Source organism: Nonomuraea sp. NPDC050310 (assembly GCF_040655795.1).
Lineage (GTDB): Bacteria > Actinomycetota > Actinomycetes > Streptosporangiales > Streptosporangiaceae > Nonomuraea.
In genome coordinates this window covers 221,704-308,145 of sequence record NZ_JBFAKP010000007.1, presented here as the reverse complement: position 1 = coordinate 308,145, position 86,442 = coordinate 221,704, and the positions used below count along the sequence as shown (strand labels likewise).

Genomic DNA, 86,442 nt, shown 5'->3' with positions numbered 1-86,442 from the left:
CCGGCGGGACCCTTCGTCTTCGGCCCGGACCTGGACGGGGCGGGATCAGCCGGAAGTGGGCTATGGTCGGCCTTGTGGCAGGCTCCGGCACCCGACCGCTCGGCGCCATCGCGCTCCCGTGCGTGATGGGCCTGCTTCTGCTGCTCGGCGGCCTGCTGTACGGCAGCGCCGCCGGCACCGGCGGCGAGCAGGCACGGGCCGCGCAGGAGACGGTGAGCTGGGACGGCTGGGACTCCCAGCTCTCCACGCCGCCGCCGCGCACCCAGGCCGGCGCCGTCATCCTGTGGCCGGCCGGTGACCGTACCCTGCCCGCCCACGTGGTCCTGCTGCCCGGCCCCGGCCTGCGCGCCGACGCCCTGCGTGACCCGCAGCAGCTCGCCCACCGCATCGCCGGGCCGCGCAGCCCGCCGCTGATCTGACCCACTCCAGCCGCGTCCCTTTCCCACGCTAGGAGCCGGTCTCGTCATGGCCGAAACCAGATCAGTCCACGCCCACCTGCAGAACTACGACCGCCACCTCAACCGCCTGGAAGAGCTGCGCGCCCTGCTGTACGAGCTGCGCGCCGGCACGCCCGCCGCCCGCACCGCCGAGGCCGCCCTCGAACGGATGGACCACGGCGACTACGGCCTGTGCCGGCTCTGCGGGGCGCTCATCCCGCTCGCCCACCTGCTGCGCACGCCCGACCGTCCCACCTGCGTCTCCTGCGCCACTCCGCCGCGGCCCCGGGAGGCGGCGTGAGCGCCGTGCGAGCCGCTCCCGGCGGGGTCAGCTTCGTGGCGCTCGACCTGGGCACCGCCCGGACCCGCTCGTTGTGCTCGGCCAGCCCGGCCATCGCCGACCGCCCCTCCCACCTCCCCTCCCACCTCTCCGCCAGGCCGCCACGCTCTGGGCAGGCGCTGCGGCACGGCATGGTCGCCGACCGGGGCTCCTGCCTGGAGCTGGCCCGGCTGGTGATGCGCGAGGCCCGGCTGTCGGGCGGCTGGCCGGTCGCGCACGTGGTGGCCGGGATCCCGCTGGCCGCCTCTTCCCACGACCGGCGGGCCGTACGCGAGTCGGTCGGGGCGGCGGCGGGCTGCCCGGTCACGCTGATCGAGGAGCCGTTGGCCGCCGCGGCGGGCGCCGGGCTCGACCTCGCCGACCCGCGCCCGCGGCTGCTGCTGGACGTCGGCGCGGGCATCGTCGAGGCCGTCACCCTGCGTGGCGGCGCGATCGAGGACGCCACCGCGCTCCAGCTCGCCGCCACCACCTCCGCCGGGCTGGTCTCCTACGCCCAGGACAGCGTCGTCGCCATGACCGCCGCGCTGCTGCACCGCCTGTCCGGCCGCGCCCGTGCCACCGCGCGGGAGGCCGGGCTGGTCGTCACCGGCGGCGGCGCCCACGAGAGCGCGCTGGTGACGCGGCTGTCCACCGCCTTGCGCATGCCCGTCCGGGCCGCGCCCGAGCCGCAGCACGCCACCATCCGCGGCCTGCTGCGGCTGTCGCTCACCACCGGTCTCCCCGGGACGGAGGTCAGTCCGGAGGGGCGAGCGCGATGACGGCATACCGTTCGCCGTCGACGGACCGGCCCCACAGCGCGGGGTCGGCGAGCGGGTCGACCCACACGTCGGCCAGCCCGGGCGGCCCCCGACCAGGACCGGGCGGCCGCCGGGCCGGGTGGTTCCGGGGGGACAGGCGGGGCAGGTGGCCCTTCGCGGGTGGTCTCCGACTGATCGGATAGCGTCTGATCTGGGAACACTCGCCGGAAAGAGGGGACGGCAGAGGTGAACGTGGCCCTGGGGCTGTTGGCCGTGGTCGTCCTCACGCTGGCCACGGGTTACTTCGTGGCGCAGGAGTTCGCCTTCGTGAGCGCCGATCGGCTGCTGCTGGCGCAGCGGGCGGCAGAGGGGGACGGCAGGGCGGGCAAGGCGGTCCGGGTGATGGAGCGGCTGTCGTTCATGTTGTCCGGCGCCCAGCTCGGGATCACGGTGACCGCGCTGGTGGTGGGGTTCATCGCGAAACCGGCCCTGGCCGAGCTGATCGCGCCGGGGCTGGAGGCGCTGGGCGTGCCGGCGGGTGTGGTCGGCGGGCTGGCGCTGACGCTGGGGTTCGTGGTCGCGACGGTGGTGCAGATGGTGCTCGGGGAGCTGGCGCCGAAGAACCTCGCGCTGGCCAGGCCCGAGCGGCTGGCCCGCGCGCTGGCCGGGTCCACGCTGGTCTACCTGGCCGTCGCGGGGCCGGTCGTCCGGCTGTTCGACGGCGCGGCGACCAGGCTGCTGCGCGCGATCGGCATCGAGCCGGTCGAGGAGCTGCATCACGGCGCGACGCTGGAGGAGCTGGGGCACATCATCGGCGAGTCGGAGGCGCACGGCCACCTGCCGGGCAGCCAGGCCGACGTGCTGGAGCGCGCGCTGGCCTTCGCCGACCACACCGCCGAGGAGGTGATGGTGCCCCGGGTGGACGTGATCACGGTCAACGCCGAGGCCACCGTCCCGGCGCTCGACCGGCTGATCGCCACCTACGGCCACACCCACTACCCGGTGCTGGGCGACCGGCTGGACGACGTCGTCGGGGTGGTCGGGCTGAAGGAGCTGACGCCGCTGCCGCCCGAGCGGGCCGCGACGACCCGGCTGCGGGAGCTGGCCAGGCCGGTGATCGTCGTGCCGTTCTCGACCTCGCTGCCGGACCTGGTCGCCGAGCTGCACGCGCAGGGCGAGGAGGTGGCCGTGGTGGTGGACGAGCACGGCGGCCTGGCCGGCCTGGTGACCTGGGAGGACATCGCCGAAGAGCTGGTGGGCGAGATCGCCGACGAGAACGACGTGGACGAGCCGGCGATCGTCCGGCGGGGCGAGGGCTGGGAGGTGGACGGCGCCCTGCGCATCGACGAGATCGCCCTGGCCACCGACCTGGAGCTGCCGGACGAGGACGACTACGACACCCTGGCCGGGCTCATCCTCAACGAGCTGGGCCGCTTCGCCGTACCCGGTGACGTGCTGACCGTGGCGCTGGCGCCGACGCTGGACGAGCGGGCGCCGACGCACGCGCGCCTGGAGGTCCTCACGCTCGACCACCACGTCCCCGAGCGGGTACGGCTGACGCCGGTGTCCGGGCGGGAGGAGCGGGCATGAGCCTCGGCGCCGGTCTGGCCGTCACCCTCGCCCTCCTGCTGGGCAACGGCTTCTTCGTGGCCGCCGAGTTCGCCCTGGTCGCGGCCAAGCGGCACCGGCTGGAGAAGCAGGCGGCCCGCGGCAGCCGGGCGGCCAGGGCCGCGGTGAACGGCATCAGGGAGCTGTCGCTCATGCTGGCCGGCGCGCAGCTCGGCATCACGTTGTGCTCGCTGGGCCTGGGCGTGGTGTCCGAGCCGGTGATCGCGGGCACGCTGGCCCCGCTCTTCCACGGCCTGGGCCTGCCGTCGGCCGCCGCGCACGCGGTGGCCTTCGTGCTCGCCCTGGGCCTGGTCACCTTCCTGCACATGGTGATCGGCGAGATGATGCCGAAGTCGTGGGCGATCGCCCATCCGGAGCGCTCGGCGACGGTGCTGGCGCTGCCCTTCCGCGGGTTCACCGTGGTGGTCCGGCCGCTGCTGAAGCTGCTCAACGGGATGAGCGACCTGCTGCTGCGGCTGTTCCGGGTCCGGCCGCGCGAGGACGGCGGCAACCCGCGCACCCCGGCGCAGTTGCGGCATCTGGTGGCCGAGTCGCGGCGGCTGGGGCTGATCGAGCCGGAGGAGCACGGCGTGCTCAGCCGCGCGCTGGCCGCGCCGACGGTGGCGATCGACGAGTTCGTGGTGCCGGTGGCCGACATCGTGGGCGTCCCGGCGGCGGCCTCGCCGCAGGAGGTGATCGACCTGTCCGCGGAGGCGGACCGGACTAGGATGATCGTCTGGGAGGACGGGAGGCCGCTGGGCGTGCTGCACGTGCGCGACGCCTATCTCGCCCGGGTGCGCGGCTCGGCCGTCCCGGCGCGGCGGCTGGTGCATCCGGTGCCGGTGCTGGCGCCGGGCACGACGGTGTCGGCGGCGCTGAGCACGATGCGGGCGGCGCACAGCCAGGTGGCGCTGGTCGGCGAGGGCTCGCTGCGCGGCCTGGTGACCCTCGACGACCTGCTGGCCACGCTGCTGGTCCAGGACTGAAGCAGGGCCGGGAGACGGACGTCTCCCGGCCCCGGCGGCGACGGCTAGTCGCGCGGGTTCCAGCCGTCGGTGTCGACGTCGAGGTCGAGTTCGTCGGCGATGTCGTCCCATTCGGCGTACTTGAAGTTGGTGTTCTCCCGGTCGGGCACCTCGGGGGTGTTGGCGCCGTCGTGGGCGACGAACAGGCCGCTCTCGAACTCGCCGAGCGGTACGTTCAGCACCATGGAGCCGTCGCTGTGCTCGACGCTGTCGATGCCGGCGCCGGCGCCGACGCGGAACTGGCCGAGGTAGGCGTTGCCGCTCTCGCGGCGGTAGACGGCGAAGGTGTTGTCGCCCTGGCTGGAGGCCAGCAGGTAGCCGCGGCCGTTGGCGCGGTAGTAGATGGTCAGGCCTTCGGCGTCGGCCGACAGGTGGCTGCCGCCGTAGCCGGGGTCGGCGCCGGGCGTGCACTCCTCGGTCTCGGGGTCGTAGGTGCCGGGCACCCCGAACTCCTTGACCTTGTCGATCAGGACCGGCGCGGTGGTGAGGTCGGCGCGCACGCGCCAGATGCCGACGTCCTCCTGGGCGGCGTAGAGCACGTCGCGCTGCTGGTCGACGACCATGCCCTCGACCTGGGCCAGCTCGTCGGGCTCCATGCACGGGGTCCAGGAGGTGCCGTTGGGCAGGGTGAAGGAGGCGGGCAGGTCGATGCTGCGCACGTGCTGGTAGCCGACCTTGCCGCCGGCGGTGGCCTGGAGCTTGAACAGGGCGACGCTGGTCTTGTGGCGGCGGCTGACCAGGGCGTAGGTGCCGGTGGCGTCTTTCCAGAGGGCCAGGCCGTAGCCGGTCTCCTGGTCGTTGACCTGTTCTTGGGTGGTGTTGAACAGGAACGGCACGGCGGGGTCGGTGACGTCGGTGAGGTGGCCGTCGTGGATGGCGTAGAAGCGCAGGTGGTCGCGGCCGCGGTCGGTGACGACGGCCAGGTCCTTGCCGGCGAAGCCGTAGGTGACGTCGACGTTGTTGAAGCGGCCGTTCTCGTCGTCGGGGCCGGGGGCGGGCGGGGCGTCGAAGTGCTGGGTGAGGTCGCCGTCGAGGTCGTTGACGTTCAGGCCGCCTTCCTTGGCGGTGGTGACGACGACGCTGTCCTCGTCGTCACCGGGGTGGACCCAGATGGCGGGGTCGTCCCCGTTGGCGTTGCCGCCGGCCTCGTCGTCGAACAGCGCGGGCGTCTCGACCTTGGGGTCGACGGACGGGATGGCGGTGCCGGAGGCCGGCATGGCTAAGCCTCCGGCGAGCACAGCGGTCAGGGCTGCCACGAGCAGCGGGCGCATGGTCGCTCTCCTTGACTGGGGTGTGGTGTGGGCCTCACGATGAAACGGGCGCGAGGCTTTGTCAAGACATATTTATGTCTAGGACGTGCTGGTCGCAGCGAGGACCGATGGTCTGCATGTCTAGACATTGAGTGATCTGTTCATTTACCGTTCACTTACCTCCACCAGGAAGGACCCGTGGTGGCATGGACGCTCGCCTTCGCCGTCACGACGGTCCTGTTCGTGCTCGTCACCTGCGCCGACGACGGCGCGGCGATCATCGGCCTGGGGCTGCGCTTCCCGGGCGCGCCGACCTGGACGACCGTCGCGCTGCCCGCGCTCGCGCTGATGGGCGGGCCGTACCTGCTGGGGGTCGCGGTGGCGACCACCTTCACCGAGCGGCTGGCCGGGCTCGGCGCGGGCCTGCCGGTGTCCCTGCCGGGGCTCGCCGTCGTGCTCGCCATCGGGGCCTGCGCGCCGCTGGCGGGCGTGCTGCTCGGTTACGGGCTGGCCGCGCTGTCGCGCCGGGTGCCCGCGCACCGGCAGATGTCCCGGCTGATCCTCGCCGCGCACCTGCTGGCCTATGGCCTGCAGTGCCTGGCCTACGCGGTCAACGACGGCCAGAAGATGATCGCGGTGGCCGGCGTCGCGATCGAGGTCGCCCGGCAGGGGCCCGGCGGCGTCGGGCCGGTCGGCCTCACCTCCGGCTGGATGGCGCTGCTGGTCATGGTCTTCCTGGCCGGCGCGATGACCAGCCTGCCCGGGGTCGGCGCCCGGCTCGGCCGCCGGCTCGTGCTGGCCCGCCCGCTGCACCTGGTCTCCGCCGGGACCGCCGCGGCCGGCGCGGTGCTCGGCAGCTCGGCCCTGGGCGGGCCGGTGAGCATGACCCAGTCCGTCGCGGCCGGCGTCGTCGGCGCGGCGGCCGGCGAGGGCAGCCGCCGGGTACGCTGGCAGGGCGTGCTGACCATCGCGACGGCTTGGCTGCTCACCCTGCCGGCCGCCTGGAGCGCTCGGTCCTGGCCGGGATCGCCGCGGGGCGGCGGGCATGAGCGCGGCCCCGATCCGGTGGATCGTCACCGACCTCGACGGCACGCTGGTGGGGCGCGACCTGGCCATGGTCCCGTCCGGCCGCGAGGCGCTGCGGCGCTTCCGCGCGGCCGGGGGCGAGGTGGTCATCGCCACCGGGCGCAGGGAGCGCTCGGCCCGCCGCTTCTACGAGGAGCTGGAGCTAGACGGCCCGGCCATCCTCTACAACGGCGCCCGCACCGTGAACCTGGCCACCGGGGAGATCCTCAGCTCCCACCACCTGCCCGTGGCGGCGTGGAAGGCGTTGCTCGACGTCTTCGAGCGCCTGCCCCGCGGCGTGTCGCCGGTGGTCTTCTCGGGCGGCGTGCCGTACGCGCTGGAGGAGACGCCGGAGCTGCGGGACTACGCGCGCCGGGACGGGATCGAGCTGAGCGCGCCGGGCGAGTGGGCCGCGCTGCCCGCCGACGGGATCACCAAGTGCATGCTGATCGGCGACCCGCTCCCCCACGTGCACGTCGGCGGGGCCTCGACCGTGCTGTCCGAGCCGACCTACCTGGAGATCCTGCCGGCCGGCACGAGCAAGGGCGCGGCGCTGCGGGACCTGGCGGCGGCGCGGGGCGTGCCGCTCGCCGAGATCGCCGCGGTCGGCGACAATCCGAACGACCTCGACCTGATCCTGGCCGCCGGACTGGGGGTGGCGGTGGGCGACGGCCATCCGGAGGTGCGGGCCTCGGCCGCCGTGGTCGTGCGGGCCTGCGTCGACGGGGCCGTGGCCGACGTGGTGGAGCTCGCCCTGCGCGGGAGAGCATAGGTTCGGGCCCTCGCTAAGCTGGGCGACATGTCGGGACACGGCGAAGGAGACCTGGCCGGATGATCAGGCTGGTCATCGCGGACGACCAGGCGCTGATCCGCGCGGGCTTGCGGCTGGTCGCGGAGAACGCCGAGGGCATCGAGGTGGTGGGCGAGGCCGCCGACGGCGTCGAGGCCCTCGACGTGGCCCGCGCGCTCCGCCCGGACGTCGTCCTGATGGACATCGCGATGCCCCGGCTCGACGGCCTGCGCGCCGCCCGGCGGCTGCTGGCCGACGCCGACCCGCCCAAGATCCTGATGCTGACCACCTTCGACACCGACGACAACCTGCACGCCTCGCTGCGGCTGGGCGCGCACGGGTTCGTGCTGAAGTCCTCCCCGGCCGAGCGCCTGATCGACGCGATCCGGGTGGTCGCGGCCGGGGACGCGCTGATCGACCCGGTGGCGACCCTGCGCCTGATCGGCTCCGCCGCGGGCGCCCGGCCCGCCGCCTCGGCCCCGGAGCTGGACGCGCTGACCGCCCGCGAGCGGCAGGTGCTGCTCCTGCTGGCGCGCGGGCTGTCCAACCGGGAGATCGCCGAGGAGGTCGTGCTGGGCGAGGCGACGGTCCGCACGCACGTCGCCCAGGTGCTGCACAAGCTGGGCCTGCGCAACCGGGTCCAGGCGGTGGTCTTCGCCTACGAGACGGGCGTCGTGCAGCCGGGCCAGTCGTGAGCACCGCGCGGGCCGACCGCCCGGCCGCACCCGGCTGGCGGCCGAGCCGGCTCGACCTGCTCCTGGCGCTGGCGGTCGCGGCCGCCGGGCTGGTCGAGTCCTACGGCAGGCACGGCCGCGGCCCCGGCCAGATCGCCCTGCCCGCCCTGTTCGCCGCCGGGGCCCTGGCCGCGGGCGCGCTGCTGCTGGTCCGCCGCCGCCTGCCGATCACCGCCCTGCTGGCCCTGATCGGGGTCGGCGTGGCCGTCCTGCTGGCCGGGGGCTCCTACTACGCCGCCTGGCACCTGTACTCGATGCTGATCCTGGTGCACACCATCGCCAGCGCCTACGACCTGCGCAGCCGGCACGGCCGGGCGGGACTGGCGGCGGTGCTGGCCGCCTACGCCTTCCTGCAGACGCCGCAGGACACCGACGTGGCCGAGATGCTGATCACCGGGATCTTCCTGGGCGTCGCGTACGGGTCCGGCATCCTGCTGCGCCGCCAGACCGAGCAGACCACCCGCCTGGCGGCGCTCACCGCGCGGCTGGAGGTGGAGCGCGAGGAACGGGCCCGCCGCGCGGTCGCCGAGGAGCGCGCCCGCATCGCGCGCGAACTGCACGACGTCATCTCGCACAACGTCAGCGTCATGACCCTGCACACCGGCGGGGTACGGCTGATGCTGGGCGACGACCCCGCCCGGCGACGGGAACGCGAGCTGCTGCAGGGCGTCGAGCAGGTCGGCCGGGAGGCGGTCGGCGAGCTCGCGCTCATGCTGGGCATGCTGCGCGAGGTGGAGGCGGCCGGCGGGCCGCAGCCGGGTCTCGACCGGCTCGGGGAGCTGGTGGCGCAGGTGGAGGAGTCGGGCCTGGCGGTGCGGCTCGTGGTCGAGGGGCCGAGCCGTCCCCTGCCGCCGGGGGTCGGGCTGTCGGCCTACCGGGTGATCCAGGAGAGCCTCACCAACGTGCTCAAGCACTCCGGCGCCTCGGGGGTCGACCTCGTGCTCACCTACGCTCCGGCGGAGCTGGTGGTGGAGGTGACCGACGACGGGCGCGGCCCGGCCCCGGCCCCGGCCCCGGTCTCCGGAAGCGGTGGTTACGGGCTGGTCGGCATGCGGGAGCGGGCGGCGCTGCACGGCGGTTCGCTGGTGACCGGGGCCGCGCCGGGCGGCGGTTACCGGGTGCTGGCCCGCTTCCCGTCCGGCGCGACCGAAAGCTGAGGCTTTCCCTGGGTGGCCGCCGGATCCCCGGCCCACTCGGCGTCGCTCATCCGGAGCATGCGCAGGCCGATGCCGCCGGCTCCGGCCAGCAGGAGCAGCCCGCCGATCACCGTGCCCACCCAGAAGATCGGCGCGACGAAGGCCCCGGCCACCAGGGCGGGGGAACCCCACCACGGCACCTGCCGGTCGGCCGCCAGCAGCAGGCCCAGCACCAGCAGCCCGGCCAGGCCGGCGAAGCCCGGGATCTGGTAGCCGAAGCGGGCGCCCGGATCGGCGAGGGCCTCCTCCGCCAGGCGCGCGCCCACCGCAGGCGGCATGGAGCGTTCCAGCAGGGAGACCATGAAGTCGCCCAGCATGAGCGCCGAGAAGTTCACCACCCCCAGCAGGGCGACGGCCCCGGCCACGTGCCCGAGCAAGATGTGGCGCCGCCGTACCAAATGGATCATGCCGATGATGCCCGGCACCAGCAGCACCCAGCTCCAGTGCAGCAGGGTCGCGCTGACCGAGACCTGCTCGTGGAACCGGCCGTAGACGCCGGTGGTGTCGCCGCCGCCCTGGCGCAGCGCCGGGTCGGCGACCACCCCGGCGAGGTAGAGGATGGGCACGGTGAGGAGCGAGCCGCCGGCGGCGAGCCTTCTCAGCCGGTGCGCGTCTGTCATGGGGACCCCGTTCGTTCGGTCGGACCTCCCGCGCGGCGGCGGGACCTGGGACGACCCTGGCAGCCCGGCCGCTGCCGCCGCCTCCGCCGGGCGGCGGGAATCGCTCCGCCGTCCGGCGGAACGCTCCGACCCGTTCTCCACCTTTCGTAGGTGCCGCTCCACCCGGCCCGCTTCCTACCGTCGCCTCATGGAGAAATGGTTCGGCCTGTTCAACAGGCTCGTCGCGGCCAACGGGGGCAAGATGAACGGCAAGCTGCTGGTAGCGGTGATCGTGGTGGCGCTCATCGTCGTGGGCGGCTTCATCGCCTTCCGCCTACTGTTGGTGGACATGATCCTGGAGCTCAAGGAGTCTCGGTAGCCGATGCGGGAGCTGTGGGCGCGGGTCGGGGCGCTGCTGTCGGCCGACGACCCCGACACCGGGCGGCTGGCCAGGGCGCTGATGACCCTGCTGCTGGGCTGGTCGCTCTCGCTGGAGCTGGACGGTCCTGCGCCGGTCTGGGCCGCCCTGTCGGCGGCGATGGCGTTGTGGCTGGCCTATCTGGTGCTCGGCGCCCGCGGCCACCACAACCTGTCCCTGGCCGCGCTCGCGCTCAGCTCGGTCGTCTCCGCGTCGGCCGCGGGCGCCCAGGGGCCGACGGTCTTCGTCTTCGTCACGTTGCTGCTGTTCGCCGCGCAGCTCGCGCCGCGCCTGTGGATGATCCTGGCGGTGGCCGCCCTCGACCTCGCCCTCCTGCTGGCGAGCCTGGCCTGGTGGCAGCACTCGCGCGCCTCCATGATCAGTCAGGGCGCGGTCCTGGTCGTCACCGTCCTGTTCGCGTTGCAGCGGCGGCAGTACCGCCGGGCGCAGCAGGACCGGGCCCGCGCGATGGCGCTGGACGAGCGGGCGCGCATCGCCCGCGAGCTGCACGACGTGCTGGCGCACTCGCTGGGCGCGCTCGGCGTGCACCTGGAGGTCGCCGAGGCGATGCTGGTGGAGAAGGGCGACGTCGCCGGGGCCGCCGAGCGGATCCGCCGGGCGCGCGGGCTGGCGCGCGAGGGCCTGGTCGAGGCGCGCTCGGCGGTGGCCGCGCTGCGCCAGGACATCCCGCCGCTGCCGGACGCGCTGCACGCGATGGTGGAGCAGCACCGCCGCGACCACGCCGCCGACACCCGGCTGGCCGCCTCGGGCGCGCGCCGCCCGCTGTCCCCGGCCGCGGAGGTCTGCCTGCTGCGTACGGCCCGCGAAGCCCTGACCAACGCCGCCCGGCACGCCCCCGGCGAGCGGGTCACGGTCGCGCTCGACTACGGGGAGCGCACGATCCGGCTGACCGTGCGCAACCCCCTGCCCGAGAGCACGCCCGCGGCCCTGCCGTCCGGCGGGCACGGCCTGACCGGGATGCGGGAGCGGCTCGCCCTGGCCGGCGGCACGCTGGAGGCGGGGCCCGTGGAAGGCTGGTGGCAGGTACGGGCGGAGGTGCCGGAATGAGAGTGCTCGTGGTCGACGACCAGCAGCTCATGCGCGAGGGACTGGTCGCGCTGCTGGGCCTGGCCGAGGAGGTCGAGGTGGTCGGCGACGCCGCCGACGGCGAGCAGGCGCTGCGCCTGGTCGCCCTGCACCAGCCGGACGTCGTGCTGATGGACCTGCACATGCCGGTCATGGACGGCATCGAGGCCACCCGCCGGATCACCCGGCAGTACCCGTCGGTCGCCGTCCTGGTGCTCACCACCTACGACGACCAGCAGTCGATCGACTCCGCGCTCCAGGCCGGGGCGCGCGGCTACCTCACCAAGGACGCCGGGCGGGCCGAGATCGCCGCCGCGCTGCGCTCGGCCGCGCACGGGCACTCCACCTTCTCCCCCGCCGTCTCCCGGCGGCTGGTCGAGGCGCTGTCGCGGTCGGCGCCGGTCACGCGCTGCCCCGACGGGCTGACCGTGCGGGAGGTGGAGGTGCTGCGGCTGATCGCCCGGGGCCGCAACAACGCGGAGATCGCGGCCGAGCTGTTCATCGCCGAGACCACGGTGAAGTCGCACGTCACCAACGCCTTCGCCAAGATCGGCGTGCGCAACCGGACCGAGGCGGCCAATTACGCCCACCGCGAGCTGTCCTGACGCCGGCCCCATCGCCGACGGGGGCCAAAACTGGGGCTTAACATAACACCTCGTCATGTTCTACCGTGATGCCCCAGCACGTCAGGGAGGACACTCGTGAGCGAGGTCAGGATCGCCGTCGACCCGCCGCGGGTCTCCACCGGCTGGATGGCGCTGCTGGCGCTGGCCCAGATGGGCGTCATCATGGCCGCCACGGTGGGCGGCCAGATCCTGCTGCCCTCCCAGGTGGCGGCCATCGACCCGGTGCACAAGGAGGCGTCGCTGGCCGTCGTGCTCGCGGTCGCCGCGGTCTGCACGATCGTGGCCAACCCGCTGTTCGGCGCCATGTCCGACCGCACCAGCTCCCGGTTCGGCCGGCGTCGCCCGTGGATCGTGGGCGGCGCCCTCACCAGCGCGGCGGCCCTGGCCTTCCTGGCCTTCCAGGACACCATCCCCGGCCTGGTCGCCGGGTGGGCGGTCGCGCAGCTCGCCTTCACCGCCGCGCTGGCCGCCGCCATCGCCACGGTGCCCGACCAGGTGCCGATCCTGCAGCGCGGCCGGGCCTCGGCGCTGGCCGGGGTCGGGCAGCTCAGCGGGCCGCTGCTCGGCGGGGTGGTGGCCACCGTGCTGCTGACCGGCTCGCGGGCGGCGTTCCTGGCCATGGCGGTGCTCGTGCTGGCGCTGATCCTGCCCTTCGGCCTGCTCACCCGCGAGCCCCCGGCCGAACCCGGGCCGCCCTTCTCCTGGCGCGGCTTCGCCCGCGGCTTCTGGGTCAGCCCGCGCCGCCACCCCGACTTCGCCTGGGCCTGGCTCAGCCGGCTGCTGATCACCCTCACCCTCGCCATGGGCATCGGCTACCTGCAGTACTTCCTGCGCGACGCGGTCGGCTACGAGCGGCTGTTCCCCGGCTCGACCGTCGAGCAGGGCGTGGTCGTGCTGGTGGCCGTCTTCACGCTGGGCAGCGTGCTGCCGACGCTGGCCGCGGGCTGGTGGTCCGACCGCAGCGGCCGGAGGCGGCCGGCCGTCTTCACCGGCGGCCTCACCATGGCCGCCGCCGCGCTGGTGCTGACCACCACCACCGGCTGGACCGCCGCGATCGTCGCCGCCGCGCTGCTCGGCGGCGGGTACGGCATGTTCGCCGCGGTCGACCAGGCCATGGTCACCCAGCTCCTGCCCGCCGACGCCGACCGGGCCAAGGACCTCGGCCTGGTCAGCCTGTCCAACTCCGCCTCCAACACCCTCGGGCCGGTCATCGCCGCCGCGCTGGTCACCTCGGCCGGGGGTTATCCGCTGATGTACGGCGTGGCCGCGCTCTTCGCGGTCGCGGGGGCCTGCCTGGTCTGGAGGATCCGCGGTGTCCGATGAGCTGCTGACCCGGTGGGGACGGGCGCTCGACCCCGAGGCGGTGTTGCCGGAGTACCCCCGGCCGCAGCTCGTCCGGGACAGCTACCTCAACCTCAACGGCCGGTGGGAGTACGCCTTCGCCGACCACGAGCCCGAGCGCTACGACGGCGAGATCGTCGTGCCGTTCTCGCCGGAGGCGCCGCTGTCGGGGGTGCGGCGGCAGCTCCAGCCGGGCGAGACGTTGTGGTACCGGCGCGTGGTGCGGCTGCCGGAGGGCTTCGCCGTACCGGGTGGGCGGGTGCTGCTGCACTTCGGGGCGGTCGACCAGGAGTGCCGGGTCTTCCTCGACGGGGTCGAGGCAGGCGCGCACGAGGGCGGCTACCTGCCCTTCCGCCTCGATGTCACCGAGGCGCTCGCCGCCGGGGAGGCGACGCTGGTGGTCTCGGTGCGTGACGACACCGGGGTCGGGTCGCGCGGCAAGCAGAAGCTGGCGCGCGGCGGGATCTGGTACACCGCGCAGTCCGGGATCTGGCAGACGGTGTGGGCCGAGGCGGTGCCCGCCGCGTACGTGGAGCGGCTCACCCTCGCCCCGGACCTCGCCGGGTCGGCGGTCGAGGTGACCGTGCACGCCGGTGGTGCCGGTCCGGGGACGGCCCGGATCGAGGTGTCGGCGGACGGGGTGCCGCTCGCCCGGGCCGAGGCCGAGCCGGGCGTGCCGGTGCGGATCGCGCTGCCGGACGTGCGGGCGTGGAGCCCGGAGGACCCGTTCCTCTACGACGTGGCGGTGGAACTCGGGGTCGACCGCGTCACCGGCTATTTCGGGATGCGCAGCTTCGGTGTGGGGCCCGACCGCGACGGGGTGCCGCGACTGCTGCTCAACGGCGAGCCGTACTTCCACGCCGGGCTCCTGGACCAGGGCTACTGGCCGGACGGGCTGTACACGCCGCCCGCCGACGAGGCGATGATCCACGACCTGGCCATGGTCAAGTCGCTCGGCTTCACCATGGTGCGCAAGCACATCAAGATCGAGCCGCTGCGCTGGTACCACCACTGCGACCGGCTCGGGCTGCTGGTCTGGCAGGACCTGGTCAACGGCGGCGAGCCGTACCGGCCCTGGGTGGTGACCGCGCCGGTCCTGGCCCCGCTGACGCTGGACGACCGGCGGCACCGCCGCTTCGGCCGCGCCGACGCCGCCGGGCGGGCCCGCTTCGAGGCGGAGCTCCGCGAGACGGTCGAGCTGCTGCGCAACGTGGTCAGCCTGGCCGTCTGGGTGCCGTTCAACGAGGGCTGGGGGCAGTTCGACGCCGCCCGCATCGCCGGTGAGCTGGCCGCGCTCGACCCGTCCCGGTCGGTCGACCACGCCAGCGGCTGGCACGACCAGGGCGCCGGGGACCTGCGCAGCCTGCACGTCTACTTCCGCCGCTTCCGCGTCCCGCGCCCGGACGGGCGGGTGCTCGCGCTCACCGAGTACGGCGGGTACGGCCTGCGGGTCGAGGGGCATGTGTGGGGGGCGGCCGAGTTCGGCTACAAGCGCTTCGCCGACGCCGCCACCCTGGGCGCGGCCTTCGCCCGCCTGCACGCCGAGCAGATCGCCCCGGCCATCGCGCGCGGGCTCAGCGCCACCGTGTACACGCAGCTCAGCGATGTCGAGGACGAGCTCAACGGGCTGCTCACCTACGACCGCGAGGTCCTCAAGCTCGACGCCGCCCTGATCCGCTCCGTCAACACCCGCCTCCGCCTGCCCTGACCCACGCCGCTGGGTCACCACTCGGCTTCGCCTCGGTTGGGCGGTGGGGTGGCCTGCCAGAGGGCGGCGAGGCGGCGGGTGGCCAGCCGGGACGGCACGGCACGCAGCAACCCGTCGCGCACCCAGGCGGCGGCCCCCGTCCGGGTGGTCAGCCGCGACTGACGCAGGGCCGCCCGCAGCAGCCGCTGCGCCCGTGGGCGGCGCTCGGCGTCGTACGCGAGCAGCCGCCGCTCGATCCCCGCCACGCCCGCGTCCGCGCCCATCAGGTGGCGGGTCAGCGCGGCGGCGTCCTCGAACGCCTGGCTGGCCCCCTGGCCGAGGTCCGGCGGCATGGCATGGGCGGCGTCGCCGAGCAGGGCGATCCGGCCGACGGCGAACGGCGGCAGCGGCTCAGCCAGGCAGGCGATCGGATCCACGTGCACGTCGGCCGGGTCGGTCGCCGCGATCAACGCCGGAACCGCCGGATGCCAGTCGGCCATCAGCCCGGCCACCAGGTCCCGGGCCTGATCAGGCGAGGGGACGACGTCCGGCAGCGCGGAGTCGGTGAACCAGTAGAGCCGGCCCTCCCCCAGCGGGAACAGGCCGAACATGGCCCCGCTACGCCGATCCACCAGGATCCCGCCGAGCAGGCCGGCCACATCGGCTCCTCCCCCAAGCCCCCCGGCGACCAGGGAGCGAAGGTGTTCGACCTGGACAACCCCCCGCAGGTCGAGCCGCCCGGTACGGCGAGGCCCGGGGTAATCGGGGAAGAGCTGCGCACGCAGGCGGCTGCCGACACCGTCGGCCACGACCACCACGTCCGCGCGCACCACGACCCGCCCGCCGCTGATCACGCTCACCCCGCCCGCCTCGACGTCCAGCCGCTCGACCGGGGTGCCCGCGCGGACCACCTCCGCCGGCAGCGGCGCCCGCAGCAGGCGATGCAGCTCCGCCCGATGCAGCACGTGCACCGCCCCGACCCACTCCTGAGCACGGGCGGCGTCGGTGACCAGCAGCGGCCGCCCCCGCCAGTCCCGCAGGCCGGCCTGGTGGGCGAGGACGGACCGCCCCGCGAGGCGGGCGGCCAGGCCTAGCCGGTCGAGGGCCTGGACGCCGTTGGGCATCACGACCACCCCCGTGCCGGCCTCGCGCAGGTCGGGGGCCTGCTCGATCAGGGTGACCCCGTGCCCGGCCCGGTGCAGTCCCACCGCGACGGCCACCCCGCCCAGTCCGGCGCCGACGATCGCTGTCCGCATGACTCGCTCCATTCACTACGATCGTACTAGTACGTGTATTGGTAGCATGGCCGGGTGCCGCCCACCAATCCGGCCCGTCGCCGGGCCGTCGCCGACGCCGCCATCGCCCTCCTGGCCGAGGCGGGCGTGCACGGGGTGACCCACCGCGCGGTGGAGAAGGCCGCCGGGCTGCCGCCGGGCACGGCGTCCAACTACTTCCGCAGCCGGGAGGCGCTCCTGGTGGCCGCCGCCGAACGCGTCGTGGAACTGCACCAGGAGGAGATGGCCCACGCCGTGGCGCCTCCGGGGGACGATCTGGCCGGGATGCTGGCCGACTCCCTCTTCACGGCCGCGACCGAGTTGCGGCCGCGCTATCTGGCGATCTTCGAGCTCCAACTGGAGGCGGTGCGGCGGCCGGTGCTGGCCGAGGCGCTGGCGGGCCTGGAGGCGGGTGCGCTGCGGGTGACCGCGGGACTGCACGACGACCTCGGCCTGGGCACCTCGCGGGAGGGGGTGGCCGCGCTCATGGCGTTGTACGGCGGAGCCCTGTTCACCCTGGTCACCGCACCTCCGGAGCGGATCACCCGGGACGGCGTGCGGCAGGTGGCCGCCGCGATCGTCCGCGGCGCCCTCCCGGCGGGCCCGAGCACCGCGAGCACGACCCTTCCAGAGGGTTCGGGCGGCGGGCGCGGTGCTCTTCCGTCGGGGGCGGGCGAGGTGGCACCCTCCAACACGTGACGCAACCCTCCTACCGAGCGCTCGCCCTGCAGACGGCCACCCGCTCGGTGACCGGACTGACGGTGTCCGACGCGCGGGCGGCGATCGAGGCCGCCATCGTCCGGGTCGCCGCCCAGGTGCGCGCCTCCCGCGCGTGGATCGGCCCGGACCTGCGGCTGGTCGTCCTGCCCGAGTACGTGCTGACCGGCTTCCCGCTGGGCGAGCCGGTCCCCGCCTGGCGGGATCGTGCCGCGATCGCCCCGGACGGCCCCGAGTACGAGGCGCTCGCCGCCGTCGCCCGCGACCAGCGCCTGTACCTGGTGGTCAACGCCTACGAGAGCGATCCGCACTTCCCGGAGCTGTACTTCCAGGCGTGCGTGATCCTCGGACCGGACGGCGAGGTCGTCCTGCGGGCCCGGCGACTGCACTCGATGTTCTCCCCCACGCCCTACGACGTCTGGACCCGCTACCTCGACGCGTACGGGCCCGACTCGATCCTGCCGGTGGCCCGCACGCCGATCGGCAACCTCGCGGCGATCGCCTCGGAGGAGATCCTCTACCCGGAGCTGGCTCGCGCGCTGGCGTTGCGCGGGGCGGAGGTGTTCTGCCAGCCGACCTCCGAGGCCTCCAGCCCGCAGCTCACCCAGAAGGCCGTCGCCCGCCGGGCCCGCGCGATCGAGAACCTCGCCTACGTGGTGTCGGCCAACTCCGGCGGCCTGAGCGGCATCCCCATCCCCGGCGACTCGGTGAACGGCGGGTCGGAGGTGCTCGACTTCGAGGGCCGCGTGCTGGCGCAGGCGGGGCCGGGCGAGTCGCTGGTCGCTGCGGCCGAGCTGGATCTGGCCGCGCTTCGCCGTCACCGCGCCCGGCCGGGGATGGGGAACCTGCTGGCCCGGGGGAAGCCGGCTCTCTGGGCCGCCGAGTACGGCAGGCAGGAGGGCGAGCAGCCGGACGAGCTGGGCGACGCCGTACCCGACCGGGGGTGGTTCGCCGCCCGCCAGCAGGCCGTCATCGACCGCCTGCGCGAGGCGGGGGTGATCGCGTGACCCACGCAGCCGCCGGTGTGGTGCGGGATCCGCGCACGGGCAAGGTCGAGCGGGAGTTGCGGCCGGTCGGAGCCGAGGAGCTTCGGCGCACGGCCGGACGGCTGAGGGAGGCCCAGCCGGGCTGGGCGGCGCGCTCGGCCGAGGCGCGGGGGGCGGCGCTGCTGGCGTGGCGCGACGTGCTTGCCGAGGATCGGGCGCTGCTCGATGCCCTGGTCGCCGACACCGGCCGGTACACCGAGTCGGTGATGGAGGTGCGCGGCGTGGCCGGGATGCTGGAGCGCTGGGCGGCCCAGGCGCCCGCGCTGCTGGCCCCCGGGGAACCGCGGGCGGCGGCGCTGCCTGGGGTCGAGATCCACCAGGCGCTGGTGCCCTACCAGCTCACCGGCGTCATCAGCCCGTGGAACTTCCCGCTGCTGCTGGGCCTGATCGACGCGATCCCCGCGCTGGCGGCAGGCAGCGCGGTGCTGGCCAAGCCGAGCGAGGTCACGCCGCGCTTCATCGAGCCCCTGATGGCCACCGTACGCCGGGTGCCGGAGCTGGCCGAGGTGCTGGCGGTCGTGGAGGGCGGCGGCGAGTGCGGCGCCGAGCTGGTCGGCCTGGTGGACGCGGTGGCCTTCACCGGCAGCGTGCCCACCGGCCGCGCGGTCGGCGCAGCCGCCGCGGCCGCGTTCATCCCGGCCTTCCTGGAGCTCGGCGGCAAGGACCCGGCGATCGTGCTGGCCGGCGCCGACCTCGACCGGGCCGCCTCGGCGATCCTGTGGGGCGCGACCGCCAACGCCGGTCAGTCGTGCCTGTCCATCGAGCGGGTCTACGTCGAGGAGCCCGCCTTCGAGGAGTTCGTGGAGCTGGTGACCGCCAAGGCCCGGCGGATACGGCTGGCGCGGCCCGGCCCGGCCGACGGGCAGCTCGGCCCGCTGATCGACCCGGCGCAGGCGGTGGTCGTCGAGCGCCACCTCCAGGACGCCTACGCCAAGGGCGCGGTGGCCAGGTGCGGCGGCGCGGTGGAGACGCTCGACGGCGGCCTGTGGTGCCGCCCCACCGTGCTCACCGGGGTGCACCACGGCATGCTCGTCATGACCGAGGAGACGTTCGGCCCGATCGTGCCGGTCATGCCCGTCCGCGACGCCGGGCACGCCGTCGAGCTGGCCAACGACTCGGCCTTCGGCCTGTCGGCGGCGGTCTTCGGCCCGGATCCCGAACTGGCGCTGGAGGTCGCGGGCCGGCTCCGGGCCGGGGCGGTGAGCGTGGGCGACGCGGGGCTGACCGCGTTCGTGCACGAGGGCACCAAGAACTCCTTCAACCTCTCCGGCCTGGGCGGTTCCCGGATGGGGCCGGCGTCGCTGTTCCGTTTCGTGCGCCATCAGGCCCGGCTGGTGAACCGGTCAGCCGCGCCGGATCCGTGGTGGCACTGACGGGCCGAGCGTCGCCAGCAGGGTCAGGATGTGCTCGGCGTCGGTGAGCAGGCTGCCGCTGACCGCCCAGCCGTCGGGGTGGGCGACGTGCCCGGCCCGGATCTCCGTGCTCATCCGGTCGTGGATGCGGGTGATCTGGGCCTGGGCGCGGCCCTCCAGCTCGCGCCGCTCCGCGCTGTCGCCGGAGTCGCGGATGAGCAGCGTGATCAGCTCGGCGAGCAGGTTCAGCAGCTCGGCGTAGTCGTGCGCGTAGTCGTCGCTGACCTGCTCGGGATCGGCCCTGGCCGGGCTCTCCGGATCGAGCTGGGCCAGGGTGCGGATCACCGCGTGCACGTGCAGGGCGACCTTGGCCATGGCGTCCAGGCTGCGGCCGTGGTCGGCGGCCGGGGTGGTGTAGCGGCGCAGGTTGTAGCGGCGGCTCTCCTCCCCGTCGGCGACGGCCGAGCCGGCGGCGGCGAGGTGCTCGTCGAGGCGGTGGGCGCGGCGCTCCCATTCCTCGCGGTCGGACAGGTCCCAGGGGTGGTCCACCGCGGCGGCGACGTCCCGCAGCAGGTCGGCCGCCTTGGTGCCGAGCCGGTAGAGCGCCACCTCGGGCCGGCGGCGGTACAGCGGCGGCCACAGCAGCGAGTTGACCGCCGCGCCGCTCAGCGCGCCGACCGCGGTGGCCAGCACGTAGGCCAGCAGGTAGCGCTCCTGGCTGCCGGCCCCGAACGACAGCATGAGCACCGCGGTGGTGGCCACGTCGGTGCCGTGCCGTCCCATGCGGTACCAGCGGGCGGCGAGCAGCGCGGGCGGCACGACCAGCACCAGGCTGAGCGCGGTCAGGCCGAGCAGGTGGCCGACGCTGCCGGCCAGGATGACCCCGGCGGCGACCGCGGCGACCTTGCGCAACCCGTTGGTGAGCGTCTTGTAGACGGTGGCGTGCACCATGATGACCGCGGTGGCGGGGGCGATCCACAACGTCTCGTGCGGCAGGAAGCGCCGGGCCAGCATCCAGGCGAGCACCGCGGCGAGCGTCGCCTTGGCAATCTGGAGGACCTCGAAGCGGGCGTTCGACCCCGGCTCACGCAAAGCGCGGAGCTGGGCGAACACGGTCTGGGCCGCACGGCGGACAGCGGCGGTCAGCCGGCCTCGCATCGGGCTCCTTCCGTTTAGGCGCTGGGGACTGGGCAGGGTGAGCGAGCCCCCGGTTCATCCAGAAAACAGGAGGACGATTCATGTCGAACGACATGTGGACCTACGGTTCCGGCGTCTACGGCGACGACAGCCTCGACATCGTCGGCTTCGACGTAGAGGCCACCGACGGTTCGATCGGCTCGGTCGACGAGGCCAGCAACGCCGTCGGCGACAGCTACCTCGTCGTCGACACCGGCCCCTGGATCTTCGGCAAGAAGCGGGTCCTGCCGGCCAGTACGGTCACCCGGATCGACCCACAGGCGCGCAAGGTCCATCTGGCGCGGACCAAGCAGGAGATCAAGGACGCCCCCGAGTACGACAAGGACACGTTCGCCGAGCCCAGCTACCGCGACGAGGTCGGCGGCTACTACGGCCGCTTCCCCGGCGACCTGCGGTAGTCCCTGACCGGAGATGCCCCACCCGGTGCTCTGACCGGGTGGGGCATCGTCTTGGGTGCTCGGCCTTGCTTGCTCGGCCGCTGGCGACGGGTGCCTCAGCGGCGGAGGCCACGCCTGCCGTACAGGCTGACGACCAGGATGACGCCGACGGCGGCGACGGCGATCTGCAGGATCAGTTCGACCCAGTCGATGCCGCTGGTCTCGGCGACGCCGAAGGCGCCGGCGATGAAGGTGCCGATGAAGGCGGCGACGATGCCCACCACGATGGTCAGCCAGATCGGGATGCTCTGCTTGCCCGGGACGACCAGGCGGCCGAGGGCGCCGATGATCGCGCCGATGACGATGGCGGTGATGATGCCGGTGACGGTCATGTCTGGACTCCTAGGAGCTTGGCGGCAAATGGGGTGAAGCGCCCTCCGAGTGCCCGCCACGCGGGGGTGTACACCTGATCCCCGCAAACCGATCTGGTGTGTCGGGCGAGACGACCGGGGTAGAGCAGGCGCGTGACCAATGAGGACGACGGCGAGGTTCTGATCGACGGCAACGGGTCCGCGGGCCTGGTGGCCTTCGACGAGCTCCTCAGCGACTTTCCCGGCCTGCGCGTGGCCGACGACGACGATGACGATCCCGTCCTGCTGGACCGGCACGGCCGGCCGGTGGAGACCTGGCGGGAGCACTACCCCTACCTGCGCCGGATGGAGCGCGCCGAGTACGACCGCACCAAGCGGCTGCTCCAGATCGAGCTGGTGAAACTGCAGTACTGGATCAAGGACACCGGGACCCGGCTGGTCATCCTCTTCGAGGGCCGCGACGCCGCCGGCAAGGGCGGCACGATCAAACGCTTCCGCGAGCACCTCAACCCCAGGGGAGCCGCGGTGGTCGCGCTGGACAAGCCGGGCGAGCGCGAGAGCACCCAGTGGTACTTCCAGCGGTACGTGGTGCACCTGCCGGCCGCCGGGGAGATCGTCTTCTTCGACCGCTCCTGGTACAACCGCACCGGCGTCGAGCGGGTGATGGGCTTCTGCACGGCCGAGGAGTACCTGCTGTTCCTGCGCCAGGCGCCGGTCTTCGAGCAGATGCTCGTCGAGGAGGGCATCCACCTGGTGAAGTTCTGGTTCTCCGTCTCGCGCGGCGAGCAGCTCACCCGCTTCATCATCCGCACCGTCGATCCGGTGCGGCGCTGGAAGCTGTCGCCGATGGACCTGGCCTCGCACCAGAAGTGGGACGAGTACACCGCGGCCAAGGAGGACATGTTCCTGCACACCGACACCGCGCACGCGCCCTGGACGGTGATCAAGAGCAACGACAAGAAGCGGGCCAGGCTGGAGGCCATCCGGCACGTGCTGAGCCGCTTCGACTACGACGGCAAGGACCACGAGGTGGTCGGCACACCCGATCCGCGGATCATCATGACCGCCGCGGACGTGCTGGAGGAAGATCGCGGGTCGCCGGTCGTGCGATAATGACGGGGAACCCTCTCGCCCATCGGCGGGAGGGTTTTCGCGTGACCGGGAACCCTCCCGCCTGACGGCGGGAGGGTTCCCGCGTTTCCGGCCCCTTCCCTTCCGTCAGGAGCTTCGCCGTGCATCTCGGTCTCACCTGTCCCCGTTTCCCCTGGCCCGGCGACCTTCCCGCCCGCTTCGCCGCGGTCGCGCGCGGCGCCGAGGAGGCGGGGCTGCGCAGCCTGTGGGTGATGGACCACCTGCTGCAGATCCCCAACTTCGGCGCGCCCGAGGACCCGATGCTGGAGGCGTACGGCACGCTGTCCTACGCCGCCGCGCTCACCTCGCGGATCAGCCTGGGCGCGCTGGTCACCTGCTCGGTGTACCGCGACCCCGGGCTGCTGCTGAAGCAGGCCGGCACGCTGGACGCGCTGTCCGGCGGGCGGGCCGTGCTCGGGCTCGGCGCCGGCTGGTATGAGCCGGAGGCGCGTGCCCTGGGCCTGCCCTTCCCGCCGCTCGGCGAGCGCTTCGAGCGGCTGGAGGAGGTGCTGCTGCTGGCCCACCGGATGCGCGAGGGCGACGACCGCCCGTTCGAGGGCCGCCACTACCGGCTGGACCGGCCGTTGTTCTCGCCGCCGGCCCGGCCGCCGATCCTGCTCGGCGGCAGCGGCGAACGGCGGACGTTGCGGCTGGTCGCGCGGTACGCCGACGCGTGCAACTTCCTCGACGGGGCCGACGTGCCGCACAAGCTGCGGGTGCTGCGCGAGCACTGCGAGCGGGCCGGCCGGCCGTACGAGGAGATCGAGAAGACCCTGCACCTGCGCATCCCCGCCGGTCAGAGCGTCGGCGAGTCGGTGCAGCGCTGCGGCGAGCTGGCCGGGCAGGGCATCGGCCACGTGATCGTGGTGGTGCCCGACCCGAGCGAGGAGGCGTGGCTGGCGCACCTGGCCGCCGTCGCCGCCCAGATCGCGCCGCTGTGACGAGCCGGGCGGCTCGCGGTCAGGACCGGGGCTCGACCGCTTCCGGTCCGGCCGTGCCGCCGTAGGTGGTGATCTTGTACTCGACCGCGGCGAGGGACAGGGTCAGCTCCCGGATCCGCCGCCGGATCGTCTCGCGGTGGGCCAGCAGCAGCGAGAGCCGCTCCGGCACGGTGTGCTCGCCGGCGTCGACCAGCCCGATGTAGTGCGCCAGGTCCCGCATCGGCAGGCCGGACAGCCGCATCCGGGTGAGGAAGATCAGCCGCCGCACCGCGTCGGCGTCGTAGACCCGGTGGCCGTTGCCGTCCCGGGCGACCGTGACCAGGCCCGCCCGCTCGTAGTAGCGCAGCGTGTGGGCCGACAGGCCGAGGAGCTCGGCGACCTCGGCGATCGTCGTCGAGGCCGGCAGCTCGCCCGGCTCGGCCAGGCCGTGGATCGCCTCGACCGAGGGCCGGCCGTCGTCGCCGAGGGTGTCGAGCGCTCTGGACATCAGCTCGTCGGTGGCCATGCCACCAGCCTAGATGGGCCGCACGGAGGCCGGGACACCGGCGAAGTCGGCGCTGCCGGCGAGCTCGGCCCAGCGCTCGGTCTCCGCCAGGCCACGCCGGTGGGAGGCCGAGATGCGCTCGACCGCCTCGCGGCCCAGCGGCAGCCGGAGCGGCACCTCGGCGGCGTGCGCCAGGGTCACGATGATCTCGGCGGCCCGCGCCGGGTCGCCCTCCTGGCGGCCGTCGGCCCCGGCCAGGTCGGCGCGGACGGCGGCCAGCAGGTCGTGGTAGGTCTCGGACGGCTCGGTGAACTCCAGCACGTCCGCGGCGTTGAACCCGGTGCGGAAGCGGCTGGGCTCGACGATCATCACGCGGACGCCGAACGGCGCCACCTCACCGGCCAGGGCCTCGGACCAGCCTTCCAGGGCGAACTTCGACGCCGCGTAGGCGGACACGCCCGGAAAGGCCATCCGCCCGGCCTGGCTGCTCATCTGCACGATGGTGCCGGAGCCCTGGGCGCGCATGGCGGGCAGCGCGGCGCGCACCAGGGCGGCGGGGCCGAACAGGTGCAGGTCCATGAGCTCGCGCACCTGCTCGTCGCCGACCTCCTCGACCGCGCCGACCACGGCGCGGCCCGCGTTGTTGACCAGCACGTCGAGCCGGCCGAACCGCTCCAGCGCGGTGCGCACCAGGTCCGGGGCGGCGGCGACGTCCCGGACGTCGAACTCGGCGACCACGAGGGCGTCGGGGTGCTCGGCCACCAGGCCGGCCAGGCTTTCAGGGCGGCGCACGGCGGCCAGCACGCGGTCACCCGCGGCGAGCGCCGCCTCCGTGAGGGCGCGGCCGAAGCCGCGGGAGGCGCCGGTGATGATCCAGGTCTGGGTGTTCTTGGCTGTCGTCATGGCGGGAACGCTAGGCCTTCGAGCGCGCTCGAACGCAAACCGAGCGCGCTCGAACGCAAACCCGGCCGCTCAGCACCCCGCCTCGGCCAGCACGCGGGCGGCCACCTGGTCGGCCGGGGCCGTGGCGTCTACCACGAAGTCCTCGACGGCCGCCTCGCGCAGGATCCGGTCGAGCTCGCCGGCCCGCTTCAGGTGCCAGGCGAGCCCTTCCGGGTCGTCGGCGTGCCGCCTGGTCAGGCGCTCGCGGACGGTGGCGGGCCCGGCCTGGAGGCGGGCGACGACGAGTTCGCCGCCGGTCGCCTCGGTGAAGCGGCGGCGGTGGTCGGCGGTCTCCGCCACCCCGGCCAGCAGGAGCACCCGGGCCCCTGCCGTCCGGTAGGTGGCGGCCAGGGCGCGCAGGTTGGTGATCACCAGCGCGAAGTTGAACGGGTCGTCGGCGGGGGCGGGCCAGAACCGGGACAGCCCGTCGAGGTCGACGACCGCGTGCGGGACGCCCCGGGCGGCCAGCAGGTCGCCGGCCGCCTCCGCCGCCGACGTCTTGCCGACGCCGACGGTGCCGATGATCAGTACTGCGCGCATCCGGCCAGTCTGCCAGTTCGGCCGAAGCAGCCGAACAGCCGGATCAGCCACGTCAGCCAGCTCGGCCAGGTCAGCCTGACCGGTCAGGCCAGCCAGCTCGGCCTGACCGGCCTGGTCAGCCGAGGGGTACCAGGTCGGTGGTGACGAGGGCGGCGGCCAGGCCGGCCGCGTCGGGCGCGATGCCGATCCCCGGTCCGGACGGCACGCGCAGCCGCCCGCCCTCCAGGACGAACGGGTCGGTGATGTCCCGGTGGAAGTACCGCGCGCTCGCCGAGATGTCGCCCGGCAGCGTGAACCCCGGCAGCGCCGCCAGCGCGAGGTTGGCCGCCCGGCCGAGGCCGGTCTCCAGCATGCCGCCGCACCACACCGGCACCCCGGCCGCCTGGCACAGGTCGTGGATGCGCCGGGCCTCCAGGTAGCCGCCGACCCGCCCGGGCTTGACGTTGACGATCGAGCACGCGCCCTGCCGCAGCGCGGTGACCGCGTCGCGGGCGGAGGTGATCGACTCGTCCAGGCAGACGGGCGTGTCGATCCGCGCCGCCAGCCGGGCGTGCGTCTCCAGGTCGTCGGGTGCGAAGGGCTGCTCGATCAGGGTGAGGCCGAAGGCGTCCAGCTTGCGCAGGTGCGCCAGGTCCACGGGGCTGTAGGCGGTGTTCGCGTCCACCTGCAGCGCCACGGCGGAGCCGAAGGTCTCACGCACGGCGGCGACCGGTTCGAGGTCCCAGCCCGGCTCGATCTTGAGCTTGATCCGCGCGTAGCCCGCGCCGAGGTAGCCGTCGACGGCGGTGATCAGCTCGTCGAGGCTGTCCATGATGCCCACCGACACCCCGACCGGCACGCTCTCGCGCACCGCGCCCAGGTGTTCGGCCAGCGAGATCCCGGCCCGGCGCAGCTCGGCGTCGAGCAGGGCCATCTCGACCGCGGCCTTGGCCATCCGGTGGCCGCGCACCGGCTTCATCAGCTCGGCGGCGCGGGCGGCGCTCAGCCTGGGGTCGGCGGTCAGGACCGGCAGCAGGAAACGACGGATGACCTCGCGGGCGCCGGAGAGGTACTCCGAGGCGTAGGACGGGTCCTCCTCGGCCACGCACTCGCCCCAGCCGGTCACCCCGTCGTCGGTGCGCAGCTCGACCAGCAGGGCGACGCGGTGCTCCTGGACGCCGACCGAGGTGCGGAAGGGCGAGACCAGCGGGAGCGCCACCTCGTGCAGCGCGACTTGTTCGATCTTCACGCGGAGCCGTCCTTCCTGGACAGGAGATACCAGCCGGAGCGGTCGAAGCCGGTGATGCGGTAGCCGTCGGCCAGGGCGCCGCCGAGCGCCTCGCGCAGGGCCAGGCGCCAGGCCCGGGCGGCGTCGAAGTCGCGGCGGCGCAACGCCTCGGCGTCCTCCGGTACGGCGCAGCGCAGCAGCGGGCCGGTGGCGGCGTGCCGTACGGGCTGCTCGCCGGGACCGGAGACCAGCACCGGCTCGGCGAGCTCGAGCCCGGGGTCTGTCGCCGGTGGCGGGGTGGCGCAGCCGGGGACGGGCCAGGTGACGAACAGCCGGTCGGTGAGGTCGCCGCCGTTGATCTCGTCGTTGATCGGCCCGTAGAAGTCGGGAAGGTACTCCTGGGCCTGCGCGCCCAGCCGGTGCAGGTTGAAGTAGGCGTTGCGCCGGATCAGCGGGTCGAAGGTCCACGAGATGCACGCCAGGCCGGTCTCGGCCGCCCACTGCCGCTGGTGCTGCTTGAGCGCCAGGCCGATGCCGCGGCCCTGCTGCCCCGGCAGCACGCCGGCGACGTGGGAGTGCAGTGACCCGCCGGCGGTGACGAAGCCGACCGCGACTCCCACCAGCGTCTCGCCGCTCAACGCGCCGGCCACGTAGCCTCCGGTGTGCGCCAGCGCGCGCATCGTGTCCAGGGGCATCGGCGCGTCGCCGGACTCGCTGCCCCAGACCGTGCGCAGCAGCGCGTCGGCCTGTCTCAGCTCAGAAATCGTCCCCAGCAACCTGATCTGGGGGCTGCGCTCCATCATGCGTAGAGTCTTTCGGCGGGGGCCGCGCAGGCCGTTGGCCGCGCGACCCAAGTTAGTCGGCCGACATTGTGCTGATCTCCTGCAGCCGGAGCTGCAGGGCCAGCGCCAGGCGCAGGTCGGGGTCGTCGAGGTCGAGCACCTCGGCCAGCCGGCGCAGCCGGTGGCGCAAGGTGTTGGGGTGCAGCACGAGCGCCTCGGCCGCGCGCGGGATGTCGTAGCCGGCGGCGATCCAGCAGCGCAGCGTCCGGACGTAGTCGGTGCCGTGCCTGGCGTCGTGTTCCAGGACGAGCGAGAGCGGCTCGGCCTCCAGCGAGGGCCGGAAGCGCATGGCGCGGAAGGCGTCGAGCAGGAAGAGCGAGGCGGCCAGGCGTTCGTGCCGGCCGATCGCGCCGCCGCCGAACGGGCCGCAGACCACGTCGAGGGCCTGGCGGGCCTGTTCCAGGGCGGCGGGCACGTCGGACAGGTCGGCCTGGGGCCGGCTGAACCCGGCCCGCCACTCGCCGCCGAGCTGGTCGCGGGCGCGGGCCAGCACGGTGGCGATGATCGGCTCCAGCACGGGCGCGTCGGCGGTGGCGCCGACCACCACGACCGCCTGCGCGTCGCGCGCCCCGGCGGCGGCGCGCAGCCGGTAGGCGCCGAGGCCGGTCCTGAGCAGGTCGCCGACGTAGGCGGCGGCCGACTCGGCGGAGACGCCCGGCGGGTGGTCGCCGGCGCGGCCGACCACGATGACGGTAGCGGGGGCGTCGGAGACCAGGCCGAGGGAGTCGGCCAGTTCCTTGGCCGAGCCGACGCCGCCCAGCAGACGGGTGAGGCGTTCGGCGCGCAGCCGCCGGTCGTGGTCGGCGGCCAGGTTGGCCCGCGCCAGGTGCGGGGCGGCCAGCCGGGCGCCCTCGACGAGCACCTCGGCGGCGTCCGGGGCCAGCGGCTGGTCGCCGAGGAGCACCCAGATGCTGCCCAGGGCCTCGCCGCGGTCGCGGACCGCGATGGCCAGGCGGGGCCGGTACTCGCGGGGCTCGTAGCTCCAGACCGCGACCTCGGAGCGCATGACCAGGGCGTACTCCTCGACGTGCGCGGGGTGGTCGGGCACGCGGCGGCCGAGGATGCCGTCGCGGCGCATGTCGTCCACCTCCTGGCCGGGGATGGTGGAGTAGGCCAGGACCCGCATCGACAGGTCCTCGATCGCCACCGCGCCGCCCGCGCGCACGGCCAGGTCGTTGGCCAGGGCGAACAGGTCGGCCGGGTAGCGCCCGTCCGGTTCGGTGGCCGGGCCGGTGATCGCGTGCAGGGTGTTGATCAGGGTGTAGAGGCGGCCCCAGCCGGCTTCGGCCGGGCACTGCAGCACGCCGACTCCCACGCGCTCCGCGGCGGCGGCCAGCGTCTCGGGGTCGCCCGCGCCGGCGCGCAGCACCACCGCGGCGATCCGGTGCCCGGCCGCCCAGTCCAGGAGTTCGGCGGTGGGCCGGCCGGGGACCAGCAGCACCGCGTCGGCCAGCCCGGTCCCGCTCTCGTCGGGGTCGTGGATGCGGGCCGCGCCGATCGCCACCTCGCGCCCGCGCGGCAGGGCCAGGGGGCGCAGCAGGTCGGCGCCCAGGCTGTCCAGGAGCACGCCCAGCGTGATGCCGCCGGGGTTCATCGCCGGCCCGGCCTGATGACGCGGCCTCGCCGCAGCCCGCCGAACTCGCCGCCGGTGAGCACGGGCTCGCCCTCCAGCAGGACGTGCACCACGCCGGTGGGACGCACCGACGGGTTGTCGTAGCCGCCGGCGTGGCCGATCGTGTCCGGGTCGAAGGCGACCAGGTCGGCTGCGGCGCCGGGGCCGAGCCAGCCGCGGTCGGTGAGGCCGAACTGGGTGGCGGTGGCGGAGGTGACCTTGCGGATCGCCTCGGCCAGCCCGGTCACCTTCCGCTCGCGCACGTAGCGGCCGAGGAAGCGGGGGAAGGTGCCGAAGGTGCGCGGATGGTTGGGCCCGTACGGCTCGCCGCTGTCGGAGCCGATGGCGATGAGCGGATCGGCCATGATCGCCAGGACGTCGTCCTCGTGCATGGTGTGGCAGACCGCGTACGCGTGCGGGTCGGCGATCAGCAGGTCGCACAGGGCGTCCCACGGCTCGCGCCCGTCCAGGACCTGGGCCAGCCGCAGCCCGGCCACCGCCGGGTCGGTGTGCTCCAGGATCTGCACGTCCTCGGGGTGCACCTCGCGCCACAGGCCGACCGAGGTGCCGTTGGCCGGGTCCTCGGCGGTGGCGCGCAGCGCGGCGCGGGTGGCGGGGTCGGCCAGCCGCGCGCGCATCGCCTCGACGCCGCCCTCCCACGCCTCGGGCGGCAGCATGGCCGCCAGCCCGGTGCAGAACGCCTGGTAGGGGTAGAGGTCGCCGCGCACGTCCACGCCCTGCCGCCGGGCCGCGGCCAGCTTGCCCAGGATCAGGGCGGAGCCGCCGTGCACGGCCCGGCCGGAGGCCTTGCAGTGCGAGACCTGGAGCCGGATCCCGGCGGCGCGGGCCACGTCGATCGCCTCGTCCAGCGCGCCGGCCAGGCCCTCGCTCTCGCTGCGGCTGTGCGTGGCGTAGACGCCGCCGTGCCGGCGGGCCACCCGGGCCAGCGCGATGAGCTCCGCGCGTCCGGCGTAGGCGCCGGGCACGTACTCCAGCCCGCTGGACAGGCCGACGGCTCCGGCCTCGAAGGCCTCCTCGGCCAGCGCGCACATGCGTTCCAGCGCGCCCGGCGGCAGCTCGCGCGCCATGCCGGCCGCGGCCAGCCGCAGGGTGTTGTGCCCGACCAGGGCGGCCAGGTGGTTGCTCGGCCCGGCGGCCTCGGCGGCGTCGAGGTAGTCGCCGAAGGTGGCGAAGGTCCGGGCGCCGATGCTGATCGGGGCGAGCCCGGCGGTGGCCGGGTCGGTCGGGGCCATGGTGAAGCCGCAGTTGCCGACGATCTCGGTGGTCACCCCCTGGTACAGCTTGAACGGCTGCGCCTCCGGCAGGAACGGCACGGCGTCGGAGTGGCTGTGCGGGTCGAGGAAGCCGGGGGCGACCACCAGGCCGTCGGCGTCGAGGGTGCGCCGGGCCGGTCCGAGGCCGGTGCCGACGGCGGTGACCCGGCCGCCGGAGACGGCGACGTCGGCGGTGACCGGCGGGTTGCCGAAGCCGTCGTGGACCTGACCGCCGGTCAGGATCAGCTCGTGCATGCGTCTCTCCCGGTGAGGGCCGGGGCCGGGGGCACGGAGGCCACCAGCCGTCGGGTGTAGTCGTGGTCCGGCGAGTCGAGGACCGCGGCGGTGGGGCCGCTCTCGACCACCCGGCCGTGCAGCAGCACCACGATGCGGTCGGTGATCTGGCGGACCACGGCCAGGTCGTGCGTGACGAACAGCAGGGCCGTGCCGAGCTCGGCGCTGACCGTGCGCAGCAGTTCCAGGATGTGCGCCTGCACCGAGACGTCCAGCGAGGCGGTCGGCTCGTCGCAGATGAGCAGCTCGGGGCGGACGGCCAGCGCGCGGGCGATGGCCACGCGCTGCTTCTCGCCGCCGCTCAGCCGGTGCGGGCGCAGCGTGGCGTAGGCGGCGGGCAGGCCGACCAGCTCCAGCAGCTCGCCGGGCGGCCGTCGCTCGCCCGGCGCCGCCCGGCCTGAGGCCTCGGCGAGGGTGGCGCCGACCGGCATCGCGGGGTTGAGCGAGGTGGAGGGGTCCTGGAAGACGCACTGCACGACGCGGTGGCGCGGGGTGCCGGGCGGCTGGAAGGTGATCCGGCCGCCGCTGGGCTCGGTCAGGCCGAGCAGGCAGCGGGCCAGGGTGGTCTTGCCGGAGCCCGACTCCCCCACCAGGCCGAGCCGCTCGCCGGGTTCGATCCGCAGGTCGACGCCGGCCAGGGCGACTGCTGTGCCGTACTGCTTGCGCAGCCCTTCGACCAGCAGCAGCGGCTGGGCGGAGGGTTCGCGCGCGGCGGCGGCCGGGCCCTCGGGGGCGGAGGCGACCGGGCGGGGGACGACCTCGTGCAGGCAGGCGGTGAGCCGGCCCGCGCCGGCCGGACGCAGCGGCGGGCGCGCGGTGAGGCAGTCGTCGCGGCGTTGCGCGCAACGCTCGGCGAAGGCGCACTGCCCGGCCACGTCCGCGGCCCTGGGGACCGACCCCGGGATGCCCTCCAGGCGTACGGCGGTGCGTTCCACCGCGGGCAGGGCGTTGATCAGGCCCAGGGTGTAGGGGTGGCTCGGCCCGGTGGCCAGCGCCTTGGCGGAGCCGGTCTCCAGCACCCGCCCGGCGTACATGACCTGGACGCGGTCGCACAGCTCGAAGGCGACGCGCAGGTCGTGGGTGATCAGCAGCACCGCCATGCCGCGCGCGGCCTGGATACGGGCCAGGAGCTGCATGATCTCGTGCTGGATGGTGGCGTCGAGGGCCGTGGTGGGCTCGTCGGCGATGAGCAGTTCGGGGTCGCCGGCCAGGGCGGCGGCGATGGCGACGCGCTGGCGCATGCCGCCGGAGAGCTGGAAGGGGTAGCGGCGGGCCACGTCCGGGTCGGTGATGCCGACCTCGGCCAGCCGCTGGGTGACCTCGCCGCGGGCGGGCCTGGGCAGCGTCTCGGCCAGGTGTGCCCCGGCGGTGAGCAGGGGGTTGAGCATGGCGAAGGGGTCCTGCATGAGCAGGCCGATGCGGCGGCCGCGGATCTTGCGCAGCACCCGTTCGGGGGCTCCGGCCAGCTCAACAGGCGGACCAGGCCGTCCGGCGGGTGCGGCCAGCCGGATGGAGCCGGTGGCGGTGAGGCCGGGCGGGAGCAGGCCGGCGACCGCGCGGGCGGTGAGCGACTTGCCGCTGCCCGACTCCCCGACCAGGCCCACGGTCTCCCCCGCGCCCACGGTCAGGTCGACGCCGTCCACGATCGGCCGCCCGCCCAGCCCGACCCCGAGGCCGCGCACGCTGAGCAGCACGCCGGGAGGCAGCTCGTCGGACGGGTCGGCGGGCAGGCCCGCGGGCAGGTCGGCGGTCATGCGCTGAGCCTCTCGAAGACGCGGTCACCGAGGATCGTGGCGGCGACCGCGGTGATGGTGATCAGCAGGGTGGGCGCCACCGCGGCCCACGGGTTGAGGTCGAGGATGGTGCGGTTCTCCGCGATCATCAGCCCCCAGTCGGGGGTGCCCGCGGGCAGGCCGATGCCCAGGAAGGAGAGCCCGGACAGGGCGATGAGCGCGAAGACGAAGCTGAGCAGGAGGTTGGCGGTCACCGTCGGCCCGAGGTTGGGCAGCAGGTGCCTGAACATGATCCGCCGCCCGCTCAGGCCCAGCGTGCGGGCGGCGTCGACGTAGGCGAGCTCGCGCTGGCTGAGCGCCAGGCTGCGGATCACCCGGATGTCGGCCGGCGCGCCCAGCACGATGAGCGCCAGCACCGCCGTGGCGTAGGAGCCGCCCGCGACGCCGACGACCACGATGAGGATGAGCAGCCCCGGCAGGGCGAACATCAGGTCGGTCAGCCGCATCAGGACCGCGTCCAGCCAGCCGCGCCGGTAGCCGGCCAGCAGGCCGAGGGTGGTGCCGAGCAGCGTGGTGCCGAGGGCGATCAGCACCGGGCCGATCAGCGCGGTGCGGGTGCCGGCCAGCAGCCGCGACAGCACGTCGCGGCCGAGGTTGTCGGTGCCGAGCAGGTGCTGGGCGGAGGGCCCGACCGCGCCGAGGTCGACGTCGTGCGCGCCCGGGTCGTAGGGCGCGAGCCACGGCCCGGCCAGCGTGATGAGCGCGAGCAGGGCCAGGACCGCCACGCTGGGCCCCCAGCCCTTCCGCAGGACGGCCCTCATGCCGCCGCCCCGTGCCGGACCCGGGGGTCGATCACCATGTAGAGCAGGTCCACCAGCAGGTTCACCGCGATCACCACGGCGCCGCCGAGCAGGACGAGGGCCTGGACCAAGGGGATGTCCTTCTGGTTGACGGCCTGGACGAGCAGGCTGCCCAGGCCGGGGAGGCTGAAGGCCTGCTCCACGAAGACCGCGCCGGTCAGGTTGGCCGCGGCCAGCAGCCCGGCGACGGTCATCACCGGCAGGGCGGCGTTGCGCAGCGAGTAGCTGCCCCAGACGCGCAGCCTGGACAGGCCGCGCGCCCTGGCGAAGGTCACGTAGTCCTGGCCGCCCACGTCCAGCGCCGCGGCCCTGGTCTGCCGGACCACCACGGCCGCCTGCCCGAGCGCCAGCGCGATGGCCGGCAGGACGTAGTTGGCGACCTGGTCGGAGCCGTAGATCGGCAGCCACCGCAGGGCGACGCCGAAGGTGTAGAGCAGGATCAGGGCGATGCCGAAGGGCGGGAAGGCCAGCGACACCAGCGTGCCGAAGGTGACGCCTCGGTCGATCGCGCTGCCGCGGCGCAGTCCGGCGGCCAGCCCGGCGGGGATGCCGACCGCCAGGGTCAGCACGATGGCGAACCCGGCCAGCGTGGTGGTGACCGGCAACCGCTCGCCGATCACCGACAGCACCGGCTGGCGGAAGTAGACGGAGTTACCGAAGTCGCCGCCCAGCGCGCCGCTCAGCCAGTACCAGTAGCGCACCGGGAACGGCTCGTCCAGGTGGTACTGCAGGCGGATGGCGGCCCGGGTCTCCGGGGTGGAGGCCCGTTCGCCGAGCAGGGCCTGCTCGGGCCCGCCCGGGGCGAGGGCGAGCAGGCCGTAGGTGAGCACGGACAACACCAGGAGCAGGACGACGACCGCGCCCAGCCGCCGGGTGGCCACCCTCGCGAAGACCATCCGCTACCTCACCTTGATGGCGCCGATGGCGTTGACCGTCCACGGACCAATGGAGTGGACAAACTTCTCATTTAGTGCAACACCATACTGCGCGTAGTAAAGCGGAATATAGGGCTGCTCTTCGGCGGCCAGGGTGATGATCTCCGTCACCGCGTCCTGCCGCGCCTTGCCGGTCAGCCCCAGCATCGTGTTGATCTTGGCTTCCATCTCGGGCGTGGTGTACTGCGCGAAGTTGAAGCCCTGCGGCTGGGCCGCGACCTCGCCGAGCAGGTCGGGCAGCACCTCGCCCGGGTCGGGCGTGCCGTAGGACAGCTCGGACAGGCCCATCGTGAGGTCCTGGTGGCGCATCCGCTGGGCCCGCGCGGCGTCCGGCGGCAGCGGCTTGAGATCCACCTTGATGCCGATCTTGCCGAGGTCGGCGGCGACGGCCTGCAGCGCGTCCACGCGCTTGTCGTCGCTGGCGTAGGGGACGGTGAGGGTGAAACCGTCGGGGTAGGCCGACTTGGCCAGCTCGGCCTTGGCGGCGGCCAGGTCGTAGGGGTAGTCCGGCAGGCCGGCGACCACCTGCTCGTACTGCTCGCCGTACAGGGCCTTGAGCTGCGGCTGCGGCAGGATGGTGCGCGCGGGGGCGGCCTTGCCGCCGACGGCGAGCTGCTGGACCGCGGTGCGGTTGACGGCGTGCGCGATGGCCCGCCGGACGTGCACGTCGCGCAGGTACTTGTCCTTGACGTTGAGGGACAGGAAGGCGATGGCGTTGCCCGGGTAGAAGCGGACGTCGACCCCCTTCATGCCCTCCCACTTGCGCGCCTCCTGCGGCGGGATGAGCGTGGTGCCGTCCACCGACCCGGACGAGACCGCCAGCCGCATGGCCTCCGGCTCGCCGATGGCGGTGACCTTGACCCGGTCGAGCGTGGCCTTCGGACCCCAGTACTGGTCGTTGCGCTCCAGGGTGACTCCGTCGACGGTGAACGCGGTCACCTTGTACGGGCCGGTGCCCAGCGTCGGGACCTCGGGGGTGCCCAGCGTCTGCGGGTTGGCCTCGGCCAGCTTCTTCGGCACGATCTGCCAGATCAGCGCGGCGTTGGCGAGGAAGGTCGGGTTCGGCGACTTCAGCTCGACGGTCACCTGGTCGGGCGCGGTGACCTCGACCTTCTTCACGGTGATGACCGTGCTGGCGGCCTGGGAGGCGAGCTCGGGGTCGAGGTGGCGTTCCAGGGAGTAGGCGACGTCCTCGGCGGTGACCGGGGTGCCGTCGGAGAAGCGCACGCCGGGACGCAGCTTGAAGACGTAGGTGCCGGGCTTCGGCTCGGTGAACGACTCGGCCAGCGACGGCTTGATGGAGCCGTCCTCGCCGAGGGTGACCGGCGTGTCCAGGATCGCGAACTGCACCAGCGTCGAGGGGGTGTTGAAGCCGTGGGCGATGTCGAGCACCGTCGGCGGGGAGGGGGTGACCAGGGTGAGCGAGGCGGCACTGCCGCCTGAGCCGCTCTTGGCGCCTCCGTTGGTGGCGCAGCCGGTCAGGAGCAGAGCGCCGGCCAGCGCGCCGGCGGTCAGCTTGCGGAGCTTGGGTGGCATGGGACATCGCCTCGTATCGGGGGTGGACTCGGCTGGGGTGTGGGTCAGGTGGATCCGGGCGTGTCGCGGGTCAGGCCCGGTGGGAGGCCGAGCGGGCGGGTGCCGTCGGGCTGCCGGGTGAAGCGGAGCCGGTAGGCGCCGGGCGCGCTGATCAGCAGGTCGTCGCCGTCGGGGCGCAGGTGCAGCAGTCCCGCGGTGAAGCCGCCGCCGGGCGCGGGCTCGATCGGCTCGGCCAGGCTGAGCCCGACCTCGGCGGTGCCGCGTTCGGTGATCGTGGCCAGCACCCCGGTCTCGTGGCTGAGGTAGACGGCCGGCGGCAGCGTGGATCCCTCGGCCGGGGCCGCGCCAGGGAGGTGGGCGCGCCCCCGGCCGGGGAAGTCGGTCCGCCCGGCCACCAGGGCGCCGTCCCGAGGCTCCAGCCAGAGCCCGGCCGCCTCGTCCAGCCCGTGCCAGGCGCCGTCGGCGGCGCGGACGTAGGTGCCCGCGACCTCCTCGCCGCTCAGCGTGAGCCGGCCGCCGTCGGCCTCGGCACGGAAGCTGTCGCCGCTCAGGGGCTCGATCCAGTAGCCGCTCAGCGCCTCGGCCTCCGCCGGGTCGGCGTGCTCCTCGACGGGCGGGTCTTCCAGGGGCAGCCCGGCGGCCAGCCGCAGCGCCCGCGCGCCGGCCCGGCCGGGGTCGATCGAGGTGTTGTTGGTCAGCACCGCGACGCCGAGGCCCTCCTCGGGCAGCACGAGCAGTTGCGAGCGGTAACCGGGCGCGCCGCCGGCGTGCCCGATCGCCGGCCGGCCGGCGATCGTCGAGTGCGACAGGCCCAGCGCGTACGGCCGGGGCAAGCCGTCCTCCCCGGTGCCCGACCGCACCAGCAGGGCGTCCCGCACGTCCGTGCCGAGCACCCGCCCGTCGTGCAGGAACCCGAACCACGGCCCGAGGTCGGCGACGCAGGTCGCGATCATGCCGTCGCCGACCGCGCACTCCTCCGTCTCCGCCCGCCGTACCCGCCCGTCCGCCGAGACTTGATAGCCGTAGGCGAAGCGCGGCAGGGGCTCGGTGCTGTCGTCGCGGAAGTGCGTGGCGGTCATGCCGAGCGGGCCGAAGATCCGCTCGTCGGTGAACTCGCGCAGCGTCCGGCCGGTGATCCGCTCGATGATCGAGGTCACCAGGATGTAGCCGGTGTTGGAGTAGCTGAAGGCGGTGCCGGGCGCGAAGTTGACCTCGCGCAGCCCGGCCACCAGCGCCAGGGCCTGGCCCTGGGTGATCCGGGTCAGCGGCCGGCCGGTCAGCTCGGCCAGGGCCAGCCATTCGCGCAGCCCGCCGGTGTGGCGCAGGCACTGGTCCACCGTCACCGGCACGTCCAGCCTCAGCTCCGGCAGGTGCTCGCGGATGTCGTCGCCGAGCGAAAGCCGGCCGTCGCGGCACAGCAGCAGCGCCGCGGCCGCGGTGAACTGCTTGCTCATCGACGCGATGTCGAACCGGGTCCGCTCGTCGACCGGCACCCCGAACTCCACGCTCGCCAGGCCGGCCGCGGCGTGGCAGAGCAGATCCCCGCCGGCGTAGACGCCCACCGCGAGGCCGGGTCCGCCCGGCCGTACCAACGCCTCGACCAGCTCGGTCAACCTGCCTGCGACTTCCATGCCGGACATGGTGGCAGGGGCGCGAGCCAGGGAGTTTGTCCGTAGACGCAAAGTGTGCGGGTGCCGGATTGGCCTGCGCGACCATGGCCGCCGCCGCGGGAGGGCCTTACTCGCAGCCCTCGAACTGGGGCACGAACCTGGTCAGATCGAGGCCGCTCGCGCCGAACCGGCGCTGCAGCATCGTCTTGACCGCGCCGCTCTGATACATCGCGGTCAGCGCCCGGTTGATCTCCTCGCAGCCGGCCACGTCGCCGAGCGGCAGGGCCACGCCGTACCGCTCCTCGGTGAAGGGGGCGTTCAGGATGGTGAAGGCGTCCCGGTCACGGGCCGCGTAACCGGCCAGGATCAGGTCGCCGGTCGAGACCGCCTCCACCTCGCCCCGGCGCAGCAGTTCCACGCACTCGCCGTAGGTCTTCGCCGGGACCAGCACCGCGGCGATCCCGCGCGCCTCGACGATGCGCGAGGTCGAGATCGAGCCCGAGGCCTGGCACAGCCGCCGCCCGGCCAGGTCGCGCACGTCCCTGATGGCCGTGGTGCCCCGCCGGACGAGGATGTCCTGCCTGGCCACGTAGTACGGCCCGGCGAAGGTGACCTGCTCCTTGCGCGGCGGGCTGATGGAGTAGGTCGCGATGACCAGGTCGGCGGTCCCGTCGCGCAGCTTGTCCTCCCGGCCTTCCGAGGTCGTCGCCACGAAGGAGACCCGCTTGCCGAGGTAGTCGGCGATGTAGCGGGCGACGTCCACCTCGAAGCCCTCGAAGCCGCCGGACCCGGTCTTCAGGCCCAGTCCCGGCTGGTCCGCCTTGACCGCCACGACCAGCTCGTCCCGGTCGAGGATCGAGCCCGTCGCCGCGTCACACCCCACCGGCGCCGCCCCCAGCGCCGCCGCCACCATGCCCCGGAGCGCCAGGCTCCCGCTCGTCCGTCCCCGCCGCCTCACTTCTCCGACCGTAGGCAGCCGCCGTGAACCCCCGGTGAACGCCGCCCGGCCATCGGGTCAGCGGTCGGGGGCGTCAGGGGGTGCGGCGCTCCTCCTCCTCGCTCAGAGCATGGGCCAGGCGGGGGGCCGGTCGAAACGACTCCGGCGGAGGGGCGATCATGGGGTGATGAGCATCCGACGTGTCGTCCCCGACCTGCCGGCCGGCGATCCGGCCGCCGCCGCCCGGTTCTACACCGAACTCCTGGGCTTCGAGCTGGTCATGGACCAGGGCTGGGTGGTGACGGTGGCCTCGCCGGCCAACCCGACCGCGCAGGTCACGCTGGTACGGCCCGAGGGCCTGCAGCCCGAGCTCTCCATCGAGGTCGAGGACGTCGACGCCGTGCACGCGGCGGCCCAGGAGCGCGGGGAGGAGATCGTGTACCCGCTCACCGACGAGCCGTGGGGCGTGCGCCGCTTCTTCGTGCGCGACCCGGCCGGGCACGTGGTGAACGTGGTCTCGCACCGCTGACCGGCCGGACCGGCGCCGTCCCGCCCAACAGGGCCCAGGAGGGGTACAACACCGGAAAGCCGCCCCGGGCCAGGCTAGGCTCTGACCTGACGAGACGTCGGCGCGAAGGGATCCGATCACCATCAGCGACTCCCCTCCCCCGCCCCGTCCGGCGCGACGCTGCGTGGTCGAGTCGGCCATCGTGGTGAACAGCCGCGACCGCAGCCTGGCCGACGTCGCCCACTGGACCTGCCCGCACGGCGAGCACGCCGGTAACGGGTGCGTGGTCTGCTACCACGCCTCGGCCTCCCCCGACCCGGCGCTGCCGGCGTGGGAGGTGGCGGCGTGGTTCACCACCGAGCGCTCGGTCCCGATCCGGGCGCTGCAGGACGTGCACCGGCACGACCGCAACTACGTGCTCACCCAGCCGTCCACGCCGCTGGTCTACCTGCTGAGCGCCAACGTGCGGGCCGCCTCGGCGACCGAGGCGGTGGCGGGCGTGGTGGGCTTCCTGGTCCAGAACGAGCACATCGACGACGCGTTCACGGTGACCGAGATCCGCGCCGTCCACTAGCGCCTCTCTCCCGCCCCGCGACCCCGGCGCGTTTCGAGCCGGGCTCGCGGGGTTACCAATGGCTACATCCTCCCGGGAAGGGGATGTGATGCGCGTTCTGCCGCTGTCCGAGGTCCGGGCCACCATGATCGAGCTGGTGGGCGGCAAGGCCGCCGGGCTCGGCGAGCTAATCGCGGCGGGCGAGCGGGTGCCGGACGGCTTCTGCCTGACCGTCGAGGCCTGGCGGGCCGGGGAGGTGCCCGAGCCCGAACTGCTCGACGCCTACCGGCGGCTGGGCGGCGGGCGGGTGGCGGTGCGGTCGAGCGCTACCGCCGAGGACCTGCCGGAGGCCAGCTTCGCCGGGCAGCAGGAGACCTTCCTCGACGTCGAGGGCGAGCAGGCGCTGGTGGCGGCGGTAGAGCGGTGCTGGGCGTCGCTGGACAGCGAGCGGGCGCGCGCCTACCGGGCCAACGCGGGGATCACCGGCGCGGAGATGGCGGTGGTGGTCCAGCGCATGGTCGATCCCGTGGTGGCGGGGGTGATGTTCACCGCCAACCCGATCACCGGCTGCCGCACCGAGACGGTCGTGGACGCCGCGCCGGGCCTCGGGACGGCGATCGTCGAGGGCACGGTCGTGCCCGACCACTACGTGCTGGGGGCGGGGGCGCCTGCCGTACCGGCGGGGTGCCTGACGGGCGGGCAGCTCGAACGGCTGCGCGCGGCCGGGTGGCGGCTGCAGGCCCGCTTCGGGACGCCGCAGGACGTGGAGTGGGCCTTCGACGCGGACGGCACGTTGTGGCTGCTGCAGTCACGGCCGGTCACCACGCTCTTCCCCGCGCCGCCCGGCACCGGCGACACCCGGCTCTACCTGGAGTTCGGCCACCTGCAGGGCATGCTCAGGCCGGCCACGCCGATGGGGGTGGCGATCCTCAAGCTGGGCGCGGGCCTGTGGCTGGCGGCGGCGGGGGCGAAGGTCGACCGGCGCGACCCGATGCCGCGCCTGGTGCCCATCGGCGGGCGGCTCTACCTGGACCTCACCGATTTCCTGCGCAGCCGGGTCACGCGCGCGGGCCTGGGGGCCTCGCTGGAGACGTACGGCCCGCGGGTGCAGCGCGCGGTCGAGCGCATGCTGGACGATCCCCGCTTCGCGCCCAGGGCCGGGCTGCCCTTCCGGCTCGGCACCGCGATCCGGATGACGGTACGGCTGGGCCCGGCCGGGCTGGTGGGTGTGGCGCGCTGCCTCCTCCGGCCGGACGACGCCCGCGCCCGGGCCTACCGGGCGGTGCACCGCATCCGGAACCTCGTCAGGCCCCCGGCCGGGCTCACCGGCTCCGCCGAGCGGCTGCGCTGGATCGTCGAGGACTCCCACCGGCCGCTGACCAGCATGACCCTGCAGGGCCTGATGTGGCCGCTGACCACCGGCCTGCTCGTCGGGCTCGCCTCCGCCGCGCTGCTCAACGGGATCGCCTCGGACGAGGAACTCGGCGAGGTGCTGGGCGGCATGCCGTACAACGTGACCACGGACATGGACCTGGCGCTGTGGCGGGTGTCGGTCGCCGCGCGCGCCCACCGGGAGCTGTTCCTGGAGACGCCGCCCGAGGAGCTGTCGGCCCGCTTCCTGGCCGGGGACCTGCCCGAGATCGGGCTGACCGGCTTCCTGGCCAGGTACGGCATGCGGGCCGCGGCCGAGATCGACGTCGGGATGCCGAGATGGGCCGAGGACCCCGCGCCGTTGTTCGCGGCCATCGCCAACTACCTGCGGGTGACCGATCCCGAGCAGGGCCCCGACCGCCGCTTCGCCCGCGCGGCGGCGAAGGCCGACCGCATGATCACCACGCTGACCCGCCGGGCGGGGCCGGTGCGGGGGCGGGTCGCGGGGTTCCTGATGCGCCGCTCGCGCAAGCTCACCGGGCTGCGGGAGATCGGCAAGTTCGCCTGGTTGCCGATGTTGCGGGCGGCCCGCGAGCAACTGCTGGCGATCGGCGCCGACCTGGCCACGCGTGGCCTGCTGGAGCGGGCGGACGACGTCATGTTCGTCGACCTGGCCGAGCTCGGCCGGATCGTGCACGACGGGGCCGACCTCCGGGCGGTGATCGCCGAACGGCGGGCGGAGTACCGCCGGGAGCTGCGCAGGCACTCGGTGCCGGGTGCGCTGCTGTCCGACGGGACCGACCTGGAGACCGTCGTCGAGCCGCTCCCGGCGGTCGACGGCGTGCTCACCGGGATGGCCGGCGCGGCCGGGCGGGCCACCGGGCGGGCGCGGGTCATCCGTGACCCGGCGGGGGCGCGGATCGAGCCGGGCGAGATCCTGGTCGCGCCCACGACCGACCCGGGGTGGACGCCGCTGTTCCTCACCGCGGCGGCGCTGGTCACCGAGACCGGCTCGCCGGTGGCGCACGGGCCCACGGTGGCGCGGGAGTACGGCATCCCGGCGGTCATCTGCGTGCGGGACGCCACCCGGGAGATCAGGACGGGGCAGCTCATCACGGTGGACGGCGCGGCGGGCACCGTCACCTTGGACGAGAGCTGAAGCCCGGCCGGGACAGGGCCTGGAGCGCCGGCCGGGGCAGAGCCGGGGGTGAGCCGGTACGAGGCCGGGGGTCAGGCGGGACGAGGCCTGGGGTCAGGCGGGACGAGGCCGGGGGTCAGCCGGTCATGCGGAAGAAGGCGATCGCCCGGCGCCCGGCGTCGAGCTCGCGGCTGCTGACGCCGTTGGCGGACAGGCGCGGGGAGCCCGCCCAGCCCGGCCAGGCGTGGCCGCCGCCGCGCACCAGGAGGAGCTCCACCGGTGCCCGGCCGCCCTCCCAGCGGGTGCGGCGCAGGGTGGTGCCGTCGTGCGGGTCCCTGTCCGGCAGGTCGCGCCCGGTATCGGCGCGTGCCCCGGCGGGTTTGGCGAAGGCCTCGGCGGTGGCCGTCACCCCGATGCTGGCCGTACGGCCCGGCCCTGGTGAGGGCAGCGCGGTGAGCGGGCGGTGCGGGTCGCGGTCGCCGTGGATGAGCAGCACGGGCACCGGGCCGCGCGGGGTGATGTCCGGCGGGAGCTGGGCGGCGACCGCCACCACGCCCCGGACGAGCTCGGGATGGTCGGCGGCGAAGCGCAGGGCCATCCCGCCGCCGTTGGAGAACCCTGCCAGGTAGACCCGCGCCGGGTCGGCCCCCTCTCGGCGGACCAGGTGGTCGATGAGGTCGCGCAGGAAGCGCACGTCGCGCGCCAGGCCGGGGCCGTCGTCCCAGTGCCGGTCGAGGCCCTGGGGGTAGGCCACCAGCATGTCGCGGGCGAAACGGCCCAGCCGGGTGCCCTTCCGCATGCCCCGCGCGTGCCCGCCCCGCCCGTGCAGAGCGATGACCAACGGGACGCGGGCACCCTCGGTGGCAGTAGCCGCGACCGAGCCCGCGGGCCCGGTCGGGGTCGGGGGCGGGGACGCGGTTCCAGGTCCGGTTCCGGTTTCGGGCGCGGTCGTGGCGACGGGCGCGGTCGTCGTGGCGGCGGTGGCGGCGGTGGCGGCGGGCGCGGTCGCGGGGCGTTGCAGGAGGTAGGTGCGCTGGACCCCGCCGGACTGCAGTGTCCCCCGGTTGGGCCCGGTCTTCAGCCTGCCGTGCTCCGGCCCGGGCGTCACCTCGGCGGCCCCGGGCGGCGCGGGGTTGACGGAGGGGATGACCACGCCCGTCTCCGGCGACCCGGCCGAGCACCCCGCCAGCAGGAACACCCCGGCCAGCCCGGCCGCGACGTGGTGACGTGCCATCGGCTCCCCCGTGCGATCGACTGCGCACCGACCCTACCCGCGCCCACACCTCCCCGGTGACACCCCCTCAGGCCGGCCGCAGCCCCGGGTGCGCCCGACGGCACGCACACCGGTACGGCCCGCACACCGTGCCCCCGTTGGCCGGGGGCGGGCAGGAGGGAGGGGTCCTCCGAGCGGGCGCCGACCCGGTGGCGGGCCAGGCATGGGAGCAGGCCCCGGGCGGGCGGCGGACCGGGGCCGAGTGCGGGCGCAGGCTCGGAGGGAGGGTCGGGCGCAGGCCCGGAGGGATGGGCGGGCGCAGGCTCGGAGGGATGGGCGGGCGGGTCAGGGGTGGGCGTGGGCTTGGATGGCGACGCTGGTCAGGGCCAGCAGGAGTTCCATGCCCGGTTCGGTGTCGACCTGGACGGCGACCCAGGCGCGGTCCGGGCAGGCGTGCACCTGGCCCGACTCCCACAGGTGCGGTTCGAGCCGCCGGATGACCGGGGCGGTCAGCCGGAGGCGTATCTCGTTGAGGCCGCTGGTCCGGAGGATGCTGGTCCCCTGGACTGCGACGGCGACCCCGTCGGGGGTCTCGCGGACCGCCACGGCGGACCAATGGCGGAGTTCGCGGAGCGCCCGGGCCACGTACGCCCCCTGCCGGGGGGTGGACCGGTGCCTGACGGGAAACCCTGTCACCCCTCCATGCTCCACCGCCGCCCACCGTGCGGTCACCAGCCGTTCCTCAACCGTTACCAGGCAACCGGGGGCTCCCGGTCACTCCTGCGGGCGCGGCGGCCCGAAGACGTGCGAGCCGGGGGCGTCCGGGTCGTCGCCGGCCCAGAACTCGCTCCAGTGCCGGGCGAACTCGCGGCGCGACAGGGTGCCGTCGCCGTCGAGGTCGAGGCGGGCGAAGGCGGCGGTGGTGTCGGTGGGCCGGCCGTTCCAGGCCTCGATCATCCGCTGGTACTCCGCCGGGCAGATCCGGCCGTCGCGGTCCTCGTCGACGGCGTCGAACATGGCCTCGGCGGTGCCGATGACCTCGTCAGGAAGCTGGCCGAGCAGGTCGACGACGGTCAGGACGTCCTCCATGGCGACCGACTCCGGGTCGCGCGAGCGGGCGGCGAGCAGCCGCCACCAGCCGCGCATGATCGCGGTCAGCCGTTCCTCGTCGCCGGCCACCCGCGTCTGCGCCCAGCGCCGCGCGAGCGCGTCGAAGTCGCTCTCGCGCAGCAGCCCGTCGCCGTCGGCGTCCATCGCGCCGAAGACCAGTCGCACCTTGTCCCGCTGGAATGTGGTTGCCATGGCCCCGATCGTCCCCGCGGTCACGGGAGGCGACTCCTGCCCCGGGAGCCACCTTCGGCCACCGCAGGGTGAGACAACCGTCACTCCACGCGTTCGGCGTTGGACTCGTAGCCGCCACCGCCGGGGTAGACCCAGGCGCCGGTGAGCTGGCGGCCGTCGGCGCTGAAGGTGCCGGTGTAGTAGGCGGGCGAGCCGCGGTCGCCGCCCCAGATGGTGAGGGTGTCGCCCACCAGCTCGTAGGTGTAGTCGAGGGTGCTGCCGTCGTCGCCGTAGTAGCGCGACTTCAGGTCCGCGCTCGGCTCGGCCATCAGCCGCCGCTCCCTGCCGATGATCTCGAAGCCGCTGGCGTCGTCGAACTGGACGTCCTGCCGCAGGAAGTACTCGTTCAGCCAGCGGTAGGTGACCACGCCCTCGTGGCCGCCGCTGATCTTCCACGTGCCGACGAGCCGGTCCAGGGCCTTCAGTGCGGGGTCGTTGTTCATCGCCGTCTCCTTGGGTGGTGGGGTGCGCCAGTCATCCAGGTAGACCCGCGCCGGGGGCGGAACTCATCGCTCCCGGCGCCGTCGTTCTTGACACCGGAGGCCCCGATGGCCCCTCTATAGGACGGGATTTCCCGGCATCGGCCCCCACCGGCGAGGAGTGGTATGGACAACGGCTTACGCAGCAACTTCACGCCGGGCAGCACCCTCTGGGCGGTCCGGCGGGCGCAGTGGAGCGCGATGGGCATCAGCCCCGCCGACCAGGAGCGGCCCAAGGTCGCCGTGGTCAACACCTCCTCCCAGCTTTCGGTCTGTTTCAGTCACCTCGACGAGGTGGCCCGCCGGGTCTGCGCCGCCGTACGGCAGGCGGGCGGCCTGCCGTTCGAGATCCGCACCACCGCGCCCAGCGACTTCGTCACCAGCGCCGGCCGCGGCGCCCGCTACCTGATGCCCTCGCGCGACCTGGTGGTCAACGACGTCGAGGCGGCGGTCGAGGGCGCGGTCCTGGACGGGGTCGTCTTCCTGTCCTCGTGCGACAAGACCACGCCCGCGCACCTGATGGCCGCCGCCCGGCTCGACCTGCCGTCGATCGTGGTCGTCGGCGGCTACCAGCGCGGCGGCTCGTTCGCCGGCTGCTCGGTGGACATCGACACCGTCTACGAGTCGGTGGGCGCGGTGGCGGGCGGTTCGATGAGCGTGGAGGAGCTGGGCGAGCTGGCCGACGCCGCGATCGAGGGGCCGGGGGTGTGCGCGGGGCTGGCGACGGCCAACACGATGCACTGCCTGGCCGAGGCGCTCGGCATGACGATGCCGGGCTCGGCCCCAGTGCGGGCCGGGTCGGCGGCGATGTGGCGGCGGGCGGAGGAGGCCGGGGCGCGGATCGTCGCCATGATCGGCGAGGGGCTCACCGCCCGCCGGGTGCTCACCGCCGAGGCGATCGGGAACGCCGTCGAGGTCGCCCTGGCGCTGGGCGGCTCGGTGAACTGCGTCCGGCATCTGGCCGCCGTCGCCGCCGAGGCCGAGCTCGATCTCGACGTGGTCGCGCTGGTCGAGCGGCTGGGCCGCGACGCCGTCCAGCTCGCCGCGATCAGGCCCAACGGCCCGCACCAGGTGTGGGATCTGGAGGAGGCGGGCGGCGTGGCCACGGTGCTGCGGGCGCTGCTGCCGCGGCTGCACCGCGGCGCGCTCACGGTCTCCGGCCGTACCGTCGGCGAGCTGGCCGCCGTGGCCCGGCCGCCGGACGGCGTGGTGCTCCGCGAACCTCACGACCCGGTACGGCACGCGCCCGGCCTGGCCATCCTGCGCGGCTCGCTCGCGCCCGACGGGGCGATCGTCAAGCTCGCCGGGGTCAAGGCGGAGGCCGCCCGCCGGTTCGAGGGGCCGGCCCGGGTGTTCGGCTCGGAGGAGGACGCGCTCGACGCGCTGGCCGCCGGGCGGTTGCGGCCCGGCGAGGTGATCGTGCTGCGCGGGCTGGGCGTGCGGGGCGGGCCGGGGACGGTGTTCGCCGCCGGGTTCGTCGCCGCGCTCAACGGCGCGGGGCTGTCCGGGCAGGTCGCCGTGGTGACCGACGGGGAGCTGTCCGGGCTCAACCACGGTCTGGTGGTCGGGCAGGTCATGCCGGAGGCGGCCGACGGCGGGCCGCTGGGTGGGGTGGCCGACGGCGACCTCGTCACGATCGACCTGGACGCGCGGGCGCTGGACGTCTCCCCGGTGCGCGAGGCCGCCCCCGCCTGCCGTACCGGCGGACTTCGAGAGCTGGGGGTGGCGGGTGCCGTTCCTGCTCGGGTCGCTGCTGCTGGTGGCCGGGGTGTTCATCCGGCGGGGCGTCGCCGAGCCCGCCGCGTTCACCGAGGCGGTCCGGCCGGTCCGGGTTCCGCTCCTGGCGGTGCTGCGGGAGCGGCCTCGCGCCTTCGCCGTGGTCGTGGGGGCCCGGCTGGCGGAGAACTCCTTCGCCTACCTGTTCCCGGTGTTCGGCGTCGCCTACGCCGTGGACGTCCTCGGCGTGGAGCGGCAGGTGACCCTGCTGGCGGTGGTGATCGCGGCGGCGGTCCAGGTGGCGGCGGTGCCGCTGTGGGCGGCGCTCTCGGACCGGGTGGGGCGGCGGCCGGTGTACGCGGCGGGCGCGGTCGCCTCGGCGGTGTGGCTGGCGCCGTTCTTCCTGCTGGTGCAGAGCCTGTCGCCCGCGCTGCTCGTGCTGGGTTTCGTGGTGGGGCTCGGCGTGCTGTACCCGGCGATGCTCGCCCCGCAGGCCGCCTACTTCGCCGAGCTGTTCGAGCCGGGCACGCGGCTCTCGGGGTTCGCCGGGGCCCGTGAGCTGGGCTCGGTGCTGGCCGGCGGGCTGTTGCCGTTCGTGGCGACGGCGCTGGTGGCCTGGTCGGGGCACTGGTGGCCGGTGGCGGCCTACCTGACGCTGCTGAGCGCGGTCACCGTGGTGGCGTTGTCGTTCGGGCCGGAGACCGGCCGCCTCGCGCCGGAGCCGGCGCGGGGCGGCACGCCCGTGTCCCGGTGATCGGCCCCGCCACGGTCCGGTTCGTGGTGAGGGTCATCGCGTGCGGTGCAGCCGGGCGGCGGTGAGCGACAGCCAGGTCCAGCCGGCCACGACCGCGGCGGCGAAGGCCAGGTTGAGGCCGGGGACCCGGGCGCCGGAGGCGATGCCGAGGAAGGCGGCCAGGAACACCACGCCGGTCACCGCGGAGTAGACCGCCCAGCCGCGCCGCCCGGCCGCGGCGTGCGCGCGCGCGAGCACGAGGCAGGCGGCGACCAGGCCGAGGAAGCCGATCCCGCCGACGGCCAGGTGCGCCAGGCCGTGCCAGGTGATCGTGGTGTCGGCGCCGATCGGGAAGCCGTCCATCGGGTCGGCGGCGAACAGCCCGGCGCCGACGACGCCGAGGCCGTAGAGCGCGATCAGGCGCGGCGCCCAGCGGCCTTCGCCGGCCCGGGCCAGGCCGGCCGCGAAGGCGAGGGTGAGCGCGCCGGTCACCAGGAAGTTGGCGATCTGGATCCAGCCGGCGTCGCCGTTGCTGAGCACGCTCACCGGGTGGCGGGTGAGGTCGAAGCCCTCGCGGGTCAGGACCTGGATCGCGGCGACCAGGACGTAGATCGGGCCCGCGACGATCCCGCAGGCCGACAGGACTCCGGTCCGCTCCCGTGCCGGGGCGGCGGCGGCCACCGCGGCGCTCATGCGCCCTCCGCCCCGAACAGCGCGCGGACCTCGGCCTCGCCCTGCCAGCCGGGCCAGTGCTTGGCGTGCAGGGCCAGGAACTGCCCGGCCAGGTCGGCGGCCTCGTCGTCGCCGACGGCCTTGATCAGGGCGTAGGCGTCGATCTGCTCGCGCGCCGGGACGGGCGTGGTGCGGCCGTCCTCCAGCCGGAGCCTGCGGCCCATCGGCGCGGGCGCCAGCCCGGCGGTGGAGATCAGGACCCCGGCCTGCGCCATGGCCGCGCCGTGCTCGGCGATGGCGGCCATCAGCTCGGCGGGCGGCGGGCCCAGTTCGGGGTGCTCGTCGGACTTCAACATCAGCAGGTAGTGCATCATCTTCTCCCTCGACCGGGCTAATACACCACTGATATATCGGTGATGTGCCATTGATACACCGGTATGCTGGAAGCTGTCCAGAGGTGGGAGGGGCATGAACAAGACCGACCAGGCGTACCAGGCCCTGGAGAAGATGATCACGTTCCAGGAGCTGCCGCCGGGCAGCCTGCTGTCCGAGCGCGCCCTGATGGAACGCACCGGCTACGGCCGGACGCCGGTGCGCGAGGCCCTGCAGCGGCTGGCCCGCGAGCGGATGGTCGACATCCACCCCAACCGCGGCGTCTTCGTCGCCGACGCCTCCATCGAGTCGCAGCTCCGCCTGCTGGAGGTGCGGCGCAGCCTGGAGGAGCTGGCCGTACGGCTGGCCGCCCAGCGCGCCCAGCCGCCCCAGCGCGCGGCCATGCTGGAGCTCGCCGGGCAGCTCCAGGAGTTCACCGGCGCCGACGCGCACGAGTTCGGGCCGTTGCTGAAGGAGTCGCACGCGTTGGTCGCGGCGGCGGCGGGCAACGACTTCCTGTCGGTGGCGATGGCGCCGTTGCAGGGGTTGTCGCGGCGGTTCTGGTTCGCCAACCTGCGGGACCCGGCGCGGGAGATCAGGGCCGGGGCCGACCGGCACCAGGACGTGCTGCGAGCCGTACGCGCGGGCGACGCCGAGGCGGCGGCGCGCGCCTCCCTGGCCCTGAACGACTACCTCGTGGACTTCACCCACCGAACCCTGCACACCTGACCCCGGCGGCCTTGACCACCGCCGACCCGCACGCCGTACCCCTTGCGGCTGCCGGGCTCCCACCGACCCCTGCCTGGAGCGCACCCCCAGTGACCCGCACCACCGCCCGACCCGCCGCCCCCGACGTCCACGCCCTCGGGGAGGGCCCCGTCTGGGATCCCGCCCGGCAGCGCCTGCTCTGGGTCGACATCGTCGCCGGCGTCGTCCACGAGGGCGCCCTCGACGCCGCGACCGGCGAGATCACCCCCACCGCCCGGCACACCTTCGGCACCACCGTCGGCGCGGTGGCCGTCGCCGAGGACGGCGAGCTGATCGTCGCCGAGCAGGCCGTCCTGACCCGAGTCGACCTCGCCGGCCGGCGCACGGAACTGGCCCGCGTCCTGCCGCCCGGCCGGCGCAGCCGGCTCAACGACGGCGCGGTGGACCCGGCGGGCCGCTTCCTGGTGGGCAGCCTCCCGCAGGACGACCGGCAGGGCGAGGAGGTGCTCGTCCGGCTGGACGGCGAGCGCGTGACCGTCCTGGACGCCGACCTCACCGTCTCCAACGGCCTGGCCTGGAGCCCGGCGGGCGACGTGCTGTACAGCGTGGACACCGCCTCGGGCGTGGTGTGGGCGCGCCGCTACGACCCGGCCGACGGCGCCACCGGGACCCGCGAGCAGGCCTTCACCGTCACCGAGGGCAAGCCGGACGGCATGTGCGCCGACGCCGAGGGCAACCTCTGGGTCGCCAACTGGGGCCTGGGCCGCGTCGAGCACCGCACTCCCTCCGGCGAGCTGCTCGGCACGATCGAGACCGGCGCGCCGCACACCAGCAGCGTCTGCTTCGCCGGGCCCGCCCTGGACACCCTGGTCATCACCACCGCCGTCCAGGGGCCGGCCGAGCCGGGGCCCGCCTCCGGCCGCCTGTTCACCGCCCGCGCGGACGTCCCGGGCCTGCCGCTCCCGTACTGGCGCCCCTGACCCGGCGGTCCGCCCGGGAGGCGGGCGGGCGGCTCTATGCTGGGAGAAGGGGATCGTCGAAGCCGGCCCGCCGAGGGGAGGCCGCGACGCTCCGCAGGAGTGCGGAATCCACGACGGCTAGCGCATGATGCGGCAAATCGCTTTTGTGGATTACCTACAACACGACGGCTCTGTCCTGCCGGGTGGAGGACATTGGTGTCCTCGCCGTGATGGACCAGGCTATCGAGAGGTGCAGGCGACGCTCCGGAAGATGCGGACGTCGCCTTCGATGCTTGAGGTAGCTGGGAGGCTCAACCGGTGTTCAGTCGTGTCGCCATCGTCAATCGTGGAGAGGCCGCGATGCGGCTCATCCACGCCGTACGCGACCTTTCGGGGGAGACGGGGACGCGGATCGAGACGGTCGCCTTCTACACCGACGCCGACCGTAACGCCACCTTCGTCCGCGAGGCCGACCACGCCTACGCCCTGGGCCCGGCCTCGGCCCGCCCTTACCTCGACCTCGAGGTGCTCGAACGCGCCCTGGTCGAGTCCGGCGCGGACGCGGCCTGGGTGGGCTGGGGCTTCGTCGCCGAGGACCCGGCCTTCGCCGAGCTGTGCGACAAGATCGGTGTGACCTTCGTCGGCCCGAGCGCCGAGGCGATGCGCCGGCTCGGCGACAAGATCGGCGCCAAGCTGATCGCCGAGGAGGTCGGGGTGCCGGTCGCGCCGTGGAGCCGCGGCGAGGTCGCCACCCTGGAGCAGGCGCTGCGCGCCGGCGACGAGATCGGCTACCCCCTGATGCTGAAGGCCACCGCGGGCGGCGGGGGGCGCGGCATCCGCATGGTGGCCTCCCGCGAGGAGCTGACCGACGCCTACGAGCGCACCAGCCAGGAGGCGCTGCGCGCCTTCGGTTCCGGCGTGGTCTTCCTGGAGCGGCTGGTGACCGGGGCCCGGCACGTCGAGGTCCAGGTGATCGCCGACAGCCACGGCACCGCGTGGGCGCTGGGCGTGCGCGACTGCTCGGTGCAGCGGCGCAACCAGAAGATCATCGAGGAGTCCGCCTCCCCCGTCCTGGCCCCCGAGCAGGCGGCCGAGCTGAAGGCGGCCGCCGAGCGGCTGGCCGTGGCGGTCGGCTACTGCGGCGCCTGCACCGTGGAGTTCCTCTACCACCCGGGCGAGAAGCTCTTCGCCTTCCTTGAGGTCAACACCCGGCTGCAGGTCGAGCACCCGATCACCGAGATCACCACCGGCACCGACCTGGTACGGCTGCAGCTCCACGTGGCCGCCGGCGGCAGACTGGAGGGCGAGCAGCCCGCCGAGCTCGGCCACGCCGTGGAGGCCCGGCTCAACGCCGAGGACCCCGACCGCGACTTCGCGCCCGCCCCCGGCCGCATCGCGCGCCTGGTGCTGCCCGCCGGCCCCGGCATCCGGGTGGACACCGGCGTCAGCGAGGGCGACACCATCCCGGCCGACTTCGACTCGATGATCGCCAAGATCATCGCCTACGGCCGCGACCGCGACCAGGCCCTCGGCCGGCTGCGCCGGGCGATGGCCGAGACCACGGTGATCATCGAGGGCGGCGCGACCAACAAGAGCTTCGTCCTCGACCTGCTCGACCAGCCCGAGGTGGTCGACGCCAGCGCCGACACCGGCTGGATCGACCGCGTGCGCGCCGAGGGCCGCCTGGTGAGCCACCGGCACTCCGCCGTCGCCCTGGCCGCCGCCGCCATCGAGGCCTACCTCGACGAGGAGGAGGTCGCCCGGCAGCGGCTGCTGGCCACCGCGCACGGCGGCCGGCCGCAGGTCCAGCACGACACCGGCCGCCCGCTCGACCTCAAGCTGCGCGGCGTGGGCTACCGGGTGAGCGTCGCCCGCGTCGGCCACACCCGCTTCCGCGTCGGCGTCTCCGGCGGCGGCGAGGTGCACCCGGCCGACGTCGAGATCGAGCGCTTCGACGAGCACAGCGGCCAGATCGTGGTCAACGGCCGCCGCTTCCGCCTGGTGTCGGCCACGCACGGGCCGATCCACCTGGTCGAGGTGGACGGCGTCACCCACCGGGTCGGCCGCGACGAGGGCGGCGTGGTCCGCTCCCCCGCCCCCGCGCTGGTGGTGGCCGCCCCGCTGGCCGCCGGCGACGAGGTCGAGGCGGGCGCGACGCTGCTGGTCCTGGAGAGCATGAAGATGGAGACGGTGCTGCGCGCGCCGTTCCGTGCCCGGGTGCGCGAGTGCGCGGTCAGCGCGGGCAGCCAGGTCGAGACCGGCGCGCCGCTGATGCGGCTGGAGCCGCTGGGCGACGAGGAGGCCGCCGAGGCCGGGCAGGCCGCTGAGGCGGTCGAGATCGACCTGCCCGCCGAGCCGGCCCAGGCCTCCCCCGCCGAGCGCGTCGAGCGCGGCCTGCAGGCCCTGCGCAGCCTGCTGCTCGGCTTCGACGTCGACCCGCACGACCAGCAGCGCGTGCTGTCGGACTACCTGGCCGCGCGCGCCGAGCTGGGCGGGCGGCTGCTAGAGGGCGAGCTCGACCTGCTCACCGTCTTCGCCGACCTGTCCGAGCTGAGCCGCAACAAGCCGGTCGGCGGCCTCGACCTGGAGCCGGACAGCGCGGTGCACAGCCCGCGCGAGTTCTTCCACAGCTACCTGCGCTTCCTCGACGTCGAGCGGGCCGGGCTGACCGAGGACTTCCAGGCCAAGCTCGCCGCGGTGCTGGCCCACTACGGCGTCACCGGCTTCGACCGCACGCCCGAGCTGGAGGAGGCGGTCTTCCGCATCTTCCTGGCCCAGCAGCGGATGGGCGCCGACGTGCACGTCGTGTCCGCGCTGCTGCGCCAGTGGCTGGCCGACGCGCCGCCGCTGGAGTCGCTCGCCGAGCGGGCCGGGCTCACCCTGGAGCACGTGGTCCAGGCGACGCAGGTGCGGTTCCCGACCGTCTCCGACCTGGCGCGCGGCATCGTCTTCCGCTGGTTCGCCCAGCCGCTGCTCCGCCGTACCCGGGCCAGGGTCTATTCGGCGGTGCGGGCCGATCTGAGCTACCTCGACCGCAACCCCGACGCGGCCGACCGCGCCGAGCGCATCCAGGCCATGGTGGCCAGCGCCGAGCCGCTGGTGCGGCTGGTCGGCCAGCGCATCGGGCGGCCCGGCTGCGACTCCGCGCCGCTGCTGGAGGTGCTGACCCGCCGCTACTACGGCAACCGCGCGCTGGCCGAGGTGGCCGTGCGGGAGGCCGGCGGCTGCCGGTTCGTCACCGCCGAGCACACCGGCCCCGAGCGGGTGACCCGGGTGGTCACCACCGCCGTCGACGTCAGCGCGCTGCCCGGCGCGATCGGCGCCATCGCCGGGCTCGCGGCCGGCGTGCCCGAGCACGGGCTGGTCGCCGACCTCTACGTGACCTGGGAGGACCAGCCGGACGTCGACGCCCTGGCGGTACGGCTCGGCGAGCTGATCGCCGAGCACGCGCCTCCCGCCGGGGTCCGCCGGATCACCATGACCGTCGCCGGCACCAGCGGCGCGGTCATGCACCACCACTTCACCTTCCGCCCCGACGGCGAGCGCGGCTTCGCCGAGGACCGGCTGATCCGCGGCCTGCACCCGCAGATCGCCCAGCGGCTGCAACTGCAGCGCTGGCGCGCCTTCGACCTCACCCGGCTGCCGTCGGCCGACGAGGAGGTCTACCTGTTCAAGGCGGTGGCCCGCAGCAACCCGGCCGACGAGCGGCTGATCGCGATGGGCCAGGTGCGCGACCTGACGCCGCTGCGCGAGTCGGACGGCCGCCTGGTCGCGCTGCCCTCGGTCGAGGGCGGCCTGGCCGCCGGGCTCGACGCGATCCGCACCATCCAGATGCAGCGCCCGCAGAACAAGCGCTTCGACACCAACCGCATCATGATGTACGTCTGGCCGGCCACCGAGCTGTCGGGCGAGGAGCTGAACGCGCTGGTCCAGCGCATCCTGCCGACCACCGCGGGCGCGGGCCTGGAAGAGGTGCTGTTCGTCGCCCGCCAGCGCAACGCGGCCGGTGAGCTGAGCGAGGTGGCCGTGCGGGTCAGCCTCGGTCCCGGCCACGGCGCGCGGGTCGAGGTGGGCAAGCCGTCGATGGAGCCGGTGCAGCCGCTGGACGCCTACCGGCAGAAGGTGCTGCGCGCGGCGCGGCGCGGCAACGTCTACCCCTACGAGCTGACCGACCTGCTCGCCGGCCCGGAGGGCCGCTTCGTCGAGCACGACCTCGACGAGCACGGCGTGCTGGTGCCGGTGACGCGGCCCAAGGGCAACAACACCGCCGCGATCGTCGCGGGCGTGGTCACCACCCCGACCCCGCACCACCCCGAGGGCGTGACCCGCGTGGTGCTGCTCGGCGACCCGACCAAGGCGCTGGGCGCGCTGTCGGAGCCGGAGTGCTCGCGGGTGATCGCCGCGCTCGACCTGGCCGAGCGGCTGCGGGTGCCGCTGGAGTGGTTCGCGCTGTCGGCCGGCGCGCGCATCTCGATGACCTCGGGCACCGAGAACATGGACTGGGTGGCCGCCGCGCTCAAGCGCATCGTGACCTTCACCCAGGCCGGCGGCGAGATCAACGTCGTGGTCGCGGGCATCAACGTCGGGGCGCAGCCGTACTGGAACGCCGAGGCGACGATGCTCATGCACACCAAGGGCATCCTGGTGATGACGCCCGACTCGGCGATGGTGCTGACCGGCAAGCAGTCGCTCGACTTCTCCGGCGGCGTGTCGGCCGAGGACAACGTGGGCATCGGCGGCTACGACCGGGTGATGGGCCCGAACGGGCAGGCCCAGTACTGGGCGCCCAACCTGGCCGCGGCCCGCGACGTGCTGATGGCGCACTACGACCACACCTACGTGGTGCCGGGCGAGTCCGCGCCGCGCCGGGCGGCCACCATCGACCCGGCCGACCGCGACATCCGCGACTTCCCGCACTCGGTGGCGGGCAGCGACTTCACCACCGTCGGCGAGATCTTCTCCGCCGAGCACAACCCCGACCGCAAGAAGCCGTTCGACATCCGCACGGTGATGCGGGCGCTGTCCGACCAGGACCACCCGGTGCTGGAGCGCTGGGCGCGGATGGCGGACGCGGAGACCTCGGCGGTCCAGGACGTGCACATCGGCGGCTGGCCGGTCTGCCTGGTCGGCATCGAGTCGCGGCCGGTGCCCCGGCGCGGCTTCCCGCCCACCGACGGCCCCGACACCTACACCGCCGGCACGCTGTTCCCGCAGTCGTCGAAGAAGACCGCCCGGGCGATCAACTCCGCCTCGGGCAACCGGCCGCTGGTGGTGCTGGCGAACCTGTCCGGGTTCGACGGCTCGCCGGAGTCGATGCGCAAGCTGCAGCTGGAGTACGGGGCGGAGATCGGGCGGGCGATCGTCAACTTCGAGGGGCCGATCGTCTTCTGCGTGATCTCCCGCTACCACGGCGGGGCCTTCGTGGTCTTCTCCAAGGCGCTCAACCCGAACATGACCGTGCTCGCGCTGGAGGGCTCCTTCGCCTCCGTGCTCGGCGGGGCGCCGGCCGCGGCCGTCGTCTTCTCCGGCGAGGTCAACACCCGCACCGCCAACGACCCGCGGGTCGCCGAGCTGGCCGCGCGCGTCTCGGGGGCCAGCGGCGCCGAGCGGGCCTCGCTCAACGCGCGGCTCACCGAGGTGCAGGCGGCGGTCCGGGCGGAGAAGCTGGGCGAGGTGGCCGCGGAGTTCGACCGGGTGCACAACATTCAGCGGGCGGTCGAGGTGGGCTCGGTGGACGCCATCGTCAGCGCCGCCGAGCTGCGGCCGCGGATCATCGAGGCGATCGAGCGGGGCATGCGCGGGCGCTGAGCCCGCACGCGGTCCGCACGGGGTCCGCACGGACCCCGTAGGGTCGGGCGGGTGGACATTGTGAATCTGCTTCTCGGCATCCTCCAGCTCATCGTGCTGATCGTGGGCGTGATCGTGACCGCCATGTCCCGCAGTCACCGCGGGCGGGGCGCCCTGCTCGGGGTGTTCGGCTGCGTCGTGCTCGCGATCGGCGTGCTCTGGACCACCTTGCTCTCGATCTTCCTGCACGACATCATGCATGGGTTCGGCCTGTCGCCGGTCTCGGGGATGATCTCCCTGTTGTTCGGGGTGGGCACGCTGCTCTCCCTCGTCGGGACGCTGCTGCTGGTCTTCGGGGTCGCGGCGCGCTCGCCCGAGCACCGGCAGGTGTCCGGCACGCCGTACCAGCAGGGGCCGGGCGGCTACCCGCAGCAGCAGCCCCCGCCCGGCCAGCCGGGGTTCGCGCCGGGCTACGGGCCGCCCGGACCGGGACACCACCCGGGACCCAACCCGGGGTACGGCCAGCCGGGCCAGGGCGGTGCGCCCTACGGCCGGTGATATTGCCGAGCTCTTTGCCGCCTTCCGCGGAGAGGGAGGCGGATCGCCGGGTAAGTAGCCGGTCATGCGAAATGCGCTCAGCGGCGAGCAGTACTCCCTGACCGCGGGTCCCTACACCGCGGTGGTGACCGAGCAGGGCGCCGGGCTGCGGGAGCTGGCGCACGGGGGCGAGGCCCTCGTGCTGGCCTACGGGCCGCAGGAGCCCGCGCCGGCCGCCTTCGGCCAGTTGCTCATCCCCTGGCCCAACCGCGTCGACCACGGCCGCTACGAGTGGGACGGCGTGCCGTACCAGCTCGACGTGAACGAGCCCGCCTACGACTGCGCGATCCACGGCCTGGCGCGCTGGCTGCCGTGGCGCGTGGTCGAGCGCGAGAACCACCGGGTACGGCTGGCCTGCCGGTTGCTCGGCACGCCGGGCTATCCGTTCCGGCTGGCGCTGGAGGCGGAGTACAGCCTGGACGCGGGCCAGGGCCTCACCGTGTCGGTGCGCTCGCGCAACGAGGGCGAGACCGCCGCGCCGTACGCGCACGGGGCCCACCCCTACCTCACCACCGGCGAGCCGATCGACGGCTGCACCGTGACCGCGCCCGGCCGGCGGCATCTGCCGGTCAACGACCGGATGATCCCGTACGGCTCGCCGGAACCGGTCGAGGGCACCCCCTTCGACCTGCGCGAGGGCCGCCGCCTCGGCGACCTCAAGATCGACCGCGCCTTCACCGACCTGGACCGCGACGAGGCCGGCCGCGCCTGGGTGCACCTGGCCGGCTCGGCGCGCACCACCTCGTTCTGGGCCGACGCCACCCACCCGTGGCTGGAGTTGTACACCGCCGACGAGGTGCCCGAGCGGCTGCGCCGGCAGGGGTTCGGCGTGGAGCCGATGACCAGCCCGCCCAACGCCCTGGCCAGCGGCATCGACCTGCACACCCTCGAACCGGGCGCGAGCCTCGCCGGTTCCTGGGGCATCCGGCTCGGCTGAACGCGGCAGAAAGGCGGCACCGCCATGGCCACCACCCCGCAGGCCGACGTCCTGGTCCTGTTCGGCATCTCCGGCGACCTCGTCAACAAGAGGATCTTCCCGGCGCTGTACCGGCTGACCGAGCAGGGCAAGCTCACCGTCCCGGTCGTCGGCGTCGCGGCCACCGACCTCGACCTGGACGGGCTGCGCGAGCGGGCCCGCCGCTCGGTGCTGGCCGACGTGCGCGACTTCGACGAGCGGGTGTTCGCCGACCTGGCCGACCGGCTGAGCCTGGTCGCGGGCGACTTCACCGACGAGGACACCTTCCGGCGGCTCGGACGCGAGCTGGAGGGCAAGGGCTTCGCCAGCCACTACCTCGCCATCCCGCCCTCGCTGTTCACCACGGTCGCCGAGGCGCTGGCCCGAGCGGGCCTGAACCGGCAGGCGCGGCTGGTGGTGGAGAAGCCGTTCGGCCACGACCTCGACTCGGCCCGCGAGCTGAACCGCGAGCTCAACCGCTTCTTCGACGACCAGCACCTGCTGCGGGTGGACCACTTCCTGGGCTCGGTGCCGATCGCCGGGCTGAAGGCCACGCGCTTCGCCAACGCGCTGCTCGAACCGCTCTGGAACCGGTCCTACATCGCGAACATGCAGATCAACCTGCTGGAGGACTTCGACGTCGCCGAGCGCGGCTCGTTCTACGACTCGGTGGGCTGCGTCAAGGACGTGCTCCAGAACCACCTCCTGCAGGTGTTCACGCTGCTGGCGATGGAGCCGCCGGCCACCAGCGACGACTACGCCGAGCACATCGAGCGCTGGCGGCTGCTGCGGGCCACCCGGCGGATCTCGCGGGCGCAGACCGTGCTGGGGCAGTACACCGGCTACCAGGACGTCGAAGGGGTGCGGCCGGGCTCGACCACCGAGACCTACGTGGCCGCGCACCTGAAGGTCGACACCTGGCGGTGGTCGGGGGTGCCGTTCTACCTGCGCAGCGGCAAGTGCCTGCAGACCAGCTCGACCGACGTGGTGGTGCAGTTGCGCCGGCCGCCGCTGGACCTGTTCGGCTCCATCACCGGGGGCACGCCGGCCGACCTGCTGCGCTTCCGGTTCGAGCCGACCGCGGGCATGACCTTCGAGCTGCTGCTGCAGGAGCCTGAGCCCGGCCAGCCGGCGACGCTGATCCCGCTGGAGGTCGACTACGAGAAGGTGCTGGGCCGGCAGGAGAAGCCGTACGAGACGATCATCGACGGCGCGATCACCGGGGACACGCGGTGCTTCGCCACCTTCGCGACCATCGAGGAGTGCTGGCGCATCGTCTCGGACATCATCGACGTGGACGAGCCGCCGCTGCCGTACGAGCCGGGCTCGTGGGGGCCGGAGGCGGCGGCCAAGATGCCGGGGAGCGACGGCTGGCACCCGCCGCTCAACTCCTGAGGGCCGGGTCAGGTGCGCCGCAGCAGCGGCTGGGTGCTGCACCGGAAGGAGCCGCCGAGCGAGCGGGTGACGGCGAAGTCCACGTACTCCACCGCCACGCCGCGCCGTTCCAGTTCCTCGCCGAGGAAGGCGAAGGCCGGATCGGTCACGTAGTGGCCGGGGCCGAGCGGCAGCCCGTTGGCCGCCAGCCGGGTGGCCTGCTCGAAGTCCACCTCGACCCGCTCCCAGTCGCGCAGCACCCGCGGGAGCCCGCCGGGCAGCGCCTCCTCGCAGACGACGAGCAGGCCGTCGCGGATCAGGCCGAGCGCGCAGTCGAGGTGCAGGATGCGCTCGTGCAGCCGGACCAGCTCGACCGTGTAGCCGTGCGGCGCCAGGTGCTTGGTCAGCCAGCGCGCGCCCAGCGCGTTGGAGGCCAGGCCCGAGCTGCCGACGAGGACGTGCCGGCCGAGGACCAGCACGTCGCCGCCCTCCAGGAAGGGGCCGGGCCCGAGCGTCGGGTCGCCGGGCTCGGGGATCTCCGGCACCGGGACCGCGACGTAGCCGCAGTCGGCGGGGTAGACCTCGGCCCGCATGACGTCACGCACCGGCAGCACCTCGTGGCGGCGGTGCCGGAAGCGCATCGAGCCCTCGATCACCTGGTCGCCGACGGTGAAGAAGGGGTCGCGGGCGAAGAAGTTGGCGTAGCCGTCGGCGCCCGCCTCGGCCTTCTCCGGCTCGGTGAGCAGCCGGGGCCGCACCACCCGCACGCCGTGGCGCTCCAGGACGGCACGGAAGGCCTCGCGCTCGCGTTCCCAGGCGGCCTGCCGGTCGGGGGCGCCGGTGCGCATGTCCTGGCCCACCGGGTTGGCCGCCAGCGCGTCGGCGGGCAGGAAGCGCAGGTCCGGCGAGCTCCGGGCGGACGCCGGGAGCGCGACCTCGCTCTGGGCGAGCACCACCACCCGCAACGGCGCGAACTCGCTCTCCACGAATACCTCGGACACGTCCCCCACCCCCTCCGGCCAGCATAAACAGCCGGGCCGGCCGGAGCGGGCAGCGGCGCGGTCAGGGCATGGGGGACCGGCGGAGGGACGAGCGGTCGCCGTGGCGCGACAGCGCGGCCTCCCGGGCGAGCAGCACGTCCAGCTTGGCGGTGAGCGCCGCCAGCTCCTCCCGCACGCCCTTGATCTCCTCCTGCGTCTCCACCTCCGCCGGCGACGCCTCCGCGTCGATCATCGCGTTGACCACGACCGCGATGAACAGGTTCAACGCCACGAAGGTCGAGACCAGGATGTAGGCGATGAAGAACACCCACGCCCACGGCCGCTGATCCATCACCGTCTGGGCCACGTTCCCCCAGTCGTCACCGGTCATGATCTGGAACAGCGTGAACAGCGAGCGCGGCAGCTCGTCGAACCGCTCCGGCACCACGTCGCCGAACAGCCGGGTGGCGATGACCGCGGCGATGTAGACCAGCAGGACCAGCAGGCCCAGGATCGAGGCCATGCCCGGAATCGCGCTGAGCAGCGCCTGCACCACGCGCCGCATGCTGGGCACCGCCGAGATCAGCCGCAACGCGCGCAGGATGCGCAACGCCCGCAGGATCGAGGCCGGCCCGCCCGCAGGCACCAGCGCGACCAGCACGATCACCGTGTCGAACCAGTTCCAGGGGTCCTTGAAGAACTCCCGGCCGTAGCCGTACAGCCGCGCGGCGATCTCGACGGTGAACAGGCCCAGGGCCACGTTGTCGACGGTCGTGAGGAAGCCGCCGGCGTGCTGCATGAGGAAGTCGCTCGTCTCGCAGCCGATGGTGACCGCGTTGACGATGATGATCAGGATGATGGCTCGCTGGACGAACTGCTTCTCAAGGAAGGAACGCACACGTTCGCGCCTTGGCAACAGGACCGCTCCCCGGGGGTAGGAGGACTTTCCCCCTGATCTCCCCCGCTTCGCCCCGCCCCACTCCCCGGCACCCTGTCCTAGCTGGGAAGATGCCCGGCTTTCCGGGGGTTTCTCCGCTTTTACCGCCGACTTCGGGCACGGCGGGAGGTCTTCCGAGTACGGCTAGCGGCGGGTGATCTCCAGGTACGGCGGGTGCGGGGAGGACAGGCCGCCGATCGCCAAGCCCGCCCCGGCCTGCTCGGCGAGGGCCACGCTGGCCTGGCCGCCGAGGCGCTGGCGGAAGTAGGAGGTCAGGTCCACCTTCACCCACGCCCACGAGTAGCCGGCCGTGGTCAGGTCGCCGAGCTTGTTGCCGACCTGCGGGCGGGTGTCGAAGGTGACGCGGGAGGTCCAGTTGTTGCCCATGGCGTGCGCCGCCGCCACACCCTCGGGGCCGTGGTCGGTCACCCGCATCCAGACGTACATCACCACCGAGCGCACCCGGGCCGGCCTGACCTTGACCGAGCCGAGGTCGAAACGGAAGTAGGTCTCGCGGTACCAGGCGGGCTTGCCGGTCTTGACCTTGCACTCCGCGCACGCGGGGTAGGACTCGCCGGAGTAGGCGCCGCCCCGGACCATGTTGGTCAGGCTCGCGGTCACCTTCAGCACCTTCGGCCCGGCGTCGGCCGAGGCCGAGGGGGACGGGGTGGGGGTCGTCTCGCCGCCGACGGTGAGCGGGAGGGCGGCGACCTTCGACCGGCCGGCCAGGGTCACCTTCGCGGTGATCCGTACCTCGCCCTCGGTCAGGACGGTGACCACGCCGTCGGGGCTCACCGTCGCCACCCGGGGGTCGGCGCTGTGGTAGACGACGGTGGCCTTGGTCAGGTTGGCCGGGCGGCCGTCGGTCAGGCGGGCGGCCAGCTTGAGACGGAAGGTCTGGCCCGGGGCGGCCGGGGTGGTGGTGTCGGGGGCCAGGGTGACCTTCGCCAGGACGGCCTTCCTGGCCGGGCTCGTGGAGGGGGTGGGCAGCGGGGTCGCCGTGGGGGCGACGGGGCGAACGCTCGCCTGGACGCCGGGGCGGGAGGTCGCGCCGGTGTCGGCTGCGGCGGTTCCGCCGGGGCTCTTGCCCAGGTTCACCGCCACCGCGACACCGGCCACCACCGCCACGGTCACCCCGGCCACCGCCACCATCATCCGGGAGGAGGTACGGCGAGCCGCCCCCTCCCGTGGCGCGGTGTCCCCGGCAACCGGCGCTCCACCTGTTGGCCCCGCTCCCCCGCCCCCGAAGGCCGGGCCGGTGACGCCGCTTCCGAAGCCCGGGCCCGTGAGGCCCGCCGCCGCACTGCCCCCGAAGGCCGGGCCCGTGACGCCCCCCTCCGTGACGCCGCCCATCCCGAACGGGGGGCTGGGCGCCGGTGGCTGCGGGGCCGGGAACCCAGGGGTGGACGGCTGGGCGGGCGGGAAGCCGAAGGCTGGGGAAGGGGTGGGGGCGGCGGAGAAGGGCGGGTTGCCGGGGAAAGGGGTGGCGGCTGGAGTCGGAGGGGTGTGGGCGGCGGCGGGTTCGGTGACGGGGAGGCCGAGGGCCCGCTGGATGTCCTGGAGTTCACGCGCGAAGGCCCAGGCGCCGGCCGGCCGGTCGGCGGGTTGCTTGGACATGGCCCGCTCGATGAGCGCCCGCAAAGCCTGGGGAAGGTCGGGCCGCTGCAACGGCGGCAACGGCTGGCGAAGCACCCGCAGCAGGAGAGGGGCGACGCCCACGTCGGCCGGCTCGTAGAAGGCGGGCCGCCCGGCGAGCAACTGGTAGAGGGTCGACCCCAGCGCGTACACGTCGGAGTGCACCGACTGCGGCGACCCGTTGAGCACCTCGGGCGCGGCGTGGTGCGGCGTGAGCGTGAGGGTGTTGGACGACAACTGCCCCACGTCCAGCATCCGCGCGACACCGAAGTCGGCCAGCGCCGGCTCGCCGTACTTGGACATGAGGATGTTCTGCGGCTTGATGTCCCCGTGGAAGACGCCCGCCTCGTGCACGGCGGCGAGCGCGGCGGCGACCTTGACCCCGATCCGGAGCGTCTCCGGCACCGGGAGCGCTCCCGCGGCCCGGAGCCGGCTGTGCAGGCTGCCGCCGTCGTAGAAGTCCATGACGATGTACGGCCGGCCGCCGGAGGCGGTGCCGGTGTCGAGGGCGGCGACGATGTTCGGGTGGTCGCTGAGCCGGCTGGTCACCTCGAGCTCGCGCCGGAAGTTGCGCAGGGCGCGCTCGTCCAGGTCGGTGACGGACAGCACCTTCACCGCGACCACGCGCCCCACCCGTTCGTGCAGGGCGCGGTAGACGACCGCGAATCCCCCCTGTCCTACCGGCTCGATGAGCTGGTAGCCGGGAATGCGCACGCCAAGATCCCCCACCGTCACGCGTCAGATCATGGCATATCCGGAAATTGTGTGTCAGGAACCCGGCAGACCCGTCCTCCAGGGGCGGCGGGCCCGCTCGCTCAGAGCTCGGCCGACAGCAGGCTCACCAGCTCCGCGAGCTGCTCGCGGCTGAGGTTCTTGCGCAACGCCTTGGCGGCGCTCTCGGGCTTGGAGACCGGCACGCTGATCGTGCGGGCGCGGAACCCGGCCGCGACCATCGCCGCGTTCGCGCTCATCTCCCCGGCGAGCACCTTGGTGTGCAGGGCCGGAGCGTCCTCCCGCAACCGCCGCAACGCGGGCGTCTCCCGCACGACGGGCTCGGCGCCCGGCCCGGCCCCGGCTGCGGTCCCGGCCGCCACCCCGGCCGCCACCCCGGCCGCCACCCCGGCTGCCATGTCGGCCGCCGCCTCGACTGCCGCCCCGGCTGCCATGTCGGCCGCCTCCCCCGGTTCCGGTGCGGCGGCCCGGTCCACCGGGAGTGCGGCGACCGGCTCGGTGCCGGGGACCCAGGGCGCGCTGTCGTCCCGCGTCCAGACCTCGCCCGCGGCCCCGTCCGCCGCCACGAGCAGGGCCAGCGCGGCCGGGTCGTCGGCGAGCAGGGTACGCACCATGCCGGGCGTCACGCCGAGCCCGCGCGGCGGGTCGGCGGTGACGAACTCCGCGAACTCCTCGTGCAGCACCAGCTCGCCGCCCGGCCCGGTGAACTCCTGCCAGGCCCCGGTCTTCAGCACCTCGACCAGCCCGGCCGCGGCCTGCTCCAGGCCGGTCCGCGCCTGCCCGATGGCCGCCGCCAGCTCGGCCACCCGCCGCCCGTGCTCGCTCAGCTCGTTCTCCCCCGACACCCGGTCCTCCCCCGCCCTCAGGTCAAAGGCCCGAGTATAGGGAGCGCGGGCGGCCTGCCGTACCGGATGACGGGAGCCCGCCGCCTAGCCCTGGGAGCGGGCCGCGGCAGGGACGGGTGTGGCGTGCACCACCGCGACCGGGCACCAGGCGCCGTGCAGGACACCGCTGGTCACCGAGCCGAGCATGGCCTTGCGCGAGCCGACGACGACCAGGTCCGCCCGGGCGGAGGCGGCGGTGAGCGCGGCCACCGCGCCGCCGCACACGGCCTCCTCGACCACCGGCACCAGCGGGTGGCGCTCCCGCCAGGGCTGGAGGGTCTCGTGCGCGGCGGCGCAGGCGTCGTCGAACAGCTCGGTGTACAACGACAGGTCGCCGCCCACGAAGGCGGAGAAGACCGGCGGCGTCCAGGCGTGGATGGCGCGCAGCCGGGCGCCGCGGCGGTCGGCCTCGGCGAAGGCGAAGGCGAGGTCGGCCCGCGACTGCTCGTCGAAGCCGACCACCACCTCGCCCCACGGTTCGGCGGGCGCCCCGGCCACCACGACCAGCGGGCACGGCGGCTGGGCGGCGAGGGCGCGCACGGCCGAGCCGAGTCGCAGGGCGGCGGTCAGGCCGTGGCCGTGCCGGCCGAGCACCAGCAGGCTCGCGTAGGCGGCCTCGCGGCGCAGGGCGGCGCTCACCTTGCCCCAGGCGGTGGCCGTCGCCACGGACAGGCCCGGCTCCTGTGCGGTGGCCAGCCGCGCCGCCTCGGCCAGGATCGAGCGGGACTGCTCGTCCTGTCGCGCGGCTCCGGCCGCGGGGCGGTCGTAGCCCCAGACGCCGGAGACGTGCACGATGCGGAGGGGCCGGTTGCCGCGCACGGCCTCGGCCGCCGCCCAGCGCACGGCTTCGGCGGCGGGGGCGGATCCGTCGGTCGCATCCGGCCCGGCGCCTTGGCCAGCGCCAGTACGCCGCGCACCGCGGGGGCCGCGCCGAGCGGGACCATCAGGCCCGGCCCGAAGCCCAGCCGGCGCAGCGGCGAGTCGGGCGCGGCGGCGGCGGTCTGCAGGTTGCTCTCGGTCAGGGCCTCGCCGCGGGTGAAGGCGGCGCCGGCCATGCTGCCCTCCAGCGCGAAGCCCAGATCCGCGGGGCACTCGCCGTCGGCGATCTCCACGCGCAGCGCCTCGTCCCGCGGCAGCAGCACCGCGGTCAGGTCGGCGCCGGTCATCTGGCGGGCGCTGCGCGCCAGCATGCGCAGCACCTCCTGCGGCTCGGCGCCGGACAGCAGGCTCGTGGTGATCTCCGAGGAGGCCTGCAGCCAGGTCTCCCGGCGGCGGGTCTCCTCGTACAGGCGGGCGTTCTCGACGGCGACGCCGGCGGCGGTGGCCAGCGCGATGACGATCGCCTCGTCCTCCTCGTCGAACTCCGCGCCGCCGCGCTTCTCGGTCAGGTAGAGGTTGCCGAACACCTCGTCGCGCACCCGGATCGGCACGCCGAGGAAGCTGCCCATCGGCGGGTGCCCGGGCGGGAAACCGTACGACTCGGGGTGGTCGGCGATCCGGGCCAGCCGCAGCGGCCGGGCGTCCTTGATCAGCAGCCCGAGCAGGCCGAGCCCGTGCGGCCAGTGCTCGATCCTGGCGATCTCCTCCTCGCTCAGCCCGACCGGGATGAACTGGATCAGCGTGCTGCCCTCCCCCACCACCCCGAGGGCGCCGTAGCTGGCGTCCACCAGGTTGGTCGCGGTCTCCACGATCCGCCGCAGCACGGTCTCCAGGTCGAGGTCGCTACCGACCGACACCACGGCGTCGAGCAGCGCGTGCACCCGGTCGCGGGTGGCCAGCACGGCGTTCAGCCGGACCTGGAGCTCGGACAGCAACTCGTCGAGCCGCATGTGCGGAATGAGAGGGTTTGACACACGCGCCAGTCTGGCACCGCGAACGCGGCAGCGCCCATCCCTCTTGGGGACGGGCGCCGCCGTAGGGGTTCACTTCAGGTACGGCTGCCGCACATACCCGCCCAGGCCGAGCGTCTCGCCCGCGCGAGCCAGAGCCAGCCCGGCCAGGACGACGGCGTAGACCAGGTGCTCGTCCAGGAAAGGGTTGGTGGCCAGCGGCAGCGCGGCCGCCCACATCAGCACCAGCAGCAGCCCGCCGGTCACCGCGGCGACCCGGGTGCCGACGCCCAGCACCAGCGCCAGGCCGATGCCGAGCAGGCCGGTCATGAACAGCCAGTCCACCCACGCCTGACCGGCCAGCGCCGCGAAGAAGCCGCCGAGCGCGTTGTCGCCGGCGCCCTTGAGGAACCCGGTGGTCGGGCTGCCGCCGTTCAGCCAGGCCTTGGCGGCCGGGGTGGCGTAGCCGAGACCGAAGGTCTTGTCGAGGAAGGCCCACAGGAAGGTCCAGCCGAGCGCGATCCGGGCGACGGCCCAGACGTAGTCGACGGGTGCGGCGGCGGGGCGCGGGGTGGTGGCCGTCCGCTGGTGCGGGTGGATGGCGGTCATGGTGTCCTCCTGGGGTCTCTGGGTCCAGTCCACCGGGCGCGGGCTCTCGGAGGCAGAGCCGTACGGCAGGCGGGCGCAGGGACCTTCGTCACCGCCTTGCCGGGACCTCCGGCGGGCGGCCTTCTTCAGGCGGCGGTCGCGCCCGGGGCGGTGAAGCGGCGGTGCAGGCCGGTGAGGCGCAGGAGGTGGGCCACCCGGGGCGGGACACCGACCAGTTCCACCCGCGCGCCGTTGCGCCCGGCGTGGTTGGCCGCCCGGACCAGGGCGTTCAGCCCCGAGGCGTCCATGAAGGTGACCCCGGCGAGGTCGAGCAGGATGCGCCGGCGGCCCAGCGCGGTGGCGTGGGACACCAGGGCCTCGATCACCGGCGCGGTGACCAGGTCGATCTCGCCTCGGACGGGAAGGGCGTCCCGCTCGGCAGACGGACGATCCGCGATCCCGGTGACCATGAACCCCTCCAGGTGCCAGCCTCTCGACCCTCCATGGTGACCAGGCGTCGCCGCCGGCCGCCAGGGCCGAAAGTCCTTGTTTCCCTGACCCGCCGGCGTTGTCCTTGCCCCGAGCCGGCGACCGCTGCCTCTGCCCGGAAACCGCCGGGCGAATCCTCAGGCCCGCGCGTCGTCGGGCACTTCTTTTTCGGTCGTGCGGTATCAGCGCGCCCTTGCCGGGCAGATGCACCTTTTGTGCCGTTCGCCAGGCACACTAGGGTCAGGCAGGAACGGAGCCGGAGGGCGGGAACAGGATGGCGTGGGCACCCCGAGCGGTCGCCGCCGTCCTGGCCGTGGTCTCGCCCGCGCTGGTCATCGCGGGCGTGGTGATCCTGGCCGGCCTCCCCTCGGAGTGGACCCTGCCCACCCTGGCCACCCCGCTGCGCGCGGCCGGCCTGACCTTTCCGGTCTTCGCCGCCTTCCTGATCTGGCACCGGCCCCGATTGCGGCTGGCCTGGCTGATGGCCGCGGGCGGGCTCGGCGGCGGCCTGTTCGAGTTCGGCCAGGCGACGATGCTCGCCGCGGCGGCCGGCGGGGAGCTCATGCTGGCCGGGGCGCTGAAGCTGCCGACGGTGATCGGCTGGGCGATCGCCACGCTGACACTGGAGATGTTGCTGCCCCTGTACTCCCCCGACAGCAGGCTGCCCTCGCGGCGCTGGCGGGTGGTGGTGTGGCTGGGCGCGGTGTCGATCGCGGTCGAGACGTTGCGGCAGTTCGTCCGGCCCGACCCGCCCTACCAGGGGTATCCGCTGCCCGCGGTGATCCCCAACCCGCTGCAGATCCCGGCGCTCGCGCCCTACGACACCGCGATCTGGGCGGTGGCGTGGGCGGGCATCCTCGTGACGCTGCCGCTGGCGGCGTTGTCGCTGCTGGTGCGGTTCCGGCGGGCCGATCCGGTGGTGCGGCGGCAGATCGGCTGGCCGCTGTTCATGTTCGCCGGCTACATCGTGCTCATGCTGGTGGGCATCGCCGCGCCCGGGCTGACCTGGCTGTCGATCGTGTGGGCCGGACTCATCCCGGTCTCGCTGGTCGTGTCGGTCATGCGGTACCGGCTGTACGGGATCGACACCGTCATCAGCCGGACCTTCGTCGCGGCCGGGCTGCTGGCCGTGGTCGGCGGGGTCTACTTCGGGGTCGCGGCGCTGTCGAGCCTGCTGGTGTCCGGGTACGACCAGATCGCCGGGGTGGTCTCGGCGCTGCTGACCGGGGCGTTCTTCCAGCCGTTGCGCCGGACGCTGCAGCGGGCCGCCGACCGCCTGCTGTACGGGCCGGTGGGCGATCCGCGGGTGCTGGCCGAGCGGCTCATCCGCGAGATGCGGCAGGGCGACCCGGCCCAGGCCCTGGCCTCGGTGGTCGGCGTCCTGCGCGAGGGCCTCGCCGTTCAAGGGGTGGCCGTGGAGGTCACAGGCGCGGAGCCGGTGGTCAGCCTGGCCGCCACGCGCAGCGGCCAGGTCGGGGAACGGCCGCGGGAGGTGCCGCTGGTCTGGCACGGCGAGCGCGTGGGGCGGCTCCTCGTCGGGCCGCCCGCGGCGCGCCGGTTCCCCGTCGCGCACGACGAGCGGGTGCTGGCGACGCTGGTGCCCTACGCGGCGGACGTGGCGCACGCCGTGCGGATGGCCGCCGACCTGCAGCGCTCCCGCGAGCGGATCCTGGCCGCCCGGGAGGAGGAACGGCGGCGGCTGCGCCGGGACCTGCACGACGGGCTCGGCCAGACGCTCAGCGGCCTGGCGATGATCGTCAACATCGCCCGGATCAACCTCAAGGCCTCGCCCGAAACCGCCGACGGGCTGCTCAACGAGCTGCGTACCGGCATGGACGCGGTCACCGGTGACCTTCAGCAGCTTGTGTACGGCCTGCGTCCGCCCGCGCTCGACGAGCTCGGACTGGCCGCCGCCGTGCACGCGCTCGCCGGACCGGACGACCCGGTCACCGAGCTGCGCACCGAGGGGGATCTGACCGATCTGCCCGCCGCGGTCGAGGTGGCGGTGTATCGGATCGCGCAGGAGGCGCTGACCAACGTCCGCCGGCACGCCCGGGCGCGGCGGGTGGTGATCGAGCTGCGCCGGGAGGCTGATGCGGTGCGGCTGGTGATCGCCGACGACGGCGTCGGGCTCCCACCTGGGCGGCGGTCGGGGGTGGGGCTGGTGTCCATGCGGGAACGTACGGCTGAGCTGGGCGGGCTTTGCCTGGTCACCGGCGAGCCCGGCCGCGGCACCACCGTCGAGGTCCGCCTCCCCGCCCCAGCCCCTCACCCTGGATCCGCCACTCATGCCGGTTCCGCCCCTCACCCCAGTTCGTCTTCTCACCCCGGCTCCTCTTCTCACCCCGGCTCGTCCGCCAACCCCGCCTCCCCGGCTCGTCCCCGCGCCCTCCGCCCCTGACCGCCGCCCACCTGCCTCCGCGCCGCGCCCCTTACGGCCCCAGCCACCCCGCTCGCTCCGCGCCGTCCTCCACCGTCCCGCCGACCGTGGCTGAGGCCATCAGGGTGGACGGGAAGCCGTGGCTGAGGCAATCAGGGTGGTGGATGGGGGCTGCGGCCGAGGTCATCAGGTTCACGGGGAGCTGTAGCTGAGGCCATCAGGGTGGACGGGGGGCTGCGGCTGAGGTCATCAGGTTGACGGGGAGCTGTGGCTGAGGCCGCCGAGGTGGCGGGAACGGTCCGTGGCTGATGGCACGCCTGGGGGCGGTGGCCGGGGAGGAGGTGGGGGCGGCCCCCGGATGGTGGAGGCCGGTCAGTCGGCGGGCCCGTACCCGGGTCGGCCGGTGGGCCTGCGGCGGGTCAGGCGGTGGGTCCGCAGGCGGGGGTGGGCGGGGTACGGTACTGGGCTGGTACGGGTGTGGTTGAGGGGGTTACGGATGACGTGGCGTGGGGCGCTCGGTGTGGTGGCGGTCGCGGGGGTGCTGGCTGGGTGCGGGGTGATCCCGGGGGTCGGGGGGACGGCGGCCGGTGGTGAGCAGCAGGGCGGCGGCAAAGGGCAGGGGGCCGGTGAGGCGGAGAAGTCGCCCCGGCCCGCGGAGTCGGCGGTTGCGGCGCCCAAGGAGGAGAGCGGCCACAAGTTGCCCAAGTCGCCGTGCGCGGTGCTGGATGCGCGGACCAGGGCGAGTGTCGGCCTGCGGAAGGCGGTCAAGGACCAATACGACGTGGCCTGCAAGTGGTCGAACGAGCCCGGGACGGCTCCGCCGTACCGCTTCAGGGACCTGAAGATCACCTACGAGTCGGGGCTCCTGCGCACGGAGGGCACCGAGCGCGAGGCGAAGCTGGCCTACGACCGGATGCGGACCAGCGACTACCGCCAGCCGAGCGTGTTCGGCGGCGCGCCGGCGGTGAAGGGCACGATCAAGCAGGTCGGCACGGTCAAGGAGGGCCAGGACTACGACGAGGGCTACTACGTCTTCTACGTGTACAAGGTCGCCGAGGCCGGCCGGGGCGAGGGCAAGGCGGTCCTGCGCAAGGGGAACGTGATCGTCACCATCACGGCCAGCGGCGCGAACGTGCCGGGGCGGCGGGTGCGGGACGGCAAGCCGATCGACAACGCGACCGTCCAGGCGATGATCGACAAGGTGGCCGACCGGGCCCTGGCGGCGATCGGCTGAGCCACTCCATCAGCCGGGCCGCATCCACCCACAACCGGGTGGGCGCTAGCGTGCTGGGCATGATGAGATGCGCGATTCTGGATGACTACCAGGGCGTCGCCCTGAGCCTGGCGGACTGGTCGGCGGTGGAGGCACGCAGCTACCGCGAGCGCTTCGCCTCGATCGGCGAGCTGGCCGAGGCGATCGGCGACTGCGAGATCGTGGTCGCGATGCGCGAGCGCACCCCCTTCCCGGCCGAGCTCTTCGAGCGGCTGCCGGCGCTGCGGCTGCTGATCACCTCCGGGATGCGCAACGCCTCGATCGACCTGAAGGCCGCCGCCGCGCACGGCGTGACGGTGTGCGGCACCGGGAGTTCCGCCACCCCGCCGGCCGAGCTGACCTGGGCGCTGATCCTCGGCCTGGCCCGCGGCCTGCTGCCGGAGACGGCGGCGATGCGTTCGGACGGCCCGTGGCAGCAGACGGTCGGCCTGGACCTGAACGGCGCGGTCCTCGGGCTGCTGGGCGTGGGCAAGATCGGCTCGCAGGTGGCGTGCGTCGGCCGGGCGTTCGGCATGGACGTGGTCGGCTGGAGCCCGAACCTGACCGCCGAGCGGGCCGAGGCCGCGGGGGTACGGCTGGCGCCGTCCAAGGAGGCGCTGCTGCGCGAGGCGGACGTGGTCTCGCTGCACCTGGTGGTGGGCGAGGGCACGCGGGGGCTGCTGGGCGCGGCCGAGCTGGCGCTGATGCGGCCGACGGCGTACCTGGTCAACACCTCGCGCTCCGCCCTCGTGGACCAAGACGCGCTGGTCGAGGCGCTGCGCGCGGGCACCATCGCCGGCGCGGGCCTGGACGTCTTCGACGAGGAGCCGCTGCCGCCCGGCCACCCGTTCCGCACGTTGCCGACGGTGCTGGCCACGCCGCATCTGGGCTACGTGACGCTGGGCAACTACCGGACCTACTTCGGCGAGGCGGTGGCCGACATCGACGCCTTCCTGGCCGGGGCGCCGGTGCGGGTGCTGGCCGGGCCGAAGGAGTTGCCCTGACGCCGGTGGCAGGGTTGTAGCGTCGGCGCGAAGGGCGACGACAGGGGTGACGATGAGGTTCGCGATCAGCTACTCCACGGCGGCCGGGCTGGATCCCGACCGGCTCGTGGCGTTCGCGCGGCAGGCCGAGGAGTGCGGCTTCGAGGGGATGTACCTGCCGGAGCACGTGGTGCTCTATCCGGGGGCGGCGCTGGGCGGGTTCGAGTTCCCGCCGGCGTTGCCGTACCCGGACCCGCTGGACTGCCTGGCGTTCGTGGCGGCGGCCACGCGGCGCCTTCTGCTGGGGACGGCGGTTTTGCTGCTGCCGTACCACCACCCGGTGGTGCTGGCGAAGCGGCTGGCGACGATCGACGTGCTGTCCGGGGGGCGGATGCGGCTGCTGACCGTGGGCCTGGGCACGCTGCCGGGCGAGGCGGAGGCGATGGGCGTCGACTTCGGCAGCCGGGGGCGGCGGGCCGACGAGGCGATCGAGGTGCTGCGGCTGTTGTGGGCCGGGGACGAGACGGGGGTCAGCTTCGCCGGGGAGTTCTTCGGGTTCGACCGGCTGACCAGCTATCCCAAGCCTCATGAGGCCGCGGGGTTGCCCGTGCACGTGGGCGGGTCGAGCCGGGCCGCGGCGCGGCGGGCTGGGCGGCTCGGGGACGGGTACTTCCCGGGCGGGTCGCTCACCGCGGAGGAGCGGGCGGCGCAGTGGGAGCTCGCCCGGAAGGCCGCGGTGGAGGCGGGGCGTGATCCGGGGGCGCTGGAGTACACGCGGTGGGGGTCGATCGACATGAGCGCCGAGCGGGTGGCCGCCTTCGCCGCGCAGGGGGTGACCCGGATCGTGGTCAGCCCGTTCTCGGCGGACCCGGCGGAGCAGCATGCCGAGATGAGCGCCTTCGCGCGGCGGTTCGGGCTGTCCTGACCGGGAGCCGGCCGGGGGTCAGGTGAGGTTCAGGCGGGCGAGGTCGCGGCGGGTGCGGATGCCGAGCTTGCGGAAGGCCCGGTAGAGGTGGTGCTCGACGGTGCGGGGGCTGAGGAAGAGCTGGGCGGCGATCTCCCGGCTGGAGCCGCCCTCGGCGGCCAGCCGTACGACGTGGGCCTCCTGGGCGGTGAGGCGGTCGAGCAGGGGGGCGGCGGCCGGCTCGGGCTGCGGGACCGTGTCGCCGGCGGCGAGGAGTTCGGCGCGGGCGCGGCCGGCCCAGGGGGCGGCGTGGAGCCGCTCGAAGACGGCCAGCGCCGAGCGCAGGCGCGTCCGGGCGTCGGTGCGGCGCTTGGCGCGGCGCAGCCATTCGCCGTAGAGGAGTTCGGTGCGGGCCTGCTCGAAGGGCCGCTCGGCGCGGGCGTGCGCGTCGAGGGCGTGCAGGTAGGCGGCCTCGTCGCCGGTCAGCAGGGCCTGGCAGCGGCTGCTCAGGGCCTGGGTCCAGGGTTCGCCGCCCGCCTTCGCCCAGGCGGCCAGCCGGGCGGCGGGCTCCGCGGCACGGTACGGCTCGCCGAGCCGTACCGCGGCCTCGACCTGGTCGGCTGCGGCGGCGAGCAGGCCGGCGGCGTGCCGGAGCGGGCCGCGGGCGGCGGCCTCCAGCCGGTCGAGTGCGGCGGCGTAGCGGCCCAGGCCCAGGTCGAGCAGGCTGAGCGCGGCGGCGCCGGCCAGGCCGCCGGTATCGGGCGCGCCGCTGGCCAGGCGCTCGCAGCGCTCCTGGTCGCCCTCGATGGCGGCGACCCGGGTGAGCACCGAGTGGAGGTGCGGGATGCGCCGGTCGAGGCCGGTGTCGGCGGCCAGCCGTACCGCCTCCTCGACGGCCTGCTCGGCCTCGCGGTGGCGGCCCGCGGCGATCAGCACGCCGGCCAGGTCCTGGAGGGCCTGCGGGAGCGCGCCGACCAGGCCGTGCCGGCGGCACCGTGCCACGTCGGCCTCGGCCAGGGCGGCGGCGGTCGCGTCGGCGCCGAGGATCATCGCGCAGAGGGTGGCCCAGGAGATGGTCAGCCCTCCGGTCCCCTGCTCCAGCCGGCCCGCGACCTCGGCCGCAGCCCCGGTCTCGGCCCCGGCCTCCAGCCCTGCCACCGCCGCGCTTCCCGCCTGCCTCCCCAGCGGCCCCACGGTCTCGGTTCCGGGGTGCGGGGCACGGGGGTGGGCCGCGAAGCCGGCCAGCAGGGGCAGGCCGCGGGTGTAGTCCTCCTCGACCAGGGCGGCCAGGCCGAGCACCATGGGATCGGGCAGCCCCAGCTCGGCCAGCCGGTGCGCGGCGCCCAGGATGGCCTCGCGGTCGCCGTGGAACCAGCCGTAACCGGCGCTCGCCCGGAGCAGCACCGCGGCCTGCTCGGGCGGCGCGAACGCCGACCGCTCGGCCAGCGCGCGGGCGGCCAGCCGCCGCTCGCCGGTCTCGAACTCGACCGCGGCCCGTACGGTCGCCAGCGTCACCGGCGCGTCCCCGCCGGGCAGCAGGCGCTCGGCCTCGTCGACCAGGGCCGAGGCCCGCCCGGCCTGGCCGACGGAGAGCGCCAGCCAGGCCGCCTCCCCGAGGCGCTCCGCCCGGGCGCGCGGCTCGGGGCTGAGCCGGGCGGCCTGCTCGAACAGCCCGGAGGCGGCGGCGTAGGCGGTCCGCCCCCGAGCCCGTACGGCGGCGCGGGCGATCTCGTCGGCGACCGGCCCGTCCACCGAGGTGGTCGCGGCGGCCAGGTGCCGGGCCCGGCAGTCGGCGTCACTCGCCACCTCGGCCAGCGCGCGGTGGACGGCGACCCGGCGGGCCAGCGGCGCGCCCTGGTAGGTGGCGGTGGCGATCAGCGGATGGCGGAAGGCGACGACGTTGGCGGTGATGTCGAGCAGGCCCGCCTTCTCCGCCTCGCCGAGGTCCTCCAGGCCCACGCCGAGCGCGGCGGCCCCGCCGAGCAGCGTCGGCAGGTGGCCGCGGCCTTCGGCGGCGACGGTGAGCATCATCAGGCGGGTCCGCTCCGGGAGGGCGCCGATGCGGGAGCGGAAGGTGGCCAGCACGCGGTCGGGGACGGGCATCGGGCCGGCGGCCGAGTGGTAGGGGCGCTGGGCGGCGGCGAACTCCAGCAGCGCCAGCGGGTTGCCGGCGGCTTCGGCGACGACCTGGTCGCGGGCGGCGGGGGCGAGGTTGTGGCCGGCCAGCAGGGCGGCGGCGTCCTCGGGGCTGAGCCGGGCGGGGCGCAGTTCGGGCAGGCCGGCGGCGGGGAAGCCCTCCTCGCGGGCGGCGAACAGCAGCGCGACGCCCTCGGCGGAGAGCCGGCGGGCGGCGAACAGCAGGGCGTCGGCGGAGGCCTGGTCGAGCCAGTGCGCGTCGTCCACCAGGCACAGCAGCGGGCCGTCCTCGGCGGCCTCGGCCAGCAGGGTGAGGACGGCCAGGCCGATCAGGAACCGGTCCTGCACCCCGCTCCCGGCCAGCCGGGCAGAGGGCTCCGCGCCGGTCGGGGCACCGAACGACGGGGAGCCGCCCGGGGAGAGGCCCGGGGAGAGGCCCGGGGAGAGGCCCAGGGAGAGGCCCGGGGAGAGGCCCGGGGAGAGGCCCGGGGAGAGGATGGTGTGGAGGGCGGTGGCCTGGGCGGGCGGGAGGGTGGCGAGGCGGTCCTGGAGGGGCCAGAGCACCTGGACGAGCCCGCCGAAGCCCAGGTCGGCCTCGGCCTCGACCCCGACGACCGGCAGGGTGCGCACGCCCAGTTCCTCAGCCTGCCCGGCGGCCCAGCGCAGCAGCGCCGACTTGCCGATCCCGGCCTCGCCCCGCACGACCAGCCCGCCGCTGCGGCCCTCGCGGGCGGCCTCGACGAGGGCGCGGATCTCGGCCCGTTCGGCCCGCCTGCCGTACAACAACCCGTTCCGCCCCCCGTAGGTAGATACGGAAACATTACCGATTCGCCCCGTATCCCCGGATTCGTAGCGTCGGACCTGCGCAAACGACCGACGACACGAAAGGCGCCCGCAGCCGTGAGCGAGCTTCTCAAACCAGTCACCCTGGGCCACCTCGACCTGCCCAACCGCCTCGTCATGGCCCCCATGACCCGCAGCCGCGCCCGCGCCGGCCTGGTGGACGAGCTGACCGCCGAGTACTACGGCCAGCGCGCCGGAGCCGGGCTGATCATCGGCGAGGGCACCCAGCCGTGCGTGATCGGCCAGGGCTACCTCGACACCCCCGGCCTGCACTCCGCCGAGCAGGCGGTGGCCTGGCGGCGGGTCACCGACGAGGTGCACCGCCGCGGCGGCCGGATGTTCGCCCAGCTCATGCACTCCGGCCGGATCGGCCACCCGTGCCTGTACCCGGGCGACCAGCTCCCGCTGGGCCCGTCGGCCATCGCCTCCGGCGAGAGCCTCTACACGCCCGAAGGCATGGTGGAGCATCCCACGCCGCGCGAGATGACCATGGACGACATCGATCGGGCGGTCGAGGAGTTCGCCGCCGCCGCCCGGTACGCGATGGCCGCCGGGTTCGACGGCGTCGAGGTGCACGGGGCGAGCGGCTACCTGGTCCACCAGTTCCTGTCGGACAACACCAACCGCCGCACCGACGCCTACGGCGGCTCGGTCGAGGGGCGCATCCGGTTCGCGGTCGAGGTGGTGCGCGCGGTCAGCGACGCCGTCGGCCCGGCGCGCACCGGCCTGCGCATCTCCCCCGGGATCACCTACAACGGCATGGACGAGAGCGACACCGCCGTCCTCTACCGCGAGCTGGCGGCGGCCCTGTCCGGCTTCGGCCTGGCCTACCTGCACGTCTCCGAGCAGGGCACGCGCGACATCACCCGGATGCTCCGCGCCGGGTGGCCGGGCACGCTCATCCTCAACCCGCATCCGCACACGCCCGGGGTGCCGTCGACCGTGCGGGACGGGGAGGAGGCGCTGCGCTCCGGGCTGGCCGACGCGATCTCCTTCGGGCAGCTCTGGCTGGCCAACCCCGACCTGCCCACGCGCATCGAGGCCGGCGGGCCGTACACGGCGGCCGATCCGGGCACCTTCTACGGCGGCGACCACCGGGGGTACACCGACTACCCGACTCTGGAGGGCTCGTGACGCTCACCACCCGGGCTCCGGGGCGGGTGCCCGCCGTCGTGCTGGCGTTGCTGGCGGCCCCGATGGCGCTCGGCATGGCCGCGCCGCCGCTGGTGCTGCCGCAGGCGGCCGGGGCGCTGGGCCTCACGCTGGGCGTGGTGACCTGGGTGGTCACCACCTTCGGGTGGGCCATCGCGGTGGGCACGCCGCTGCTGGCCGGGGTGCAGAACCGGTACGGCGAGCGTGCGGGGCTCCTGGTCGCCGGCGGGCTCGTGCTGGGCGGGGGGCTGGTGACGGTGACCGCGCCCGGGCTGGGGTCGCTGCTCGTCGGCGGGGCGTTGCAGGGGCTCGGGAGTGCGGGGTTCACCACGATCGCGATGAGCCTGGCCGGGTCGCCCCGCGCGCTCGGCCTGGTGACCGCCTCGCTGGCGACCGTGGGGGCGACCGCGCCGCTGGCCGGGGAACTCGTCGCCGGGCTGCTCGGCTGGCGGGCCGCGCTCGCGCTGCCCGTCCTCAGCCTCGCCGTCCTCCCGCTCGCCCTCCGCCGCACCCCCGCCACCTCACCGTCCCGTCCCCCCTCCCCAGGGGTGCAGGGGTACGGCGGGCGGTTCGATCCCGGTGGGGCGGTGGCGCTGACCGGGCTGGTCACGGCCCTGGTGTTCGTGCCGCACGCCTGGCACCTGGCCGGCGGGGCGGCGGTGCTGGCGGCGCTGCTCCTGGCGCTGCGGCTGCGGACGAGGCCGGACGGGTTCGTGCCGGTGACGGTGATCCGCGTGCCGCGGTTCCTGGCCGCCTCCGGGCTGGCCTTCGGGCTCGGCGTGGTCAACTTCGGCCTGCTCTACGCGCTCCCGGGACCGCTGGCCGCCGGAACGGGGTGGAGCGGCACGGCGGTCGGGCTGGCGATGACATGGCCGTTGCTCTTCGGCGGCCTCGCCTCCTACGGCGTGGTCGCGTGGACCGAACGGCTGCCGTTCGCGCTCTCCGCCGCGCTGCTCGCCGGCCTGGCGGCCACCGCGACCGTCGTCGCCCTGCTTGGCACTGCCCCGCCCGCCCTGCTGGTCGCCCAGGGGCTGGCCTCGGTGGCCGCCGCCTCGGGACAGGGCGTGCTGGCCGGTCGCGCCCGCGCCGCCGTACCGGAGAAGGACCGCCCGGCCGCGATGGGCCTGTTCAACCTCGCCTACCTGCTCGGCACCGCCTTCGGCCCGGCCCTCGTGGCCGGTTGACGCGTGCCGTACCGGGCCAGGACCGCAAACACGGTCAAGCGCCGGCGCGGCCCCCTTGACCACAATCGGAGGCATGGACAAGGCGAGCCCCGACCGGTTGCGGCACCTGATCGAGGTGGTCGTCGAGAGCCTCGACGACCACCTCGACGGCGGCCGGCTGGCCGGCCGGGCCTACCTGAGCCGGTTCCACTTCGACCGGCTGGTCGCGGCCGGGCTCGGCGAGGCGCCGGGCGCCTTCCGCCGCCGGCTGCTGCTGGAGCGGGCGGCGTGGCGGCTGATCGGCCGTCACCGCGTCACCGACGCCGGGTTCGAGGCCGGCTACGGCTCGACCGAGGCGTTCTCCCGGGCCTTCCGCCGCGCTTACGGCGCCAGCCCGAGCACGTTCGCCGCCGAGCCGGGCGACTTCCGGCTGCCCGCGCCGAACGGGATCCACTTCCATCCACCCGCCGGCCTCTTCGTGACCGGCGCAGCGACGGGAACGACCATGGACCTGACCGATCGCCTGCTCGACCACGACCTGTGGCTGACCGGCCGGCTGCTGGAGGACGCCGGTCGCCTCCCGGACCACCTTCTCGACCGGGAGGTACGGCCCGGCCACGAGGTCCTGCCCTTCGACGGTCCCGAGCCCACCGTCCGCCTGATGCTCGACCGCCTGGTCTGGACCAAGGAGGTCTGGACCGCCGCCATCGCCGGCCGCGAGCTGCCCGACGGCGCCGACCGTTCCCTCGACGGCCTGCGCCGCCGGTGGGGTGTCGCCGGGGAGGGGTTCCGCACGCTGGTGCACGGCATCCGCGCCCGCGACGCCTGGAACGACGCCTTCGTCGACGCCCTGTGCGAGCCGCCGCAGAGCTTCACCCTGGGCGGCGTGGTCGCGCACGTGCTCACCTTCTCCGCCCACCGCCGCCAGGTCCTCATCGAAGCCCTGGCGGATCTGGGCGTCGCCGAGGTGGCCCCGGCCTGCCCGATGGAGTGGGAGCGCCTGGCCGTCACCCGCCGCAGCCACCCCGCCGATCACCTGCGCGGGACCGCCCTTCCCACCACAGAGGAGCCGTCATGAGCACGACACCCACCGCCGCCGTGGACGCCTGGTGGCAGGCCATGCAGGACCGCGACCCGGCCGCGCTCGCCGCCCTCACGCTGCCCGACTACCTGTCCAGCGGCGGCCCGGCCGGGCGGTCGCTGGGCCGGGAGGCGTTGCTGGCCGAGGCGGAGGCGTTCTTCGCCGGCGCCCGCATCGACGAGTGGACGGTTTCCGAGCTGGAGGTGCGCCGGCACGGGGAGGTGGCGGTCTGCTCGTACTCCTGGCACGAGAGCGGCGTGCACCAGGGCACGCCGTTCGTCATGGCCGGGCTGGCCACCGACGTGCTGGTGCACCGCGACGGTCACTGGCTGCACCAGGCGCACCACGTCAGCCCGCTGCCCTCCTGACCACGCCCTCGGCGTCAGGTGAGGCCGGGCGGGATGCCGACGGCCACCGTGTCCTCGGGCTGTACGGCGAAGCGCAGCCCGCGCAGGCCGGGCCCGTCGAGCAGCAGGTCGCCCGAGTCCGCGACGCGGAAGCTGAAGGCGCCCGCCCGCCAGGCCCCGGCCGGTGCCGGGGCGACCGGGGCGGCGTAGGTCAGCCCCACCCGCAGTTCCCCCTTCCGCAGGACGGCCAGCACGCCGAACTCGTCGTTGAGCCACACGCCCTCCGGCGGCGTCCCGGAGCCCGGCGGGTCGCAGGGCACGAACGCGGTCGGCCACCGGATGGAGCGGTCGTCCCCGAGCAGGAGCCGGCCGTCCTCCAGCGTCAGCCAGGCGCCCACGGCCACGCCGGTCTCGTGCCAGCGGCCGTCGTCGCCCGCGGTGAGCGTCAGCTCGCCCGGACCGGTCACGGAGATCGCGTCGTCCGGGGCGGCCTCGATGCTGAGCGTCGCCTCGGTCTGCGGGTCGCGCCAGTGCCCGACCAGGTCCGCCCGCCGCACGGGGGCCGGGGAGGCGACCGGGCGCGAGGCGGGGCTGGGGACGGACGGAGCGCCGAGGGTGCGGGCCAGGCTCAGGCTGAGCCCGACCGGGTCCAGGCCGCTGTGGTTGGTCAGGACCGCCACGCCCAGGCCGGAGTCCGGCAGGTGGACCAGGTTGCTCACGTATCCCGGCATGCCGCCGGCATGGCCGTACCCGCGCAGGCCCTGGGCGTCGAGGTGGCAGATCCCCTGCGCGTACGGCAGCACAGTGCCGTCCGCCAGCACCGTGCGCTCCAGCAACGCCTCGCGGACCTCGCTCCCCAGCACCCGCCCGTCGGCCAGGAAGCCGAACCACGGCGCGAGGTCGGCGACGCTGGTGACCAGCCCGCCGTCACCCACCGCGCTCTCCTCGGTGTCGGCCCGGCGTCCCTCGCCGGTGTAGCCGAAGGCCAGCCGCGGCAGCGGAAGGGAGGCGTCGTCACGGAAGACCGAGTCGTCCATGCCGAGCGGCCCGAGCAGCCGCTCCCGGGCGAAGGCGGCCAGCGACAGCCCGCCGGCCCGCCGGATCACCGCGGCGGCGAGGATGTAGCCGGTGTTGGAGTAGGAGAAGGCGCTGCCCGGCTCGAACAGGGTCCGGCGGATGCCGGCCAGCAGCCGCAGCAGCCGGTCCTCGTCGAGCCCGCGCAGCGGGACGCCGGTCACCGCGTGCAGGGCGTACCACTCGGGCAGCCCGCCGGTGTGCCGCAGGCACTGGCCGAGCGTGACCGGGACCTCCAGCCGCAGCTCGGGCAGGTGCGTCCGGACGTCGTCGGACAGCCGCACCTTGCCGTCGGCGGCCAGCAGCAGCAGGCAGGTGGCGGTGAACTGCTTGCTGATGGAGGCGATGTCGAAGCGGGTGTGCGCGTCGATCGGGACGCCGAACTCGACGGTCGCCGCCCCTCGGGTCGAGGTGTGCAGGGCCTGGCCGCCGGAGTAGACGCCGACCGCCAGTCCGGGACCGTCCGGGCGCAGGTCCAGGGCGTCGAGTGCTTGCTCCACGAGCTCCACGTCGATCACCGCTTGCCGTACAGCGCCATGCGGCTGATCATGGCGTCGGCGGCCAGGTGGTAGCAGACCGTGACGCAGCCGAGCAGGTCGCGCGGGTTGGTGAAGGTAGCGGCCAGCGTCTTGTCGGCGATGCGGCGTACCCCGGGGATCTGCGCGCCGAACTCGGCGGCGGGCGTGCTGGGCATGTCGATCTCCAGTTCGAGCACCTCCGGCAGCTCCAGCGGCGTCAGCTCGCCGGCCGAGCGAACCGTCTCGGCGGCGGCCTCGCGGATCTGCCGGGCCGCCTCGGACGGGGAGAGGCTGTCGGCGGCGGTGTGGCCGTGTGCGATCTTGACGGGCACCGTTCGGACGCCGGGGAAGACCTTCTCCGCGACGCCGCAGATCACGTCGTCGCCGGTCAGCAGCCCGATGGGCACGCCGACGGCGGCGGCCTGCAAGGCGTTGACCTCCGCCTCGGAGACCAGGGCGCCGTTCAGCCGGACCTCGTAGAAGTGCGAGGAGAAGGTGTGGGCGAGCACGCCGGGCGAGCCGGCCGCGGCGTGGTAGCCGAGGAACATGGCCACGTCGTGCTCGGCGGCGACGCCCTCGGCCATGCAGTCGAGCTTGGGCGTGCCGAAGATGAGCCGGGCGCGCGGGTCGAGCTCCTCGTGCAGGAGGTTGTCCATGGTGCCGTGGCTGTCGTTGACCAGCACGCTGTCCGCGCCGGCCGCGAAGGCGCCCTCGATCGCGGCGTTGGCCTCGGCGGTCATCAGCCGCTGCGAGCGGGGGTATCCGTGCCCGCCGCGCACGACCTGATCCATGGTGGCGATGCCCGCCACGCCCTCCATGTCGATGGAGATGTAGACCCGCACCGGTTGCTCCTCTCGCTCGCTGGCGTTCACAGGGTGTCACCCGGGACGGGCCCCGGCTTTGTCGCGGAGGCAGAAGCCGCGCCCGCCGTTTGGGCGCTGCGCACTGCGGCGGGGACGGCGAAGGCGGCCACGACGGCCAGCAGGCCGATGGCGGCCGACAGCAGGTAGGTGTCGACGAAGGCGGCCTCGGTGGGCAGGCCGCCGACCGCGCCGGAGGCGAGCACCATGGCGCCGAGCTGCGCCCCGAAGGTGCCGCCGACGCTCTTGGCGACGAAGACGACGCCGCTGACGCCGGCCGCGCGCTCGCCGGGCACGTCGCTCGCCACGGCGTTGAGCCCGGCGGTCAGGCCGACCGCGGCGCCCAGTCCCATGATCGCCACCCCGGTGACGATCTGCCACGGGCTGTCGTGCCAGTAGGCGAGCATCGCGGTGCCGCCGCAGACGAGCGCGCTGCTCAGCGCGAGGACGGCCCGCCGTCCGAGCAGCCGGGTCAGCGGCCCGACCAGCGGTGCGGCCAGCGTGCCCGTGACGCCCATCGGGAACAGGTAGAGGCCGATCCACAGGGTGTCGGCGCCCAGGCCGTAGCCGGTCTCGACGGGGGCGGCCAGCATCATCGGCAGGGCGACCACGAGCCCGAAGGAGGCGAAGCCGAACACCGCGCCCATCGCGGTCACCGCCGCCGGGGTGCGGGCGGCCAGCAGCCGCAGGTCCACCAGCGGGTCGGGCAGCCGCAGCTCGACGACGGCCCACACGCCCAGCGTCCCGAGCGCGGCGGCGAACAGGGCGAGCGTGCCCGGAGCGCTCCAGCCCCAGGCCGGGGCGACGGTCAGGGCCAGCATGAGCAGTGCCAGGCCGCCGCCGAGCAGCAGCCCGCCCAGCCAGTCCACCCGCGCTCCGCGGCCGTGCGCCTCACCGGCCGCGCGGGTGGTGGCCGGGACCGCGAACCAGGCCCAGACCCAGGCCGCCGCCCCGCCCGCGAGGGCCAGCAGGAACAGCGCCCGGTAGCCGAGGGCCGAGCTGATCGGCCCGGCGAGCACCAGGCCGAGCGCGCTGGCCAGCGCGGCGACGCCGATGACCAGGCCGTTGCCGGTGGCCGCCCGCTCGGGCGGGAGGGTGTCGCGGAACAGGCCGACGGTCAGCGGCAGCATGCCGAGCCAGACGCCCTCGACGGCCATGCCCACGATGAGGGTCAGGACATCGGGCGCCAGCGCGGACAGGAGCAACCCGGCGCCGCTGACCGCCATCAGCGTGAGCATCAGCCGGCGCTTGTCGTACAGGTCGGCCAGCCGCCCGATGATCGGGGTGCTGATCGCCGAGCTGATCAGCGACCCGGTGAAGATCCACGCCAGCGCGCCGGGCGAGGCGCCCAGCTCGCGCTGGATGAGCGGGAGCGCGGGCGAGAGCGTCATCTCCATGGTCTGGAGGACGCCGATGAACATGACCGGCGCGCCGATGACGCCGAAACCGGATCTGGGCATGGTCGTGCCTTTCGGGGTGGGGTGACAATGGCCGCGCGGTCCCCCCGAACCCTCGGCCGGGTGCTAGGCGGGGCCGAGCACCCTCGGTGTGATCAGGGCCAGGGCGGTGTCGACGAAGAAGCTCTCGTCCGGCTCGTGGGCGCCGAGCACGACGCCCTGGCCGAGGCCGGACAACAGTGCTTTCAGCGCTCTGGCCAGGCGCAGCGCCTGCGCGCCGGTGAGGGCGGCCCCGTCGTGCTCGCGGCCGGCGAAGAGCGCGGCCAGGTCGACCTCGGTCGATCGGATCGAGGCGGTGAGCCGGGCGAGCAGGCCGGCGTCGTTGAGCACGAGGTCGAGGACGCGGGTCTCGAACAACATCATCTTCCCGGCCGCCTCGGGATCGTCCGAGACGCGCAGGAAGCGCCGGGCGACCTCGGCCACGGCCTCCTCCAGGCTCGTGCCGAACTCGCCGGCCTCGGCCGGGCGCAGCTCGACCGGCCCGGCGTAGTCCTCGACCATCGCGACCATGAGGTCGGTCTTGCCGCCGAAGAGCGAGTAGATCGCGCCGGTGGTCAGCCCGGCGAGCTCGGCGATGTCCTCCAGCTTCGCCTTGGAGCCGTCCCGGCCGACCACCTCGCGGGCCGCCTCGACCAGCGCCCGCCTGTTGGCCGCCTTGCTCTCCGCTCTCGTCAACCGCATGCCGTAACGATAATCTGAATTATTAGAATAATCCAGATTATCTTTCGGAGGCCGAAGATGGACGTCGCCCCCTTCCTGAGCCGGGTGCCCGGCTACACCGCGTTCCCGACCGTCGACCAGATGCACGCCGAGCTCGACGAGCTCGCCGCCGCCCACCCCGATCTGGTACGGCTGCGCCGCATCGGCACCTCGCGGCTGGGCGAGCCGCTGCGGGTGGCGAGCATCGGCTCAGGACCGGACGACGCCGTGATCATCGGCGGCCCCCACCCCAACGAGCCGATCGGCGCGCTCACCGTCAGCGCCCTGCTGCGCCTGCTCGTCGAGGACGCCGAGCTGCGCGAGGGGTTCGGCTACCGCTGGCACCTCATCCCCTGCGCCGACCCGGACGGCGCCCGGCTCAACGAGGGCTGGTACGGCCGGCCCAGCGACCGGCGGGCCTACGCCGAGCACTTCTACCGGCCGTGCGAGGCCGACCAGGTCGAGTGGACCTTCCCGCTCACCGGTCCCGGCTACTTCTTCGACCGGACGCTGCCGGAGACCGAGGCGCTGATGCGGCTGATGGACGAGACCAAGCCGGCCTTCGTCTACTCCCTGCACAACGGCGAGCTGCAGGGCGCCTTCTACTACCTCAGCCGGCCCGACCGCGAGCTGGCCGAGCGGCTGGCCGCGCTCGCCACGGCCGAGGGGCTGCCGCTGCACCTCGGGCCGCCCGAGGTGCCGAGCGCGGTCGCGATCGGGCCTGCCGCCTACGAGACGCCGCGAGGCGTGCACCTCGGTCCCGTCTTCGGCGTCGGCGGCGGCAGCGTCGACTACGCCGACCGGTTCGACGCCCTGCACCTGGTCACCGAGCTGCCCTACTGGGCCGACGAGCGGGTGGCCGACCAGACGCCGACCGACCGGCGCTACGCCGACGACATCCAGGCCTTCCTGAAGGGGCAGCGCGCCCTGATCGGCGAGCTGGCGGCCTCGCTCGCCGCGGTGCGGGCCGATCTGACGATCCACTCGCCCTTCCGGCGGTCGCTGGAGGACTTCGTCGGCACGCACGACGAGTTCATCGACGCGTGGGAGGACTTCCCGGACGCCGACCGGCCCGCGACGGTGGCCGAGGTGGTCGGCAACGAGCAGGTCGTGCACAGCATGCGGCTGCGCTACTGCGGGACCTACCTGCGGATGCTGGACGCCGAGATCGGGGCGGGAAACCGGACGCCGGCCATCCGGGCCGAGCGGGCGCGGCTCGGGGCGCGGTTCGACGAGTGGTTCGCCGAGGCGGAGGAGGCGGCGGTCTCCACGCCGATCCCGCTCCGGTCCCTGGTCGCCGTCCAGCTCGGCGCGGCCCTGCTCGCCGCCGACGCCGCCCGGCGGGGCTAGGCCGGGACGGCGGTGGCGCGTTCCGCTCGCCGTACGGCCAGCAGGAGAGCCAGTACGGCGTAGCCGCAGGCCACGGCCAGCCCCGCCCAGAACGGCAGCGGATAGAACCCGGTGGCGGGCACGTAATGGCCCGCCACCTGCGGGTAGGCCGGGATGGTCTGTGTCACCGCGTACCCCGCGGCCGGCGTGAGCGCGTGCAGCCAGCCCGCCACGCCGCCCGGCACCGCCACCGCCGCCAGCGCGGGCACCACCACGAGCAACGCGGTCACGCCGATCGCGACCACCCGACGCCGGACCAGCGCCGCCACCCCCACGGCCAGGGCCGCCACCACGGCCCAGAACACGGCGACCCCCACGATGACCCGCACCTCGGTGAGCGGCGAGACCGGCAGCGGATGGTTGCCACCGGCCCGCAGGATCGGCTCCCCCGCCAGCAACGCCACCGCCGCGACGACCAGCCCGCCGGCGAACCCGGCCCCGGCGGCGACCACCGCCTTGGCCGCCACCACGCGGCCTCCGGCCTCTTCCTCACCCGGCCGGGTACGGCTCGCGCCGAACAGCGAACCGACCACGACCAGGGCCAGCAGCCCGAGCGGCAGCCCGGTGAGCAGGTGCTCCAGGCGCACCCCCGCGGTGACCGGCCCGATCGCGCCGACCCCGGTCAGCGTCATCGTGTCGCCCGACCGCACGAGGCCGCCGGGGTGGTGGGGAGTCACCCCGTCCTGCTCGAAGACGACGCCCACGTCGTCCTGCCGCCAGCCCGAGCTCGCGCCGGTCACGCCGATCCGGTCGAAGGTCGCGGTGGCCTCGCTGAAGCGCTGGGCGGCGCCGAGCCCCTCGACGGTCAGCGCGCCCGGGGAGGCGGCGAACAGGCCGATCCTGGCCGGACCCGCCAGGCGGGCGCGGCCGATCTCGCTCCACCGGCGGCCGTCGCCGGACTCGTAGCCGGTGATCGTCTCGCCCGCCCGGGTGAGCCGCAGCCAGCGCGGGCCCTGCGCCGCGCTGCCGGCCAGGTCGCCGGTGAAGTCGTACTGCATGCGCACGCCGTGCCCGTGGGCGGTCAGCACGGCGACGTACGGCGCGCCCTGCCGTACCTCGGACTTGATCATCAGCCCGGCCTGCGACCAGGGGGCGACGCCGGGCACCGGCGGCGGCCCGACCGGGTCGCCCGGCGGGGGCGGCTCCTTGATCCGGCCGGTCATCGGGCCGACGCGCGCGGTGATCGTCCCGTCGCCGTCCAGGGAGCGGTGCACGAAGAAGAAGCGGTCCTCGACCGCCTCCCCGCCCGGCCCCAGCGGCGGCGGCGGGCACGGCCCGTCGACGACGGCGCCCTGCGTGCAGCTCGACCGGCTGCCCGCGGCGAACAGCAGGCCCAGCGCCAGGGGGATCAACATGGCCACGGCCAGCCCGGCCACCAGGCCGCGCGAGCGCCGGAACCCGGCCCACTGCGCGCCGGTGAGCTCGGCGAAAGTCATCATGGCCGCAGTTGTAGGGCCCAGCGGGTTACACCGGCCGAACGAACCTTGTCACATCGGTGTTAGG

The 86,442-nt window shown here is 74.5% G+C and carries 76 protein-coding genes and 3 pseudogenes; 40 read left to right on the top strand and 39 right to left on the bottom strand.

Features of this window, described 5'->3' with window-relative positions; all coding sequences use genetic code 11:
* Window positions 1-74 precede the first annotated feature (74 nt).
* The 5 genes from AB0I67_RS20400 (at window position 75) to AB0I67_RS20380 (ending at window position 4,108) form a co-directional block, all read left to right on the top strand.
* Entirely contained in the window at window positions 75-419 is a 345-nt protein-coding gene (locus AB0I67_RS20400; RefSeq protein WP_357925631.1) for a hypothetical protein, read from the top strand.
* Window positions 420-465: 46 nt separating this feature from the next.
* Window positions 466-738, top strand: coding sequence for a TraR/DksA C4-type zinc finger protein (locus AB0I67_RS20395; RefSeq protein WP_357925628.1), 273 nt, complete (start codon window positions 466-468; stop codon window positions 736-738).
* Window positions 735-1,535 (top strand): rod shape-determining protein, encoded by an 801-nt coding sequence (locus AB0I67_RS20390; RefSeq protein ID WP_357925625.1) that lies wholly within the window; start codon window positions 735-737, stop codon window positions 1,533-1,535. Before AB0I67_RS20395 ends, AB0I67_RS20390 begins: the two co-directional genes overlap by 4 nt.
* A gap of 225 nt (window positions 1,536-1,760) precedes the next feature.
* Window positions 1,761-3,104 (top strand): hemolysin family protein, encoded by a 1,344-nt coding sequence (locus AB0I67_RS20385; protein WP_357925622.1) that lies wholly within the window; start codon window positions 1,761-1,763, stop codon window positions 3,102-3,104.
* Window positions 3,101-4,108, top strand: a complete 1,008-nt coding sequence (locus AB0I67_RS20380) for a hemolysin family protein (RefSeq protein ID WP_357925620.1) — start codon at window positions 3,101-3,103, stop codon at window positions 4,106-4,108. The genes AB0I67_RS20385 and AB0I67_RS20380 overlap by 4 nt, the downstream gene beginning before the upstream one ends.
* A gap of 44 nt (window positions 4,109-4,152) precedes the next feature.
* Here AB0I67_RS20380 and AB0I67_RS20375 read toward each other — a convergent pair whose 3' ends face one another.
* Together AB0I67_RS20375 and AB0I67_RS20370 are read right to left on the bottom strand one after the other, a co-directional pair.
* Window positions 4,153-5,418: a phytase gene (locus AB0I67_RS20375; protein ID WP_357925617.1), complete on the bottom strand. Its 1,266-nt coding sequence runs from the start codon at window positions 5,416-5,418 to the stop codon at window positions 4,153-4,155.
* A 155-nt stretch (window positions 5,419-5,573) separates the two neighbouring features.
* Entirely contained in the window at window positions 5,574-5,861 is a 288-nt protein-coding gene (locus AB0I67_RS20370; RefSeq protein WP_357925614.1) for a hypothetical protein, read from the bottom strand.
* Here AB0I67_RS20370 and AB0I67_RS20365 point away from each other — a divergent pair.
* The 4 genes and pseudogenes from AB0I67_RS20365 to AB0I67_RS20350 form a co-directional block, all read left to right on the top strand.
* A pseudogene (locus tag AB0I67_RS20365) lies at window positions 5,746-6,339 on the top strand (hypothetical protein); the annotation flags it as partial. The gene AB0I67_RS20370 and the pseudogene AB0I67_RS20365 sit on opposite strands and share 116 nt — an antisense overlap.
* 103 nt (window positions 6,340-6,442) lie before the next feature.
* Complete coding sequence (locus tag AB0I67_RS20360; protein WP_357925611.1) at window positions 6,443-7,234, top strand: HAD-IIB family hydrolase; 792 nt, start codon at window positions 6,443-6,445, stop codon at window positions 7,232-7,234.
* A gap of 59 nt (window positions 7,235-7,293) precedes the next feature.
* A complete protein-coding gene (locus AB0I67_RS20355; protein WP_357925608.1) occupies window positions 7,294-7,947 on the top strand; it encodes a response regulator transcription factor in 654 nt (217 codons plus the stop codon).
* Window positions 7,944-9,143 carry a histidine kinase gene (locus AB0I67_RS20350; protein WP_357925605.1) on the top strand — a complete coding sequence of 400 codons (1,200 nt, stop codon included), beginning with the start codon at window positions 7,944-7,946 and terminating at the stop codon, window positions 9,141-9,143. Before AB0I67_RS20355 ends, AB0I67_RS20350 begins: the two co-directional genes overlap by 4 nt.
* Here AB0I67_RS20350 and AB0I67_RS20345 read toward each other — a convergent pair.
* Window positions 9,098-9,802 carry a hypothetical protein gene (locus AB0I67_RS20345; protein WP_357925602.1) on the bottom strand — a complete coding sequence of 235 codons (705 nt, stop codon included), beginning with the start codon at window positions 9,800-9,802 and terminating at the stop codon, window positions 9,098-9,100. The genes AB0I67_RS20350 and AB0I67_RS20345 overlap by 46 nt on opposite strands.
* Before the next feature lie 187 nt (window positions 9,803-9,989).
* Here AB0I67_RS20345 and AB0I67_RS20340 point away from each other — a divergent pair, with 187 nt between their 5' ends.
* The 5 genes from AB0I67_RS20340 (at window position 9,990) to AB0I67_RS20320 (ending at window position 14,960) form a co-directional block, all read left to right on the top strand.
* Entirely contained in the window at window positions 9,990-10,160 is a 171-nt protein-coding gene (locus AB0I67_RS20340) for a hypothetical protein (protein WP_357925599.1), read from the top strand.
* 3 nt (window positions 10,161-10,163) lie between these two features.
* The gene (locus AB0I67_RS20335; RefSeq protein WP_357925596.1) at window positions 10,164-11,267 is read left to right on the top strand and encodes a histidine kinase; all 1,104 of its coding nucleotides are present in this window, start codon (window positions 10,164-10,166) and stop codon (window positions 11,265-11,267) included.
* Complete coding sequence (locus AB0I67_RS20330; RefSeq protein ID WP_357925594.1) at window positions 11,264-11,890, top strand: response regulator transcription factor; 627 nt, start codon at window positions 11,264-11,266, stop codon at window positions 11,888-11,890. The genes AB0I67_RS20335 and AB0I67_RS20330 overlap by 4 nt, the downstream gene beginning before the upstream one ends.
* Before the next feature lie 96 nt (window positions 11,891-11,986).
* Window positions 11,987-13,234: an MFS transporter gene (locus tag AB0I67_RS20325; RefSeq protein ID WP_357925591.1), complete on the top strand. Its 1,248-nt coding sequence runs from the start codon at window positions 11,987-11,989 to the stop codon at window positions 13,232-13,234.
* Window positions 13,224-14,960, top strand: coding sequence for a sugar-binding domain-containing protein (locus AB0I67_RS20320; protein ID WP_357925588.1), 1,737 nt, complete (start codon window positions 13,224-13,226; stop codon window positions 14,958-14,960). The genes AB0I67_RS20325 and AB0I67_RS20320 overlap by 11 nt, the downstream gene beginning before the upstream one ends.
* A 14-nt stretch (window positions 14,961-14,974) precedes the next feature.
* Here the strand turns inward: AB0I67_RS20320 and AB0I67_RS20315 are convergent, their stop codons facing one another.
* A complete protein-coding gene (locus AB0I67_RS20315; RefSeq protein WP_357925586.1) occupies window positions 14,975-16,195 on the bottom strand; it encodes an NAD(P)/FAD-dependent oxidoreductase in 1,221 nt (406 codons plus the stop codon).
* A 54-nt stretch (window positions 16,196-16,249) separates the two neighbouring features.
* On the opposite strand from AB0I67_RS20315, the gene AB0I67_RS20310 reads away from it, so the two are divergent.
* From AB0I67_RS20310 to AB0I67_RS20300, 3 genes are read left to right on the top strand one after another with little or no spacing between them, the layout of a single operon-like run.
* The gene (locus tag AB0I67_RS20310) at window positions 16,250-16,912 is read left to right on the top strand and encodes a TetR family transcriptional regulator (protein WP_357925583.1); all 663 of its coding nucleotides are present in this window, start codon (window positions 16,250-16,252) and stop codon (window positions 16,910-16,912) included.
* Window positions 16,909-17,937 carry a nitrilase-related carbon-nitrogen hydrolase gene (locus AB0I67_RS20305; RefSeq protein ID WP_357925581.1) on the top strand — a complete coding sequence of 343 codons (1,029 nt, stop codon included), beginning with the start codon at window positions 16,909-16,911 and terminating at the stop codon, window positions 17,935-17,937. Before AB0I67_RS20310 ends, AB0I67_RS20305 begins: the two co-directional genes overlap by 4 nt.
* Window positions 17,934-19,349, top strand: a complete 1,416-nt coding sequence (locus AB0I67_RS20300) for an aldehyde dehydrogenase family protein (protein WP_357925578.1) — start codon at window positions 17,934-17,936, stop codon at window positions 19,347-19,349. Before AB0I67_RS20305 ends, AB0I67_RS20300 begins: the two co-directional genes overlap by 4 nt.
* Here AB0I67_RS20300 and AB0I67_RS20295 read toward each other — a convergent pair.
* Entirely contained in the window at window positions 19,320-20,486 is a 1,167-nt protein-coding gene (locus AB0I67_RS20295; protein WP_357925575.1) for an aromatic acid exporter family protein, read from the bottom strand. The genes AB0I67_RS20300 and AB0I67_RS20295 overlap by 30 nt on opposite strands.
* A gap of 80 nt (window positions 20,487-20,566) precedes the next feature.
* On the opposite strand from AB0I67_RS20295, the gene AB0I67_RS20290 reads away from it, so the two are divergent.
* The gene (locus AB0I67_RS20290; RefSeq protein ID WP_357925572.1) at window positions 20,567-20,923 is read left to right on the top strand and encodes a PRC-barrel domain containing protein; all 357 of its coding nucleotides are present in this window, start codon (window positions 20,567-20,569) and stop codon (window positions 20,921-20,923) included.
* Window positions 20,924-21,018: 95 nt separating this feature from the next.
* Here AB0I67_RS20290 and AB0I67_RS20285 read toward each other — a convergent pair whose 3' ends face one another.
* Window positions 21,019-21,294 (bottom strand): GlsB/YeaQ/YmgE family stress response membrane protein, encoded by a 276-nt coding sequence (locus AB0I67_RS20285; RefSeq protein ID WP_357925569.1) that lies wholly within the window; start codon window positions 21,292-21,294, stop codon window positions 21,019-21,021.
* A gap of 132 nt (window positions 21,295-21,426) precedes the next feature.
* On the opposite strand from AB0I67_RS20285, the gene ppk2 reads away from it, so the two are divergent.
* Together ppk2 and AB0I67_RS20275 are read left to right on the top strand one after the other, a co-directional pair.
* Window positions 21,427-22,386 (top strand): polyphosphate kinase 2, encoded by a 960-nt coding sequence (gene ppk2 / locus AB0I67_RS20280; protein WP_357925567.1) that lies wholly within the window; start codon window positions 21,427-21,429, stop codon window positions 22,384-22,386.
* 119 nt (window positions 22,387-22,505) lie between these two features.
* Window positions 22,506-23,345, top strand: a complete 840-nt coding sequence (locus AB0I67_RS20275; RefSeq protein ID WP_357925564.1) for an LLM class F420-dependent oxidoreductase — start codon at window positions 22,506-22,508, stop codon at window positions 23,343-23,345.
* 19 nt (window positions 23,346-23,364) lie between these two features.
* On the opposite strand, the gene AB0I67_RS20270 is transcribed toward AB0I67_RS20275, so the two are convergent.
* The 13 genes from AB0I67_RS20270 to AB0I67_RS20210 form a co-directional block, all read right to left on the bottom strand.
* Window positions 23,365-23,850 (bottom strand): MerR family transcriptional regulator, encoded by a 486-nt coding sequence (locus AB0I67_RS20270; RefSeq protein ID WP_357925562.1) that lies wholly within the window; start codon window positions 23,848-23,850, stop codon window positions 23,365-23,367.
* A 9-nt stretch (window positions 23,851-23,859) separates the two neighbouring features.
* Window positions 23,860-24,732 (bottom strand): SDR family NAD(P)-dependent oxidoreductase, encoded by an 873-nt coding sequence (locus tag AB0I67_RS20265; RefSeq protein ID WP_357925559.1) that lies wholly within the window; start codon window positions 24,730-24,732, stop codon window positions 23,860-23,862.
* 69 nt (window positions 24,733-24,801) lie between these two features.
* Entirely contained in the window at window positions 24,802-25,311 is a 510-nt protein-coding gene (locus AB0I67_RS20260; RefSeq protein WP_357925556.1) for a hypothetical protein, read from the bottom strand.
* A gap of 115 nt (window positions 25,312-25,426) precedes the next feature.
* Window positions 25,427-26,539, bottom strand: a complete 1,113-nt coding sequence (gene menC / locus AB0I67_RS20255) for an o-succinylbenzoate synthase (protein ID WP_357925554.1) — start codon at window positions 26,537-26,539, stop codon at window positions 25,427-25,429.
* Window positions 26,536-27,321: a GNAT family N-acetyltransferase gene (locus AB0I67_RS20250; RefSeq protein WP_357925551.1), complete on the bottom strand. Its 786-nt coding sequence runs from the start codon at window positions 27,319-27,321 to the stop codon at window positions 26,536-26,538. Before AB0I67_RS20250 ends, menC begins: the two co-directional genes overlap by 4 nt.
* A gap of 52 nt (window positions 27,322-27,373) precedes the next feature.
* Entirely contained in the window at window positions 27,374-28,954 is a 1,581-nt protein-coding gene (locus tag AB0I67_RS20245) for a helix-turn-helix domain-containing protein (RefSeq protein WP_357925549.1), read from the bottom strand.
* Window positions 28,951-30,501 (bottom strand): D-aminoacylase, encoded by a 1,551-nt coding sequence (locus tag AB0I67_RS20240; RefSeq protein WP_357925547.1) that lies wholly within the window; start codon window positions 30,499-30,501, stop codon window positions 28,951-28,953. The genes AB0I67_RS20245 and AB0I67_RS20240 overlap by 4 nt, the downstream gene beginning before the upstream one ends.
* Window positions 30,489-32,294, bottom strand: coding sequence for an ABC transporter ATP-binding protein (locus tag AB0I67_RS20235; protein ID WP_357925544.1), 1,806 nt, complete (start codon window positions 32,292-32,294; stop codon window positions 30,489-30,491). Before AB0I67_RS20235 ends, AB0I67_RS20240 begins: the two co-directional genes overlap by 13 nt.
* Window positions 32,291-33,094, bottom strand: coding sequence for an ABC transporter permease (locus tag AB0I67_RS20230; RefSeq protein ID WP_357925542.1), 804 nt, complete (start codon window positions 33,092-33,094; stop codon window positions 32,291-32,293). Before AB0I67_RS20230 ends, AB0I67_RS20235 begins: the two co-directional genes overlap by 4 nt.
* On the bottom strand, window positions 33,091-34,029 hold the full coding sequence (locus AB0I67_RS20225; protein ID WP_357925540.1) for an ABC transporter permease: 939 nt from the start codon (window positions 34,027-34,029) through the stop codon (window positions 33,091-33,093). Before AB0I67_RS20225 ends, AB0I67_RS20230 begins: the two co-directional genes overlap by 4 nt.
* A 3-nt stretch (window positions 34,030-34,032) precedes the next feature.
* A complete protein-coding gene (locus AB0I67_RS20220; protein WP_357925538.1) occupies window positions 34,033-35,604 on the bottom strand; it encodes an ABC transporter substrate-binding protein in 1,572 nt (523 codons plus the stop codon).
* A 44-nt stretch (window positions 35,605-35,648) separates the two neighbouring features.
* Window positions 35,649-37,235 carry a serine hydrolase domain-containing protein gene (locus tag AB0I67_RS20215; protein WP_357925536.1) on the bottom strand — a complete coding sequence of 529 codons (1,587 nt, stop codon included), beginning with the start codon at window positions 37,233-37,235 and terminating at the stop codon, window positions 35,649-35,651.
* Window positions 37,236-37,341: 106 nt separating this feature from the next.
* Complete coding sequence (locus AB0I67_RS20210) at window positions 37,342-38,172, bottom strand: glutamate ABC transporter substrate-binding protein (protein ID WP_357925535.1); 831 nt, start codon at window positions 38,170-38,172, stop codon at window positions 37,342-37,344.
* 166 nt (window positions 38,173-38,338) lie between these two features.
* Here AB0I67_RS20210 and AB0I67_RS20205 point away from each other — a divergent pair, with 166 nt between their 5' ends.
* The 3 genes from AB0I67_RS20205 (at window position 38,339) to AB0I67_RS20195 (ending at window position 41,742) form a co-directional block, all read left to right on the top strand.
* Complete coding sequence (locus tag AB0I67_RS20205; RefSeq protein WP_357925532.1) at window positions 38,339-38,680, top strand: VOC family protein; 342 nt, start codon at window positions 38,339-38,341, stop codon at window positions 38,678-38,680.
* 163 nt (window positions 38,681-38,843) lie between these two features.
* Window positions 38,844-39,233 carry a hypothetical protein gene (locus AB0I67_RS20200; protein WP_357925529.1) on the top strand — a complete coding sequence of 130 codons (390 nt, stop codon included), beginning with the start codon at window positions 38,844-38,846 and terminating at the stop codon, window positions 39,231-39,233.
* Between the two features lie 88 nt (window positions 39,234-39,321).
* Window positions 39,322-41,742 (top strand): PEP/pyruvate-binding domain-containing protein, encoded by a 2,421-nt coding sequence (locus AB0I67_RS20195; RefSeq protein ID WP_357925527.1) that lies wholly within the window; start codon window positions 39,322-39,324, stop codon window positions 41,740-41,742.
* Window positions 41,743-41,857: 115 nt separating this feature from the next.
* Here AB0I67_RS20195 and AB0I67_RS20190 read toward each other — a convergent pair whose 3' ends face one another.
* From AB0I67_RS20190 to AB0I67_RS20175, 4 genes are all read right to left on the bottom strand, one after another.
* Entirely contained in the window at window positions 41,858-42,955 is a 1,098-nt protein-coding gene (locus tag AB0I67_RS20190; protein WP_357925524.1) for an alpha/beta fold hydrolase, read from the bottom strand.
* Between the two features lie 324 nt (window positions 42,956-43,279).
* A complete protein-coding gene (locus tag AB0I67_RS20185) occupies window positions 43,280-43,630 on the bottom strand; it encodes a luciferase family protein (RefSeq protein ID WP_357925521.1) in 351 nt (116 codons plus the stop codon).
* A gap of 78 nt (window positions 43,631-43,708) precedes the next feature.
* Window positions 43,709-44,236 carry an EF-hand domain-containing protein gene (locus tag AB0I67_RS20180; protein ID WP_357925519.1) on the bottom strand — a complete coding sequence of 176 codons (528 nt, stop codon included), beginning with the start codon at window positions 44,234-44,236 and terminating at the stop codon, window positions 43,709-43,711.
* Window positions 44,237-44,316: 80 nt separating this feature from the next.
* Entirely contained in the window at window positions 44,317-44,718 is a 402-nt protein-coding gene (locus AB0I67_RS20175) for a hypothetical protein (RefSeq protein WP_357925517.1), read from the bottom strand.
* Window positions 44,719-44,880: 162 nt separating this feature from the next.
* On the opposite strand from AB0I67_RS20175, the pseudogene AB0I67_RS20170 reads away from it, so the two are divergent.
* Window positions 44,881-46,410: pseudogene (locus AB0I67_RS20170) on the top strand (dihydroxy-acid dehydratase); the annotation flags it as partial.
* Window positions 46,361-47,224, top strand: a complete 864-nt coding sequence (locus AB0I67_RS20165; protein ID WP_357925644.1) for an MFS transporter — start codon at window positions 46,361-46,363, stop codon at window positions 47,222-47,224. The pseudogene AB0I67_RS20170 and the gene AB0I67_RS20165, both read left to right, overlap by 50 nt.
* A gap of 33 nt (window positions 47,225-47,257) precedes the next feature.
* Here the strand turns inward: AB0I67_RS20165 and AB0I67_RS20160 are convergent, their stop codons facing one another.
* Window positions 47,258-47,896 (bottom strand): DUF998 domain-containing protein, encoded by a 639-nt coding sequence (locus AB0I67_RS20160; RefSeq protein ID WP_357925514.1) that lies wholly within the window; start codon window positions 47,894-47,896, stop codon window positions 47,258-47,260.
* A complete protein-coding gene (locus tag AB0I67_RS20155; protein ID WP_357925511.1) occupies window positions 47,893-48,249 on the bottom strand; it encodes a hypothetical protein in 357 nt (118 codons plus the stop codon). Before AB0I67_RS20155 ends, AB0I67_RS20160 begins: the two co-directional genes overlap by 4 nt.
* Before the next feature lie 94 nt (window positions 48,250-48,343).
* Here AB0I67_RS20155 and AB0I67_RS20150 point away from each other — a divergent pair, with 94 nt between their 5' ends.
* The 6 genes from AB0I67_RS20150 (at window position 48,344) to zwf (ending at window position 58,648) form a co-directional block, all read left to right on the top strand.
* Complete coding sequence (locus AB0I67_RS20150) at window positions 48,344-48,976, top strand: GntR family transcriptional regulator (RefSeq protein WP_357925508.1); 633 nt, start codon at window positions 48,344-48,346, stop codon at window positions 48,974-48,976.
* A gap of 89 nt (window positions 48,977-49,065) precedes the next feature.
* On the top strand, window positions 49,066-49,935 hold the full coding sequence (locus AB0I67_RS20145; protein ID WP_357925504.1) for an SMP-30/gluconolactonase/LRE family protein: 870 nt from the start codon (window positions 49,066-49,068) through the stop codon (window positions 49,933-49,935).
* Between the two features lie 297 nt (window positions 49,936-50,232).
* The gene (locus AB0I67_RS20140) at window positions 50,233-55,722 is read left to right on the top strand and encodes a biotin carboxylase N-terminal domain-containing protein (protein ID WP_357925501.1); all 5,490 of its coding nucleotides are present in this window, start codon (window positions 50,233-50,235) and stop codon (window positions 55,720-55,722) included.
* Between the two features lie 51 nt (window positions 55,723-55,773).
* A complete protein-coding gene (locus AB0I67_RS20135; protein WP_357925498.1) occupies window positions 55,774-56,259 on the top strand; it encodes a hypothetical protein in 486 nt (161 codons plus the stop codon).
* Between the two features lie 64 nt (window positions 56,260-56,323).
* Complete coding sequence (locus AB0I67_RS20130; RefSeq protein ID WP_357925494.1) at window positions 56,324-57,235, top strand: aldose 1-epimerase family protein; 912 nt, start codon at window positions 56,324-56,326, stop codon at window positions 57,233-57,235.
* Between the two features lie 24 nt (window positions 57,236-57,259).
* Entirely contained in the window at window positions 57,260-58,648 is a 1,389-nt protein-coding gene (gene zwf / locus AB0I67_RS20125; RefSeq protein ID WP_357925491.1) for a glucose-6-phosphate dehydrogenase, read from the top strand.
* An 8-nt stretch (window positions 58,649-58,656) separates the two neighbouring features.
* Here zwf and AB0I67_RS20120 read toward each other — a convergent pair whose 3' ends face one another.
* The 8 genes and pseudogenes from AB0I67_RS20120 to AB0I67_RS20085 form a co-directional block, all read right to left on the bottom strand.
* Window positions 58,657-59,628 carry an arginine deiminase family protein gene (locus AB0I67_RS20120; protein WP_357925488.1) on the bottom strand — a complete coding sequence of 324 codons (972 nt, stop codon included), beginning with the start codon at window positions 59,626-59,628 and terminating at the stop codon, window positions 58,657-58,659.
* A 61-nt stretch (window positions 59,629-59,689) separates the two neighbouring features.
* Complete coding sequence (locus AB0I67_RS20115; RefSeq protein WP_357925485.1) at window positions 59,690-60,505, bottom strand: ion transporter; 816 nt, start codon at window positions 60,503-60,505, stop codon at window positions 59,690-59,692.
* A 183-nt stretch (window positions 60,506-60,688) separates the two neighbouring features.
* Complete coding sequence (locus AB0I67_RS20110; protein ID WP_357925482.1) at window positions 60,689-62,893, bottom strand: protein kinase; 2,205 nt, start codon at window positions 62,891-62,893, stop codon at window positions 60,689-60,691.
* Between the two features lie 101 nt (window positions 62,894-62,994).
* The gene (locus AB0I67_RS20105) at window positions 62,995-63,756 is read right to left on the bottom strand and encodes a hypothetical protein (RefSeq protein WP_357925479.1); all 762 of its coding nucleotides are present in this window, start codon (window positions 63,754-63,756) and stop codon (window positions 62,995-62,997) included.
* An 84-nt stretch (window positions 63,757-63,840) separates the two neighbouring features.
* On the bottom strand, window positions 63,841-64,614 hold the full coding sequence (locus AB0I67_RS20100) for a universal stress protein (protein WP_357925477.1): 774 nt from the start codon (window positions 64,612-64,614) through the stop codon (window positions 63,841-63,843).
* A gap of 56 nt (window positions 64,615-64,670) precedes the next feature.
* Window positions 64,671-65,624: pseudogene (locus AB0I67_RS20095) on the bottom strand (GAF domain-containing protein); the annotation flags it as partial.
* A gap of 93 nt (window positions 65,625-65,717) precedes the next feature.
* Window positions 65,718-66,233, bottom strand: coding sequence for a hypothetical protein (locus AB0I67_RS20090; protein ID WP_357925475.1), 516 nt, complete (start codon window positions 66,231-66,233; stop codon window positions 65,718-65,720).
* A gap of 125 nt (window positions 66,234-66,358) precedes the next feature.
* Window positions 66,359-66,682: an STAS domain-containing protein gene (locus AB0I67_RS20085; protein ID WP_357925473.1), complete on the bottom strand. Its 324-nt coding sequence runs from the start codon at window positions 66,680-66,682 to the stop codon at window positions 66,359-66,361.
* Between the two features lie 293 nt (window positions 66,683-66,975).
* On the opposite strand from AB0I67_RS20085, the gene AB0I67_RS20080 reads away from it, so the two are divergent.
* The 4 genes from AB0I67_RS20080 (at window position 66,976) to AB0I67_RS20065 (ending at window position 72,241) form a co-directional block, all read left to right on the top strand.
* Window positions 66,976-69,102: a histidine kinase gene (locus tag AB0I67_RS20080; protein WP_357925470.1), complete on the top strand. Its 2,127-nt coding sequence runs from the start codon at window positions 66,976-66,978 to the stop codon at window positions 69,100-69,102.
* Between the two features lie 475 nt (window positions 69,103-69,577).
* Window positions 69,578-70,315 carry a hypothetical protein gene (locus AB0I67_RS20075; protein ID WP_357925467.1) on the top strand — a complete coding sequence of 246 codons (738 nt, stop codon included), beginning with the start codon at window positions 69,578-69,580 and terminating at the stop codon, window positions 70,313-70,315.
* Between the two features lie 59 nt (window positions 70,316-70,374).
* A complete protein-coding gene (locus AB0I67_RS20070) occupies window positions 70,375-71,337 on the top strand; it encodes a D-2-hydroxyacid dehydrogenase family protein (protein WP_357925465.1) in 963 nt (320 codons plus the stop codon).
* A 52-nt stretch (window positions 71,338-71,389) separates the two neighbouring features.
* Window positions 71,390-72,241, top strand: coding sequence for a TIGR03619 family F420-dependent LLM class oxidoreductase (locus tag AB0I67_RS20065; protein ID WP_357925463.1), 852 nt, complete (start codon window positions 71,390-71,392; stop codon window positions 72,239-72,241).
* Between the two features lie 18 nt (window positions 72,242-72,259).
* Here the strand turns inward: AB0I67_RS20065 and AB0I67_RS20060 are convergent, their stop codons facing one another.
* Window positions 72,260-75,139, bottom strand: a complete 2,880-nt coding sequence (locus AB0I67_RS20060; RefSeq protein WP_357925462.1) for an AAA family ATPase — start codon at window positions 75,137-75,139, stop codon at window positions 72,260-72,262.
* 117 nt (window positions 75,140-75,256) lie between these two features.
* Here AB0I67_RS20060 and AB0I67_RS20055 point away from each other — a divergent pair, with 117 nt between their 5' ends.
* From AB0I67_RS20055 to AB0I67_RS20040, 4 genes are all read left to right on the top strand, one after another.
* Window positions 75,257-76,333, top strand: coding sequence for an alkene reductase (locus AB0I67_RS20055; protein WP_357925459.1), 1,077 nt, complete (start codon window positions 75,257-75,259; stop codon window positions 76,331-76,333).
* A complete protein-coding gene (locus AB0I67_RS20050) occupies window positions 76,330-77,535 on the top strand; it encodes an MFS transporter (RefSeq protein ID WP_357925456.1) in 1,206 nt (401 codons plus the stop codon). The genes AB0I67_RS20055 and AB0I67_RS20050 overlap by 4 nt, the downstream gene beginning before the upstream one ends.
* A 73-nt stretch (window positions 77,536-77,608) precedes the next feature.
* Window positions 77,609-78,592, top strand: coding sequence for an AraC family transcriptional regulator (locus tag AB0I67_RS20045; RefSeq protein WP_357925455.1), 984 nt, complete (start codon window positions 77,609-77,611; stop codon window positions 78,590-78,592).
* Window positions 78,589-78,963 (top strand): nuclear transport factor 2 family protein, encoded by a 375-nt coding sequence (locus AB0I67_RS20040; RefSeq protein WP_357925453.1) that lies wholly within the window; start codon window positions 78,589-78,591, stop codon window positions 78,961-78,963. Before AB0I67_RS20045 ends, AB0I67_RS20040 begins: the two co-directional genes overlap by 4 nt.
* A gap of 14 nt (window positions 78,964-78,977) precedes the next feature.
* Here AB0I67_RS20040 and AB0I67_RS20035 read toward each other — a convergent pair whose 3' ends face one another.
* From AB0I67_RS20035 to AB0I67_RS20020, 4 genes are all read right to left on the bottom strand, one after another.
* Entirely contained in the window at window positions 78,978-80,525 is a 1,548-nt protein-coding gene (locus AB0I67_RS20035; protein ID WP_357925450.1) for a serine hydrolase domain-containing protein, read from the bottom strand.
* Window positions 80,526-80,530: 5 nt separating this feature from the next.
* On the bottom strand, window positions 80,531-81,376 hold the full coding sequence (locus tag AB0I67_RS20030; RefSeq protein ID WP_357925447.1) for a M55 family metallopeptidase: 846 nt from the start codon (window positions 81,374-81,376) through the stop codon (window positions 80,531-80,533).
* A gap of 26 nt (window positions 81,377-81,402) precedes the next feature.
* Window positions 81,403-82,854, bottom strand: coding sequence for an MFS transporter (locus tag AB0I67_RS20025; protein WP_357925444.1), 1,452 nt, complete (start codon window positions 82,852-82,854; stop codon window positions 81,403-81,405).
* 63 nt (window positions 82,855-82,917) lie between these two features.
* Window positions 82,918-83,532, bottom strand: a complete 615-nt coding sequence (locus AB0I67_RS20020) for a TetR/AcrR family transcriptional regulator (RefSeq protein WP_357925441.1) — start codon at window positions 83,530-83,532, stop codon at window positions 82,918-82,920.
* 57 nt (window positions 83,533-83,589) lie between these two features.
* Here AB0I67_RS20020 and AB0I67_RS20015 point away from each other — a divergent pair, with 57 nt between their 5' ends.
* On the top strand, window positions 83,590-84,900 hold the full coding sequence (locus AB0I67_RS20015; protein WP_357925438.1) for a M14 family zinc carboxypeptidase: 1,311 nt from the start codon (window positions 83,590-83,592) through the stop codon (window positions 84,898-84,900).
* Here AB0I67_RS20015 and AB0I67_RS20010 read toward each other — a convergent pair.
* Window positions 84,897-86,378, bottom strand: coding sequence for a hypothetical protein (locus AB0I67_RS20010; protein WP_357925435.1), 1,482 nt, complete (start codon window positions 86,376-86,378; stop codon window positions 84,897-84,899). The two genes, AB0I67_RS20015 and AB0I67_RS20010, sit on opposite strands and share 4 nt — an antisense overlap.
* Window positions 86,379-86,442: the final 64 nt, after the last annotated feature.

Bases quoted from the DNA above. Each gene is read 5' to 3' on its own strand.
- AB0I67_RS20395 (WP_357925628.1), top strand. From the start codon at position 466: ATGGCCGAAACCAGATCAGTCCACGCCCACCTGCAGAACTACGACCGC.
- AB0I67_RS20380 (WP_357925620.1), top strand. From the start codon at position 3,101: ATGAGCCTCGGCGCCGGTCTGGCCGTCACCCTCGCCCTCCTGCTGGGC.
- AB0I67_RS20375 (WP_357925617.1), bottom strand. From the start codon at position 5,418: ATGCGCCCGCTGCTCGTGGCAGCCCTGACCGCTGTGCTCGCCGGAGGC.
- AB0I67_RS20370 (WP_357925614.1), bottom strand. From the start codon at position 5,861: ATGGCGAGCACGACGGCGAGCCCCGGCAGGGACACCGGCAGGCCCGCG.
- AB0I67_RS20360 (WP_357925611.1), top strand. From the start codon at position 6,443: ATGAGCGCGGCCCCGATCCGGTGGATCGTCACCGACCTCGACGGCACG.
- AB0I67_RS20355 (WP_357925608.1), top strand. From the start codon at position 7,294: ATGATCAGGCTGGTCATCGCGGACGACCAGGCGCTGATCCGCGCGGGC.
- AB0I67_RS20345 (WP_357925602.1), bottom strand. From the start codon at position 9,802: ATGACAGACGCGCACCGGCTGAGAAGGCTCGCCGCCGGCGGCTCGCTC.
- AB0I67_RS20340 (WP_357925599.1), top strand. From the start codon at position 9,990: ATGGAGAAATGGTTCGGCCTGTTCAACAGGCTCGTCGCGGCCAACGGG.
- AB0I67_RS20335 (WP_357925596.1), top strand. From the start codon at position 10,164: ATGCGGGAGCTGTGGGCGCGGGTCGGGGCGCTGCTGTCGGCCGACGAC.
- AB0I67_RS20330 (WP_357925594.1), top strand. From the start codon at position 11,264: ATGAGAGTGCTCGTGGTCGACGACCAGCAGCTCATGCGCGAGGGACTG.
- AB0I67_RS20315 (WP_357925586.1), bottom strand. From the start codon at position 16,195: ATGCGGACAGCGATCGTCGGCGCCGGACTGGGCGGGGTGGCCGTCGCG.
- AB0I67_RS20295 (WP_357925575.1), bottom strand. From the start codon at position 20,486: ATGCGAGGCCGGCTGACCGCCGCTGTCCGCCGTGCGGCCCAGACCGTG.
- AB0I67_RS20290 (WP_357925572.1), top strand. From the start codon at position 20,567: ATGTCGAACGACATGTGGACCTACGGTTCCGGCGTCTACGGCGACGAC.
- AB0I67_RS20285 (WP_357925569.1), bottom strand. From the start codon at position 21,294: ATGACCGTCACCGGCATCATCACCGCCATCGTCATCGGCGCGATCATC.
- AB0I67_RS20270 (WP_357925562.1), bottom strand. From the start codon at position 23,850: ATGGCCACCGACGAGCTGATGTCCAGAGCGCTCGACACCCTCGGCGAC.
- AB0I67_RS20265 (WP_357925559.1), bottom strand. From the start codon at position 24,732: ATGACGACAGCCAAGAACACCCAGACCTGGATCATCACCGGCGCCTCC.
- AB0I67_RS20260 (WP_357925556.1), bottom strand. From the start codon at position 25,311: ATGCGCGCAGTACTGATCATCGGCACCGTCGGCGTCGGCAAGACGTCG.
- AB0I67_RS20250 (WP_357925551.1), bottom strand. From the start codon at position 27,321: ATGATGGAGCGCAGCCCCCAGATCAGGTTGCTGGGGACGATTTCTGAG.
- AB0I67_RS20245 (WP_357925549.1), bottom strand. From the start codon at position 28,954: ATGAACCCCGGCGGCATCACGCTGGGCGTGCTCCTGGACAGCCTGGGC.
- AB0I67_RS20240 (WP_357925547.1), bottom strand. From the start codon at position 30,501: ATGCACGAGCTGATCCTGACCGGCGGTCAGGTCCACGACGGCTTCGGC.
- AB0I67_RS20235 (WP_357925544.1), bottom strand. From the start codon at position 32,294: ATGACCGCCGACCTGCCCGCGGGCCTGCCCGCCGACCCGTCCGACGAG.
- AB0I67_RS20230 (WP_357925542.1), bottom strand. From the start codon at position 33,094: ATGAGGGCCGTCCTGCGGAAGGGCTGGGGGCCCAGCGTGGCGGTCCTG.
- AB0I67_RS20225 (WP_357925540.1), bottom strand. From the start codon at position 34,029: ATGGTCTTCGCGAGGGTGGCCACCCGGCGGCTGGGCGCGGTCGTCGTC.
- AB0I67_RS20220 (WP_357925538.1), bottom strand. From the start codon at position 35,604: ATGCCACCCAAGCTCCGCAAGCTGACCGCCGGCGCGCTGGCCGGCGCT.
- AB0I67_RS20215 (WP_357925536.1), bottom strand. From the start codon at position 37,235: ATGGAAGTCGCAGGCAGGTTGACCGAGCTGGTCGAGGCGTTGGTACGG.
- AB0I67_RS20205 (WP_357925532.1), top strand. From the start codon at position 38,339: ATGAGCATCCGACGTGTCGTCCCCGACCTGCCGGCCGGCGATCCGGCC.
- AB0I67_RS20195 (WP_357925527.1), top strand. From the start codon at position 39,322: ATGCGCGTTCTGCCGCTGTCCGAGGTCCGGGCCACCATGATCGAGCTG.
- AB0I67_RS20190 (WP_357925524.1), bottom strand. From the start codon at position 42,955: ATGGCACGTCACCACGTCGCGGCCGGGCTGGCCGGGGTGTTCCTGCTG.
- AB0I67_RS20180 (WP_357925519.1), bottom strand. From the start codon at position 44,236: ATGGCAACCACATTCCAGCGGGACAAGGTGCGACTGGTCTTCGGCGCG.
- AB0I67_RS20175 (WP_357925517.1), bottom strand. From the start codon at position 44,718: ATGAACAACGACCCCGCACTGAAGGCCCTGGACCGGCTCGTCGGCACG.
- AB0I67_RS20160 (WP_357925514.1), bottom strand. From the start codon at position 47,896: ATGAGCGCCGCGGTGGCCGCCGCCGCCCCGGCACGGGAGCGGACCGGA.
- AB0I67_RS20155 (WP_357925511.1), bottom strand. From the start codon at position 48,249: ATGATGCACTACCTGCTGATGTTGAAGTCCGACGAGCACCCCGAACTG.
- AB0I67_RS20150 (WP_357925508.1), top strand. From the start codon at position 48,344: ATGAACAAGACCGACCAGGCGTACCAGGCCCTGGAGAAGATGATCACG.
- AB0I67_RS20130 (WP_357925494.1), top strand. From the start codon at position 56,324: ATGCGAAATGCGCTCAGCGGCGAGCAGTACTCCCTGACCGCGGGTCCC.
- zwf (WP_357925491.1), top strand. From the start codon at position 57,260: ATGGCCACCACCCCGCAGGCCGACGTCCTGGTCCTGTTCGGCATCTCC.
- AB0I67_RS20090 (WP_357925475.1), bottom strand. From the start codon at position 66,233: ATGACCGCCATCCACCCGCACCAGCGGACGGCCACCACCCCGCGCCCC.
- AB0I67_RS20085 (WP_357925473.1), bottom strand. From the start codon at position 66,682: ATGGTCACCGGGATCGCGGATCGTCCGTCTGCCGAGCGGGACGCCCTT.
- AB0I67_RS20080 (WP_357925470.1), top strand. From the start codon at position 66,976: ATGGCGTGGGCACCCCGAGCGGTCGCCGCCGTCCTGGCCGTGGTCTCG.
- AB0I67_RS20075 (WP_357925467.1), top strand. From the start codon at position 69,578: ATGACGTGGCGTGGGGCGCTCGGTGTGGTGGCGGTCGCGGGGGTGCTG.
- AB0I67_RS20070 (WP_357925465.1), top strand. From the start codon at position 70,375: ATGATGAGATGCGCGATTCTGGATGACTACCAGGGCGTCGCCCTGAGC.
- AB0I67_RS20065 (WP_357925463.1), top strand. From the start codon at position 71,390: ATGAGGTTCGCGATCAGCTACTCCACGGCGGCCGGGCTGGATCCCGAC.
- AB0I67_RS20045 (WP_357925455.1), top strand. From the start codon at position 77,609: ATGGACAAGGCGAGCCCCGACCGGTTGCGGCACCTGATCGAGGTGGTC.
- AB0I67_RS20040 (WP_357925453.1), top strand. From the start codon at position 78,589: ATGAGCACGACACCCACCGCCGCCGTGGACGCCTGGTGGCAGGCCATG.
- AB0I67_RS20025 (WP_357925444.1), bottom strand. From the start codon at position 82,854: ATGCCCAGATCCGGTTTCGGCGTCATCGGCGCGCCGGTCATGTTCATC.
- AB0I67_RS20020 (WP_357925441.1), bottom strand. From the start codon at position 83,532: ATGCGGTTGACGAGAGCGGAGAGCAAGGCGGCCAACAGGCGGGCGCTG.
- AB0I67_RS20015 (WP_357925438.1), top strand. From the start codon at position 83,590: ATGGACGTCGCCCCCTTCCTGAGCCGGGTGCCCGGCTACACCGCGTTC.
- AB0I67_RS20010 (WP_357925435.1), bottom strand. From the start codon at position 86,378: ATGATGACTTTCGCCGAGCTCACCGGCGCGCAGTGGGCCGGGTTCCGG.